Genomic DNA, 114,778 nt, shown 5'->3' on the forward strand with positions numbered 1-114,778 from the left:
AACCTGCCGCGCGCCCGCCGCTCGATGCAGCGTGAAGCGCCTGGCGCTCAGCCCGTCACTGCGCCGCAATTGGCCGGCAGCGCGAGCGCCGCGTACTTCGCGAGCACGCCGCGCGTATAGCGTGGCGCGGGCTTCTTCCACGCGGCGCGGCGGCGCCCGAGTTCCGCGTCGTCGACGTTCAGTTGCAGCAAGAGTTTGTGGGCGTCGATGGTGATGGAATCGCCTTCCTGCACGAGCGCGATCGTGCCGCCCGCATACGCCTCCGGCGCGACGTGACCGACCACCATGCCCCAGGTGCCGCCCGAAAAGCGCCCGTCGGTGATGAAGCCGACCGATTCGCCCAGCCCCTTGCCGATGATCGCCGACGTCGGCGCGAGCATCTCCGGCATGCCGGGGCCGCCTTGCGGGCCCAGATAGCGCAGCACGAGGATGTCGCCGGCCTTGATTTTGTCGCCGAGGATCGCGTCCATCGCGCTTTGCTCGTCGTCGAACACGCGCGCGGGGCCGGTGATGACCGGATTCTTCAAGCCGGTGATCTTCGCGACCGCGCCGTCTTCCGCGAGATTGCCGCGCAGGATCGCGAGGTGGCCCTCCTTGTAGAGCGCCTGCTCGATCGGGAAAATCACCTTCTGATCGGCGCGCGGCTTGCTCGGCACGTCCTTCAGTTCTTCCGCGATGGTGCGGCCGGTGATCGTCATGCAGTCGCCGTGCAGAAGGCCCGCATCGAGCAGGATCTTCAGCACTTGCGGAATGCCGCCCGCCTTGTGCAGATCGGTTGCGACATACTGGCCGGACGGCTTCAGGTCGCAGATGACCGGCACTTTCTTGCGCATGCGCTCGAAGTCGTCGATGCTCCATTCCACTTCGGCCGCGTGCGCGATCGCCAGATAGTGCAGCACCGCGTTGGTCGAGCCGCCCGTCGCCATGATGAGCGCGACCGCGTTCTCGATCGACTTCTTCGTGATGATGTCGCGCGGCTTCAGATCCTTCTTCACCGCCTCGACGAGCACGCGCGCCGATTCGGCGGCGGAGTCGACCTTTTCCTGATCCGGATTCGCCATCGTCGACGAGTACATCAGCGACATGCCAAGCGCCTCGAACGACGAGCTCATCGTGTTCGCCGTGTACATCCCGCCGCACGAGCCGGTGGACGGGCACGCGTTCTTCTCGACGCCCTTGAAATCCTCCTCCGACATGCGGCCCGCCGTGAACTCGCCGACCGCCTCGAACGACGACACGATGGTCAGATCACGGCCCTTCCAGTTGCCCGGGCGGATGGTGCCGCCGTACACGTAGATCGCCGGCACGTTCATGCGCGCCACGCCGATCATGCCGCCAGGCATGTTCTTGTCGCAGCCGCCGATCACGACGACGCCGTCCATCCACTGGCCCTGCACGGCCGTCTCGACGCAGTCCGCGATCACTTCGCGCGATACGAGCGAGTACTTCATGCCTTCGGTGCCCATCGACATGCCGTCGGAGATCGTGGGCGTGCCGAAGATCTGCGGATTCGCGTCGGACTTCCTGATCGACTCGACGGCGGCGTCCGCCAGGCGCTGCAGGCCCGCGTTGCACGGCGTGATGGTGGAATGTCCGTTGGCCACGCCGATCATCGGCTTGTCGAAGTCTTCCTCCTTGTAGCCGAGGGCGTAGTACATCGAGCGGTTGGGCGAGCGCGCGACGCCCTGGGTGATGTTTTTCGAGCGGCGATTGAAGGCCATGGTGTGCTCCTTGAGGGGATTTTTTCGTCTAGTGCAGCAAGCATGCAGCGCGCACGATACGCCTGTCCAATATATTATTCAGGGCTTATTAGGTCGCAAAACATATCAATGGAGCCGCGAAACCCGCCCATCGAATTGCGTCTGCTGCGCTACTTCGTGACGGTCGCCGAAGAGATGCACTTCGGCCGCGCCGCGGCGCGTCTCGCGATGACCCAGCCGCCGCTCTCGCAGGCGATCCGCGCGCTGGAAGACGCGCTCGGCGTCGCGCTGTTCGTGCGCACGAAACGCACCGTGGAGCTGACGCCGGTCGGCAAGGACCTGCTGCCGGAGGTGCGCCGCCTGCTCGCCTCCGCCGACGCGCTGCGCCCGCTCGCGCAGTCGCTCGCGCGCGGCGAGGCGGGCGTGCTGTCGCTCGCGTTCGTCTCCACGGCCGACTATGGCCTCCTGCCGGCGCTCCTGCGCGATTTCGGCGCGCGCCACCCCGGCGTGCGACTGCAACTGACCGAGGCGACCAGCGACGTGCAGATCGAGGAGCTCGTCGCCGGGCGCATCGACGCGGGCCTGGTGATTCCGCCGCTGCCGCCGCGCTATGCGAGCTCGCTGTCGTATGTGGCCGTAGCGCGCGAGCCGCTCGTCATCGCGATGTCGGCGGACGCGGCGCTGGAGCTGGGGCAGGGCGCGGAAGAATGGGCCGAGACGCCCGTCGATCTGCACGATCTCGCCGCGGCGCCGCTCGTCGTCTTCCCAAGGCGGCTCGCGCCCGGTTTGTATGACATCATTATGGGCTGCTACGGCGCGGCGGGACTGACGCCGCGCGTCGGGCAGGAAGCGATCCAGATGCAGACCATCGTGAGCCTCGTGTCCGCGGGCATGGGCGTCGCGCTCGTGCCGCGTTCGCTGCGTCATCTGCGGCGCACGGGCGTCGTATATCGTCCTCTGCGCCCGCTGGACGAGTCGGCGACGCTCGTCGAAACCGGGCTCGTGTGGCGCGCGGCGGAAGTGAGTCCGGTGCTCGCCGGATTCATCGAGATCGTCCGAACGCGGGCCGCCGTGGTCGGTGCCGTATGATTCGCCTTTGAAAGTCGCTCAGTTCTTCCACATCAGAATGCTCATACATCCCAATTTCGATCCCGTCGCAATTCATCTCGGACCGCTCGCCGTGCGCTGGTACGGCCTCATGTATCTGGTGGCGTTCGTGTCGGCCATCGTCATCGGCCGGCTGCGTCTGCGGCTGCCTTACGTGGCCGCGCAAGGCTGGAGCGCCAGGGACATCGACGACATGCTGTTCTACGGCGTGCTCGGCACGATTCTCGGCGGCCGCCTGGGCTATGTGATCTTCTACAAGGCGAGCTACTATGCGGCGCATCCGCTCGATATCTTCAAGGTATGGGAAGGCGGCATGTCGTTTCACGGCGGCTTTCTCGGCGTGACGCTCGCGATGGTGCTGTTCGCGTATCAGCGCAAGCGCACGTGGCTTCAGGTGACCGATTTCGTCGCGCCGATGGTGCCGCTCGGCCTCGCGGCGGGGCGTCTCGGCAATTTCATCAACGGCGAGCTATGGGGACGCGTGACGGACCCGAACGCGCCGTGGGCCATGCTCTTCCAGAATTCGTCGAACGACGACGCGATCTGGCTCTCGAAGAATCCGCAACTCGATGCGCAGTATCACCTCACGGAAATCTTCCAGCGCTATCACATGCTGCCGCGCCATCCGTCGCAGTTGTACGAGATCGCGCTGGAAGGGCTCGTGCTCTTCATCGTGATCTGGACGTTCTCGCACAAGCAGCGGCCCGTCGGCGCGATCTCCGCGCTGTTTCTGATCGGTTATGGACTGGCGCGCTTCACGGTGGAATTCGCGCGCGAGCCGGACGATTATCTCGGCCTCTTGACGTTCGGCCTCTCGATGGGCCAGTGGCTCTCGCTGCCGATGATCATCGCCGGCGTGCTGATGATGGTGTGGGCGTACAAGCGCAACCTGCGCCTGCCGCCGGAATCCGCGAAGGCTTGAATGGTGCGGGGCGGCGTGCCCCGCGTTCCTCGATCAGCGTCCCATCTGCACCGAACCCGAGACGTCGACGGTCACCGTCGTGGTGCCGGCTTCCATCGCGATCGGCGCGGCCATCTTCGCATCGGCGCTCATCGCGCGCGACTGCATCATCATGACCGGGCGCGGCTGGATGCCGCCGCGTCCGACGTTCACTTCCCGAATCGTGAAACTGTTGTAGCCGAACGCTTGCGCGGCGGTCTGCGCCTGCTTGCGGAACGAATCGATCGCCTGCGCGACGAGCTTCTGCTCGGCGGCGCGCTGCGCTTCGGGTGAGAGCGAGAAGGCGACGCTGCCGACCTGCATCGACGAGCTCATGCGGCCCGCGAGCTTGGACGCCGCCGTGAAATCGTGCGATTCGAGCACGACTTCCGTGCGTCCGCGCCACGCGGAGATCTTGCCGTCGCGGTCGGTGGAGGGATAGACGGTGAACGAGCCGCTTTTGGCCGTCACGCCTTCGACGCCTTTCGCTTCGCGCAACGCGGCCTCGGCGCGCTGGTTGAGCGTGTTGGTGAGCGACGAGGGATCGGCGGCTTCCTGCTCGTAGAAGAGCGTGATGTTGACGACATCCTGCGGCACTTGCGCGTTCGCCTGTGCCGAGAGCGAGAGCACGCCCGAAGGCTGCGGCTGGGTGATCACCGTTTGCGCGGCGGCCGCTTGAGAGAAGGTGAGCGCAGCGCCGGACATCGCGAGAAGGACGAGCGCGGCGGCGGTTTTCTTGTTGATCATCGAAGGACTCCGAACGCCTTGTTGGCATAGTGCAATCGCGTGATTCGCGACCGCATTTAGGCGGTGCCTTCGTGTCGTAAGTTCCTCGTCAGACAAGGTGCTCGGTAATAAATCGCCACTGCGCTTCGGTCACCGGCGTGATCGACAGCCGATTGCCGCGCGCGAGCACCTGCATGTCCGCGAGCTCCGCATGCTCGCGCAGCGTGGCGAGCGGAATGAGCGGCGTCTTCTTCACGAACTTCACGTCGACGAGCATCCAGCGCGGTGTTTCCTGCGTGGACTTCGCATCGTAGTAGTCGCTCTTCGGATCGAACTGCGTGGGATCGGGATATGCCGTCGAGCACACCTTCGCGATGCCCGCGATGCCAGGCTCGGGACAGCTCGAATGATAGAAGAGCACGCCGTCGCCGATCTGCATCTGGTCGCGCATGAAGTTGCGCGCCTGATAGTTGCGCACGCCCGTCCATGGCAATGTCTTCTTTGGCGCGTGCGCGAGATGATCGATGCTCGCTTCGTCCGGTTCGGACTTCATCAGCCAGTAGCGCATGATTGTTCGCTATGCAGGATCGACGACGCAAATGAAAACGGCACCGGAAAACCGATGCCGTTTGAAATAAGGTCCCCGCCACAGCCGCTAGGCCGGCATCCTGAACCTGGGTTCAAGATTGGTCGCGGTAAGCAACACTTCGGGTACATCGGACTAGCGACGCGCGCGCCCGTGCTGCAAGGTTCCGCAACCGTGCCAATGTAGCATTGGTTCAAGGAATATATGACCTTGGCGTACCAGGCAGGGAAACGTCACTCTACACCAATCGTTTGCCCAATGCAGCCCCGCCGCGGTTTCTTTTTTCGATTGACATCGGGCGCGTGATTAGCATTCGCCCGAGGCCTGTCTGCACGGGGTTGCCGCTCGATTACTGCGCTTCATATTGCGCAATGACGGCGCCCAATTGCTCGTTCATCGAATGCATCGTGCGGCGAATTTCCTCGGCGGGAAAGGCCTCCCCATGACGCACGCTTTCCTGCAGCCTAAGCAATTCCGACGCCAGCGAAAGCGCCGCCATCACCGCGATGCGATCCGTGCCGCGCACGCTGCTCGCGTTGCGCACCTTGTTCATCTCGGCGTCGACGCGCGCCACGGCTTCGCGCAGAGCGCCTTCCGTTTCCGGCGAGCAGGCGAGGCGATACGGCTGCCCGAGAATGGATACTTCGATTTGCGTGGTCGTCATGCCTTCTCTCCCTGATGATGCTCGCCGTGCATTTCCTGCTCGTCCGCATGAGCGTGCGCATGTTCATGCGCTTCTTGCGAATCGGCTTCGAGGAGATCGAGTTGATTGTCGGACTCGGCATGATGCGCGGACTTCGCGCGCGGCAGCTTTTCGAGGATCGCGTTCAGGCGCACTTGCGCATCGTCGATCTTCGCGGACAGCGAGTCGCGTTCGGACTGCAGCGCATCGCGCTCTTCACGCACCTGGGCGAGTTCGGCCTGCACGTTTGCGTAGTCGGCGCGCAGCAGTTCGAGTTGTTCCTGCAGCGCGGCACGCGCCTGATTGTGGCGCTCGCTGATCTGGATCAGCCGGCCGATATTTCCTGACAGTGATTCGAGTTCGTTGAGCATGTGCTGCGTCCTCTAAAGACCTCGCATTTTAGCGCGGTTCAACGGAGCTTCCGATAATTGTCTCGTTTCGAGACGTAACAGCACGCGATCTAGCGCTTAAACCATCGATTCAAGCGCGTGTCGCCATGCATTCGTGTGCAGAAAACGCGAGCGCTGGTCATCGCTCGTGAGGACAGGCCCGGCCGATTCTCGTTCGATTCGTCATGCGCCGCGCTCGATGCCATTCGTGCCCGGGCGGTGCCGTTTCTTGACGGCCCTGACACGCGCTCCTACACTTGCCGCACTTTTGGTGCTCGCATTCGCGGATCTCGCGGATGCAGTCAAACGGGAAACAGGGAGCGAAGTCCCCGAAGTCCGACCGGGACGAGCCAACCTGTGCTGCCCCCGCAACGGTAAGCGACCGCAACGTAAGTTGCAAGTCGTCCCTTGCGCGTTTTTGCATGGCGGGCGCGTCGATTTTCATCACGCGAAACCACTGCAAGAAACGTGTCGAAGCCACTGCGCACGATGCGCGGGAAGGCGGGACGATCCGTCGCCAGCCCGGATACCGGCCGGAGTTCGACGCGCCTGCCGCATGACGCACGGCGCGTTGGTCGCGCATCGACCTCGCGGGGAGCGGGGCCGCGCTCACGCGAAACGGACCCTTCACATGCTATCGCCACTGGCCGCGTTCAAGGACGGCCTTTCTCCTCACGGCGCGCTCGCTGCCGCCGTTCTCGGCTTGCCGCTCGCAAGCGCCGCACATGCCGCACAGGCCGCGGATGACGTCTCGCAAACGCTTGCGCCCGTCGTCGTCACGTCGACGCGCGCGCCGCAGCCGCTCGCCGACGCCATTCCGCAGAGCTCGCTCTTCGACGAACAGGACATCGCCGACTCCAACGCCGACGATGCGCTCGGCCTCATCGCGCTCGCGCCGGGCGTGCAGGTCACGCGCAACGGCGGCCCGGGCTCGAACTCGGGGCTCTTCATACGCGGCGCCGCGTCGTCGCAATCGCTCGTGCTGATCGACGGCGTGCGCGTCGAATCGGCGTCGCTCGGCGCGGCGCAGCTCTCGCAGCTGATGCTCGATCAGATCGGGCGCGTCGAGGTCGTGAACGGGAACGTGTCCGCGCTGTACGGCTCGAACGCGATCGGCGGCGTCGTGCAGATCTTCACGAAGGAGGGCGAGCCGCATCCGCCGCGCTTCAGCTTCGAGGCCGAATACGGCAGCTATCACACGCAGCGTCAGTCGGCGGGCGTGAACGGCGCGCTCGACAAGGACGGCCGCACCACCTTCAGCCTGAACGTGTCGCGCGAAAAGACCGACGGCTTCTCGTCGATCGATCCCGCGAAAGCGCCCGACGCGAACCCGAACGCGAACGGCTATCTGAACGAGAGCGTCGCGGCCACGCTGCGCCACAAGTTCAGCGACAGCTGGGACGTGGGCGTGCGCTTTCTGCAATCGAACGGCGTGAACAGCTTCGACGATGCCTACGGCCTGCCGACCGATCTCAATGAATCGCACGACCGCGTGCGCTCGGCGTCCGTGTTCGCGAACGGCAGGCTCACCGACAACTGGACCACGCACTTCACGATCGCGCAGGGACAGGACCGCGCGAATATCGAGCAGAACGGCGTCTATACGAGCCGCTTCAACTCGGAGAATCGTCAATACACGTGGCAGAACGACATCAGGATCACGGACGCGCACAAGCTCCTCTTCGGCTACGAGCATCTCGACGAGACGCTCGACTCCGATCAGCTCAGCGCGCCCGATCGTCACGTGAACTCGGTGTTCGCGGGGTATGTGGGGCGCATCGGGCCGAACGAATTGCAGGCGAATCTGCGTCACGACCAGTATTCCGATTTCGGCGGCGCGAACAGCTACTATCTGGGCTATGCGTACCACTTCGATGCGCACTGGAAGGCGAGCGCGAGCTATGCGGCATCGTTCCGCGCGCCGAGCTTCGACGACCTCTACTATCCGTTCAGCGGCAATCCGTCGATCCAGCCGGAGCGCAGCCATTCGGTCGAGGCGGCGCTGCAGTACGCATCGAACGCGCTCGGCGTGATGCGCGTCACGCTGTTTCAGACGCGCTACTCGAATCTGATCGACTACGTGTCCGACGGCGGCTTCTACTATGTCGCGCAGAACGTCGGGCGGGCGAAAGTGCAGGGCGTCGAGGGATCGTGGGCGGGGCATGTGGGCGCGACCGACGTGCGCGCGGGCGTGACGTTCCAGAATCCCGTCGACGAGACGAATCACGAGGATCTGACGCGCCGCGCGCGACGCTTCGCGACGTTCACGGCGCATCGGACGATCGGGCGCTGGCGCGTCGGCGGCGAATGGATTGTGAGCGGGCAGCGCAGCGACTACGATTCCACGCTCGCGGGCTATGGCATCGTGAATCTGTCGGCGCGCTACGACATCTCGAAGTCGTGGTACGTCACCGCGCGCATCGACAACCTGTTCGACAAGGACTATGAACTTGCGTACTCGTACAACACGCCACGGCGCGGCGCTTACATCACGCTCGGCTGGCATCCGTCGTGAGCCACGCGCTTGAACGTCCGCGCGCGATGAACGCAGCGCGCGCGACCGCGATCTGGGCCGTGCTCGGCGTGGCCGCGTTGCTCGTGCTCGTCGCGTCGCTCGCGATGGGCAGCGTCGCGTTGCCCGTATCGCGTGCCATCGGGGCGCTCTTTCACGTGCACGCCCAAGCGCCCGACATCGCCGACGAAATCGTGCTCACGCTGCGTTTGCCGCGCGCGCTCGCGGGCTTCGCGTCGGGCGCATTGCTCGCGCTGGCGGGCGCGCTGTTGCAGGTGCTGTTGCGCAATCCGCTCGCCGAGCCGTATGTGCTCGGCGTGTCCGGCGGCGCGGCGACCTTCGCGCTTGCCGCGATGCTGGCATCGTCGCCGTGGTGGGGCATCGATCTCGCCGCGTGCGTCGGTGCGTTCGCGTCGATCGTCATCGTGCTCGGTCTCGCGCGCCGCGATCTCTGGCGCAGCGGCCAGGATGCTTCGCCGAGACTTCTGCTGACGGGCGTCGTCATCGCTTCGGGATGGGGCGCCTTGATCACGCTGATTCTGAGCATCGCGCCCGAGAACCGGCTGCGCGGCATGATCTTCTGGCTCACCGGCGATCTCAACGGCGCGGCGGCGCCGTGGCCCGCGCTGATCGCGCTCGTCATCGCGCTCGTGCTGATCGTGCCCGTCGCGCCGCAACTGAATGTGCTCCTGCGCGGCGACGCCACCGCGCATGCGCTCGGCGTGCCCGTCGCGCGATTGCGCCTGCGCGTGTATCTCGTCGCGTCGCTCGCGGCGGCGGCCGCGGTGACGACCGCGGGAACCATCGGCTTCGTCGGGCTCGTCGTGCCGCATCTGCTGCGGCTCGCGTTCGGCAACGACCAGCGCATGCTCGCGCCCGCCGCCGCGCTCGCGGGCGGCCTCGCCGTGATGGCCGCCGACCTCGCCGCGCGCACGGTGATCGCGCCGGCGCAGTTGCCGGTGGGCGTCGTCACCGCGCTCATCGGCGTGCCGATGTTTCTGTGGATGCTGCTGCGGAGACCGCGATGAGCCTGCATCTCGACGGCATCGTCCTGCGCGCGGGCGCGCGCACGCTCATCGACGGTCTCACGCAGACGATCGCATCGGGCGAAGTGTGGTGCATCGCCGGGCCGAACGGCGCGGGCAAGACGACGCTCATCAACGTGCTCGCGGGTCTCTCGCGTCCGGCATCGGGCGGCGTGTCGCTCGACGGCCGCGCGCTCGCCTCATGGCGCGCGGGGGACCTCGCGCGCGCACGTGCGTTGATGCCGCAGGCCACGCACGACGCCTTCAGCGCGACCGTGCTCGATACCGTGCTGCTCAACCGCTTTCCGTATCTCACCGGTTGGGGCTGGGAAAGCGACGACGATCGCACGGCCGCCCGCGCCGCGCTCGATGCGCTCGGCCTCGCGTCGTTCGCCTCGCGCGATGTGCTGACGCTCTCCGGCGGCGAACGCCAGCGCGTCGCGCTGGCCGCCACGCTGTGTCAGAACGCGCCGCTGCTGTTGCTCGACGAACCGCTCGCGCATCTGGACCTGCATCACCAGATCGACTGCCTGCACGCACTGCGACACGCGGCGCAGGAGCACAAGCACACCGTAATCTTCTCGTGCCACGATCTGAATCTCGCGCGCCATTTCGCGACGCACGCGCTCTTGCTCGACGGCAAAGGCAGTGCTTGCGCGGGCCTCGTTGCCGATGTCCTCACGCCCGAACGCGCGAGCGCGGCATTCGGCTATCCGCTCGCGCTGATCCGCGACGGCGAGCACGAAGCGCTCGTGCCTTCCATTCACCGTCCCTGAAGGAATTCCGATGTCCACGCTCAACGACATCCCGACGCCCCGCGCGCTCGACCTTGCGCTCGAAGCCGAACTGCGCCACGTCATCGACACGAAGACGAAGCCGCCCGGCAGCCTCGGGCGTCTCGAAGCGCTCGCGCTGCAAATGGGCCTGATTCAACGCACGACGAAGCCGCGCATCGAGCGTCCCGCGATGATCGTGTTCGCCGCCGATCACGGCATCGCGAAAGAGGGCGTGAGCTCGTATCCGCAGGAAGTGACCGCGCAGATGGTCGCGAATTTCCTGGCAGGCGGCGCCGCGATCAACGCGCTCTCGCGCTCGGTCGGCATGACGCTCGAAGTCGTCGATGCGGGCGTCGCGACGCCGATTCCCATCGATCGCGGCTATGAGCGCCTGTCGCTCGGACTCGGCACCCGCAACTTCGCGCAGGAGCCCGCGATGTCGCGCGAGACCGCGCTCGAAGGCATCGCGCGGGGCGCCGCGCGGGTGCGGCGTCACGCGTCGCTCGGCACGAACGTGATCGGCTTCGGCGAGATGGGCATCGCGAATACATCGGCGGCGGCGTGTCTGATGAGCCGGCTGTGCGGCTTGCCGATCGAGGAATGCGTCGGACGCGGCACGGGGCTCGACGACAAGGGTCTCGCGCGCAAGCGCGAGGTGCTTGGCCGCGCGCTCGCGTTTCATCCGGAAGCAGGCGATGCGATCGACACGCTCGCGACCTTCGGCGGCTTCGAGATCGCGATGATGACGGGCGCGTATCTCGCCGCCGCGTGCGAAGGCATGACGATTCTCGTCGACGGCTTCATCGCAACCTCGGCGCTGCTCGTCGCCGCGAGGATCGCGCCCGAGGTGCGCGAATACTGCGTGTTCGCGCATGCATCGAACGAGACGGGGCATCGCCGCATGCTCGCGCATTTCGATGCCGCGCCGCTCCTGCAACTCGACTTGCGGCTGGGCGAAGGCACGGGCGCGGCGCTTGCGCTGCCGATCCTGCGCGCGGCCGTCGCCTTCGTCGACGAGATGGCGAGCTTCGAGTCCGCCGGGGTATCCAGCAAAGCCGAATGAGATGAATCGTCCGCTCGACGAACTGCGCTATTTCTTCACGGCGCTCGGCTACTTCACACGCGTGCCGGTGCCGCGCTGGGTCGGCTTCGAGCGCGAATATCTGAACGCGGCGGCGCGCTACTTTCCGCTCGTCGGCGCGATGGTCGGCGGCGTCGCGGCGCTCGTTTATCTCGCGGCGTTGCGCGTGTTTCCGCCGGGTGTCGCGGTGCTGCTCTCGATGGCCGCGACGCTCGTGCTGACCGGCGCGTTCCACGAAGACGGCCTGGCCGATTGCGTCGATGCGTTCGGCGGCGCGTACACGCGCGAGGATGCGCTGCGCATCATGCACGACTCGCGCATCGGAGCGTTCGGCGCGATCGCGCTCGTGATCGCACTGGCGCTCAAGTGGCAGGCGCTCGCCGCGCTGCCGCCGCCACGCGCCGCGTGGATCATGGTCGCCGCGCACGCCGCAAGCCGCGCGTTCGCGATCAGCTATCTCGTCACGCTCGATTACGTGCGCGCCGAAGGCAAGGCGAAGCCCGTTGCGCAGCGGATGAGTTTCGCTGCGTTCGCGGCGGCGCTCGTGTTCGGCTTGCCGTGGCTCCTTGCGATCGGCTGGCGGCTCGCATGCTTCACGATCCTTGCGCTGATCGTGCTGCGCTTCGTCATCGGCCGCTATTTCGTGCGGCGCATCGGCGGCTATACGGGCGACTGCCTCGGCTTCGCGCAGCAGGTGTTCGAAATCGCGATCTATCTCATCGGCCTCGCATGGATCTCGTACTGATCCGGCATCCGGAAGTCGCCGTCGAAGCAGGCGTTTGTTACGGGCAAACGGATGTGCCCTTGCGGCGCGACGTGCGCGAACTCGCGAGCACGTTGACGACGCGCATGAACGCGCTGAGCGTGCCTGCATGCATCGATGGCTGGCACACGAGTCCGCTTCGGCGCTGCGCGTCGCTCGCGCACGCGCTTGCCACCGGCACGCATGTCGACGCGCGCCTCTCCGAGATGCACTTCGGCGCATGGGAAGGCCGCAAGTGGGACGCGATCGATCACGCCCTCGTCGATGCATGGGCCGCCGATATCGAGCATGCGCGTCCGCATGGCGGCGAGAGTCTCGCGCAGTTCGCGGACCGCGTGCTGGCATGGTTTCGGGAGACGTGCGCGGATCGCGACGGAGCCGTGCATGTGATCGCGCATGCGGGCGTCGTGCGCGTGCTCGCTGCGCATCTGCTCGGCGTCTCGCGCGAGAACGCGCTGCAATGGCCGCTCGATTTCGGCGCGCTCGCATGGTTCAGACGGGTGCGCGGGCAATGGCTTCTCGTGCGCTGGAACGCGTGATTACTTCGGACGCCGTTCGCGCGCCGCCTCCAGGTCCCGGCAAAGCTCGGCCGCGCCCAGCGCGAGCCGAGGCGTCGGCCGGTTGATGAGGTCGCCGTCAATGCCGAAGAGATTGCCGCGCGCGACGGCGGTAAGCGAACTCCAGCGCCTCCATCGGTCGAGCGCGGGCAAGGGGCGGTCGGGTTTCGTCGCGCCCGGCGTCGCGGTGACGATCGCTTCGGGGTTGGCCGCGAGCACGGCCTCGGTCGAGATCGTCGGCACGCGCGGTTTTTCCGCCGCGAACACGTTGATGCCGCCGCACAGCCCGATCACTTCGTCGAAGACGTTCTCGCGGTTGAGCGTCATCAGCGGATCGTCCCAGACCTGATAGAACACGCTCACGGGCGGCCGCCGCGCATAGCGCGCACGCAGCCGTGCGATGTCGCGCGTGAACGCATCGGATGCGGCGCGCGCGCTTGCCTGCGTGCCGAGCAGCGTGCCGAGCTTGTCGATGCTCGTCGCGATATCGTCGAGATGCTTCGGCTCGCTGAAGTAGATCGGGATGCCGAGCGCCATCAGCCGATCCATCTGACGCGCCGCGTTTCCATGCCGCCACACGACGATCAGATCCGGATGCAACGCGACGATGCGCTCCAGATCGAGGGCCTTGTTGTCGCCCACGCGGGGAATCGCCCGCGCTTCCTGCGGATAATCGCTGTACGTCACCGCGCCGACGATGCGCGCGCCGCCGCCCGCCGCGAACAGCAATTCGGTGACGTGCGGCGCGAGGCTGACGACGCGTCCGGCGGGTTGGCCGAGCGTGACGGATGCGCCGCTGTCGTCGATGACGGTGATGGCGGCGTGCGCTTGTGCAATGACGAAGCCGGCCAACAAGGCAAGCGCGCGCCGCAGCCTCACGCGCGGATCTCCTTCAACGCGAGCGTCAGGCGCGCCCAGTCGCCTTCCGCGCCCGGCAATCCGATCCGCAGGCTCGGCGTCATGCCGGGCGGATCGAACAGGCGCGTCCAGATGCCGCGCAGGGCGAGCGCCTGTTGAAGTTCCGGCGCTCCCGGCGTCGGCGTCCACGCGAAGAGGGGCGTTGCGCGCACGTCGAAGCCGTGGCTCGCGATCAACGCGGCGAGGCGCGCGCCATCGTGTTGCAGGCGTTCGCGCGTTTCGCGCTGCCACTCGACATCGGCGAAGGCGGCCTCGACTGCATGGCGGGCCGGGCCGCTCACTGTCCATGCGCCGAGCGCATCGCGCAACGCATCCGTGATCGAAGGCGCCGCGAGCACGAAGCCCGCGCGTATGCCCGCGAGGCCGAAGAACTTGCCGACCGAGCGCAGCACGACGAGTCCTTCGCGCGCGGTCTCACCGGCCAGCGACGATGCCGGATCGACATCGGCGAAGGCTTCATCGACGATCAGCGTGCCGCCGCGCGACGCGAGGTGCTCGTGCCAGCGCAACAGCGTGTCGCGCGAGAGGCGCTCGGCGGTCGGGTTGTTCGGATTGGCGACGATCACGTGATCGAACGTGCCCGGCAAGTCGTGCGCGCCGACGTCGAGCATCGCGATGGCATGTCCCGCGCGCGTGAACACGGGCGCATATTCGCCGTAGGTCAGCGGCGCGATGCCCGCCGTGCCGCGCGGCAACAGCGCGGGCAGCGCGCGGATCGCCGCCTGCGATCCCGCCACCGGCAGGGCGAGCGGCGCGCCGTAATGGCGCGCGGCGGAATCGGCGAGGCCGTCGTCCTCTTCCGGCAGCCTGCGCCATGCATCGGGCGGCACGGGCGGCACGGGATAGCCGCGCGGATTGATGCCCGTCGAAAGGTCGAGCCAGTCGTCGAAAGGAATCGCATGGCGGCGCGCGGCTTCGCGCAGATTGCCGCCGTGACGGATGGGATGTGTCATGTCAGCCACTCGTGGTCGCGCTCAGCACGGCGAGGATCAGCAGCACCACGAGCCACATGAGCGTCGCGCGCTCGACGAGACGCAACGCCGCGACCACATGCTTCGGGTTCGCGCTGTGGCCCGCGCCGAGCGTCGGCCGCGCTTCCAGCTTGCCGTGATAGACCGCCGTGCCGCCGATCAGCACATTCAGGCTGCCCGCGCCCGCGGCCATCACCGGGCCGGCGTTCGGGCTGTCCCACGAGCGCGCCTGAGTGCGCCAGCAGTGCCAGGCCATGTGCGTGTCGCCCGCGAGCGCGTAGGTCGCCGCCGTGAGCCGCGCGGGGATGAAGTTGAGCACGTCGTCGAAGCGCGCCGCCGCCCAGCCGAAGCGCAGATAGCGCGGCGTGCGATAGCCCCACATCGCGTCGAGCGTGTTGGCGAGGCGGAACATGAGCGCGCCGGGGCCGCCCGCGACGGCGAACCAGAAGAGCGCGCCGAAGATCGCATCGTTGCCGTTTTCCAGCGCCGATTCGACCGCCGCGCGCGAGAGGGCGTTTTCATCCGCCTGCGAGGTATCGCGCGAGACGATGCGCGACGTCAGCGTGCGCGCGCTGTCGATATCGCCGAAGCTCAAGGCGCGCGCGATCGGCGCGATATGCTCGCGCAGGCTCTTCGCGCCGAGCGCGAACCAGAGCAGCAGCACGTGCACGAGACACGCGTAGGAAAACGGCAGGACGCTGACGAGGATCCACGCGATGCCCACCGGCGGCGCGACCAGCATGAACCACGCGAGGATGCCCGCGGGCCGCGCGCGAAAGCCCGTGTTCATGCGCGCTTCGAGCTTCGTCGCGAGGTTGCCGAAGCCGACGAGCGGATGCCGCGCGCGCGGCTCGCCGAACAGGCGATCGACGATCACGCCGAGCACCGCGAGCAGGGCCATCACGTAGGCGGAGAGGAGCAGCATCGCGGGTTCAGCCCTTGAGCGCGAGCGGCAGGCCCGCGACCATCAGCGTCGCGCGCGTGCTCGCGGCGGCGACGCGCTGGTTCAGGCGGCCGAGCTCGTCGACGTAGAGACGCGTGACCGAGCCGAGCGGCACGACGCCCAGGCCGATCTCATTGCTGACCACGACGATCTTGCCGCGCGTGTCGGCGAGCGCCGAATCGAACTGCACGAAGGCTTCGCGCGTGGACTCGGGCAACACGGCGATGTCCTGATCGGCGGAAGCGGACGAGAACAAGAGATTCGCGAGCCACAGCGTCAGGCAGTCGATCAGCACGCAATGCCCCGCGCGATCCGCCTCGCGCAGCGCACCCGCGAGATCGAGCGGCGCTTCGACGAGCGACCAGTGCGCGGGCCTGCGTTCGCGATGAAGTCTTACGCGCTCCGCGAATTCGCCATCGCCGATGCGCGCGGTCGCGATATACGTGACGGGCAACCCGCTGTCCGCGGCAAGACGTTCGGCATGCGCGCTCTTGCCCGAGCGTGCGCCGCCGAGAACGAAGGTGATGTCGCGCGATGGGTCGGTCGAAGTCATCGCAATATTGTACCGGCGGGCTAAGATGGCGAGTTCCGCTTCGAGGGAATCTCCCCATGCCATTCACGCCACGCGGCACGCTGATGATCCAGGGCACGACCTCCGACGCCGGCAAGAGCACGCTCGTCGCCGGCCTGTGCCGTCTCGCGCGGCGCGCGGGCGTGCGCGTCGCGCCGTTCAAGCCGCAGAATATGGCGCTGAACAGCGCGGTGACCGTCGACGGCGGCGAGATCGGCCGTGCGCAGGCGCTGCAGGCGGTCGCGGCGGGCGTGCCTGCGCGCATCGACTTCAATCCGGTGCTGCTCAAGCCGACGAGCGATCGCGGCGCGCAGGTCATCATCCACGGTCACGCGCACGCGAATCTCGATGCGCGCGCGTATCACGATTACAAGCGCATCGCGCTCGATGCGGTGCTCGCGTCCTACGCGCGCTTGCGGAACGAGTTCGACGCGGTGATCGTCGAAGGCGCGGGCAGTCCCGCCGAGATCAACCTGCGCGAGGGCGATATCGCCAACATGGGATTCGCGGAGCGCGTCGATTGCCCGGTCGCGCTCGTCGCCGATATCGATCGCGGCGGCGTGTTCGCGCATTTCGTCGGCACGCTCGCATGCTTGTCGGAGAGCGAGCGCGCGCGCATTCGCGGCTTCGTCGTCAACCGGTTTCGGGGCGACATCGGCCTGTTGAAGCCCGGGCTCGACTGGCTGCAAGCGCAGACCGGCAAGCCGGTGCTCGGCGTGCTGCCGTATCTGCACGGCCTCACGCTCGACGCCGAGGACATGCTGCCGAGTCAGCCGCACGCGCGCGGCGCGATGCCGGCGCTGAAGGTGATCGTGCCCGCGCTGCCGCGCATCAGCAATCACACGGATTTCGATGCGCTGCGGGCTCATCGTCAGGTCGATTTCGAATACGTGCGCGCGGGCGTCGCGCCGCCGCCCGCCGACCTGATCGTGCTGCCCGGCTCGAAAAGCGTGCAGCGCGATCTCGCCTGGCTGCGCGAAAACGGCTGGGACCGCGCGATCGACCGGCATCTGCGTTACGGCGGCAAGGTGCTCGGCATCTGCGGCGGCATGCAGATGCTCGGGCGGGAGATCGACGATCCGGATGGGGTCGAAGGCGCGGCGGGCCGTGTGAGCGGGCTCGGGCTGCTCGAGCTTTTCACCGTGCTGACGCCGCAGAAGCAACTGGAGAACGTCGCCGGTCGGTTGACCATTGGCGCCGCGGAAGCGCCCGTGCGCGGCTACGAAATCCACATGGGCCGCACGCACGGCGCGGCGCTCGCGCGGCCCCTCGTCGCGCTGGATTCGGGGCGACTCGACGGCGCCGTGTCCGAGGACGGCCAGATCGCGGCGACCTATCTGCACGGCGTGTTCGACACGCCCGAAGCCTGTGCGGCGCTGCTCGCGTGGGCGGGCGTGAAGGACGCCGAGCCGCTCGATTATCCGGCGCTGCGCGAGGCGTCGCTCGACCGTCTGGCCGATTCGTTTGCGCAATCGCTCGATCTCGCGGCCTTGCAGGCGGCGTTCGGTCAATAGAGGATCATCTGCGTGCAACGGAACATCGCGATGAGCTTGCCGTCGCCGCTCGTCACGGTCGCGTCCCACACCTGCGTGCTGCGCCCGAGATGCACGGCCGTGGCCTTCGCGACGATCTTCCCTTCGCGCGCCGTCGAAACGTGGTTGCTCTTCAGTTCGAGCGTCGTGAAGTTCTGCGCCTTCTCCGGCAGATGCGCGATGCACGCATAGCCGCAGCACGTATCGGCGAGGCCGACCACCGTCGCCGCATGCAGAAAGCCGTTCGGCGCGAGCAGTTCCGGGCGGATGACGAGTTCGCCGGTCAACTGGTTCTGATCGAGCGAAACGAGCTGCACGCCGAGCAGGTCGGGCAGGCGGCCTTTCTGGCGGTTGCGCAGGAAATCGAGCGTGACATCGGGGCGGAGTACGGTCATGGGCGTGGTGTGTGTCGGATGGAAGTCGAAAGAATGACGAAAGGCGGCAGCGGCGGCCAATGCGGCACGGCCGTTCGGCCAGCGTGCCGGATGCGCCACTTTTGCCGATAATATCAACGCTCGAATCAGGCATCGGCAGGGATTCATCCAATAACGAACCAAAGCGCGCGCCGCAGGCCAAGGCCCGGCGTGCGCGCCGAACTTTCTCCGGGACCTTTCATGACCGTGATCGTGGTGGCAAATCCGAAAGGCGGCGTGGGCAAGAGCACGCTCGCAACCAATCTGGCAGGGTATTTCGCGGCGCAGGGCGAATGGGTTGCGCTCGCCGATCTCGACAAGCAGCGCTCGTCGCACGCGTGGCTCACGCTGCGGGCCGACACGCTGCCGAAGATCGAGGAGTGGAGCATCGATGTCGATTCCCCCGCGAAGCCGCCCAAAGGTCTGGAAAAAGCCGTCGTCGATACGCCCGCCGGCGTCCACGGTAACCGGCTCGCGCTCGCGCTGGAACTGGCGGACAAGGTGATCGTGCCGCTTCAGCCGTCGATGTTCGACATCCTCGCGACGCAGGACTTCCTCGCGAAGCTCGCGAAGGAAAAGGCGGTGAGAAAAGGCGCGATCGAAGTCGGCGTGATCGGCATGCGGGTGGACGCGCGCACGCGTTCGGCGGATCAGCTGCATCGCTTCGTCGAAGGGCTCGATCTGCCGGTGCTCGGCTTCCTGCGCGACACGCAGAACTACGTGCAGCTCGCCGCGCACGGTCTCACGATCTGGGACGTGGCGAAGAGCCGCGTCGAGAAGGATCTGGAGCAGTGGGAGCCGATCCTCGAGTGGGTATCGAGGAAATGACGTTTTGATATGAAAAAAGCCGCTCCGGGGAGCGGCGCTTCATCCGGCAGCGGACGTTCAGGTCCAGTTCTGCGTCGGCACGTGGTCGCGGCTGCCCTTGATGCGGTTCTTCTCGTCGACGAATACGAGATCCGGCTTCCAGCCCGCCTTGATCTCGTTCTCGTCCACCTGCGCGAACGCCGCGATGATCACGAGATCGCCCAGTTGCGCGCGGCGGGCGGCCGAGCCGTTCAGCGAGATCATGCCGCTGCCGCGCTCGCCCTTGATCGCGTACGTGGTCAGGCGCTCGCCGTTGTTCACGTTCCAGATGTCGATCTGCTCGTTTTCCATCAGGTTCGCGGCTTCGAGCAGGTCCTCGTCGATCGCGCACGAGCCTTCGTAGTGAAGCTCGCAATGCGTGACCGTCGCGCGGTGAATCTTCGATTTGAGCATGGTGCGTTGCATGATGCTTCCTTCCTCTTGCTTCGAATGGCTTCAGATTTCCAGATTGTCGATGAGGCGCGTCGTGCCGAGCTTGGCCGCCGCGAGCACGACGAGCGGCGCATCCGCATCCGCTTCGCCCGGCGGCAGCAGGTTCGAGCGCTTGCGCACGCTGATGTAATCGGGCTTCCAGCCGCGCTCGGCCAGTGCGTTCATCGCGTCGCGCTCGAGAGCGGCGATATCGCGATTGCCCGACAGCACCGCCTCGCGCACGCGCTGAAGCTGCGCCGCGAGCTGCGGCGCCTCGGCGCGCTCCACGTCCGACAGGAAACGGTTGCGCGAACTGAGCGCGAGGCCGCTTTCGTCGCGCACGGTTTCCGCCGCGACGATTTCCGTCGGCAGCGCGAATTGGTGGCACATCGCCCGCACGATCATCAGCTGCTGATAGTCCTTCTTGCCGAACACCGCGACGCGCGGCTGCACGCACGACATCAGCTTCATCACGACCGTGCACACACCCGTGAAGAAGCCGGGGCGGAATTCGCCCTCGAGGATGTCGCCGAGATTGTGCGGCGGATGCACGCGATACTCCTGCGGCTCCGGATACATGTCCCTCTCGGTCGGTGCGAAGAGCACGTAGACGTTCTCTTTCTGCAGCTTTTCGATGTCGTCCTGGAGCGTGCGCGGGTATTTGTCGAAGTCTTCGTTCGGGCCGAACTGCAGCCGGTTCACGAAGATGCTCGCGACCACCGGATCGCCGTGCTGGCGCGCGAGGCGCATCAGCGAGAGATGGCCCTCGTGGAGATTGCCCATCGTCGGGACGAAGGCGGTTCGGTTCTGGCCGCGCAACTGGTCGCGCAGTTCATGGATGGAGCTGATGACTTTCATCGAGCGGGTGTCTCCTGGCGGGCGGCCTGGATCGGCGTCGCACCGGGCTTAAGGAAAGAAAAAGCGAATTCTAGGCGGGCGAGTACGCCAGTCTGACGTAGATCGGCGCGTATGGCTCGGCCTGCGTGATCTCGATCAGCGCTTCGCGCGACAGCTCGAGCATCGCGATGAAATTCACCACCACCACCGGCACGCCGCGCGAGGTGTCGAAAAGCTCCGTGAACTCCATGAAGCGCGCCGTCTGCAGGCGCCGCAGGATCACGCTCATGTGCTCGCGCACCGAGAGCTCCTCGCGCGAGATCTTGTGATGCTGGACGAGCTTCGCGCGCTTGATGACGTCGGCCCACGCGGCGCGCAGGTCGTTCATGTCGACGTCGGGGAAGCGCTGCTCGGCAGCCTGTTCGATATAGATGTCCGCGCGCAGGAAGTCGCGGCCGAGCTGCGGCAACTGGTCGATCTTCTGCGCGGCGAGCTTCATCTGCTCGTATTCGAGCAGGCGCCGCACGAGTTCCGCGCGCGGGTCCTCGGCTTCCTCGCCGGTGTCGGCCTTCTTGACCGGCAGGAGCATGCGCGACTTGATCTCGATCAGCATGGCCGCCATCAGCAGATATTCCGAGGCGAGCTCCAGATTCGATTCGCGGATCTGGTCGACGTAGCCCAGGTATTGCGCGGTGACATCCGCCATCGGGATGTCGAGCACGTTGAAATTCTGCTTGCGGATGAGGTACAGCAGCAGGTCGAGCGGGCCTTCGAACGCCTCGAGAAAGATTTCGAGCGCATCGGGCGGGATGTAGAGGTCGGTGGGGAGCTTCCAGAGCGGCTCGCCGTACAGATGCGCGAACGCGACGCCGTCGATGGTGTCGGGCGTCGAATCCGTCGCGGGCGTGGCGAGCGCCACTGCCCCGTCTTCCCGAGCTTCGTCCCGCTTGGATTCGTGGGACGAATGCGGCTCGCGGCCGGCTGCGCTCACGTTCAGAAGTTCTGGTAGTAGACGTAGGGCGTCTGGTTCACGCGCGCTTGCTGCTGCTCGCTGCGCTCGTCGAGGTCGATCGGCTGCTTGTCCCACAGAAGCGCGCGGCCGCGGCGCTGTTCTTCTTCCAGCGACGGCTTTTGCTCTTTCAACTGATTGATGAACTGGGTGATATCCGACTGATACATGATCCGGCTTCCGTTGAGTCGATGCGTGTTCGATGGCGCGTGGGGCGCGAGTCGCGCGCCGGGCGGCCTGGCCGCCCGGCTGCCGCATCCCGCGGCGGCGAGGGCGGGGGCCGCCTTCGCCTGTGCGCCGCAATTTTACCGCAAGCGTGCGGCACCCACGCATATCGGCGCGCGGGTGTTTCACTGGCCGGAAGGCGCACGCGCGTGCATCTTTCGCGGAACCGCGCGCCCGGCGAGCCGTCCAAAGGCGCACTTCCGGCGCGAGCCGGGACCGCGTTCCCTGAGGCGCGGGCCGTTTTTGCGATGTCGGCCCGCATCAGTGTGGTGAAATAGCGCCTGCGCTGCCTGCATCTGAGCCCGCACCGCGCCCGACGGCGCGACGGCTGCACGCATAAGCTTTCAATTCCAGTCATCCCGATGCCGGAGGTCACGTTTGGCGGGGCGTTCGTTAGATCCGCTGCGCGCGCTGCGCGTGAAGCCGCTTTGCCTGAGGCGCATGCCGGCCGTGCTTGCCGCGTTCATCGCGTTGGGCTTTGCCGCGCCCGCGCTCGCGAAGTACGACGTCGACATCGATGCGCCGCGCAGCGTGAAGAAGCTGCTCAAGGACAACCTCGACATCGCCCGTTTCGCCAAGCGCGACGACGTGAGCGACGACCAGTTCCAGTTCCTCGTCACCGCGACGCCCAAGGACGTGCGCGATCTCGCCGCCACCGAAGGCTATTTCTCGCCGGTCGTGCGCACGGACGTGACGACCGTCGACGACAAGCGCCGCGTCAAGGTGAGCGTCGATCCCGGCCCGCGCACCCGGGTCGCCTCGGTGCAGTTGCATTTCACGGGCGCGGTGACGACCGAGGACCGCGCGCAGGAGAACGCGGCGCGTTTCGCGTTTTCGATCAATGAAGGCGATCCGTTCACGCAGGGCGCCTGGAGCGGCGCGAAGAACGCGGCGCTGAGGGCGCTGCAGTCGAAGCGCTATCTCGGCGCGAAGATCGTGCGCTCGCAGGCGCGCATCAATCCGCGCGCGCATCTCGCCGATCTCTCGGTGACGTTCGACAGCGGGCCGACCTTCACGCTCGGCAAGCTCGACGTGAGCGGCACGAAGCGCTATCCGGCGTGGATCGTCGATCACGTGAATCCGATCCGGCCCGGCGAGGTGTATGACGTCGCGCGCATCAACGAGCTGCAGCGTCAGGTCCAGAACACGCCGTACTACGCGAGCGTCGCGATCGACGTCGACAACGACGTGAACAAGCCGGTCGAGACCCCGCTGCATCTGAAGGTGAGCGAGTACCCGTTCCACAGCATCCGCTATGGCGTCGGCTACGCGACCGACACCGGTTTTCACATTCAGGGCGCATACAGCTATCTCAACACGTTCGGCGCCGCGTATCCGTTCACCATTTCCGGCCGGCTGGACCAGACGCAGCAGTACGGCCGCGTGCAGCTGGCGATGCCGCCCGATTCCCACGGCTGGGTGAACGCCGTGTTCGGCTCGTACACGATCACCGACGTATCGAGCACGAAGATCTACAGCGCGCGCCTCGGCGTGCAGCGCTCGCGTTCGCGGCAGAACATCGACACGACGTACTCGCTCACCTTCTACGACGACCGCCTGACGCAGAACGAGCCGAACCCGTCGACGGCGCGCGCGCTCGTGCCCGCATGGAGCTGGGTGCGGCGCGACGTCGACGATCCGCTGTTTCCGCGCCGCGGCAACATCGTCCGCGCGGAGGCGGGATTTGCGGTGAAAGGCGCGATAACCGACCAAACGTTCGCGCGCCTCTATACCAACGCGCTGCAATATGTGCCGCTCGGCAAGAACGACCTGCTCGTGTTCCGCGCGGAGTTCGGCGGCGTATTCACGAGCGGGCCGTCCAGCGGCGTGCCGGCGTCGCTGCTGTTCCGCGCGGGCGGCGCGAACTCGGTGCGCGGTTATAGCTATCTGAGCATCGGCAACAATGTCGCCGGCTCGATCCTGCCAACCAAGTACATGGTGACGGGAAGCAGTGAATATCAGCACTGGTTCACGCACGACTGGGGCGGCGCGGTGTTCTTCGACATCGGCACCGCGACCGACACCTGGAGCGAGCGCGTGTTCCAGCCGGGCGTGGGCGTCGGCGCGCGCTGGCGCAGCCCGGTCGGGCCGGTCAACGTGGACGTGGCCTATGGGCTGAAGAACAAGAGCATCAAGCCGTATCTGACGCTCGGCATCGCGTTCTGATGGGCGTAAGAACGATGGTCAAGGATATTGAAACGGCATGACGGACCCGACGACGCAAGCGGACGCTGAAGCACCGCCGCCCGGCAACGCAGGCGGCGGCGACGGCGGCGCGGGAAAGACGCCGCCGCCGCGCAAGAGCGGCTGGCGGCGCCTCGCGCGCTGGATCGGCGCGCTCGTGCTCGTCGTCGTGCTGATCGTCGCGCTCGCATTGGGCACCGTCTTCTATGTGCTGACGACGGAGCGCGGCACGCGCTACGTCTGGGAAGCGGCGACTTCGCTCCTCAAGGGGCAACTCACCGGCAAGCTCGACGGCGGGGCGATCGCGACCGGCCTGCAGCTTCGCGACGTGCACTGGAAAGACGCCAAGGGCACGGACATCGCGGTCGACAGCGTCTCGGGCCGCTGGGCGCTCACGCGCGAGCCAATGCGCTTCACGATCGACTATCTGCATGTCGGAACCGTCGATGCGCGCATCCCGCCGTCGAACGAGCCGAGCAAGAAGACCGAGCTGCCGAAGGATCTGCGCATCCCGATCCAGCTCGCGATCCGCGATCTCTCCGTCGAGAAGCTGCGCCTGCATCAGGGCACGACGACGACCGAATTCTCGCGCCTGCTCTTCAATGGCCGAAGCGACGGCCAGCATCACGAAGCGACGGTCCAGCGCCTCGACACGCCGTTCGGCTCGGTGACGGCGTCCGCGAAGCTGGATGGCGGCGCGCGTCCGTTCCCGCTATCCGGCGACGCGGGCTATTCCGGCAAGCTCAACGGCGAAGCGGTGAACGTGAGCGCGCGGCTCTCCGGCTCGCTCGAAGATCTCGCCGCCGACGTCGATGCGAGCGGCATGAAGCTCAACGGAACGGCGCACGTCGAAGCGCTGCCGTTCGCCGACGTGCCGCTCAAGTCCGCGCTCGTCACCGTCGATCACGTGAATCCGCAGGCATTCAGCCCGGGCGCGCCCGAGGCCGATCTCGCCGTGCGCGCCGAGGTCAAACCTGTCGAAGGCGCCGACCCGAAGGCGTTCGTGGTGAGCGGGCCGGTGTCGATCGTCAACGCGAAGCCCGGCTCCGTCGACAAGAAGCTGCTGCCGCTGATCGATGCGCACGCCAACGTTCGCCTCGACGCCTCCGAGCAGAGCATTACGGATCTCACCGTGCGGCTCGTGAAGAACGCGACCGTGACGGGCGGCGGCTCGCTCGCGGGCGGCAAGGGCAAGTTCGACCTGAAGGTGGCGAAGCTCGATCTCAACGCGATCGAGCCGAGCCTGCGCCCGACGGATTTCGCCGGGCCGATCGGCATCGTGCTCGCGGGCGACACGCAGACGATCACCGCCGATCTCAACGACCCGAAAGCGGCGCTTCGCGCGCAGGCCAAAGTGAAGCTCGACCCGAAGCAAACCTCGCTCGACGACGTGAAGCTCACGGTCGGCAAGGGCCGCGTCGAGCTGAACGGCGCGCTCAGGAAGGACGCCAGTTCGAGCTACGACCTGAAGGCGAAACTCGTCGACTTCAATCCGCTTCTGCTGCAGCAGCAGTTGATCGCGCAGAAGCCCGCGCCGGCGAAGAAGGGCGCGGCCAAAAAGGCCGCCGCGCCGCCGCGCGTGATCGAAGCGCGCGTGAACGGCACGCTCGCGGCATCGGGCGCGCTCGCGCCGACGCTCACGACGAAGGCGACCTTCAGGCTCAACGACAGCATGTACGACAACCTGCCGCTGACGGGCGAGGGCACGGTGCAGGTCGCGGGAACGCGTCTTCTGCCGAGCAAGGCGGCGTTGTCGGTCGCGGGGAACAACGTCGACGTGAACGGCAGCTTCGGCGCGCCCGGCGACCGGCTGCGTTTTCGCGTCGATGCGCCCGCGCTCGAGCGGCTCGGCTTCGGCATCGCGGGCACGGCCAAGGCGGACGGCGATCTGACCGGCTCGATCGCGCATCCGAACGTCGCGGCGAACTATCAGGCCGATGGCGTGGTGTTCGGCGCGAACCGGCTGGGCCACGCGGAAGGCCGCGCCGATGTTCGCGACGGCTCGAACGGCGCGCTCGTCTTCACGCTGAAGGCGCGCGACGCGAGTGCGGAAGGCATCGAAGTCGCGAACCTCGATGCGAACCTGAACGGCACGCGCATGCATCACACGCTCGACGTGACCGCGACCGGCAAGGTGCGCGGCCAGCCGGTGAATCTCGCGCTCGGCGCTGCCGGCAAGTTCACCGACGCCGCCGACGGCCCGCATTGGGACGGCACGATCACGAAGCTCTCGAACAAGGGCACGCCTTCGCTCAACCTCGAATCGCCGCTCACGGTCAGCTACGGGCCGAAGCGCCTGGTGCTCGGCGCGACGCGGCTCGTCGCGGAAGGCGCGGCGCTGAACCTCAAGTCCTTCGCGATGGACAACGGCCGCCTCCAGTCGGCGGGCACGCTCACGAACCTGTCCGTGCCGCATCTGCTGGAAGTGCGCCAGGAACTGACGGGCGCCGAGCCGCCGATTCGCACCGATCTGGTTTTCGACGGCGACTGGGACTTCTCCCTCGGCGCGAGCGCGACGGGCCATGTCCAGATCAAGCGCCGCATTGGCGACGTGACGATCGACGGCACGCGCGGCGTCGCCGCGCTCGGCATCTCGGACGTCGCCGCGCGCGCGGACTTTTCCGGCGGCAATCGCCTGAACGCGTCGCTGCATGCGCAGGCGAGCCGCATCGGCGTGATCGATGCGAACGTGCACACGCCGCTCGTCAACCGCGAGGGCATGCTCACCATCGACGACAACGCGCCGCTCACCGGCGCCATCGACGCGAACATTCCCGAACTGCGCACGACGGGCGGGCTGCTCGGCGCGAACTATCTGCTCGGCGGGAAGATCGCGCTCAAGCTCGTGATCGCGGGCATCGTCGCGAAGCCGAATCTGTCGGGCTCGCTCACCGGCGACGGCATTTCCGCGACGGTCGTCGATCAGGGCGTGCAGCTGAAGGACGGCGTCATCCGCATCGCGCTGTCGGAAAATCTCGTCGATTTCCAGCGCGTCGAGTTCCACGGCGCGAGCGGCACGCTGCGCGCAACCGGCAAGGTGCGGCTCGATCAGGAGCAGCCCGATCTGACGGCGAGCATCATCGCGGACAAGCTGGAGCTGTTCGCGTCGCCCGACCGAGAACTGATGCTCTCGGGCAGCGCGAGCATCGCGAACGCGGGGCTGCAGGGCGGCATGGCGATCGACGGCAAGTTCACCGTCGATCATGCGCTCATCGATTTGCCGGAATCCTCCGCGCCGGCTCTCGGCGACGATGTCGTGATCGAGCGCCCCGACGGCACGATCAAGGGCGACAACCAGCAGATCACGGCCGCGACCGGGAAGCCGGTCGGGCCGTTCACGCCGCGCGCGAACATCGACATCAATCTCGGCCAGCGTTTCCGCTTCAAGGGCGCGGGCGCGGATCTCGGCCTCGCGGGCACCATCACGGCGACGAGCGCGCCGAACATGCCGCTGCGGGCGGTCGGCAACGTGCGCGTGACGCCGGGTTCGACCTACACGGCGTTCGGCCGCAAGCTCAGTATCGAGAACGGCTTCTTCACGTTCAATGGGCCGGTGGCGAATCCGGGCATCAACATTCTCGCGATGCGCCGCAATCAGGAAATCGAGGCGGGCGTGCAGGTGACGGGCACGGTGCAGGCGCCGGTCGCAAGGCTGATCTCCGAGCCGAACGTGCCCGACAACGAAAAGCTCTCGTGGCTGCTGTTCGGTCACGGCACGGATCAGGGCAACAACGTCGGCCAGCAGAGTGCGATGACGAGCGCGCTCGCGCTACTCGGGAGCACCAGCGGCAAGCGTATCGCGCAGACCTTCGGGCTCGACGAATTCACGATCGGCTCGAGCGAGGTCGGCCTGACCGATCCGCAAGTGGTGATGCTCTCGAAGGCGATCAACGAGCGGCTCGTGCTCGGCTACGAACAGGGGCTGCAATCGGCGAGCAATGCGGTCAAGGCGACGCTGAACCTGTCGCGGTTCTGGGCCGTGACGGCGTACGGCGGGACGTATCAGGGCGTCGATCTTTCGTATACGCGGCGGTTCAATTCGTGGGCGAGGCTGTGGTCGTCGTCTTCCTCTTCGGCATCGTCGGCTGCGTCGGCTTCGGAGTCCTCGGCCGCTTCTTCGGCTGCCGCGGAATTGCCGGACTAGGGCGCGCCGGCACGCGACCAAAAAGTAAAAAGGGCACGCGAATCGCCCGCGTGCCCTTTTGTATTCCAGCTGCGCTTTGATGCTTCCTACTTCACGCGCATCCCCGGCTTCGCACCGCTATGCGGCTCCAGAACGTAGAGGCCCGGTTCGGCCTTCTCGTCGGCTGCGGAGGCGGCGAGCACCATCCCCTCCGACATGCCGAACTTCATCTTGCGCGGCGCGAGGTTAGCGACCATCACCGTCAGCTTGCCGATCAGATCCTGCGGCTGATACGCCGACTTGATGCCCGAGAAGACGTTGCGCGTCTTTTCCTCGCCGACATCGAGGGTCAGTTGCAGCAGCTTGTCGGATCCTTCGACCACCTTGCAGTCGACGATCTTCGCGACGCGCAGATCGACCTTCGCGAAGTCGTCGATGGAGATGACGCCCGACTCTTCCTGCTTCGCGTCCTGTCTGGCCTCCTTCTTCGCCGCGGTCTTCGACGCGGCAACGGGCGCCGCCTCCGCGCCCGGCTGCAGCGATTCGCGGTTGGCCGCGAGGAGCGCCTCGATCTGCTTCGGGTCGACGCGCGTCGTCAGATGCTTGTACGCGTTGACCGGATTGGCCGACGACAGCGGCTTCGCGGCATCGGCCCAGACGAGCGGCGCGATGCCGAGGAACGATTCCACCGACTCGACGAGCTTCGGCAACACCGGCTTCAGCGCGAGCGACAACAGGCGGAAGGCCTCCAGGCTCACGCTGCACGTCTCGTGCAACGCGACCGCGTTCGCCGGATCCTTCGCCTGCTCCCATGGCTTGGAGGTATCGACGTAGGCGTTCACGGCGTCGGCGAGCTCCATCGTCGTGCGCAGCGCGCGGCCGTACTCGCGCGCCTCGTAGAAGCCGGCGATCTGCGGCACGGTCGCGCGCAACTGCTCCAGCAGCGGATGATTCATCGCGCTGTCCTGCACGCGGCCGTCGAAGCGCTTGATCAGGAAACCGGCCGCGCGGCTCGCGATGTTCACGTACTTGCCGACGAGATCGCTGTTTACGCGCGCCTGGAAGTCCTCGAGACTGAGGTCGATGTCTTCCATCGTGCTGTTGAGCTTCGCCGCGAAGTAGTAGCGCAGCCACTCGGGGTTCAGGCCCGTGTCGATCACGCTCTGCGCGGTGATGAACGTGCCGCGCGACTTCGACATCTTCGCGCCGTCCACCGTCAGGAAGCCGTGCGCGAATACGTTGGTCGGCGTGCGATGGCCGGAGAATTCGAGCATCGCCGGCCAGAACAGCGTGTGGAAGTACAGAATGTCCTTGCCGATGAAGTGATACTGCTCGGCCGCGGCACCAGGCTTCACCCAGGCGGCGAAATCGAGACCGATGCGGTCCGCGAGATTCTTGAAGCTCGCGTAGTAGCCGACCGGCGCATCGACCCAGACATAGAAATACTTGCCCGGCGCACCCGGAATCTCGAAGCCGAAGTAGGGCGCATCGCGCGAGATGTCCCAGTCGGCCAGCTTGGCTTCGCCCTTGTCGCCGAGCCATTCGCGCATCTTGTTGGTGGCTTCGGGCTGCGCGAGGCCGCTCACCCAGCTGCGCAGGAATTCCTCGCAGCGCGGATCGGACAGGCGGAAGAAATAGTGCGTCGAGGTCTTGCGGATGGGCGTCGCGCCCGAGACGACCGAGTACGGATTGATCAGCTCGGTCGGCTGATAGGTCGAGCCGCAGACTTCGCAATTGTCGCCGTATTGATCCTTCGCGCCGCACTTCGGGCACTGACCCTTGATGAAGCGGTCCGGCAGGAACATTTCCTTGACCGGATCGTAGGCTTGCTCGATGTCGCGCGCGTCGATCAGGCCGGCCTGCTGGAGCGCGGTGTAGATCGAGTTGCAGAGGACGCGGTTTTCCTCGGCATCGGTCGAGTAGTAATTGTCGAACGAGATGCCGAAGCTGTCGAAGTCGCGTTTGTGCTCCTGCCAGACGCGCTCGATCAATGCCTTGGGCGTGATGCCTTCCTTCTCGGCGCGCAGCATGACCGGCGTGCCGTGGGTGTCGTCCGCGCCGACGTAGTAGACCTCGTGGCCATGCATTCGCAGCGTCCGAACCCAGATATCCGTCTGAATGTACTCGACCATGTGGCCGATATGAATCTGACCGTTCGCGTACGGCAACGCGGACGTGACGAGGATCTGGCGGCGGCCGCCTTCATTGGCTGAAGCGGCAGGCGCGGCGGTGGCAGTGGCGGAAATCGGTGCTGACATAAAGGCGCGGCCCGGAGGAAATGCTTGAGGTTGGTGAAAAAAGCGGAATTTCGATTTTAGCAGGGTGGGGGAGGAGCCCGGGCGGTGCGTGGGATTGGGTTCGAGGAGGGCCAAAGGCGCGCACCGGATCGACTGCATTCCCGCAACGGAAAAATACAACAATAAGCTGCCTTTCTTTGCTGGCGAGAGACAACGCTGATGTTGTATTTGGCCCTTCGGTCGGCGGTAGAGGGAATAGAAATGCAGCGAGTTCGGGCGGTAGCTGCGCCAGCGGGCGCCGAATTCGTTCCCGCAAAGAGGACCGCAAAAATCAGGAAACAACTCGGATTAGAGCGTGTGAAAACCTCGGTGGCATGAGCCCGGCCGGCGTGCTCACGATTCGAGCGCCCAAAAAAAACCGGGGCTCAAACCGGCCCCGGAGCAACAACGACAAGAGGAGAATGGCAGGCGATGGCTTTGCCATCCACCTACCGTAGAGACAGACAGCCGCCTCGCGCCCAAGTTTCAAATTTTTTTCAGGCAGGCGCACGCGCCTGGCCGGACCCGCTCCACGCCGCCCTTGCAGCGGCGTATTCCTCTTTTTAAATCAATCGCTTTACTGAACCTGACCCGGTTGCGCTGTCGCGCGCAGGTAGATCTCCACGCGGCGATTCTGCGCGCGGCCCGCTTCCGTCGAGTTGTCGGCGATCGGCTGGTTCTGGCCCATGCCCTGCGCCGACAGACGCTGCGCCGGGACGCCGTGCGTCGAGATGTACGAAGCGACGCTCTGTGCGCGGTTCTGCGAAAGCGTCTGGTTGTAGGCCGGCTGGCCGGTGTTATCCGTATGGCCGACGACGTTCGCGATCAGCTCCGGATGCTGCTGCATCGTCTGCGTAACGGAATTCAGCACCGGATCGAACGAAGGCTTGATCGCGTAGCTGTTCGTGTCGAACGAGATCGAATTCGGGATGTTCACCTTGAGCGAGCCGTCCTGCTGCTCGGTCACCTGCGTACCGGTGCCCTTCGAGTCGCCCGAAATCTTGTTGCGGATCGCCTGCCAGTTGTAGCCGGTGATGCCGCCCACGGCGGCGCCCGTTGCGGCGCCGATCGCCGCGCCCTTGCCGCCGCCGAAAATGGCGCCGATGCCCGCGCCGGTCGCAGCGCCGACGCCGGTGCCGACCGCCGTGTTGGTGCCCTGCTGCGAGGCGCAGCCGGCGACGAGCGCGCCTGCCACGGCGAACACGGACAGACGGGTCAAGAATTTGGTATTCATCTTCGATCTCCTTGGAATCGACAAGCGGTTCGGCGAGAGGCGCCGACAGTGCGAAAGGGTCTTCGGACGGGCTTCCGGGCGAGCCTCTACAATAGCCAAAGAGGCGGCCGGCTGCCCGATGCGATGCGTCCCCGGAAACATTTGCAGCGGGATAGTGCAGCGTGCGCGGGCCGCGCGCAATGGCGTTAACAATTCCTTTCAAATTCGTCAGTTTGTTGCAGCGCGCCAATGGCGCATAGCAATAACCGTTCCTTGGAGTTTCAATGAGTATTGACCGCGCGAAGATCGACATCGCACTCGCCACACTGGCCGATCCGAACACCAGCCGCAAGTTCGTCGATACCAAGAGCATCCGCAACGTGGCCGTGGAGGGCGCGAACGTGGCGGTGGGCGTGGTGCTCGGCTATCCGGCGAAATCGCAGTTCGAATCGATCCGCGAAATGGTGGCAGGCGCGCTGCGTCAGGTGCCCGGCGTCGCGAACGTGGCGGTGGACGTTTCGTCGCAGGTCGTCGCCCACACGGTGCAGCGCGGCGTGAAGCTGCTGCCGAACGTCAAGAACATCATCGCGGTGGCGTCGGGCAAGGGCGGCGTCGGCAAGAGCACGACCGCGGTGAACCTCGCGCTCGCGCTGGCGGCCGAGGGCGCGTCGGTCGGCATGCTCGACGCGGACATCTACGGCCCCTCGCTGCCGATGATGCTCGGCATCGCCGGCCGCCCGGAATCGCCCGACAATCAGACGATGAACCCGCTCACGGGCCACGGCATTCAGGCGAACTCGATCGGCTTTCTGATCGAGCAGGACAACCCGATGGTCTGGCGCGGCCCGATGGTCACCTCGGCGCTCGAGCAGTTGCTGCGGCAGACCAACTGGCGCGACCTCGACTATCTCGTCGTCGACATGCCGCCGGGCACGGGCGACATCCAGCTCACGCTCGCGCAGAAGGTGCCGGTGACGGGCGCGGTGATCGTCACGACGCCGCAGGACATCGCGCTGCTCGACGCGAAGAAGGGCCTCAAGATGTTCGAGAAGGTCGGCATTCCGATTCTCGGCATCGTCGAGAACATGAGCACGCATGTCTGCTCGAACTGCGGCCACGAGGAGCACATCTTCGGCGCGGGCGGCGGCGAGCGCATGGCCAAGGAATACGGCGTCGAGATTCTCGGCCAGCTGCCGCTCGATATCGCCATCCGCGAGCGCACCGACGCGGGCCAGCCGACCGTCGTGTCGCAGCCGCAGAGCCGCATTGCCGAAACGTATCGCGCGATCGCGCGCCGCGTGGCGATTTCGATCGCCGAGCGTCAGCGCGACATGAGCTCGAAGTTCCCGAGCATCGTCGTGCAGAACACCTGATTTCGAGCAGTGGATCGAATCTCCACGAGCCTTGTGCGATGCGGCTCGCGGTATCATGTCGCCTTCGATGCGCGGCAGCGTGGACGCACTGGGCGTCGGCGGGCCGCCGAGAGGATCGCATGAGAAACAGATTCGACGGAAGGGCGCTGCGCGCCTTGATCGCGACGGCCGCCTGCAGCGTCATGCTGAGCGGCTGCGGCCTCATCTTCCAGAATCACGAAAAACGCGCGGACGCGGTGCTTCAGCCGACGCCCGGCAACGCCACGCGCGGCACCATCACGCTGATCGAGCGCGCGGACGGCGTGCAGGTTTCCTACAGCCTCACCGACATGCCGCCGAACAGCGATCACGCGCTGACCGTGCACGAGCGCGGCGACTGCATCTCCGTCAACGATCCGGAAGCGAGCCCGGTGTTCGCTCTGCCCCCGGAGCGCAGAACGGCGAGCGCGCGGTCCGAGGGCGAGCTCGGCAACATTCACGCGGACGCCACCGGCTCCGCCACGGGCTTCATCGTCGCCACCGACGTGTCGCTCGACGGCGTGCGCTCGGTCATTTCGCGCGCGATCGTACTGCACCGCGAGGCGCTGGATCCGTACGCGAGCGCGCCGCACAACGTGGGTCCGGCGCTCGCTTGCGGCGTGATTCGCCGCTAGACGCGAAAGCCGTATTCGGCGCGCCCGGCGCGCCGCGTCAATCGCGTAAAATACGCGCTTTCGTTTGGCTCGGGCGGCCGGAAACACCGCCGAAGGCCATGCTCCGTTTCACCGCAGGCGGCGGTCGCGAGACTGAAAGCCTTCACCGTTGAGTAGCGTCCCCTATGAGCATCAAGTCCGACAAGTGGATTCGCCGCATGGCCGAAGAGCACCGAATGATCGAGCCGTTCGTGCGCGATCAGGTGCGCGTGTCCGAGGACGGCCGCAGGATCGTGAGCTACGGCACGTCGAGCTACGGCTACGACATCCGCGTCGCCGACGAATTCAAGATTTTCACCAACATCAACTCCACGATCGTCGATCCGAAAGCCTTCGACGAGAAATCGTTCGTCGACTTCAAGGGCGATGTCTGCATCATTCCGCCGAATTCCTTCGCGCTCGCGCGAACGGTGGAGTATTTCCGCATTCCGCGCTCCTGCCTGACCGTGTGCCTCGGCAAGTCGACGTACGCGCGCTGCGGGATCATCGTCAACGTGACGCCGTTCGAGCCGGAATGGGAAGGCTACGTGACGCTCGAATTCTCGAATACGACACCTTTGCCTGCCAAAATCTACGCGAACGAGGGCGTTGCCCAAGTCTTGTTCTTCGAAAGCGATGAAATGTGCGAGACGTCGTACGCGGATCGCGGCGGGAAGTATCAGGGGCAGCACGGCGTGACGCTGCCGAAGACCTGATAATCGCCGCACTTTCAGAAACGTACACGGCAAACGCTTGTCGAAAGACCGCTGGCATCGAGTTCGGGACTCGGCGCAGCGGTCGTTCCATTTGGAGATTCGCCTCATGAAGTTCCGCTTCCCCGTCGTCATCATCGACGAAGATTTTCGCTCCGAGAACATCTCGGGTTCCGGCATCCGGGCGCTTGCCGAGGCGATCGAGAAAGAAGGCGCCGAAGTGCTCGGCCTCACGAGCTACGGCGATCTCGCGGCGTTCGCGCAGCAGTCGAGCCGGGCGTCGTGCTTCATCCTGTCGATCGATGACGAAGAGCTGCTGCCTTACGCGGAAAACGTCGTCGTGGAAGGCGACACGCCGGAGCTCGCGTCGGCGATCGTCGCGCTGCGCGCGTTCATCAACGCGGTGCGCCGCCGCAACGTCGATATCCCGATCTTCCTGTACGGCGAAACGCGCACCTCACGCCATCTGCCGAACGACATCCTGCGCGAGTTGCACGGCTTCATCCACATGTTCGAGGACACGCCGGAGTTCGTCGCGCGGCACATCATCCGCGAGGCGAAGGTTTATCTCGATTCGCTCGCGCCGCCGTTCTTCAAGGAGCTGGTGCAGTACGCGGAGGAGGGCTCGTATTCCTGGCACTGCCCCGGGCACTCGGGCGGCGTCGCGTTCCTGAAGAACCCGCTCGGGCAGATGTTCCACCAGTTCTTCGGCGAGAACATGCTGCGCGCGGACGTCTGCAACGCGGTCGACGAGCTCGGCCAGCTGCTCGATCACACGGGTCCGGTTGCCGCTTCGGAACGTAACGCGGCGCGCATCTTCAGCGCGGATCATCTCTTTTTCGTGACCAACGGCACGTCGACGTCGAACAAGATCGTGTGGCACGCGACCGTCGCGCCTGGCGACATCGTGCTCGTCGACCGCAACTGCCACAAGTCGATCCTGCACGCGATCACGATGACGGGCGCAATTCCCGTGTTCCTCACGCCGACGCGCAACCACTTCGGCATCATCGGGCCGATTCCGCGCGACGAGTTCAAGCCGGAGAACATTCGCAAGAAGATCGAGGCGAATCCGTTCGCGCGCGAGGCGCTCGCGAAGAACCCGAGGATCAAGCCGCGCATCCTGACGATCACGCAGAGCACGTATGACGGCGTGATCTACAACGTCGAGATGATCAAGGATCTGCTCGGCGACCTGCTCGATACGCTGCACTTCGACGAAGCCTGGCTGCCGCACGCCGAGTTCCATTCGTTCTATCAGGACATGCACGCGATCGGCGCGGGCCGTCCGCGCACGGGCGCGCTCGTGTTCGCGACGCACTCCACGCACAAGCTGCTCGCCGGCATTTCCCAGGCGTCGCAGATTCTCGTGCAGGACAGCGAAAACAGCACGTTCGACCGCCATCGCTTCAACGAGGCGTATCTGATGCATACGTCGACGAGCCCGCAATACGCGATCATCGCGTCGTGCGACGTGGCCGCCGCGATGATGGAGCCGCCGGGCGGCACGGCGCTCGTGGAGGAATCGATTGCCGAAGCGCTCGATTTCCGCCGCGCGATGCGCAAGGTCGACGCCGAGTACGGCGACGACTGGTTCTTCAAGGTCTGGGGCCCGGACGCGCTGGCGGAGGAAGGCATCGGCGACCGCGAGGACTGGATGCTGAAGCCCAACGACCGCTGGCACGGCTTCGGCGCGCTCGCGGAAGGCTTCAACATGCTCGACCCGATCAAGGCGACGATCATCACGCCGGGACTCGACGTGGACGGCGAATTCGGCGAGACCGGCATTCCGGCCGCGATCGTGACGAAGTATCTGGCGGAGCACGGCATCATCGTGGAGAAGACGGGCTTGTACTCGTTCTTCATCATGTTCACGATCGGCATCACCAAGGGCCGCTGGAACTCGATGGTCACCGAGCTCCAGCAGTTCAAGGACGACTACGACAACAACCAGCCGCTGTGGCGCGTGCTGCCGGAGTTCGTCGCGCAGCATCCGTCGTATGAGCGCATCGGTCTGCGCGATCTGTGCGAGCAGATCCACAGCGTCTATCGCGCGAACGACATCGCGCGGCTGACGACCGAGATGTATCTGTCGAGCATGGAGCCGGCGATGAAACCGTCCGAAGCGTTCGCGAAGCTCGCGCACCGCGAGATCGACCGCGTGCCCATCGACGAGCTCGAAGGCCGCGTGACGAGCATCCTGCTCACGCCGTATCCGCCGGGCATTCCGTTGCTGATTCCTGGCGAGCGTTTCAATCGCACGATCGTCGATTACCTGCGTTTCGCGCGCGAGTTCAACGAGCGCTTCCCGGGCTTCCATACGGATATCCACGGGCTCGTGGGCGAGATGATCAACGGGCGCATCGAGTATTTCGTCGATTGCGTGCGCGACTGATGTTCGCTTGAGTTGCTGCAAAGACAAACGGCCCTTCGAAAGGGCCGTTTGTCGTTTCAGGCGTTACCGATCGTTTTCAGATCAGCCCTTCCGCCCTCATCGCCGCCTGCACACCGGGACGCGCGCCCACGCGAGCCTGATACGCGACCAGCGCCGGCCACTTGCCGAGGTCCAGATCGATGTGCTGCGCCCAGCCGAGCACGGTGAAGAGGTAGGCGTCGCCGATGCTGAATTCGTCGCCGAGCAGGAATTGCCTGTCGTCGAGATGCTGCGCCGTGTAGGCGAGGCGGCGCTCGAGATTGGCCAGCGCGGCCGCTTTCCAGTCGCTGCTCGCGGCCGGATTGAAGAACGGCGAAAAGTTCTTGTGCAGCTCCGTGCCGATGAACGTGAGCCAGCCCTGCAGGCGATAGCGCGCCATCGCGTCGGCGAGCGGTGCGAGGTGCCGGGCAGGAACCTGATCGGCGACGTACTGCATGATCGCCGGGCCTTCGGTGAGCAGCTCGCCGCTGTCGAGCAGCAGGGCGGGCACGTAGCCCTTCGCGTTGATCCTGGTGAAGTCCGCGCCGCCGGCGGTGATCTTGGTCTTGAGGTCGACAGCCTCGATTTCGTAAGCCAGCCCGGATTCTTCCAGAGCGATGTGGGAAGCGAGAGAGCAGGCGCCTGCCTTGTAGAACAGTTTCAAAACATTTCCTCCAGGATGAGTGTGCGGAATTATGAACGAGCGCAGGCCCGCGCGGCATTCGCCGTCGTGAAACTATGTGTGTCGCTCGGTGAAAGATCGGGCTTGGCGCGCCACTGCTGCCGGACGGCAAGCGACTGGCGGACGTCAGTCGAGAATGAAGTCGCGCGACGGCGCGAACGGCTTGGGCGCGTGGGCAAAATCGGGATCCGCCGCCATGTCGTGCAATGCGACTTCGATCGTCTCGCACATCGCGTTTAGCGCGAGATCGTTCTCCTCGAGGCCGAACGGATCCTCGATCTGCGCGGCGATCGCTTCCAGCGACATGAACGCATACGCCACGAGCAGCGCAAAGAGCGGCGTGAGCAGGCCCGCGCCATCGACGAGCCCGAAAGGCAGCAACATGCAGAAGAGATAGACCGTGCGGTGGATCATCACCGAATAGGAGAACGGCAGCGGCGTGGTCGCGATGCGCTCGCAGCCGCCGATCACATCGGACAGCGAATTCAGATTGTGTTCGATCGCGAGCAGCGCAAAGCCATCGATGGCGCCTTCGCGCTTGCGCTCGGCGGCCCATTCACCGAGCCAGAGCAGGATCAGCGCGGGTGGGAACTTCGCGGCGGCCACGCGTGCGTGCAGCTCGGGCGGCAGGCGCGGGGAGAGATCGGCGAGCGCATCGGTGCCGCGCAACTGATGACGCAGCGCGTGCGCCAGCGCGCCCAGGGCGGCGAGAAAGCGGCGGGTTTGAGCGGGGTCGCGCGGATCGGGCAGTGACAGCGCCTGGCGTCCGAGCGAGCGCGCCGTAATGACGAGCGTGCCCCACAGCCTGCGGCCTTCCCACCAGCGCTCGTAGCTCGCGCCGTTGCGAAAACCCAGAAACACCGCAAGCGCGATGCCCACGAGCGCGAACGGCGGCGTGCCGAGCCCGATCGGATACGTGCGCATATGGTCGTGCATGAAGATCGCCACCACCGAAAGCGCGAAGATCAGTCCGAGGCGCGGCAGCAGTTGCGGCAGCACGGAGCCTCGCCACACGAACAGCAGCCGGAACCAGTTGAGCTTGGGGCGAATGATCATGACGGGACGCGGCGATTACATGCAGCGCACTCTGAGATCGGAGCAATATGGTTGCCACACCTGCTTTGACCGCGGTTGCTCCTTCGTACGTTGAAGCGATGCGATTGATCGTGAGCTGGCATCGCCCCCATCGTCCCTTCCTGATGTTTCGTTTTCACGTATTCGCTTGCTCTGCGACTACACGAGCGACGCCTTCGATGAATGCTGCGTAGCTTCGAGACTTGTTCGACCCGTGTTCGACGTTCAGATTAGGCGCGATTAGCCGAGCGCCTGCCAACTTCTGATAGGAAGGAATCAACGATTTCAATTCGATGGATGGCTTGTTCCAAGAATCGGGCTCGGCGAAGCGCTTCGCATGGCGAGGCACGTTGAATTTTTGGTTCGGGTAAGCACGACGGAGCGCTTCCATGTCACCAAGATACCAGCTTTCAAGTTCTTGGCAGACCAAGCGAATCAAGGTTTCAGGCCTCTTGGCTTTTCGGCATTGTTCCAATAGCCGACCCTTCAGCGCAAGGCAGTCGGCGTTATCATTGTCTCGGACAACGACGAAACGAACGTTTGGTTCGCGCCACGCTAACAATTTGCGCGAAATGCTTCGATCAAGGTCGGTCTTGCCCTCATGAGGTACACATTGAAAGTGTTCGTGGCGCACCCAGCCGGGAACCAAGCGAGGTAGAAGCTGATCGAGGAGGGTCGCCATTGATGGTTCTTCGACAAGAAAGATAATGCGGCCACTCACCGATTGACCCCTTCGAACAAACCTTGTTTCCAAAGATACCCAGGCAGATCACCATGTTCGAAAAGCGATCGTAGATTCTGTGAATCGCTCGCTCTGGAAATGCTAGAGAAGCCTTTTTCCTTTCTTAGGCAGTAGATTTCGTCGAGACTCAATGCATTGAGGAAGTCCGGAGAGTGCGTGGAAATGAAGACTTGACCTCCACGACGCGCATAGTCACGAAACTCCTCTGCGAGTTCAGGTAGCAGTTCTGGATAAAGCTGATTCTCAGGTTCTTCAACCGCAAGCAACGGGTACGGTTGCGGATCATGCAAGAGCACGAGATACGCGAACATCTTGATAGTGCCATCGGACACATATCGTGCAATGAAGGGGTCCTTGAAGCTGCCATCTTGGAATCTAAGTACGAGCCGCCCATCTTCAGTAGGTTTAGCTTCGACGACAGATACGCCCGGGACCCGACGCTGCATTGCATTCAACACTTTATCGAAAGCGTCGCGATGATTCTCAAAGAGGTAGTTCGCAACTAATGGAAGATTATCTCCGCGCGTGGAAAGATGTTCCGCAAAACCATCCTCTTGGCTTGGGCGCGCCTCGGAAACATGGAAATCCGAAATGTGCCAATTTTCGATCATCGTGCGAAAAGCACTTGCGGCCTTAAAACGGTCGAACTGGCCCAGACCTTTGATCGCGAGGATATCCGGCGCATCAAGTTCTTGTTCCTCTCGAGTAAGAAGTTCGTCAGCCTTCGAAAAATCTTCCTCATTCGTGATTGCGTAGCCCTTTCCGTAGTTGAAATCAAGGAAACGGAAAGGCGCACCAAAACTTCCACGCTTGTATCGTAAAACCTCGCGGGCGACTATCGGGCGGCCGCTCTGATCTGGCTCGATCTTCAGGAGATAAGTGACCAAGCGTTCACGCCCCGTGATCTCCAGGCGAAATTGCAAAGTGAATTCGATCGGCTCGTTCGCATGTCCGCGGCTGGCCAGTTCTTTGAAACCACCGCGTTTCGAGACAGCCTTTCCGACGTTCATCGATAATGCATCTTTCAAAAACGAAAAGACGTCGAAGAGAGTCGACTTACCTGTTCCGTTTGCGCCAACGAGGACGCAGAGGCGAGGTATATCCGTCAGTTTTGCGTCCCGGAAGAGCCGGAAATTTTTTATCTCGATGGATTCGATTTGCATAGTGTCACCTTGGAATCATGCATATATCATGAACCCCCGACTCGTCCGAAGGCGGGTTGCATAATCAAAGCGCCGCGCGCGCCGCCTTCGCCGCCGCGCGCACCTGATCCGGGGCGGTGCCGCCCGGATGATTGCGGCTCGCGACCGAACCTTCGAGCGTCAGATACTCGAACACGTCCTCGCCGATGAGATGCGCCACGTTCGGCAATTCCTTGCGCATTTCTTCCAGCGAAAGGTCCGCGATATCGCATTCGCGATCCACGCAGATGCGCACCGCGTGCGCGACCGCTTCGTGTGCGTCGCGGAAGGGCAGGCCGCGCTTCACGAGGTAGTCCGCGAGATCGGTCGCGGTCGAGAAGCCTTGGAGCGCCGCCGCGCGCATCGCCTGCGGCTTGACGGTGATGCCCGCCGCCATTTCCGCGAAGATGCGCAGCGTGTCGACGACCGTATCGACGGTATCGAACAGCGGTTCCTTGTCTTCCTGATTGTCCTTGTTGTAGGCGAGCGGCTGGCCTTTCATCAGCGTGAGCAGCGCCATCAGATGGCCGTTCACGCGGCCGGTCTTGCCGCGCGCGAGTTCGGGCACGTCCGGGTTCTTCTTCTGCGGCATGATCGACGAGCCGGTGCAGAAGCGGTCCGCCAGATCGATGAAGCCGACGCGCGGGCTCATCCACAGCACGAGCTCCTCGGAGAAGCGCGACACGTGCGTCATGATGAGCGCGGCCGCCGCAGTGAATTCGATCGCGAAATCGCGGTCGGACACGGCATCGAGCGAATTCGCGCAGATGCCGTCGAAGCCGAGCGTCGCAGCGACCGCGTGACGGTCGATCGGATAGCTCGTGCCCGCGAGCGCCGCGGCGCCCAGCGGCAGGCGGTTCACCCGCGTGCGGCAATCGCGCATGCGCTCGGCGTCGCGCGCGAACATTTCGACGTAGGCGAGCAGGTGATGCCCGAACGTCACCGGCTGCGCGACCTGCAGGTGCGTGAAGCCGGGCATGATGGTGTCGGCGTGCTTCTCGGCCATGTCGATGAGCGCGGCGCGCAGGTCCTTCAGCAAGTCGCCGATGCGGTCGATCTCGCCGCGCAGCCACAGACGGATGTCGGTCGCGACCTGATCGTTGCGCGAGCGGCCGGTGTGCAGGCGCTTGCCGGCATCGCCGATCAGCGCGGTCAGACGCGCCTCGATGTTCAGGTGCACGTCTTCCAGATCCAGCTTCCACTCGAACTCGCCGCGCTCGATTTCGCCCTTGATCTGCGCCATGCCGCGTTCGATCGCGGCGAGGTCGTCGGCGCCGATGATCTTCTGCGCCGCGAGCATCGACGCATGCGCGAGCGAGCCCTGAATGTCGACGAGGGCGAGCCGCTTGTCGAAGAACACCGACGACGTATAGCGTTTGACGAGCTCCGACATCGGCTCGGAGAAGCGAGCCGACCAGGCTTCGCCTTTTTTGTGGAGTTGGGACGTCATGGTGATGTGAATGGCGGTTGAGGCGGCCCGTTCTGCAAGCCGGAAGTCGACGATTTTAACATTTGGCGCTATGCGCTCCCCACGAGTATCACCAGTTTCAGATCCTCGCGATGCGCCGGCTTGAACGTGATCTGATTGAACACGATACGCCCGCGCGCCGGATGATTGAACGCGCGCTCGCCGCCTTCACGCTCGAACACGTCCTGCGAGGCCCAGTAGCGCGCGAATGCATCGCTCGCGGCGCTCAGATCGTCGATCAGCGCGCGCGTCGGCGGATCGTTCAGATGGCGGATCGAATCGGCGCGAAACTCGGCGGCGAGCCGCCGCGCGCGCGTCTCCCAGTCGACGATCAGCTCCCGCGCCGCCGGCGACGTGAAGGTGTAGGTCAGCAGATTGCGGTCGTGCGCGCCGTCGAGCCAGCCGACGAACAGCTCGGCCGCGTGCCCGTTCCAGCGCAGCGCGTTCCATTGGCGGTCGAGCACGTAGGCGGGCGCGCCGATCAGGCCGACCGTCTGGAGCAGCGCGGCGGGCGCGTCCTGGCTCGCGGGGTCCGGCTCGGCGGGATCGCGCTGGGCGGCGAGCTCGAACAGATACGCGCGTTCGGCGCGCGAAAGCTGCAGGGCGACGGCGATGCGCGCGAGCGCATCGGCGGACGCGGACACGGGGCGGCCCTGCTCGATCCACGTGTACCAGGTCGGACTCACGCCGCACAACTGGGCGACTTCTTCGCGGCGCAGGCCCGGCGTGCGGCGGCGCGGGCCGGGCGCGAGGCCGACCGCCTGAGGCGACAGGCGCTCGCGATGCGCGCGGATGAATTCGCCGAGCGCATGCGCGGGCGTCTCGGCGAGAGGTTCTGCGGGGGTTTTTTCTAAGGCGCTCATGAAGCTTGGACCCTTCGACCGGCCGCGGGCGCTGTCGACATGGTGGTTTAGATACCAGAATAATCTGTCAGCTTGTACTGGTACAAAGCGGGCTCTATTGTAGCGGCAGACCATCCCCACGACGAACTCCGGAGTCCACGATGAAACACCACGACCAGGTCGCCGATGCATTCGGCAGCACCGCCGCCGCCTATCTCACGAGCCAGGTTCACGCGAGCGGTGCGGATCTGCAGAATCTCGCCGCGACCTTCGCGGCCACGTGCGGCAGCGCGAGCGTGCTCGACATGGGCTGCGGCGCCGGCCACGCGAGTTTCGCGATCGCACCGCACGTGCGCGAGGTCGTGGCTTACGACATCGCGCCTCAGATGCTCGCGACGGTCGAAGCCGCCGCGAAGGAGCGCGGCCTGACCACGATCCGCACGCAGCAGGGCGCGGCCGAAACGCTGCCGTTCGCCGACGCGACGTTCAACTGGGCCGTGAGCCGCATGAGCGCGCATCACTGGCGCGACGTTCCGGCCGCCCTGAAGGAAGTGCATCGCGTCCTGAAGCCTGGCGGGCGGCTGAAATTCATCGATATCGCGGGCATCGACGATCCGCTCTACGACACGCACATCCAGGCGATCGAGCTGCTGCGCGACGCCTCGCACATTCGCGACTACCGCGCCGACGAATGGATCGCGATGCTCGACGCCGCAGGCTTCGACGCACAGGTGACGGAGCGCTGGCGCATTCCGCTCGAGTTCGAGTCGTGGGTGACGCGGATGCGCACGCCGCCCGAGCGCGTGACGGCCATCCGCTCGATGTGGAACGGCGCGCCCGACGAAGTGCGCCAGTATTTCGGCGTGAAGGACGATTGCTCCTTCGAGCTCGATGCAATGATGATCGAGGCGAAGCGCCGGGACTAAAAAAACGGCGTCGCGCCGGGAAGGCAGCGACGCCGCGTTTCACTGCGCGTGCAGGCGCGTCAGCCGGTGTTGCGCAAGCCCGCCGCGATCCCGTTGATCGTCAGGTGAATCCCGCGCCGCAGCCGCACGTTCTGATCGCCCGCGCGGTGACGCTTGAGCAGTTCCACCTGCAAGTGGTTGAGCGGATCGAGATACGGGAAGCGGTTCTTGATCGAGCGCGCGAGCAAAGGGTTGTCCGCGAGACGCTCGTTCCTGCCGGTGAGCTCGGCGAGCGCGTCGCAGGTGCGCTGGTGTTCCGCGACGATACGGTCGAAGACGTGCTTTCTCAGCTTCTTGTCGGTGACGAGCTGCGCATAGCGCGATGCAACCGCTAGATCGGTCTTCGCGAGCACCATGTCCATGTTCGACAGCAGGTTCTTGAAGAACGGCCACGTCTTGTGCATCTTGCGCAGCGTGGCCAAGCGCTTCGCGCGTTCTTCATCCGAGCCCGCGTGGTCGAGATAGGCCGACACCGCGCTGCCGAAGCCGTACCAGCCGGTGAGCAGCAGGCGGCATTGCCCCCACGAGAAGCCCCACGGAATCGCACGCAGGTCTTCGATCTTGCGCTGCTTCGGATCCTGCAGCTTGCGTGACGCCGGGCGGCTGCCGATGTTCAGCTCCGCGATCTCCGCGATCGGCGTCGAAGAGAAGAAGTAATCGGTGAAGCCGGGCGTCTCGTAGACGAGCGCGCGGTACGCGGCCATCGCGGCGTCCGACAGCGTCTGCATCACCTCTTCGAATTGCGGCAATTGCGCGGGCGCGTTTTCGTGCGGCAGCAGCGAGGCCTCCAGCGTCGCCGCGACCACCGTCTCCAGATTGCGCCGGCCGATTTCCGGATTGCCGAACTTGCTCGCGATCACTTCGCCCTGCTCGGTCAGGCGAATCTGTCCGTCGACGGTGCCCGGCGGCTGCGACAGGATCGCCTGATAGGTCGGGCCGCCGCCGCGTCCGACCGTGCCGCCGCGGCCGTGGAAGAGCCGCAGTGTCGTGCCGCGCTCCTTGAAGAGCGCGACGAGCGCCAGTTCCGCGCGATAAAGCTCCCAGTTCGACGTGAGAAAGCCGCCGTCCTTGTTGCTGTCCGAATAGCCGAGCATCACTTCCTGTTCGTTGCCCTGATTCGCGATGAGCTTGTCGATGCCCGGCAGCGCGAAGAACTCGCCCATGATGACGGGCGCATTGCGCAGGTCGGCGATGGTCTCGAACAGCGGAATCACCATGAGGCCGTCGCGCGCCGGATCGTCCTTGCTGCCGACGCAGCCTTGCAGCACGCCCGTTTCCTTCTGCAGCAGCATCACTTCGAGCAGATCGCTGACGGTTTCCGTGTGCGAGATGATGTAGTTGCGCACCGCGCGCGCGCCGAACTTCTGGCGGGTTTCGCGCGCGGCTTCGAGCACGCCGAGTTCGCTTTTCGCGAGATCGGAATACTCGGCGTACGGCAGGCGCAGCGGACGCGGCTGGGCCAGTTCCTTGAGCAGCACCTCACGCTTCTGTTCTTCGGAAAGCGATGCGTAATCGGCCACCACGCCCGCGCGCGCGAGCAATTCGGCGACGACCGCTTCGTGGATGTCCGAGCTCTGCCGCAAGTCGATGCTCGCGAGATGGAAGCCAAAGACTTCGGACGCGCGCGCGAGCGGCGACAGACGCAGGATCGACATCGACGCGCCATGATGCTCGGTGAGCGAGTCGATCAGCACGTGAAGATCGCGCGTGAACTCGGCGGCATCGGCGTAGGGCGTCGCGCGAATGGGCGCCGCGCCGCGCCCCGCGCTGCGCACCGCGACCGCGCCTTCGCCGAGGCGCACGCGCGCGCTCGCCGCAAGCCGCGTGTAGATGCCGATGAGCGCGCGCCGATAAGGCTCGTCGGTGCGATGCGGCGACTGGTCAGGCGATGCATCGGCGAGCGCCTTCAGCGCATCGCTCGATCCCGCGAGCAGATTCGACACGGACAGCTCCGCGCCGAGCATGTGAACCTGTTCCAGATAGTGCTCGAAGATCACGGTCGCCTGCCGCGTGATGGCGGTCTCGAGCGTCTGCGCCGTGACGTTCGGATTGCCGTCGCGGTCGCCGCCGATCCAGCTTCCCATCTGGAAGAACGGCGGCAGGCGCACGGGCAGGCCGTGCTCGCCGAGGGCGGTTTCGATGTCGGCGTAGAGCGCGGGAATCTCTTCGAGGAAGGTCGCGCGATAGTAGGACAGCGCGTTCTCGATTTCATCGGCGACGGTCAGGCGCGCGTCGCGCAGCATGCGCGTCTGCCAGAGCGAGGTGACGCGCGCGCGCAGCACCGCCGCGTTGTGGGCGCGCTCGCGCGCGGTCAGTTCCTGGTCGCGCTCGGCGAGCAGGCGCGCGATGTCGTGCTGCGCGTCGAGAATGCTCTTGCGCGACACTTCGGTCGGGTGCGCGGTGAGGACCGGAACGATCAGCGCGTCGCCGAAGAATTTCTCCAGCAGCTTGCGCGTCGCGCTGACGTTCTTCTGCTCCCGCATGCGCTCGATCGCATAGGCGATCGTGCCCGGCTGCGAGCCGGAGCCCGCGAGCGCGTGAATGCGGCGGCGCCGATTGTGATGCCGGTCCTCGGCGATGTTCGCGAGATGCGAGAAATAGCTGAACGCGCGCACGACGGAGACCGTCTGTTCCGGCGACAGGGCGCGCAGGCGTTTCTCGAGGGTCTGCGCGGCCTCCCTGTCGTCCTCGCGGCGGAATTTCACGGCCGACTGACGAATGGCTTCGACCACGTCGAACACGGCGTCGCCTTCCTGCTCGCGCAGCACTTCGCCGAGCAGGCGGCCGAGGAAGCGGATGTCCTCGAAGAGCGGGCGGTCCTTGTCGTCGCGGGTGCGGCTCGACGGCTTCGCGCGCGCCGCGCCGTTCGGACGCGGTGCGGCTTTGGCCCGGGTCGCGGCGGGCTTCACCGCGGCCTTGACGCCGGGTGCGGCGGGCCTCGCCTTCGGCGCGGCGGCCGCTTTCGATGCCTTCGCGGCCGTGGCGGCCTTCGTGACGATGGGCGACGACGCCGCGGCGGACGCGTCGGAGGAAGACTCGGGCAATGCGGCGTTGCGGCGCGCGGAGCGTGCCGATCCAGAAGACGTCACGTTGGGTTCCTCTCAGAAGCTGCGAAGCCAAAGACACATCGACGTGACGCGGCGACTTCGGAAAGCGCCGCATCCTGCAGGAAACCGCCGGCCGTGGTGAACGGCCGTGCGTCAAACCGGCGACAGCATGCCGCGCCGTTCCTCGCGCCCGGAAGCGTTCATCGGGCACGATGCGGCTGTTGCCGCCGCTCACGCCGATTCAAACGCACCGCGGACGCCCCGAAAGGCGCATCGGACAAGGCTCTCGCGCGCTGCCCGTCTGTCAGTGGACCTTGGCGTGCGTGCTACCATTGTTCGCTAATATCCATTCATCCATCCCGTCATTCGATCGAGCATCAATGAATTCCGAGACGCATTCCACGACACCGCCCGCGAGCCTCACCATCGCTTCGCGGGAAAGCCGTCTTGCCATGTGGCAGGCCGAGCATGTGCGGTGTGCGCTGCACAAATTATATCCATCTTGCGACGTGAAAATCCTCGGAATGACGACGCGCGGCGATCAGATTCTCGATCGCACGCTCTCGAAGGTCGGCGGCAAGGGTCTTTTCGTGAAGGAGCTCGAGGCGGCGCTCGCCGACGGCCGCGCCGATCTCGCCGTGCATTCGCTGAAGGACGTGCCGATGGAACTGCCCGAAGGCTTCGCGCTCGGCGCCATTCTCGAGCGTGAAGATCCGTGCGATGCGTTCGTGTCGCCGCACTACGAATCGCTCGAGGCGCTGCCCGCGGGCAGCGTCGTCGGCACGTCGAGCCTGCGCCGCGAAGCGATGATCCGCGCGCGCTTTCCTCATCTCGACGTGCGTCCGCTGCGCGGCAATCTCGATACGCGTCTGGCCAAGCTCGATCGCGGCGAGTACGCGGCGATCATTCTCGCGGCGGCCGGTTTGAAGCGGCTCGGCCTGGAGGCGCGCATCCGCGCGCGGCTCGATGCATCGCAGAGCCTGCCGGCGGCGGGGCAGGGCGCGCTCGGCATCGAGATTCGCGCGGACCGCGCCGAGCTCGCCGCGTGGCTCAGGCCGTTGCACGATGAAAGGACCGCGCTCGCGGTCGAAGCGGAACGCGCGGTGTCGCGCGCGCTCGGCGGCAGTTGCGAGGTGCCGCTCGCCGCCTTCGCCGAATGGCGCGACGACGCGCTGCATCTGCGCGGCGCGGTGTCCATGCCCGACGGCAGGCGCGTGCTGCGCGCGGAAGAAGCCGTGCGTTCGCCCGATCTCGCCGCCGCGCTCGCATTGGGCAAGCGCGTCTCGGCGGACCTCGAGGCGCAAGGCGCGATGGACATCGTGAACGCGCTCACGACGGCGAGCCGCGCCGACGCTCCGAACACCGCTCCCTCGGGGCCGAAGTCCTGATGGCGAGCGAACGCCGCGCCACGATCGTCATCACGCGTCCGGCCGGACAGTCGCCCGGGCTGCTCGCGCTTCTTGCCGGCGCCGGATTCGACACGCTGGACTTCCCGCTCATCGACATCGCGCCCGTCGCCGACGATTCTTCCCTGCGCGCCGCGCTCGACGAGCTCTATCTCCCGCCCGATGCGCCCGCGCGCTACGCGCTCGTCGTGTTCGTGTCGCCGAATGCGATCGATCACGCGTTCAGCCGGCTCGGCGCGCCGTGGCCCGCGGATCTGCCGGTCGCGGTCGTCGGCCCGGGATCGGTCGCGGCGTTGACGCGCCAGGGCGTGCACGCGCCGGCGCATCGCGTGATCAGCCCTTCGGCGGACGAAGCCGATCCGCGCTTCGATTCGGAAGCGCTCTACGCCGCGATCGAAGCGCATTTCGGCGCGAACGGGCTCGAGGGCAAGCGCGTGCTGATCGTGCGCGGCGACGGCGGCCGCGAGTGGCTTGCCGAGCGCCTCGCCGAAGCGGGCGCGCGGGTCGAGAAAGCCGCCGCGTATCGCCGCGTGCTGCCCGAGCCGTCGATGCGGAAATGGGAGCGCATTCATGCGCTGCTCGCGGGCCTGCCGGACGGCCGGCACGCGTGGCTGCTGACGAGCTCCGAAGGCGTGCGCAATCTCGACGAGCTCGCGCACGAGCACCTCACCGCCGACGAAATCGTGCAGCTCAAGCGCACGCCGCTCGTCTGCCCGCACCCGCGCATCGCCGAGGCCGCGCGGGGAGCGGGTTTTGATAGGATTACGGTGTCCGGCGCGGGCGACGAACGCATCGTGCACTCGCTGGAAGCGTTGTTCCCGCTCGACCTCGCCCGTGCTTCCGCGCAGGCGGAAGCAGGACGCGGATCGGGCGATTCGGAGGCCCACGCACAAGCGAGCGCGTCCGCGAGCACAGGCGCGAGCAGAAGCGCGAGCGCGTCGAGCCCGATTCATTCCCCATCCGCGCCGACGGACGCCAAACCGGCCACCGCGCCGGCCCACCAACCGGCTCAATCACGCATGACTGACTCGAACGATTCCAAGAAAGCTTCACCTCAGCCGAACGTGACACCGCCCTTGCCGCCGAACACGCCCTTCACGCCTTTTGAGCAGCAGAAGCGTCGCGGCGGCGCGGGCATCGTGTTGTTGTGGTTCGTCGTCGTCATTCTGGCGGTGGCGGCGGGCGCGGGCGCCTTCGTCCTGAACCGCAAGTTCGACCGCGCCGACACCGAGATGTCGCAGCGTCTCGCCCAGGCCGACGAGCAGAACGCCGATCTGCGCGCGAAAGCCGATCAGGCGGCGAGCGCGACCACCGCGCTCAACACGCAGATCATCCAGCTGCAAGGCAAGCTCTCCGATGCCGAAGCGCACAGCCAGGCGCTGCAGCAGCAGTACCAGGATCTCGCGAGCAATCGCGACGACTGGACCGTCGCCGAAGTCGAGCAAATTCTGTCGAGCGCGAGCCAGCAGCTGCAATTGACCGGCAATGTGCAGCTGGCTCTGTTCGCGCTGCAGAGCGCCGACACGCGCCTTGCCGCGACCACCGGCCCGCAGGTGGTGGCGATCCGCAAGGCCATCGCGCAGGACATCGACAAACTGAAGGCGACGCCGACCACCGATCTCACCGGCCTCGCGATCAAGCTCGACACGGCCATCGAGCAGATCGACCAGCTACCGCTCGCGGGCGAAGCGCCGATCGCGCGCGCCCATGCGCAGGCCGCCGCGCCGGCGAATAGCGCGTCGATCGCGGCGGCCACCGGCGAGCCGCGCTGGAAGGTGCTGTGGCGGCAGATCACGAGCGGCATCGGGCAGCAGTTGTCGAGCCTCGTGTCGGTGCGCCGCATCGACAACGCCGACGCGATGCTCACCTCGCCCGATCAGGGCTACTTCGTGCGCGAGAACGTGAAGCTGCGCCTGCTGTCCGCGCGCCTGTCGCTCCTTTCGCGCAGCGAGCCGGCGCTCAAGTCGGACCTGCACGCCGCCGACGCGGCGCTCGCGCGCTACTTCGACGCGTCGTCGAAGAAGGTACAGGCCGTGCGTGATCTCGTGAAGCAGGTCGATCAGGCGTCGCTCGCGGTCGCCGTGCCGAACCTGAACGCCAGCCTCGCGGCCGTCCATCAGTTCAAGCGAGGCGGATGATGACGATTCGTGGACTCATCTGGCTCGCGCTGCTATTCGCCGTCGCGGTGATCGTCGCGACCGTCGGCGGCTTCAACGGCGGACAGATCCTGCTGGTGATGCCGCCGTATCGCGTGGACGTGTCGCTCAATCTGTTCATCGTGGCGCTCGTCGTGATGTTCATCGTGCTGTACGCGCTGATTCGCGCGGCGCGCGGCGTGTGGAAGATGCCGTCGCGCGTCGCCGCGTATCGCGCGCGCAGCAAGCTCGCGAAGGCGAATGCGTCGCTGCGGGATGCGGTCGGCCATCTGTACGCCGGGCGCTTCTCGAAGGCCGAGAAGGCCGCGCGCGACGCGCTTTCGGTCGACGACAACAAGGGCGCGGCCGGGCTGATCGGCGCGAACGCGGCGCATCGGCTGCACGAGTACGCGCGCCGTGACGAATGGCTCGCCCAGGTCGCCGGCGCCGACTGGCAGGACGCGCGCCTGATGGCGACCGCCGACATGCGCGCCGATGGCCGCGACGCCGACGGCGCGCTCGTCGCGCTCACCGAGATGCAGGCGCAGGGCAGCCGGCGCATCCACGCGCAGCAGATCGCGCTGCGCGCGCAGCAGCAACTGAAGAACTGGGGCGAAGTGCTCAAGCTCGTGCGTGTGCTGGAAAAGCGCGAGGCGCTGCATCCGGCGGTCGCGGTGCGGCTGCGGCAGGTGGCGGCGGAAAATCTCCTGCGCGACCGGCGGCATAACCCTGACGCACTTCTGGAACTGTGGCAATCGCTCTCGGCGACCGAGCGCCAGTCGCCGCGTCTCGCCGATCTCGCCGCCGAACTGCTGATCGCGCTCGACCGGCGCGCGGAGGCGAAGAAGATCGTCGAGGATGCGCTCGCGCACAACTGGGACGCGCGCTTGCTGCGGCGCTATCCGGACTGCATCGTCGGCGGCGACGCGTTCCCGCTGATCCAGCGCGCCGAAGCGTGGCAGAAGGAGCGCACCGAGGACGCCGACCTGCTTTTCACCCTCGGCCGGCTGTGCCTGCATCAGCAGCTGTGGGGCAAGGCGCAGGCCTTCCTCGAATCGGCGCTGAAGCTCGCCGACAACGAGCCGCTCAAGATCCGCACGCATCGGGCGCTCGCCCGCCTGCACGAGCAGCTCGGCGACACGGAGAAGGCCGCGGAACATTACCGCGCGAGCGCGCTGGCGATGAACGTCGTCTGATCCGCGCGGCGCGGGAAGCGCCTCGGGAAGAGCCGCATGAGCGAACGCTCATGCGGCTCTTTTTTTATGCGACCCGCGTGGTTCGCGGTTTTGCGATGTCTGTACGGCAGCGCACGGCGACGGTGGGCACCATGGTCTAGTTTCGCTCTACCAAATTGCGCGGCGGCGCCGGGCACAGTGAATCCGCGGAGTCGTTCTGCGGAATACCCTGCGCGTGGACGACCGTCCGAAAACAAGGAGGCTGACGTGAAACCAGGGCTTCGCAGGCTGATCGGCTTGGCGCTCGTCGTCTTCCTCTCCTGGCCGGACACGTCGCATTACTTCGCTCAGGGCGTCGTGACGACCGCGCCCTGGACCGGTACCTGGGCGATCGCGCCCGCGATCACGCCCGACCCCGGCTTCAACAATCAGACGATTCGCCATATCGTGCGCACGAGTATCGGCGGCACGGCGGCGCGCCTGAAGTTTTCCAATCTGTTCGGCGCGCAGCCCGTCACGATCGGCGATGTCCATGTCGCGCGCCGCTCGCGCGGGGCGCGCACGATCGCCGGCACCGATCGCCCGGTCACCTTCAACGGCCAGTCCTATGTGACGATTCCCGCGGGCGGCGCGGTGCAGAGCGACGCGGTCGCGTTCCAGGTTCCGGCGCTCGCCGACATCGCCGTGAGCTTTCACATTCCGTCGAAGACACCGCCGAATTCGACCGGCCACGTCGACGGCTTGCAGGACGTCTACGTCGCGCCGGGCGACGTGAGCAGCGACCCGGCGTTCGCGGGCGGCGTCGTGAATGCGGCGGGCGGACAGTCGTACTATTTCCTCACCAACGTCGACGTGATGAACGCCGCCGCGACGGGCGCCGTGGTCGCGTTCGGCGCGTCGATCACGGATGGGTTGTCGTCCACGCCCAACACGAACCGGCGCTGGCCGAACCTGCTCGCGAACCGGCTGGCGCGCGCGGGCATGACGGTCGGCGTGCTGAACCAGGGCATCAGCGGAAACGATTTCTTCACCGACGCCTCGGGTCAGGCGGGCCTTGCGCGCTTCGGCCGCGACGTGCTCGGGCAGGCGAACGTCAAATGGGTGATCGTCTCCGACGACGCCGTGAACGGCCTCATCAACGGCAACCCGGCGACTTACCAGCAGCTCGTCGGTGCGTACCGGCAGTTGATCCGGCAGGCGAAAGCCGCGAACGTCGGCGTGATCTGCTCGACGCTGACGCCGTTCAAAGGCCTCGCCGAATGGACGCCCGCAATCGAAAGCACGCGCGAGGACGTGAACGCGTTTCTCCGCGACGGCGGCAGTGGCTGCGATGCGGTGCTCGATCTGGCCGAAGTGACCGGCGGCCAGGACGGCGACAGCGCTGCCTATGTGCCGGCCTTCAACAGCGGCGACGACCTGCATCCGAACGACGCGGGCATGCAGGCGATCGCGAAAGCGGTCGATCTCACCTGGTTCGCGGCGCTGCCGCCGATCAATTCGCCGGGCGCGTGCGGCCATATCGCGACGGGCGAAGGCCTCGCGCTGGGCGAGTCGCTCGCGGCGTGCAGCGGAAATGTCGCGCTGAGCCTGCAGGGCGATGGCTATCTCATCGCGATGCAGGACGGCGTGGCGGTCTGGTCATCGAACGTGAGCGGCACGCCGGGCGTCGAAATCCGCATGCAGGAGGACGGCAATCTGGCGATGTACGACAGCAACGGCGCAATGGTGTGGCAGACGCACACCTCGGGCAATCCGGGCGCCTACGCGTCCATCCAGAAGGACGGGCATCTCGTCATCTATTCGGCGAACGGCACGGCGCTGTGGTCCAGCGCGGGATGAGCGAGCGGTTCGGAGGTAGAAGGATCAGTACGTGGGAACCGACGGGTCGACCTGACGCGACCACGCATCGATGCCGCCGTACAGGTTGAACATCTGCGTGAAGCCGCGCGATTCCAGGAACATGGCGACCTGGGCGCTGCGCGCGCCGTGATGGCAGATGCAGACGATCTGCGCTTCGTCGTCGAGTTCCTCGCTGCGCGCGGGGATGTCGCGCATCGGAATCGACACGATGTTTTCGATCTTGGCCGTCTGGATTTCCCACGGCTCGCGCACGTCGAGCAGAACGGGAGCGGGGCGCGAGGAATCGGCGAGCCACGCGGCGAGTTCGGGTGCGGTGAGATTTTGCATGGAAAACTTAATAAGACGAGAGGGGGCGCCGCCGCGACGATTCGCCCGGCGGCGCGGACCTGATTCAGAACCGGAACAGCGACGGATGCACCGCGTTCCTGAGCGGCGCGACGAGCGTCTCGAACACGTCCGACACGCGGAACTGCTTTTCATCGACGCGCGTGATGATTTGCGCCTTCATGACGGGTGCAGATCCGACGAACGCCGCGATGCGGCCGCCGATCTTCAGTTGTTCCAGAAATTCCTGCGGCATGACCGGCAGGCCGCCCGACACGCAGATCACGTCGTAGGGCGCGCCCTGGTCCCAGCCGAGCGCGCCGTCGCCGACGATCACTTCCACGTTCGTCACGCCGTTCGCCGAGAGGTTCTGCTTCGCGAAGCCGGCGAGTTCCGGCGAGATTTCGACCGTGGTCACGCTGCGGCCGCGGTGCGCGAGCAGCGCCGCCATGTAGCCGGAGCCCGTGCCGATTTCCAGCACCGTTTCGGCCTTGTGAACCGCGAGCTCCTGCAGGATGCGCGCCTCGATCTTCGGCGCCAGCATGCGCTCGCCGCCGGGCAGCGGCACTTCGAGGTCCGCGAAAGCGATGTTGCGGTACGCGGCGGGAACGAAGTTCTCGCGCTTGACGATCGCGAGCAGGTTCAGCACGTCCTGGTCCAGCACTTCCCACGGACGAATCTGTTGCTCGATCATGTTGAAACGCGCTTGCTCGATGTTCATGTTCTGTGTGCGTAGTGGCGACCGGCGCGTGCACGCGTCGCGGCCGGATGCGGGGCTAGAAAACTACCGGATTGTAGCAAAAGGAGGGGTTTTCCCGCCCGTTTCTCCTCCCATGCCCGCTCGACGCTAGTGCGGCAGGCGGATATCGAACTTGAAGGTGACGAGCCGCGCGAGCAGGATGAACGCCGTCGACAGGAGCACGTTGTAGACCGTGTCGACGTCGAGCCGCTCGAGCCCGAGATAGATCCAGCAGCCCGCGAATGCGCACACCGCGTAGGGGCGCGAGTCGCGCAGGATCAGCGGGATCTCGTTGCAGAGCACGTCGCGCAGGACGCCGCCGAACACGCCGGTGATGACGCCCATCATCGTCGCGGTGAAGGCGGGCATCTGCGCGTCGAGCGCGATCGAGGTGCCCGACACGCTGAAGAGGCCGAGCCCGATCGCATCGGTGACGAGCAGCGCGCGCTGGTCGAACAGGCGCGAGGTCAGCCGCAGGAAGAGCGGCGCGAAGATCGACATGGCGAAGATGAAGAGCACGTAGTCCTGATGCTCGACCCAGTAGAACGGCCGGCGCGAGAGCAGCACGTCGCGCACCGTGCCGCCGCCGAACGCCGTGACGAGCGCGACGAGGAACGCGCCGACCGCGTCGAGCCGGCGCTTGCGCGCCTCGATGAGCCCCGAGAAGGCGTACGCGAAGATCGCGAGCGCCTCCATGATGGCGATGGCGAGGGAAAGTCTAGGGTGCACTGTGGGGTCCGGGCCCGCGGCTCTTGTCCTGCGGATGGTTGTGATGCCGCGGCGCGCCGTGCGGCTGCAGGAGCACGAGCACCGCGCCCGCGCCGCCGTCGTGCGGGCGCGCCTGGCAGAACGCGATCACTTCCGACTTCTGCACGAGCCACGCGCGCACCTTGCCCTTCAGCACCGGCTCGCGGCCGATGGAGCCGAGCCCCTTGCCGTGGATCACGCGCAGGCAGCGCAGCCCGCGCTTCACCGACTCGCGGATGAACTCCGCGAGCGCCTCGCGCGCTTCCTCGCGGCGCATGCCGTGCAAGTCGAGCTGCGCCTGCACGATCCACGCGCCGCGCCGGAGCTTCCTGACGACTTCCTGGCTGATGCCGGGCCGGTGGTAGGACAGCGTTTCGTCGATGTCGAGCAGGCTTTCGGGGTCGTACTCGTCGGAGAGCGCTTCCTGCAGCACGGCTTCCTCGTCGCGGCGGCTTTGCAGCGGCACGGGCGGCGGCGGCACGCGGGCGATCGTCGTGCGGGGCGGCGTCCTGAGCGGCTCGACTTCGCCGATGGCGCGGCGGAACTCGTCCGCTTCGGCGACGGCTTCGCGTTCGGCGCGCGCTTGAGCGACGCGCTGCACCTCGCGCTTCTCGGCGTCGGCCTTCAGCGCGCGCTTGAGCGACGACAGGCCGGCGAGACCCTCGCGCTTCACGGCGGCGGCTACGTCGCGCGCATCGGCCGGGCCGGGTTCCGCGGGCGCGGCCGCGCGCGGCGCTTGCGTGCGCCGGACTTTCGACTCGTTCGGGTGAGGGAGATTCTTCGGCATCGTTCGGCCAGCGGAAATCGTCAGGAAGCAGACTCGACGCGCAGCGCGCCGATTGTGCCACGCGCGCGCTGCCGGATGCCCGCGCATGAAACGCGGCCAGACGCACGTCGAAACGAAAACGGGCCGGCGGCGTGAACCGTGGCCCGTTCTGCAACCCGGATGCGCGGTGCGAAACGCCCGGCGCCGGCGATGGACGCTTTCCGGAAAGCGGGCGACACATATTTTAATGTCTCGCCGCGCCTTTCCGCGCCCCGGAAGGCCGATCAGCGATCCGCTTCGTGGCTCATCGAATGCGGCGTCGGCGTCTCGTCGATGGTCTCGAGATAGCGCTGAGCATCGAGCGCGGCCATGCAGCCCGTGCCCGCGCTCGTGATCGCCTGGCGATAGACGTGATCCTGCACGTCGCCCGCCGCGAACACGCCGGGGATGCTCGTCGCGGTGGCGTCGCCGGAAGTGCCGCCCTTCGTGATGATGTAGCCGTTCTTCATCTCGAGCTGGCCGACGAAGAGGTCGGTGTTCGGCTTGTGACCGATCGCCACGAACACGCCCTGCAGCGAAATGTCCGTGGTCTGGCCCGTTTGCGTGTCCTTGATGCGCAGGCCGGTGACGCCGGAGCTGTCGCCGGTCACTTCGTCGAGCACGTGGTTCCACTTGATGTCGACGATGCCTTCCTTTTCCTTCGCGAGCAGACGGTCGATGAGGATCGGCTCGGCGCGGAACTTGTCGCGGCGATGCACGACCGTCACCTTCTTCGCGATGCCGGCGAGGTAGATGGCTTCCTCGACGGCCGTGTTGCCGCCGCCGATCACCGCGACTTCGCCGTTGCGATAGAAGAAGCCGTCGCAGGTCGCGCAGGCGGACACGCCACGGCCCATGAACGCTTCTTCGGACGGCACGCCGAGATATTGCGCCGATGCGCCCGTCGCGATGACGAGCGAATCGCAGGTGTATTCGCCCGAGTCGCCGATCAGCCGGAACGGCCGCTCGTTGAGCTTCGCGGTGTGGATGTGATCGAACACGATCTCGGTGTTGAAGCGGCGCGCGTGTTCCTCGAAACGCTGCATCAGTTCCGGACCCTGCACGCCCGCCGGGTCCGCCGGCCAGTTCTCGACGTCGGTGGTGGTCATCAGCTGGCCGCCTTGCGCGAGGCCGGTGATGAGCAGCGGCGACAGGTTCGCGCGCGCGGCATAGACGGCGGCGGAGTAGCCGGCGGGGCCGGAACCGAGAATCAGCACTTTGGCGTGTTTGGGCGAAGACATGATGATGGTCCGTTATTGATGGTCGGCTCGGAAGCGCGCCTGGCGGCGCCTGGTCGATTGCCTGCAACGCAGCAACATCGACGCCAGCCGTGCGGCTCGTGGCCGAGGCCTGCGCCGGGTGCTCCCGATGAACCCTAGTTAGGTGCGAAGAGAGGATTATAAAGGCCGCGGGAAAAGCCTTCCGAGTGAACCTTTCAATCGGTTTGATAGGCGAAACGGCGAGGAACGGCCGCATGACGGGCGCGTGACGAGTGTTACAGGTTGCAAGAACACGCCCGTTTTTGCGCCGTTCACCGCAATGCAGCGTTTACAATAGGTCACCGTTCTATGCGGCCGTTTCCTTGAGGGACGGCCGCGACAAGCGACACCGAATCAATGGCCAAAGCTACTTATTCCGCGAGCCCGCAGGCATTGCCGCACCGCATGTCGCGGCTCTTCACCGAGATTCGCTGGATTCTCCAGGTCGCGCTCGGATTGTTTCTCGTGATGGCGCTGCTTTCATACAGCCGCAAGGATCCGAGCTGGACCCACGCGGTGAGCGTCGATCACATCGCGAACTGGGCGGGGCGCGTCGGCGCGTACACGTCCGATATCCTGCTGCTCGTCTTCGGGCTGTCCTCGTACTGGCTGATCGTGCTGCTCGCGCGGCGCATCGTCGCGAATTACCGGCGTATCACGCAACCGCCGGTCGTCGACGAAGACGCTTCGCGCGATCGCACCTGGCTTGCCGAGGCGTTCGCGTTCGTGCTCGTGTTGCTCGCGAGCGACGGCATCGAGGCGCTGCGCATGTGGTCGCTCAAGGTGCAGTTGCCGCGTGCGCCGGGCGGCGTCGTCGGCGATATCGTCGCGCGGCAGGTTTCGCACGCGCTCGGTTTCACCGGCGCCACGCTGTTTCTGCTGATCGCGCTCGCGATTGGCCTCTCGCTCTATTTCCGCTTCTCGTGGCTTTCCGTGTGCGAGAAGGTCGGCGACGGCATCCTCAATGCGATCACCGGCGCGCAACTGCGCCGCGAGGCGGGACGCGACCGCAAGCTTGGCGAAGCGGCCGCTTCGAAGCGCGAAGGCAAGGTCGTGCGCTCGCGCGAGAAGAGCGAGGATCACGAGCCGGTCATGATCGTGCCCGCGGTGGCGACGCCCGCGCGCTCCGAGCGCGCCGAGAAGGAAAAGCAGGTGCCGCTCTTCAAGGATCTGCCGGGCGATTCCACCTTGCCGCCGCTCGCGCTGCTCGATCAGCCGCCGAAGACGCAGGAAACCATCGCCGCCGATACGCTGGAATATACGTCGCGTCTCATCGAGAAGAAGCTGAAGGACTTCGGCGTCGAGGTGAGCGTGATCGCGGCGTATCCGGGGCCGGTCGTCACGCGCTATGAAATCGAGCCGGCGACGGGCGTGAAGGGCAGCCAGATCGTAAGTCTCGCCAAGGATCTGGCGCGCTCGCTGTCGCTCGTGTCGATTCGCGTCGTCGAGACGATTCCGGGCAAGAACTACATGGCGCTCGAGTTGCCGAACCAGCGCCGCCAGACGGTCAAGCTCTCCGAAATCCTCGGCTCGGAGGTCTACGCGGCGGCGGCCTCGTCGCTGACGATGGGCCTGGGCAAGGACATCGGCGGCAATCCGGTCTGCGCCGATCTCGCCAAGATGCCGCACCTGCTGGTCGCCGGCACGACGGGTTCGGGCAAGTCGGTCGGCATCAACGCAATGATTCTCTCGCTCCTGTACAAGGCGAGCGCGGATCAGGTGCGCCTCATCCTCATCGATCCGAAGATGCTCGAAATGAGCGTCTATGAAGGCATTCCTCATCTGTTGTGCCCGGTCGTCACCGACATGCGGCAGGCGGGGCATGCGCTCAACTGGGCGGTCGCCGAGATGGAGCGGCGCTACAAGCTGATGAGCAAGATGGGCGTGCGCAACCTCGCGAGCTTCAACACGAAGATCGAGGAAGCGAAGAAGCGCGACGAAAAGATTCCCAACCCGTTCAGCCTCACGCCCGACGAACCCGAGCCGCTCACGCGCCTGCCGAACATCGTCGTCGTGATCGATGAGCTCGCCGACCTGATGATGGTCGTCGGCAAGAAGGTCGAAGAGCTGATCGCGCGCATCGCGCAGAAGGCGCGCGCGGCGGGCATCCATCTGATTCTCGCGACGCAGCGTCCGTCGGTCGACGTCATCACCGGCCTCATCAAGGCGAACGTGCCGACGCGCATCGCGTTCCAGGTATCGTCGAAGATCGATTCGCGCACCATTCTCGATCAGCAGGGCGCCGAGTCGCTGCTCGGCATGGGCGACATGCTCTATCTGCCGCCGGGCACCGGCCTGCCGGTGCGCGTGCACGGCGCCTTCGTGTCGGACGAGGAAGTGCATCGCGTCGTCGAAAAGCTGAAGGAGCACGGCGAGCCGAACTATATCGAGGGCATTCTCGAAGGCGGCCTGGCGGGCGAGGGCGACGAAGGCTCGGCGGGCGCGGGCGGAACCGGCGGCGCCGACGGCGAGTCCGATCCTCTGTACGACCAGGCGGTCGAGGTCGTCATCAAGAACCGGCGCGCGTCGATTTCGCTCGTGCAGCGGCACTTGCGCATCGGCTATAACCGCGCGGCGCGCCTGCTGGAACAGATGGAGAACTCGGGACTCGTCTCGGCGATGTCGTCGAACGGCAACCGCGAGATCCTCGCGCCGGCGCGCGACGCGGAATGAGCGCGTCGTCGGCATCACGAAGGGAGAACAAAAGCATGAAGCAGCAAACGGGGAATCGTTCCATCAAGGCGTTGAGCGCCGCGCTCCTGTCGGCGTCCATGCTCTTCGCATCGCACGCCTTCGCGAGCGGCACGGAGCAGTTGAAGGCGTTCGTGTCGCAGGTCCGCGCGGCGCGCGGCGACTTCACGCAACAGGAAGTCAAGGCGCCGGGCAAGGCGAACAACGGCGCGACTTCGAACCCGATGCCGACCAAGGGCACGACCTCCAGCGGCACGTTCATGTTCGCGCGGCCGGGCAAGTTCATCTGGTCGTATGAGAAGCCGTACTCGCAGATCCTGCAAGCCGACGGCGACAAGCTCTACGTCTACGACAAGGACCTGAACCAGGTCACCGTGCGCAGTCTCGGCGGCGCGCTCGGCGCGAGCCCGGCGGCGATTCTCTTCGGCAGCAACGACCTGCAGAAGAACTTCAACCTGCGCGATGCGGGCGAGAAGGGCGGCATCGACTGGCTGGAACTCACGCCGAAGGCGAAGGACACGCAGTTCGAAACGGTCGGCATCGGCTTCAAGGACGGCAACCTGCAGGCGATGGAGCTGCACGACGTGTTCGGCAACGTCACGCTGCTCACGTTCTCGAACATTCAGAAGAACCCGCCGATCAAGAGCGATACGTTCAAGTTCACCGTGCCGAAGGGCGCGGACGTGATCAACGGTTGAGGCTCCATTGCGCGGCCCCGCGCGGGCCGCATATCGTTCAACGATAGTTCGTCATGAGCGTCACCTGCTTGGGGGACGCCGGGGCATCGTCGTTTGCGCGCATCGACAGTGTGCCGCCCAGCGCGCCGACATGATATGTCCCGCGGGCGTCCGGCCTGACGATATGCCCCTTGCCGTCCGTGAAGTCGGCGGCGAGCGCATCCGCGCCGGTTGCATGGCCCGCGACCGACAGGGAAACCTCGGCGTTGGGCGGATTGTTCGGCTCAGGGACGAACGTAACGTAGGTCGTTCGTCCGCGCGTGTCCGTGATCTGCGTCTGCGCCGCAAAGGGAGCGTGCGATCCCGGCGCGGATCCGACCGAAACGTCAAACGAAGGCGCCACCAGCGCGCCGGTGAAGGTAATGACGCCTCCGGTCGCGGCGGTTGCCTCGGCCGCGAGGGAGCAACAAACAGTCGCGCTCGCCAGCATGATTCGTCCAGCCAGTGTTGCATCTCTCAGGTTCGTTTTATTCATCTTTTCCCCCATTGAAAAGAAGCTGGCCCGCCTCCTGGCGGGTTTGCACCCGATACGGCGGAAGCGCGCATCGCGCCGCTCGGACGAGTCGTTGCGTCTTATTTTTGAGATGCGCGCGAGTTGATATTAGGAGGAGTCATATTGCTCCTGCAATACGATTTTGATAGCAGAACTGTAAAAATATGTGCTATCAGCCTCGAAGCATTTGTAGTGCTTATTTTGTTGCTTCGAGGCCGTTAAATACGCGAGCTCAATCGCCCGCGGCAACGCCTGGCGTCACGCATGCGCGGCCTGCATGTCCTCGATGAACGCTTCGACGATCTCACGTTTCGCTCCGCGCAGGCCGCTCGCTCGTTCCGTGCGCGTGACCATCTGAAACGCGACGCGATAGCGCATCGCCTTCGGATTCAGCGGTGCGAGCAGTCCTTCCTTCACGTAGGGCGCGGCGAAATGCTCGGGCAGATAGCCCAGATGCCGGCCCGACAGGACGAGCATCGCGACGGCCTCCATGTTGTCCGCGACCGCGCCGATATTGCGCGGCGTGAGCGCGCCTGCTTCGGGCAGCGGATAGCTGCGCCACGCCCACTCATGCTCGAAGGCGTCGGCCACGCGGATGCGCCCCGCGCGCGCGAAAAGCGGATGATCGCGCCCGCAATAGGCGAGCTGATCTTCCGCGAAAATCTCCGTGTAATCGAGCGACGGCACGCGATGCCAGAAATACCCGATCGCCATCTGGATGCGCTCCGACAGCAGCATCTCCTCGAGCTCACCCGGCGAGCGCACGAGCACCGCGAAGCGCACCGATTCGTCGCGCTGCCGGAAACGCGCGATCGCCTGACTGACGCGCGCGTTCGCGCTGACGGGCGTATTGCCGATCATCCCGAGCGTGAGCGTGCCGACGAGCTTCTTGCCGACGTTGCGCGCGGTCGAATCGAAGGTGTCGATGGCGGCGAGCAGCGTCCGGCACGCGTCGACGAACTGCTCGCCGCGCGAGGTCAGCGCGAAGCCGCCTCGCCCGCGCTCGCAGAGGCGGTAGCCGAGCCGCGTTTCGAGCGTCGCGAGCTGGGTGCTGATGGTCGATTGCCCGACGTTGAGCGTTGCCTGCGCCGACGACACGCCGCCCGCATCGACGATGGCGAGAAACACGCGGATGAGCCGCAGATCGAGATCGGAGAGATGGGTGAACATGGGCGTGCCGCCATTACATCGATGAATATCGATGTGAAGTTAATTTCCTCTCCATTTTAACTTCGGAAAAAAGCGGCTATTAATTCCGGGATGAGGCGAGCCAGCCGACTTGCCAGACAACCGGAATCATCTAACGTCATGAATACGTCCTCGCTCTTCGCTCCCGCCGAGCACTTCGACTCGCACTTTCTAGAACATCGCGCCGAGCGCCCGCAGCCGCTCTCCGGCAACCAGATGCCGCGCTGCGGCGGCATCACGACGATGATGCGCCTGCCGCACGTCCAGTCCGCCGAGGGGCTGGATGCATGCTTCGTCGGCGTGCCGTTCGATCTGGGCACGTCCAACCGCACCGGCGCGCGTTTCGGCCCGCGCCAGGTGCGCAGCGAGTCCGTGCTGCTGCGTCCGTACAACATGGCGACGCGCGCGGCGCCCTTCGATTCGCTGCGCGTCGCCGATATCGGCGATGTTGCGATCAACCCGTACAACCTGCTCGATTCGATCGACCGCATCGAGCGCGCGTATCGCGAGATCCTGAAGCACGACTGCAAGCCGCTCACGCTCGGCGGCGATCACACCATCGCGCTGCCGATCCTGCGTGCGATTCACGCGAAGCACGGGAAGGTCGGGCTGATCCACATCGACGCGCACGCGGACGTCAACGACACCATGTTCGGCGAGAAGATCGCACACGGCACGCCGTTTCGCCGCGCGGCGGAAGAGGGCTTGCTCGACTGCTCGCGCGTGGTGCAGATCGGCCTGCGCGGCACGGGCTACGAGGCCGGCGATTTCGACTGGTGCCGCGAGCAGGGCTTTCGCGTCGTGCAGACGGAGGAATGCTGGAACAAGTCGCTCGCGCCGCTGATGGAGGAAGTGCGCGCGCAGATGGGTGACGGCCCGGTCTACATCACCTTCGATATCGACGGCATCGATCCCGCGTTCGCGCCGGGCACGGGCACGCCGGAAATCGCCGGGCTGACCGTGCCGCAGGCGCTGGAAATCGTGCGTGGCGCGCGCGGGCTCAACATCGTCGGCGCGGATCTGGTGGAGGTCGCGCCGCCCTATGACCCGTTCGGCACGACCGCGCTGCTCGGCGCGAACCTCGCGTTCGAGCTGCTGTGCGTGCTGCCGGGCGTCGAGTATCGCGCGGCGAAGTGAGCGAGCGGCGTGCCGCGCGCTGATGCGGGAAAGCCGCCGCTCGGCGGCTTTCCCGCATGAACATCACGCGTAAGCGCGACGCCTTCCCGATACGAGCAGCAGATAGCACACCGCGCCGAGCGCGAGCGCGGGCAGCGTCGCGCCGAGATTCGGCAGCCATTGATTGATCGCGTGATACGCGGCAATCCCGATGCCCCACGCGACGAACGCGCTCACGTGCCAGCCGCCCGAAAAGCCGTAGCGTCCGTCGATGGACCCGAGCGCGTCGGCGTCGATGCGGCGCTTTCTCACGATGAAGTGATCCGCCAGCACGACGCCGAAGAGCGGCGCGAACACCGAGCCGATCAGCAGCAGGAAGTTCTGGTACTTGCCCATCTCGACGACGAGCGCGACCAGCGTGCACAGCGCGCCGAACGCGCACGAAAGCATCGGCACGCCGGCGCGCGCCCAGAACGTGCCCGTCGATACGGCCGCGGAGTGGATATCGGCGAAGGCGTTGTCGATTTCGTCGATGAGAATCAGAAAGAGCGCGATGCCGCCGCCCGCCTGCGCGAGCGCGACGGTCAGCAGCGCATCGCCGCCGCCTGCGGCGAGCCCGTACACCGCGCCCAGCGCATAGAACCACAGATTCGCGATGCCGTAGCCCAGCAGCGTGCCGCGAAACGCGCCGCCGGCGCTCTTGCCGAAGCGCGTGTAATCGGCGATGAGCGGCAGCCACGAAAGCGGCATCGCGACGACCAGATCGATGCCCGCGCCGAACGCCATCTCGCCCGTGCCGGGGCGCGAGAGGAGCGCGCCGAGATCGTGCTGCGAAAGCAGATTCCACGTGAGCCAGCCCGCGCCGCCGAGCAGCAGCCAGATGCCCCAGGTCCGAAGGAAGCGCCGCACGAAGGAGAGCGGGCCGCTTATCGCGAGCAGCGTCGCGAGCGCGCCGAAGATGAGCGTCCAGACGAGCGGCATCGAGAGATGGAAGGATTGCTTCGCGAGCGCGTCGGCGGAATCGCGCATCACGATGATCTCGAACGAGCCCCAGCCGACCAGCTGGATCGCGTTGAGCACCGCCGGCACCGACGCGCCGCGCACGCCGAGCGTCGGCCTGAGCGAGGACATCGCCGCGAGCCCCGTATCCGTGCCGACGACGCCCGCCAGCGCGAGCAGCACGACGCCGATCGCCGTGCCGATGACGATCGCCGCGAGCGCGTGCGGAAGCGACAATCCCGGCACGAGCAGCGCGCCCGCCTGCGCGACCAGAAGGCCGATCCCGAGCGAAAACCACAGCGCGAACGCATCGCTCGTGCCGAAGGCGCGCCGCTCGGGCGCCACCGGCGTGAGGGGCGCGTAGGTCGAAGTTTCGCCCGGTCCGGCGCCGGGTGTCGTGTGCTCTTGCCCCATCGGATTGCGTCCTTATATTGTCAAAGCATTGTCGGAGAAGCGCGTGGCCCGCTTCGTGCGAAGCCGTCCGCCGTCAGGCTGTCATAATGATCCGATTTTGCGGCCGCGCCGCGTCCCCTGAGAAGCGCGAGATTATCGCCGCGATCCACCCAACCGCGTCAACCTGCATCGCACAGCACATGTTCGAAGAAAACCGTGGCACCGTTCCACTCGCGGAGCGCCTGCGCCCCCGCACCATCGACGACGTGATCGGCCAGAAGCATCTGCTCGGGCCGAGCAAACCGCTGCGCGTCGCGTTCGAATCGGGCGAGGCGCATTCGATGATTCTCTGGGGTCCGCCCGGCGTCGGCAAGACCACGCTCGCGCGCCTCATGGCCGATGCGTTCCACGCCCAGTTCATCTCGCTCTCGGCGGTGCTCTCCGGCGTCAAGGATATCCGCGAGGCGGTGGAGACCGCGCAGATTCATCGCGCCAACGGGCATCAGACGCTCGTGTTCGTCGACGAGGTGCATCGCTTCAACAAGAGCCAGCAGGATGCGTTCTTGCCTCATGTGGAGTCCGGCCTGTTCGTGTTCGTCGGCGCGACGACCGAAAATCCGTCGTTCGAGGTGAATAGCGCGCTCCTGTCGCGCGCGGCGGTGTACGTGCTGAAAAGCCTCGACGCGGACGAGCTGAAGGAGCTGCTCGAGCGCGCCACGAAGGAACTCGGCGGACTCACGTTCACCGACGAGGCGCGCGACGCGCTGATCGGCTCCGCCGACGGCGACGGCCGCAAGCTTCTGAACAATCTCGAGATCGTCGCGCGCGCGGCGGCGCAGCAAAAGCAGACCGAAGTGGACGGCGCGCTGCTCGGCAGCGCGCTCGCGGAGAATCTGCGCCGCTTCGACAAGGGCGGCGACGCGTTCTACGACCAGATCAGTGCGCTGCACAAATCGGTGCGCGGCAGCAATCCGGACGCCACGCTTTACTGGTTCTGCCGCATGCTCGACGGCGGCGCCGATCCCCGCTATCTCGCGCGGCGCATCGTGCGCATGGCGTGGGAGGATATCGGCCTCGCCGATCCGCGCGGCGCGCGCATCGCCCTCGATGCGGCCGAAACCTACGAGCGGCTCGGCACGCCCGAGGGCGAACTGGCGCTCGCGCAGGCGCTGATTTACCTGGCCGTCGCGCCGAAGTCGAACGCCGGCTACAACGCGTACAACGAGGCGCGGCGCTTCGTCAGCAAGGACCAGTCGCGCGGCGTGCCGGTGCATCTGCGCAACGCGCCGACCAAGCTGATGAAGGAACTCGGCTACGGCCACGAATACCGCTACGCGCACGACGAACCCGACGCCTATGCCGCCGGCGAAACCTATCTGCCCGACGGCATGCGCGATCCGTACTGGTATCAGCCGACGCCGCGGGGGCTCGAAGGCAAGATCGGCGAAAAGCTCGCGCGTCTGGCCGAGCTCGACGAAGCCTGGCGGCGCGAGCATCGCGACGAAAAGAAGCGCTGAGAGAAACGCTGAGCCGCATCCCGTGCTTTTCTCCATGCTATCCGCCGCTCGCGCCCGGCACGCGATGACCGTGCGCTAGAATCGTCGTTTCCGAATACTCCATACAGCAGCCCCCGCCATGCTCGACATCCAACTCCTCCGCAAAGACCTGGACGGCGTCGCGAAGCGCCTCGCCGATCGGGGCTATACGCTCGACGTCGCCGCATTCGCCGCGCTCGAAGCCGAGCGCCGCGAGATCCAGACCCGCACCGAAGAACTGCAGGCGCGCCGCAACAGCCTGTCGAAACAGATCGGCGCGATGAAGGGGCGCGGCGAGGACACGTCGGCGGTGATGGCGGAAGTGAGCGGCATCGGCGACACCATGAAGGAATCCGCGGCGAAGCTGGACGACATCCAGAAGCGCCTCTCCGATCTCATGCTGACGGTGCCGAATCTGCCGCACGAGAGCGTGCCGGTCGGCGACGACGAGACGCAGAACGTCGAGGTGCGGCGCTGGGGCAAGCCGCGCGAGTTCGACTTCGAGATCAAGGATCACGTCGATGTCGGCGCGCCGCTCGGCCTCGACTTCGAGACGGGAGCGAAGCTCTCGGGCGCGCGCTTCACGGTCCTGCGCGGGCCGATCGCACGGCTGCATCGCGCGCTCGCGCAGTTCATGCTCGACACGCATACGGAGCAGCACGGCTATACGGAGGCGTACACGCCGTACATCGTGAATCCGGAGATCCTCTACGGCACGGGCCAGTTGCCCAAGTTCGCCGACGACATGTTCCGCGTCGAGAAGGGCGGTGACGAGAACAAGGTGACGCAGTACCTCATCTCGACGTCGGAGATCTCGCTCACCAACACGGTGCGCGACAGCATTCTCGAAGCGAGCGCGTTGCCGGTGAAGCTCACGGCGCATTCGCCGTGCTTCCGCTCGGAGGCGGGCTCATACGGGCGCGATACGCGCGGCCTGATTCGCCAGCATCAGTTCGACAAGGTCGAGATGGTGCAGATCGTATCGCCGGAGCATTCGTACGCCGCGCTCGACGAGATGGTCGGCCAGGCGGAGACGATCCTGCAGAAGCTGGAGCTGCCGTATCGCGTGATTACGCTCTGCACGGGCGACATGGGCTTCTCCGCGGCCAAGACGTTCGATCTCGAAGTGTGGCTGCCGGCGCAGAACACGTATCGCGAGATTTCGAGCTGCTCGAACACGGAAGGCTTCCAGGCGCGGCGCATGCAGGCGCGCTTCCGCAATGCGCAGGGCAAGCCGGAGTTCGTGCACACGCTGAATGGCTCGGGGCTGGCGGTGGGGCGCACGCTCGTCGCAGTCTTGGAGAACTTCCAGAACGCGGACGGCTCGGTGACGATTCCGGCCGTATTGCGTCCCTACATGCGTGGTCAGGAGCGGATCGAGGCGCCCGCGGCGGGCTGATGCGTATTTGCAAAAAGGGGCTTGGAAAGCTCAAAAGACTTCGATATACTTTCGTTCTTCGCTGAGCAACGACCGGTTCACGAAGACCCGAAAGGGTAGACGGAGAGGTGGCAGAGTGGTCGAATGTACCTGACTCGAAATCAGGCGTACGGTTTTCCCGTACCGTGGGTTCGAATCCCACCCTCTCCGCCAAGACACAGAAACCCCGCAAGTCGCAAAGACTTGCGGGGTTTTGCTTTTGGGGCCGTGCAATCCGACGCTCCGCTCCGACGATGAAGCGCCGCGTTTGCCTCAAGTCGTACACCGTGCGATATCGAAGCGCAGCTCCGGCTCCGGAACTCCGCCATCGTCACTCGACGACTGCTGCACTTTCACGATCGATCCATACGACGAAGGCGTCAGCGTCACGAGCCACGCGTTCGAGCCGACCATCAACTCCGTCGACCCTTGATCGCGCGTCGCTTGCGCCGAGGGAATCATGCGTTGCAGGCAACTGGAGATATCCGACGCGGCGCGCGCCGACGAAACGTGAATCACGGGCCTCGACGCGCGCAGCTCGGGGCTGCTCGTCGAGCTGCAGGCGGCAAGAACGGCGACGCCCGACAGGACGGCGGAAACCAAGGCAAATCGATGCAAGATCATAACGCTCCGGCAAGTCTGAATTCGGGCCACTAAAGCACAAACGCGCCCGCATCACAAGGCCGGAAGCGGCGCGCGGGGCATGCGGAACCCGCGCGCAAGACCCCCGCGAGCGCAGCGCCCGGACGGCCCCCGCAAAGGCCGGGCTGCGCGGGAATGCTATCATCGGCCCCATTGTCCTCGTGCGCCGCTCGCCTGAAACACGGCGGAAAGCCGCGCGCGCAGGCGGCACGAACCGATCTGCATTGCTCAATGGCCATCACGCTCAAGACACCCGCCGACATCGAAAAGTTGCGCATCTCCGGCCGCATGGCCGCCGAAGTCCTCGCGATGATCGCCGAACACGTCCGCCCGGGCGTCACCACCGACGAACTCGACGCCATCTGCAACCGCTTCATCGTCCAGGAACTGAAGGCCATTCCCGCCAACGTCGGCTACATGGGCTTCCCGAAGACGGTATGCACCTCGGTGAATCACGTCGTGTGTCACGGCATTCCCGGCCCGAAAGAACTGAAAGACGGCGACATCATCAATATCGACGTCGCGATCATCAAGGACGGCTACTACGGCGACACGAGCCGCATGTATTACGCCGGCACGCCGAGCGCGGAAGCCCGCCGGCTCACCGAGACGACCTACGAGGCGATGCTCGCCGGCATGCGCGAGGTGCGTCCGGGCGCGACGCTCGGCGACGTGGGCTTCGCGATCCAGGGCGTCGCGCATCGCGAGGGCTTCTCCGTGGTGCGCGAGTACTGCGGCCACGGCATCGGCCGCGTGTATCACGAAGACCCGCAAGTTCTGCACTACGGGCAGCGCGGCGCGGGCCTGCGCCTGAAGCCGGGTCTCGTCTTCACGATCGAGCCGATGATCAACGCGGGCCGTGCTGCCACGCAGCAGTCGCGCGACGGCTGGACGGTGACGACCAAGGACCGCTCGCTCTCCGCGCAGTGGGAGCACATGGTCGCCGTCACGGAGAACGGCTTCGAAGTGCTCACGCCGTGGCCGGACGGCACGGGAGCCTATCCGGCGCCATGAGCCGCGCCGTGATGACCCCACGCCGTGAGGACGGCTACGCAACCCCGTGTGCGCTGTAAAGCACTTTCCGGGATTTAGGAATTGACGGGTTCGCCCGTTCGGTTGAAGCTATGCCAATGGCCCGAAATGCCGGACCGGCCGCAAGAGCCGCACGCGCATGGAGCCTGAAAGTCAGAGAGAAATAGCCCGCATGAGTCCCTCATTGACCGTCAGCCGCATCGCCGCGCAACAAGGTTCGGTCTTGCGCGAGCTTCGCACGGCGTCGCTGCGCGAAGCGCCGTACGCATTTGGCGAAACGCTGGAAGATGCGCTTCTGGTCGAGCCATCGTATTTCGACGAGACCGCGGCGCGGCACGCGAGCTCGGAAAAGCTCGCGACGTTTCTGCTGTACACGGAAGGTCATCCCTGCGGTCTCGTGCACGCCTACATCGAAGATGCGCCGAACGCGCGCGCCTTCGTGAGCGCGCTGTGGGTCGCGCCCGCGGTGCGCCATCTGCGCGGCGGCGAACTGCTCGTGAAGGTCGCGTCGCAATGGCTCGTGGAGCACGGCGCCGCCGAGGTGCACGCGTGGATCGCCGATGAAAACCGCACCGCGATGCGCTTCTACGAGCGCCTCGGTTTCGGTCCCACGGGCGATCGCCGCGCGATGCCGTCTCACGAGGAAGAAGCCGAGTCGCTCTACGTGCGTCACATGCATTCCGCGCGCGAAGCATAAGCGCGTCCCGTCCTCGCTGCACGCGTGCCTGTCGCGCGCATTTCTCGTTTTCGTTAGCCGAATCGGTCCTAAAAAATATGGCCGCGTGCGACAACGCCTGTAAAATACGCAAAATTTTTGGCCGTTCCTATGTCGCTCAACAAAACGCCCTTTTTCGAACTGCGCAGCGGCTCCGTCGACACGCTTCTCTTCGTCGTCAAGACTCCCGACCTCGATGCCCTGCGCACCGAACTCACGCGGCGCTTCGAAGCGACTCCCGAATTCTTCGCGGGCGATGTCGTCGCCATCGACGTGCGCCGTCTTGCTGATTCCGCCAGTTCCGCGAAAGGCGGCGAAGGCGAGCGCGTGTCGCTCGCGGAGCTCGAGAAGCTGCTGAAGAGCGTTCGCATGCGCCCGGTCGGCGTCGTCGCCTTGCCCGCGCAGTCGTGGGCGATTCAATGGGCGAACGAAGGCGGCCTGCCGATTCTCGAAGCGCGCGACCGTCGCGGCGCGCCCAAGCCTTCGGTCGACGAAGCGAAGCCGAACACCGAAGCCGCCGCGGTGATCGAGGCGGCCGTCGCCAACACGCCGCCGCCGGCCGCGCTGCCGCAGCCCGCGACCATCATCGACCGGCCGCTGCGCTCGGGCCAGCAGGTCTACGCGAAGGGCGATCTGATCGTGCTCGGGCTCGTGTCGTTCGGCGCCGAGGTCATCGCGGAAGGCAATATCCATATCTATGCGCCGTTGCGCGGCCGCGCGCTGGCAGGCGTGCACGGCAATCTGGATGCGCGGATCTTCTGCACCTGTCTCGAGCCGGAACTGATCTCCATCGCGGGAATCTACCGGACCACCGAGAACCCGCTGCCTGCCGACGTGCTGAGCAAACCGGTGCAGATCTGGCTGGACGAAGAAAAACTCATGATCGAACCGCTGCGGCTGACCTGAAAGCCGCGCGCCCGATGCCCCTGGCGCGCGCTCATGGCAACGCGAGCGGACCTATTTGACGAACACAAGGTACTTGTATGGCAAAAATCATTGTGGTGACTTCGGGGAAGGGCGGCGTCGGCAAGACGACCACCAGCGCGAGCTTCGCATCGGCGCTCGGGTTGCGTGGCCACAAGACCGCCGTGATCGACTTCGACGTCGGTCTGCGCAATCTCGACCTCATCATGGGTTGCGAACGCCGCGTGGTGTACGACCTGATCAACGTCATTCAGGGCGAAGCCAACCTGCACCAGGCGCTCATCAAGGACAAGAAGTGCGAGAACCTCTACATCCTGCCGGCGTCGCAGACGCGCGACAAGGACGCGCTCACGCTCGAAGGCGTGGAGAAGGTCATCAACGAACTGATCAAGATGGACTTCGAGTACATCGTCTGCGATTCGCCGGCGGGTATCGAGTCCGGCGCGCTGATGGCGATGCACTTCGCCGACGAAGCGCTCATCGTGACGAATCCGGAAGTGTCGTCGGTGCGCGACTCGGACCGCATCCTCGGCATCCTTTCGTCGAAGACCAAGCGCGCGATCGAAGGCAAGGAGCCGGTCAAGGAGCACCTGCTGATCACGCGCTACAACCCCAAGCGCGTCTCCGAAGGCGAGATGCTTTCGCTCAACGACATCCAGGAAATCCTGCGCATCGAACTGATCGGCGTGATTCCGGAATCGGAAGCGGTGCTGCATGCATCGAACCAGGGTCTGCCCGCCGTGCATCTCGACGGCACGGATGTCGCCGAGTCGTACAAGGACGTGGTGTCGCGCTTCCTCGGGGAGCAGAAGTCGCTGCGCTTCACTGATTATCAGAAGCCCGGTCTGCTGCAACGCATCTTCGGCACCAAGTAAGGGGACGCAATGTCGATTCTTTCGTTTTTGCTGGGCGAGAAAAGAAAGTCCGCTTCGGTCGCGAAGGAACGCTTGCAGTTGATCATTGCGCACGAGCGCGCGGGTGGCAAAGCCGCCGCCGATTATCTGCCGGCGTTGCAACGGGAACTCGTTGCGGTGATTTCGAAGTACGTGAAGATTTCCAATGACGACATCCGAGTCAGCCTCGAGCGTCAGGACGATCTCGAAGTGCTGGAAGTGAAGATCGAGATTCCGCAGGCGTAACGTCTAGCGCCAGCGCGCGCATGGCGTTCGGCTCGCCCGGGCGCATGCCGCGCATGAAAAAAGACGAAGCCAGGATCGAAGGATCCTGGCTTTTGTTTTTGCGCGTTATCGTTTGCGCGCGCGATTTGTTCGATGCACGCGCTGCTTTCATCAATATTCGCTTGCACTTTAGGAATAGTCGTAATCCGCGGTGTGTCCTCTTTCCGGCAGTCTCACGCATTGAATGCGTATCGGCGGCGCAGTGCGCCGCCGTCGCATCGACCCGCGCCATGGGGCGCGTTCAATGTCTCGATAGAAGAGGTACATCATGAAAACTTCCCTCCGTTCACTGGTTGCTCAAACCGCGCTCGTCGTCGCGGGCGCGATGACCGTCTCGGCCGCCTCCGCCGCCGAAGTCGTGATCGTCGCGCCGAGCGCGCCGCCCGCGCCGCGCTATGAGCCGGTTCCGCCGGCACGCGCCGGTTACGTCTGGGACGCCGGCCACTGGGTCTGGGAACATGGCCGCTACGTGTGGGCGGGCGGCCGCTGGGAAGCCGAACGCGTCGGTCATCGCTGGGTGCCGGGCGAGTGGGTCCGCTACGGCGAGCAGTATCGCTGGGTGCCGGCGCACTGGGCGTGAACGGGAGGCGCGCGACAGGGAAAACTCATGCGCGTCGTCGTAGCCTTGGTGCCGGCCGATGCGCTCGCGGATTGCATCGTCGTGTTCGAGCATCACTACGCCTATCGGCCGGCGCACGTCTACGCGGACTGACGGCCTATTTCTGCGGCGCCTCGTCCTTTGTTTCGGCGGGCGCCGCGTCTCCCGTGTCGGGCACTTCGGGAGAGGGCGCCGGCTCTTCCAGCGGCGCCATATAGCGTTCCGACAGCGCCTCATACAACGGCGGCGCGAAGAGGCGCGACACACGGCTCGAAATCAGCGCGGTCGCCATCAGCGAGATCACGAGCGCGTGGCCGTTGATCATCTCCATCACGATGACGAACGCGGTGATCGGCGATTGCGTCACCGCCGCGAGATAGCCGACCATCGCGAGCGCGATCAGCATCGGCAACTGCATCTGCGAAAAGAACATGTGCAGCACGTTGCCGAAGCCCGCGCCGATCGACAGTGACGGCGCAAAGATGCCACCCGGAATGCCCGGCAGGTACGAGCCGATCATCGACACCATCTTCAGCAGCGGATAGAACGCCGAAAGATGCTCGCGCCCCTCGAGCAGGCCGCGCGCTTCGGCATAGCCGCTGCCGAAAGTCGTGCCGCCCGAGACAAGGCCCACCACCGCGATGATCAGCCCGCACAGCGCCGCGAACGCGACCGGCCGCGACGCATGGAGCTTTCTCAGCCCCGCCGGAATCCACTTGCTGGTGTTGAGCAGCAGCCAGCAGAACACGCCGCCCGCGATGCCGGTGACGAGAGCGGTCACCACTACCGCGAGCGCGAAAAGATTCGGGAAATGCGCGCCGACGTCGATCGTGCCGAAGTAGGTGTAGTTGCCGTTCAGCCCGAGCGCGATGATGCCCGCGATGATGATGCCCGTAATGAGCACGCCGCTCGTGCGCACCTCGAAGCTGCGCGTGAGCTCCTCGATGGCGAACACGATGCCCGCGAGCGGCGTGTTGAACGCGGCCGACAGGCCCGCCGCCGCGCCCGCGAGCACGAGCTGCCGCTCGATCAGCGAGTTGGAGCGCGGATAGAAGCGCCGCATGTTGAACATGAGCGCTGCGCCGACCTGCACGGTCGGGCCTTCGCGGCCGATCGTGAGCCCGCCGAGTATCGCGATGAAGGAGACGGCGATCTTCGCGAGGAGAATGCGCAGCGTGAGCAGGCGTCCGCCCGCCGCCGACGTCGGGCTGTTCAGCACGGCGATGACCTGCGGAATGCCACTGCCCTCCGAGCCGCGAAAGAAGCGCCGCGTGATGAAGACGCAGAGCGCCGCGGTCGCCGGAGTGACGATGAGCGGCAGCCAGGCACGTTCGCTGCCGATTTCGAGAAAGAGGCTAAAGCCCCAGTCGATCAGACGCGCGTAGTAGACGGCGACGAGACCGACCAGAATGGCGCCGAGCCAGAAAATGCCGTAGCGGCGCCACAGGCTGCGCGTGCGGCGCGCGGTGACGATCGAGAGGGAACGTAGCGCTTGGATCATGCGAAGGCCGTCGGCAAAGCGCCGATTATAACGACCTGCTCCGGAAGGCAAGACGCGAGGCCTGTTTCGGACCCGGAAAAAAGAACAGGCGCGAGGCTTTCGCCGGGCGCCCAAGAAACGCTCCCGCCATAAGCAGGAGCGGAGAGGAGAAGAGAGCCGCGCGCCTCAGGAGAACAGACGTGCGGCATTACAGGCTACGACTTCCCGCCATGGGGAAAGTTCAACTGATTTGAAATTTCTTTGAAGGTCCGGCGTTGGAAGCCGGCATTGCCGTCAGGCAGTCAGCACTTCGAAAGCGAGCACCGCGAGGATCGCGCCGACGTTGGCGACAACCGCTTCGAAGAGCACGCCTCGCCAGCTCGCGGGACGGAATTTCACCGCAAGGAGCAGGGCGGTCAAAAGCGCAATGGCGATGATCGCGACGAGATGTGAACTCTGCAGATGAATTTGCACGGCGGCCTCCTTTCTGGTTCGCGGCGGAAGTTTCCGCGAGGCTGTTCTTCGAACTCGCTTCGAGTATAGGCATCGGCATATCGACGGGAAAGCGGACAAAAAAGTCATTTTGCCGCCAGCTTGCCGACCGTCGTCGAGTGTTAATTTAAATCCCGGTTGATTAAGGGAATTTTCTCTCCGGATCAGGTACAAACCCGTATGTGCGCACGGCCCCTTCTCGCCGCGCCGCCGAACCGCAGTTCGTGGAGCATTTGCCAATGACTTCCCCGACGACACGTTCTCTCGAAGTCGATTTCTTTCGAGGAATCGTGCTGCTGATTATCGCGGTGGACCATATAACGGGAAGCGTGCTGTCCCACTTTACGCTGCATCAATACGCGTTCTGCGATTCCGCAGAAGTGTTCGTGTTTCTCGGCGGTTACGCGTCGGCGGCGGCTTATACGGCGCTTGCGACTCGCCGTAGCGATTCGGCTGCCCGCCGACGTTTTTTCAGGCGTAGCTGGGAGATCTACCGCGCGTATCTGTTCACGGCGTTCCTGATGCTGATCGGTGGCGCGCTGCTGACGGCGCTGAAGATCGACACGCCGATGGTCCAGTACACCGAATGGCTGAACTTCCTCGCGCGGCCGTTCGGCCTGCTCGCCGATATCGCGTTGCTGCGTCAGCAGCCGTATCTGTCCTCCGTGCTGCCGATGTACTCGGTGTTCGCGCTCGCCGTGCCGGTGATCGTGCCGCTCGCGCAGAAGAAGCCCGTCGTCGCGATGTTCGGCAGCCTGCTCGTGTGGCTCGCGGCCGTACCGCTACTGCGTGTGCTGCCGGGCACGTACGGGGAGGCGTGGTCGTTCAATCCGTTCGCCTGGCAACTGATGTTCATGACCGGCGTGCTCGCGCGCGTGCAGCCGATCAGCGACGAATTTCACGCGGGCAGGCTCGCGCGCTGGCTGACCGCCGGTGCGATCGCGATCGCGCTGACTTTCGCGTTCTTCAAGCTGTTCCTCGAAACCCAGGCGCCGCCGGGATACATGAAGCAGAACCTCGCGACCCTGCGCATCATGAGCTTCGCGGCGGTTGCGTGGGTGGTCGCGCGCGCGGTCTATGCCGGCTGGGTCGGCAAGCTTGCGCGCCAGCTGCCGGGCATCGTGACGATCGGGCAGCAAGGGCTCGTGTGCTTCATCGCGGGCACGTGCGTATCGCTCGTGCTGGATTCGACGCTGCGCGCGATGGGTGTGCTCGGGCTCGGGCGCTACCCGTCGCACTGGATCCTGGGGCTCGTCGCCGACGGAATCGCCATCGCCAGCCTGCTGTGGCTCGCGCGTTTCTGGGCGGATCGCAAGGCCGCGAAGGCGGCGCGTGCGAAGGGCGCCGAGCGCCAGACACCGCCGCGCGTGCCCGTCATCGAGGGGCGGCCGGTGCCGGTGCACGTCGGCAACCGGCGCGACCGCTGAACGCCGGCCTCCCTTCGCCATCGTTACTCGAGCGCGATATCGCGCGTTTCCCGCATGCACAGCACGGCGATGAGGCTCACCGCGGCCGCCGCCGACACATAGCCGCCTACCCACGTCAGCCCGCCGCGATTGGCGAGCAATTGCGCGATGTACGGCGCGACCGACGCACCCAGAATGCCGCCCAGGTTGTACGCGACGCCCGCGCCCGTATAGCGCACGTTGGTCGGGAAGAGCTCGGGGAGGAGCGCGCCCATCGGCGCGAAGGTGACGCCCATCAGGAAGAGCTCGATCGTCAGGAAGAGGGCGACCTGGATCGTGTCGCCGCTGCCGAGGAGCGGGGCCATCGTGAAGCCGGACAGAACCGCGAGGATGCAGCCGGCCAGGAGCACCGGCTTGCGCCCGAAGCGGTCGCTCGCGATTGCGGAGATCGGCGTGGCGATCGCCATGAACAGCACGGCGAAGCAGAGCAGGCCGAGGAACTTCTCGCGCGCGAAGTGCAGCGTTCCGACGCCGTACGAGAGCGAGAACACCGTCGAGATATAGAAGAGCGTGTAGCAGACGATCATCGCGAACGCACCGAGCAGCGTCGGCATGAGATGGCTGCCGAGCAGCGCCGCGACCGGCACCTTCACGCGCTCGTGGCGCTCGACGGCCGCGCGGAACGCCGGCGTCTCCGCGATCTTCAGGCGCACATACAGACCGAGCGCGACCAGCACCGCGCTCACGATGAACGGCACGCGCCAGCCCCAGCTGCGGAACTGTTCGTCGGAGAGCGAGAGCGCGAGTCCGAAAAAGAGGCCGTTCGACGCGAGGAAACCGATCGACGGGCCGAGCTGCGGGAACATGCCGAACAGGCCGCGCTTGCCCTGGGGCGCGTACTCGGTCGCGAGCAGCGCCGCGCCGCCCCATTCGCCGCCCAGGCCGATGCCCTGTCCGAAGCGCAGGACGCACAGGAGAATCGGCGCGAGACTCCCGATCGAATCGTAGCCGGGCACGAAGCCGATGAGCGTCGTCGAGACGCCCATCACTAGCAATGACGCGACGAGCGTCGACTTGCGGCCGATGCGGTCGCCGAAGTGGCCGAACAGGAACGAGCCGATCGGCCGCGCGAAGAACGCAATGCCGAACGTGACGAACGCGGACAGCGCCTGCGCGGCGGGCGAGCCGTGCGGGAAGAACACCGGACCGATGACGAGCGCGGCGGCCGTCGCATAGACGTAGAAATCGTAGAACTCGATCGCTGTGCCGATGAAGCTCGCGAAAATCACGCGAGAAGCGCTTTGAGATCCGTCGCCGGGCTTTGCGGCGGAAAGCGAAGGTGAGGACATGGTGTCTCCGTTGTCGTGTTGCGTCGTGTTGCTTGTTGCGAAGCATTGTCGCGCGCCTCGCCTGGCGAAGGGCGACCGGCGCGCGTCAGGTTTTTGTAGGAATGGCGGTAGCGGCGTGCGTGGCTGGGGGGAGCCAGGGCCGGGGCGGCGCGCGCGAGTAGCGCGCGTGGTCGCGGCGCAGTCGGGCTGCACTCAGGCGCTTCGCGCGGCGCGCGGGGTGGGCGCGCGGCGAAGGCCGCGCCGGACGCGGGTCCGGCAGGGGGTGCGAAAAATTATAACGATCGTGCGCGGCGAGCGCCAACTAGTCGATGGTCGCCGCTTGCGGCGAATGCGAGGTCTGCAGCTGGAACTGGCCGTTGTCGTTGAACATCCAGCCTTCGAAGAGCTCGAGCTGGCCGTTGCCGTTCAGGAGGCGCGCAGGCGGCGCGGGCAGCGGCGCCGCGCGGCGCAGCGAGGCGAGCGCGGTGGCTTCGGCTTCGTCGTCGCCATTGGTGCGATACACGGACGATTCGACGAGCCGCCCGCCCCGGTCCACCGTGAACGACACCAGGACGAAGGAGCGCAGCATCGCCTGCGGCGTGCCCTTGAGCACGAGCGACGGATTACGCTCGAAGATGCGCTGGGCGATGCGTTTCTTGTAGTCGTCGAGCGTCTGACCAGACACGGGGGGAGCAGCGGCGGCGCGCGCGGCCACGACACCCGGCGGCGGCGTGATGGTGCAGGCGGTCATCGCGAGCGCGGCGCATGTGCCGATGAGCGCGCCGATGGCGGACCGGAAGAGCGGGGCTGACATGATACGAGTGCGCAAGAGAGTGGTACTTCAATGGTAGTTCGTGCGCCGGGCGAAAGTGAGGAAAGCGTGCGCATGCGCGCGCTCGGGCGCGGGACTTGCTCGGGTTCTTTCATCCGAAAGGTATCGAGGAGGGAGCCATGAAGAGCGAGACAAATCGTGCGGAGAGCGACAAGCCCGTCGAACATAGCGACAACGAGAAGAGCAAGCTGCCCGAGCGCGGTGACGAGGACCGCAAGCAGGGGCCGAACGATCGGCCGGGCAAGCAGTCGGGAGAGGGCGAGGCGCCGGTTGGCTGATACGCGCCGCGAGTGCGGCTACGGCGCGGCGGTGCTAAGGTAATGTGAGGGGATGTCCCCTGGCCATTCGGGAGAATGCCATGTCACGCAAGAGCCATCCTTCACCGTCCGGCGCACCCGCCCGGCAGCAGCAACCGGCATCCGCGGCGCCTTCGAAGAGCGAATCGAAACGCACCACGCCCAAACAGGATGCGGCACAGGCGGAGCCGGTTCCGCATGTCCGGCCGCCGGTCAGATCGGACGACAATTGATCGAAGGACGGCGCTTCGCGAGAGGCGCCGTCGTCTTTTTCCCGGTCAGTCGCTATAGGGCTTGACGAGTTCGGCGCAACGGATCGGCGCCGTGGTTCGCACCGTGCCCGTTTCCGCGGCCCGGGTCTCCACGCAGCGATACACGCTGTTGGCCTTCTGAAGGATGTAGGTGTCTTCGGGCAGGCCGATGCTGCGCGCGGCGACGCTCGTGACGGCGGCGATGCCGTAGCCGTTCTGGATCAGATCGAAGAGCGTCGTTTCCGTGACGCGCCACTGAGCGTTGGGCTGAGGCTGGGCATGTGCCGGCAGGCTCGCGGCGACGACACAGCCGAAGAGGATGGGCATGATGCGGCCTGGCTTCATGGGCGATTCTCCGCGTTGTTATCGATGAGGGCGGTTAGATGACAAACCGGCCGCCTTGTTCACATCGATTTTCGCGTGAGGTGCGATCGGGTCGATGCCTTCGCCAAAAAAAACGGCCTCGCTTGCTGCGAGGCCCAAATTGAAGCCTTGCCCTTCAAACACCTCCGCACCGCGCGTGAGAAGAACGCGGAAAGGAAGCAGAGTGAAGATACGTCGCGGACGGCGCGGGGAAAAGGCGTTTTGTCCGAAAGTTTGCTGTCGCGTCACGTGTAACCGGGCTTCGAGCCCGGTCGCTGGGCCAGAAACGACGAAGCCCCGTAAGTCGTTGAACTTACGAGGCTTTCTCTTACCCTGTGGCGGAGGCGGTGAGATTCGAACTCACGGAAGGATCGCTCCTTCGCCGGTTTTCAAGACCGGTGCCTTAAACCGCTCGGCCACACCTCCAGCAAGGCGCGTATTGTAGCGCAAGTCATCGGCGGAAAGGCGCGCTCAGCCTTCGAGCGATTTCGTCGCCCTGAGCGCGGGGAAAAGCTGCATCCAGAGCAGCGCCACGGCGATCGTGCCGATGCCTCCGATCAGCACCGCCGGCACCGCGCCGAACAATCCCGCCGTCATCCCCGATTCGAATTCGCCGAGCTGGTTCGATGTCCCGATGAACAGCGAGTTGATCGCGCCGACGCGCCCGCGCATCTCATCGGGCGTCTGCAACTGCACGAGCGACATGCGCACGACCACGCTGATCACATCCGATGCGCCGAGCGCCGCCAGCGCGACGAGCGATACATAGATGTTGCGCGAGATCCCGAACACGATGGTCGCGATGCCGAACGCGATCACGCCGCCGAACAGCGCCGTGCCCGCGCGTTGCCGCAGCGGAAAATGCGCGAGCCAGATCGACCCGGTGAGCGCGCCGGCCGCGGGCGCCGCGCGCAGAACGCCGAGCCCCCACGGGCCGGTATGGAGAATGTCGCGCGCATAGACGGGCAGGAGCGCGGTCGCGCCGCCGAGCAGCACGGCGAAGAGGTCGAGCGACAACGCGCCGAGAATCACCGGCTTGCTGCGAATGAAGCCGATGCCCGAGAACAGCGCCTCGAACGACAGCGGCGCGCGCATGCGCACGGCCTCGTCGATCCGGATCGCGGTGACCGCGCACGCAGCAACGAGAAACGCGACGGCGACGGCGCCGTACACGGTGAGCGCGCCCAGGCCGTAAAGCACGCCGCCCATCGCGGGACCGAGGATCTGCGCGGTCTGGTTCGCCGACGTCGACCACGCGCTTGCGTGCTGCAACTGATGGCGCGCGACGAGATTGGGCAAGAGCGCGGCCATCGAAGGCGATTCGAACGCGCGCGCCGCGCCGGTGATGGCGGCAATCGCGTAGATCGGCGCGACGTCGCGCCAGCCGTGCCACGCGCCGAGGCACAACACGAGCGCGGCGACGCCTTCGATCGCCTGGCAGACGTACGCGATCGCGCGCCTGTCGTAACGATCCGCGACGTGCCCGACGACGAGCGTCAGCACGAACATCGGCACGAACTGCGCGAGTCCGACGAGACCGAGCGCGTAAGCGCTATGCGTGATCGAGTAGACCTGCCATCCGATCGCGACCGACATCATCTGAAACGCCACCGACGACATCACTCGCGCGGTCCAGAAAAGCGCGAACGGGCGATGCCGCATCACCGAGCCGGGCGCCATCGTGGGCGCGCTCAATTTTTCGGGTCCTTCAGGAACAGTTCCTGGAGATCGTTGAGGAAGCGCTGGCCGAGCTCGGTCGGCGCGATGCGTTCGATATCGCGTGTGATGAGGCCGCGCTTCTCCGCCTCGACGAGCGCGGGCTCGATCGCGGACAGCGACAATCCCGTGCGCTCGACGAACGAGTGCACCGGAAAGCCTTCGACGAGACGCAGCGTGTTCAGCATGAACTCGAAGGGCAGGTCGCGCGGGCCGACCTCGCGCTCTTCCTGAATCGCGGTCTCGGAAGGCGCGAGCGCGTGGTCCATGTACGTCGCGGGATGCTTGAAACGCGCCTGACGCAGGATCTTGGACGGGAACGACAGCTTCGTGTGCGCGCCCGCGCCGATGCCGAGGTAATCGCCGAAACGCCAGTAGTTCAGGTTGTGCCTGCTCTGCCGATGCGGCTTCGCATACGCCGACACTTCATAGTGGTCGTACCCCGCTTCACGCGTGCGTTCGTGGATCCAGTCCTGCATGTCGGCGGCGGCATCGTCGTCCGGCACGGCGGGCGGATACTTGGCGAAGAGCGTGTTCGGCTCCATCGTCAGGTGATACAGCGACAGATGTGGCGGCGCGAACGAGATGGCCGTCTCGATGTCTTGCCTGCATTCTTCGAGCGACTGCCGCGGCAGCGCGAACATCAGATCGAGATTGAAGTTGTCGAAGTGTTTCGCCGCGATTTCGACGGCTTTGCGGGCCTGAGTCGCATCATGAATGCGGCCGAGCGCCTTCAGGTGAGCTTCGTTGAAGCTCTGAATGCCGATCGACAGGCGGTTCACGCCGCTCGCGCGAAACTGCGCGAACTTCGCCGCTTCGAACGTGCCGGGATTGGCTTCGAGCGTGATCTCGGCGTCGGCGTCGATGGGCAGCAGGGCGCGTGCATCGGAGAGAAGCCGGTCGAGCCCCTGCGCCGAAAGCAGCGAAGGCGTGCCGCCGCCGATGAAGATCGTATGCACCTGCCGTCCCCACACGAGCGGCAGCGCGCTTTCCAGATCGGCGCGCAATGCGTCGAGATAGCGTTCCTCGGGGAACGTGTCGTCCTTCCATTCGTGCGAGTTGAAGTCGCAGTATGGGCACTTGCGCACGCACCACGGAAAATGCACGTACAGCGAGAGCGGCGGCAGCGACGTCAGCCGGATGCTCCCCGGCGACGTGAAAGCCTGCACGACATTGATGCGGGTTGGGGTACCTTCGGGTCCGGCGCTCACGCAAGTTCCTTCAGTCGTTGCAGCAGGTCGCGCAGCGCGAGCGCGCGATGACTCAGCGCGTTCTTGCGCGCAGGATCGAGTTCGGCGGCGGTCGCGTCGAGCGACGGCAGGAAGAAGTGCGGGTCGTAGCCGAAGCCGTGCGCGCCGCGCGGCGCGTCGATCACTTCGCCGTGCCAGCGGCCCTCCGCGATGAGCGGCTCGGGATCGTCCGCGTGCCGCACGAGCACGAGTACGCAGAAGTAGTACGCGCGGCGGTCGGTCTCGCCGGCAAGATCGGCGACGAGGCGCGCGTTGTTCGCGGCGTCGCTCTTTTCGCCGCCGTTCATCGACGCGTAGCGCGCCGAATACACGCCCGGTGCGCCGTTCAACGCGCGCACGCACAGGCCGGAATCGTCGGCGAGCGCGGGCAGGCCGGTGAGCGCCGATGCGTGCCGCGCCTTCGCGAGCGCATTCTCGACGAAGGTCGCGTGCGGCTCCGGCGCCTCGGGAACGCCGAGCTCGCCCTGCGCGACCAGTTCGATGCCCGCGGCATCCAGCAGCGAGGCGAATTCGCGCAGCTTGCCCGCGTTGTTCGATGCGAGGACGACGCGGCCCAATCGAGTGGAATCAGACACCTTGAATCCCCAGCGCTTCCTTCTGTTTCAGGACCAGCGCCCGGATGCCGCTGTCGGCGAGCGCGATCAGTTCGTTCATTTCCTCGCGCGAGAAGGGCGCGCCTTCCGCCGTGCCCTGAACTTCGACGAAGCCGCCCGCGCCCGTCATCACGACGTTCATGTCGGTATCGCATTGCGAGTCTTCGTCGTAGTCGAGATCGAGCACCGGCGAGCCTTCGAAGATGCCGACCGAGATCGCCGCGACGAAATCCTTCACCGGCGATTTCGCGATCCTGCCCGCCGCGAGCAGCTTGCCCACTGCATCGTGCGCCGCGACGAACGCGCCCGTGATGCTCGCCGTGCGCGTGCCGCCATCGGCCTGGATCACGTCGCAGTCGATATGCAGCGTGCGCGGGCCGAGTACGTTCAGATCGAACACCGAGCGCAGCGCGCGGCCGATCAGGCGCTGGATCTCCTGGGTGCGGCCCGTCTGCTTGCCGCGCGCGGCTTCGCGGTCGCTGCGCGTATGCGTGGCGCGCGGCAGCATGCCGTATTCGGCGGTGAGCCAGCCTTGCTCGCGCCCGCGCAGGAATTCGGGCACGCGCTCGGCGATGCTCGCGGTGCAGATCACCTTGGTATCGCCGAATTCGACGAGCACCGAGCCTTCCGCGTGCTTCGTGTAATTCCGCGTGATGCGCACGTCGCGCAGCTGATTTGCGCGGCGGCCGCTCGGGCGCGGAGGAGAAGACTTGAGCAGGGGAGAGTCGGTCATGGTATCGAATGATGGAATTGAAGGCGCGTGCTCCCGAAGCGGAACACGCACGATAACGCCCGATTTTATCGTCAAACACCCGGCGGCGTTGCGCGCGCGGCACACGCGGGGACACGCCTCGTCGGTGGCATGCGGGCGGGCTTCGTGACAAAAATGGGATAATGCGGATTCTTCGCCCGGCGGCCAAACGCGTGCCGCTCCCAAGGCACTTTCGAGAGCGCCGGGCGCTCCGTATGAACCGGCCTTCGCAACGAAGGCTTACATCGCGAGACGTACCATGATCTACAGCATGACAGGCTATGCCAGCGCGACGCGCGAAGTCGCCGCGGATGGCGCGGGACCCAATGGCGCGGGCGGTTCGGGCGTCGGCGTATCGGTGGAATTGCGTACGGTGAATTCGCGCTTTCTCGACCTGAACTTCCGCATGCCCGAAGACGTGCGCGCAACCGAGCCGCAATTGCGCGAAATGCTGATGACGAAGCTCTCGCGCGGCAAGGTCGATATCCGCATCAACCTGAATCGCGTCGAGCAGACCGCGAACGCGGGCGCGCTCAATCGCGAGGCGCTCACGCAACTCGCCACGCTCGAGCGCGCCGTGCTCGACGTGTTTCCCGATGCCGAGCGCATGCGCACCGGCGAAATCCTGCGCTGGCCCGGCGTGCTCGCGGAAAGCGCGGTGTCGCCGGAAGCGCTGCGCGAAGCGGTGCTCGCGTGCGGCAAGCAGGCCATTGCCGATCTCGTCGAAGTGCGCGCGCGCGAAGGCGCGGCGCTCGCCAGCGTGCTCGTCAACAACGTGACGGAGATGGAAGCGATCGTCGCGCGCATCACGCCGCTCGTGCCGGAGCTCATCGCGAAGCATCAGCAGAAGATCGTCGAGCGTCTGCAGGACGCGCTCGGCATCGCGACGTCCGAAGGCGCCACGGCGACCAGCGTGCCGCGCGAGGAGATCGCCGAGCGCATTCGTCAGGAAGTGACGATGTACGGCATCCGCATCGACATCGCGGAGGAATTGCAGCGGCTCGCCGCACATCTGACCGAGACGCGCCACGTGCTGCAGAAGGGCGGCAAGGTCGGCAAGCGGCTCGACTTCATGATGCAGGAGCTGAACCGCGAAGCGAACACGCTCGGCTCGAAGGCCGCCGCGAAGGAACTCGCCGATGCATCGATGACGCTCAAGCTGCTCATCGAGCAGATGCGCGAACAAGTACAGAATCTGGAGTAACGCAACATCATGCCGAACACCTCGCATCGCTCGCATAGCCACTATACGGGCATCTATCCCGGCAACCTGTTCATGGTGGTCGCGCCGTCGGGCGCGGGCAAGTCCACGCTGGTGAACGCACTGCTCGCCGAGGACGAAGCCATCCGCCTGTCCGTTTCCTACACGACGCGCGATCCGCGGCCGAAGGAAACCAACGGCATGCAGTATCACTTCGTGTCCGTCGACGAATTCATGGAGCGGCGCGACAAGGGCGAGTTTCTCGAAAGCGCGGAAGTCCACGGCAATTACTACGCCACGTCGAAGCTGTGGATCGCGGACCAGATGAAGAGCGGCCACGACGTGCTGCTCGAAATCGACTGGCAGGGCGCGCAGCAGGTGAAGAAGCAGTTCCGCAACGCGGTCGAGATCTTCATCCTGCCGCCGTCGCTCGATGCGCTCGAAGATCGCCTCAAGAAACGCGGCCAGGATTCCGAAAAAGTCATCGTGCGACGCCTGCTGGCAGCCGGTAGCGAGATGGCGCATGCGTCGGAAGCGGAGTACGTCGTCATCAACGAGAACTTCGATCGCGCGCTCGCCGAATTGCGCTGTCTCGTCGCCGCGACGCGCCTGCGCTTCACCTCGCAATACGCCCGCAATACGCAGCTTTTCGTGGACCTCGGCATCCACTCCACGCCGCAAGCATGACGCTCTGCAGTGGCCGGGTCGTATCGGTCACATAAGGTAGAATAAAGTCCATATTGAGAAGGAAACAAACATGGCCCGCATCACTGTCGAAGACTGCCTGAAACAAATCCCGAATCGCTTCGAGCTCGCGCTCGCCGCGACGTATCGCGCGCGCCAGCTCGCGCAAGGCCACACGCCGAAGATCGAAAGCCGCGACAAGCCGACCGTCGTCGCGCTGCGCGAGATCGCCGCGGGCCAGGTTGGCATCGAAATGTTGAAGAAGGTACCCGTCTGAGGGCCGCCTGCTTCGTAACAGGCTTACCCGTTTCACTTTTTGCAACCGACGTATAAGCGCGTCACACCACCACGGAGGCGAAGATGAGTCAGACACCGTTGCCCGTCTCCTCCGCCGTGGACCCCGATATCGAAATCGATCAGGATTCGATGCTCGATGCGGACAAGCCGCATGCGGCGCGCAAGTACATCGACGCGGTCCTCGAACAGTCCTTCCGCCACCTGTTCGGCCCGACCGCCACGCCGGAACAGCCGCGCAAGCACGATGTCGTTTCCATCGCGAAACTGACCAACGCGCTGTCGAGCTATCTCTCTCCGGAAGAGATCAAGGAAGTCAAGGCGGCTTTCCATTTCAGCGACGAAGCGCATCTCGGGCAGTATCGCCAGAGCGGCGAGCCGTACATCACGCATCCGGTTGCGGTTGCCGAAATCTGCGCGGGCTGGAAGCTCGATGCGCAATCGATCATGGCGGCGCTGCTGCACGACGTGATCGAAGACCAGGGCGTGACCAAGACCGAGATCGCGGAGCGCTTCGGCGCGAAGGTCGCGGAACTGGTCGATGGCTTGTCCAAGCTGGACAAGATGGAATTCCGCAATCGCGAGGAGGCGCAGGCGGAGAACTTCCGCAAGATGCTGCTCGCGATGGCGCGCGACGTGCGCGTCATTCTCGTCAAGCTCGCCGACCGGCTGCACAACATGCGCACGCTGGGCGCGGTGCCGCCGGAGAAGCGTCGGCGCGTCGCGCGCGAGACGCTGGATATCTACGCGCCGATCGCGCATCGGCTCGGTCTGAACAATACGTATCGCGAGCTGCAGGACCTCTCCTTCGCGAACTTCAATCCGAACCGCTACGCCACGCTCGAAAAAGCGGTGAAGGCGGCGCGCGGCAACCGGCGTGAAGTGGTCGGCAAGATTCTCGAAGCGGTGCAGCGCACCATCGCGGATGCGAAGATCAACGCGGAAGTCACCGGCCGCGAGAAGACGATCTACAGCATCTACAAGAAGATGCGCGACAAGCAGCTGTCGTTCTCGCAGGTGCTCGACGTGTACGGCTTTCGCGTCGTCGTCGAGAGCGCGCTCGAATGCTATACCTGCATCGGCGCGCTGCATGCGCTCTACAAGCCCGTGCCGGGCAAGTTCAAGGACTACATCGCGATTCCGAAGGTCAACGGCTACCAGTCGTTGCACACCACGCTGGTCGGCCCGTTCGGCGCACCGATCGAGTTCCAGATCCGCACGCGCAAGATGCACGAGATCGCCGAGGCGGGCGTCGCGGCGCACTGGCTGTACAAGAATGGCGGCGCGGACCTGAATGACGTGCAGAAGCGCGCGCACCAGTGGCTCAAGTCGCTGCTCGACATTCAAAGCGAAGCGGGCGACTCGAGCGAGTTCCTCGAGCACGTCAAGATCGACCTGTTCCCGGACGCGGTCTACGTATTCACGCCGAAGTCGAAGATCATGCCGCTGCCGCGCGGCGCGACCGCGCTCGACTTCGCGTATTCGATCCACAGCGATCTGGGCAACCAGTGCGTCGCGGTCAAGATCAACAACGAGCTTCTGCCGCTGCGCACGGAGCTGAAGAGCGGCGACATCGTCGAGGTGATCACGGCGCCGTATTCGAAGCCGAATCCCGCATGGCTCGGCTTCGTGCGCACCGGCAAGGCGCGCTCGGCCATCCGTCACTACCTGAAGACGATGCGCCTGAACGAGTCGGTCCAGCTGGGCGAGCGGCTCGTCGACCAGAGCCTGAAGGGCTACGGTCTCGCGCTGTCGGATGTCACGCCGGAAGTGTGGGAAAAGCTCGTGCAGTGGACGGGCAACAAGACGCGTCAGGAGATCTTCGCGGACATCGGTCTCGGCCGGCGCGTGGCGGCGGTGATGGCCAAGCGCATCGAAGTGCTGATGAACGGCCGCGACGACGACGAACATCATCCGCGCGAGCACACCAACACCAATACCGCGCCGCCGGTGGTCATCACGGGCACGGAGGGCATGTCGGTGCAGCTGTCGCCGTGTTGCCGCCCGATTCCCGGCGACGACATCATGGGCTACATCGGCATCGGGCTCGGCATGGCGATTCACACGACCGAATGCCGCGTCGCGCAGCGCATCCATCGGCGCGATCCGGGCCGCTGGATCGACGTCGCGTGGGCGCCGCAGCCGGGCCGTCTGTTCGATGTCGCGGTGAAGGTGCTCGTGAAGAACACGAAGGGCGTCTTCGCGCGCGTCGCGGCCGACATCACGTCGGCGGATGCGAACATCGTGCACATCGCGATGGACGAGGACGTGTCGCAGGAAGCGAAGCTCCTGCGCTTCGTGATCCAGGTCAGCGACCGCGTGCATCTCGCCAACGTGATGCGCCGCGTCAGGACGAATCCGGACGTCATGCGCATCGCGCGCGAACGTCCGAGCGACGAACCGCATCACCGCAATCAGGACGGCGGCATGCGCATTGACCGGGAACGCGCCGACTACTGATACCGGCGCGGGAACGCGGCGTGCATGGCCATCGTCGACCGACGACAAGGAGAGGCGCCGCAATGAACACTTCCGATCTCGAAGGCCCTACGCTCGATTACTGGGTTGCGCGCGGGCTGCACGAATTCGTTCGGGAAATCCATTTCACCGATAGCGGAGAGACGCTCTCCATTCGCGGCAACGACCGTGGCAGGCCGTGGGACGGGCGCTTCCTGCCGTCGACCTCGTGGGAAGCCGCGTCGGTCGTGCTGGAGCGCGCTTGCAGGCTCGAAATGCACGATCACGGGCGCGGCGAGGTGGTGTGCAGCGTGAGCTTCGGCAAGGACGGCAAGACGATGGAGGGGCGCGGCCCGTCGCTGCGCATCGCGCTGTTGCGCGCGTTCGTGCGGCACGCGTTCGGCGATACGGTCGAGGATGAATTCCTGCGGCGTCCGCAATCGCTGCTCGGCGTGCGCGCCGAGGCGATCGGGGAATCGAGCGCGGTGGTGTCCGTGGAGGATGTGCCGACGCCCGACATGCATATCGGCGATATCGGGTCGACGCCGCGCGTCTGAGCGCCCGTCGCGGCCGATTCGGCGCGACGAAAACAAAAAGGGCCTTCCGTGTGAAAGGCCCTTCGAAAAATGGCGCGGCTGGCAGGATTCGAACCCACGACCCCTTGGTTCGTAGCCAAGTACTCTATCCAACTGAGCTACAGCCGCACGCAAAACGGTACTGCTATGTTACTTCACTGCGCTTGTGGTTAAGCGCGAGATGCTTTCGTTGATCGACGCGAAAACATCAGAATAGATGGCGCGGCTGGCAGGATTCGAACCCACGACCCCTTGGTTCGTAGCCAAGTACTCTATCCAACTGAGCTACAGCCGCACGCAAAACGGTACTGCTATGTTACTTCACTGCGCTTGTGGTTAAGCGCGAGATGCTTTCGTTGATCGACGCGAAAACATCAGAATAGATGGCGCGGCTGGCAGGATTCGAACCCACGACCCCTTGGTTCGTAGCCAAGTACTCTATCCAACTGAGCTACAGCCGCACGCAGAAGCGGAATTATAGCCAAGCCTATTCCAAAAAGGAAGGGGTATCGGCCAAATTATCGACTTTCCTTCGACGAAGAGGGCGCAAGGCGTGGTAACTTGATAATTCCAACGCATGTATTTCCGAGAATCCGAATTAGATTCGCATCATGAACAAGGCATTTGTCAAAGAGTCGGACGACAGCGACGACGACCTCGAACTCGGCCATCCGGACGTCCCGGCGGGCACGAAGAACTACATCACGCCGGCCGGCCATCAGCGCCTGCGTGACGAGCTCCTGCAGCTTCTGGACAACGAGCGCCCGGAAGTGGTCAAGCTCGTCTCCTGGGCGGCCTCGAACGGCGATCGCTCGGAGAACGGCGACTATATCTACGGCAAGCGGCGCCTGCGCGAGATCGACCGGCGCATCCGCTTTCTGACGAAACGCCTGGATCTCGCGGAAGTCGTGGACAGCAGCAAGCAGGAGAACATCGACCAGGTGTTCTTCGGCGCGACGGTGGACTATGCGGGCGACGACGGCGACGTGAAGACGGTGACGATCGTCGGCGTGGACGAGGTGGATCTCGAGCGCGGCTACGTGAGCTGGATTTCGCCGGTCGCGAGGGCGCTTCTGAAGGCGAGGATCGGCGATACGGTGGCGCTGCATACGCCCGCGGGCGTGCAACAGATCGACATCGTCGACGTGCGGTATCCCCACTGAGCAGCGTGCGGGCGCCGGGGGCGCCGCGGCGGCGCACGGGCGCAAAAAAAGCCGCTCCGAAGAGCGGCTTTTCTACAGCAATACTACCTGTGAAGCTTAGAAGCGGTGACGCATGCCAACCGTCGCCGAAACCTGGTTGCCCGTCGACGACATGCCGACGCCATTGATGACCGCACCGATCGGCAGGCTATCCTTGTCGGTCATGTGCTGGTATTCGCCTTGCAGGTACACGTCGGTACGCTTCGACAGCGCGTACGCCGTTTGCAGGCTGAATTGGTGGAACTTCGGCTTCTCGCCGTCGATGCGGCTGTCGGTGTAGGTGTAGGCACCCGCGAGCGACAGAGCCGGCGTCAGGTTGTAACGGCCGTTGACTTCGTAGTTGGTGAAGCGGACGTGACCATCGGTCAGGTTGATCGAGCCAGCGCCTTGCGAGCCGACGTTGGTGATCGACGAAGCGTTGTCCAGCATCGTCTGCGTGAACACGAAGCCGACCGTTGCCGGGCCGAACGCGTAGTTCAGGCCACCGCCGAAGATGCGCTGACGGCCAGCGACGAACGGCGTGTTGTCGGTCGTAACCGAGCCGTTGACGTTGTTGGTCGGCGAGCCGACGTTGTTCAGCTGCATGTACGCGGCTGCAACGTTCAACGGACCGTAGTTGTACGACGCGCCGACGCTGTAAGCGCGGTTATCCGCAAAGCCGCCTGCTTCGTTCGAGAAGCCGTACATCGCGCCCAGCTTGAAGCCGGCGTAGTTCGCGCTCGTGTACTTGACCGAGTTGTTGACGCGGAACGTGTTGTCGAGGTTGTCGTTGTCGAACGGGTGGGCGAACTGCGTGCCGCCGTATTGGGTGCCCGTCAGAGCCAGAGGTCCGACGAAGTCGACCACGGAGTCATATTGACGGCCGAGGGTCACCGAGCCGAACTGGTTGCTCGACAGACCGACGAATGCCTGACGGCCGAACTCACGACCGCCTTGGCCGTTCGTGCCGTTCATGATGTTGAAGCCGTTCTCCAACGTGAAGATCGCCTTCAGGCCGCCGCCGAGGTCTTCAGCGCCGCGCAGGCCCCAACGGCTGCCGTTGACGGAACCGCTCGTCGCCTTCCAGTTGCTGTGGCCTTGCTGATTGTTCGTGTAGGTGATGCCGGCGTCGATCAGGCCGTACAGCGTGACGCTGCTTTGCGCATGGGCGGCGGTAGCAAAAACGCCCGTCAGGGCGGCGACCATGAGAGTCTTTTTCATCTTTGTAACTCCGAGAGCAGATTGGGCCCGAGACCCAGGCTTTGAGGAAACCTCCCTCCGGCGCGCTGCGAGAGGCGCGGGCGGAGGAGCAACGCATCGGCGACCGACACATTTGTTTCCGGACCAGACGAAGTGTAAAGACGGTGTTACAGCCGGGGCGTTCCAATTTCCGCAATAAACCATTCTTCTGGCAGCAATGATCGGGGCTGCGTATATTCTTCTTTATTTACAAGGATTTATGTTCAAATAAAGCGGCAAGGCGGAAGGTGTCAACCAATCGACGTTGCGCGTGCGCGACACGAATTGGCGTGGAAAAACAACGTAAAACTTCCGAAAATCGATTGTTGATATTTTCGAAACAGAGGTTTGTGATTTTTGCAGGTAATTTATGCGGGACGCATCGCTATACTGAACTCTCTGCTTTCCGAAGCAGACTTTTTCGTTGACGGAAAAGATCTCCAAACTTTGTCAGCGCGACTTCCTGGTCGCGCTTTTTTTTTGCCCTGCGCTAGGCCCAAGTCGACGCCGTGGTTTCTTCTGCGACGAGGTCGTCGTCGAGGGGCGTGGCCCAGTCTTCGATCACGTAGCGGCGGGCGTCCATGGGCGAGGCCAGAAGGTTCTGCCAGTGATCGCCGTGCCAGGCGGCGGGGCGGAATTCGAGCGGTGAGACGGCTGCGGTCTCCGGCGTGATCGTCGGCGCGGCAAGCGATTTCAACCAGTGCGCGACACGCTTGAGTTGAGTCATTACCACGATCCTCCATTACGTTTGAATTGCAAAGCTGTCTTTATGTTGCTTAATAACGGAGAATCGGGCAAGGCGCGTAAACACTTACGATTCGAATAATTTTATTACAGGAATGATATTATTCGTTCGGAAGACTGATGGGCACGCTAAATGGGATCGATGCTTGAATGGAGATTCTCCCGGGCCAAGGCGGATAATCTCTGCCGATCTGGTTAATCGTGAGGCGCTCTAATTTATCGCACCCGTGCCGACATTGTCGAAGGCATCATTCGAGAATATCAACGGATTATCCGATGATGCTGAAGACTCGCCGTGCGCCCTTGCCGCCGTCGAATCGTCGAGCCGTTGGGCGCACCGTGGCGTGCGACCCGAGCCCCCCGGCGCAGAGGACGAGGGCGAGCCAACCGGAGACGCGTTGAATGCGGGCAAAAGAATCGCTGTTAATCAGGGAATTCTATTACGGGTTATTCGCTATTGTCTATTATTTAACCGATGGGTTTCGCTGAGAATTAATCAGATGCTTAAACCGCACGTCGTTAAATAAACGTCGCCGCCAAATGATTCGCAAGCGCCGGAGCGAAAACATCGGCTCGAATCGTGAATCGCGCCTCGCTCCCATCGCAGCCCGGCGCAGCGCGCTGCGTTAGAATGGGCAATCCTTTCGCTATCGCGTTTCCGCCCATTTCGGCCCGTCGCGCCGCCTCCTTCGCCGTCCACGATGCATCTCGACTCCTCATCCAGCTTTGCCTATCCGTCCGAGCCCATCGTGTTCGTCGATCTCGAAACCACCGGCGGGACGTTCGGCGTGGACCGCATCACCGAGATCGGCATCGTGGAGGTCGGGCCGCAGGGCGTCTCGCAGTGGACGTCGCTCGTCAACCCGCAGAAACCGATTCCCGCGTTCATCCAGCAGCTGACCGGCATCAACGACGCCATGGTCCGCGACGCGCCCACCTTCGAGCAACTCGCCTCGGGCCTGCTCGAGCGGATGAGCGGCCGGCTCTTCATCGCGCACAACGCGCACTTCGACCATGGGTTCCTGAAGGGCGAATTCAGGCGCGTCGGTCTTCGCTTCGCGCCGGACGTGCTCTGCACGGTGCAACTTTCGCGCGCGGTCTATCCGGCGGAAAGCCGTCATGGTCTCGATGCGCTCGTGGAGCGGCACGCCCTCGTGCCATCGGCGCGGCACCGTGCGCTCGCCGACGCCGATCTCCTCTGGCAGTTCTGGCAACACCTGCATCGCGTTCATGGGCCGGACGTCATGCACGCGCATCTCGAACGAGTGACGCGCCGGTTCCAGCTCGCCGCATGCATCGACGAAGACACGATCGAACGGATTCCCGCAGGGTGCGGCGTATACATCTTCTACGGCGACGACGACACGCCGCTCTACGCCGGCAGAAGCGTGCGGCTGCGTCAGCGCGTGCGCTCGCATCTCGTCGGACCGCGGCGCTCCGCGAAGGATCTGCGACTCGCCGCGCTCGTGCGCCGTGTCGAATGGAAGGCGACGGGCGGCGAGATCGGCGCGCTGCTCGCCGAGGCGCAGTGGATCGCGGCGTTGCGTCCGGCGCAGAATCGCGCGCCGAAGTCGCGTCCGGACGATGTCCGCGGCGCGCCGTGGCCCTACGCGGGCGCGATCGCCATCGAAGAGCGCGACGCCGCATCGGCGCAGCGCGTGTGGCACGTCATCGAGAACTGGCGCTATCTCGGCTCGGCCGACACGCTCGCGCAGGCAGGCGCATTGCGCGCGAGCGTCGCGGCGCCCGCGTTCGAACTGTCGACTTTTCGGATATTGAGCGAACGTCTCGCACGCGGCCTGGCCGTGACGCCGCTCACCGCCGAAACGCTAGCGGCCGCCGTCTAGACGCTCGATCAGCCGACCGCGCCCACGCCGCCGCTTGCGCAGACATGCGACAGCGCGCGCGTGAGCGGCGCGTTCATCGACGAGTTATAGCGCGTCAGATGCTTCCAGCGCGCGAGACTCTCGGCGAGCCGGAGAGGGCAATCGTCCGCATGACGGATCGGCTCGACGCGCGCGAGCGCCGACACGAGCGACTGCGTGAGGCGATCGAGCCTCGGGCGTGTGTCTTTCGCGAGATCGGGCGGCGATTCTTCCGGTGCTGCCTTCAACGCGCGCCAGTTGGCGAACAGCACGTTCTGCACATCCTTGCTCGCTTCGATCTGATCGCGGAAGAACTGACGCGCGAACTCGGGATCGACCTGCGCGGCACTGGCTTTTTCCTCGACATGCTTGAGCAGCGCCTCTTCGCGCGGCGCGTCGGTGATCGGCTCGCGATGCGCCCATTTCCAGCGCGCGACCGGCTCCGCGAGCGCGAGCCGTTGCGAGACGAGGGCGATGAGGTTGGTAAAGGCGGTATCGTCGCCATCGGCACGGGCGGACGCGGGCGCGGCGAGCGCAAGCACGCAGGCCGAGGCGGCAAAAGCGAGAAGGGAAGACTTCGATCGGCGGCGCATCGGTGTCCGGGCAAAAGCGCCAGCATAGCGCACTGTCGGCTCAGCCCGGAACGTTGCTCAATGAGTAAAGAGGTCTCGGCGCGAGCCGAACCGCACGACTGACCCCGATGCGGCCATGAATGAGGGGCGCGACGCGTCCTGGCTTGAGCCATATCCGGACCTTCCGGTCCATGCGCCGCGCGCGGCGGGCGTCGTTCTCACGACGACGGGGTAATCCAGCGCGTCCGCCTTATTTCGACTTCGCAGCGTTGCGCTGTTCGTCGAAGAAGGCCCGGACGTGCTCGGGCAACTCGGTCGCGAGAAATTCGACGCCAACCGGATCCTGATCCGGACAATGCACTTTGTCGGGCGTCGGGATTTTCGTCGGTTTCGCGTCCATGATTTCTCTCCTCCATGACTTCACACAATTGCGCCAACTGGCCGATGCGGTTATTGCGCCGCCGCACCCGGCCGAAATACCAAATACAGATCCCTCTCAAAATGCGTTATCGGATCGTTGCCGATTCGACTTGAGCCAAATCGGCGCACATATTGCCCAGCGCATGATCGTTCGTGTTTCGGACCTCGATGCATCGGTAATGCATCGCCGTCGCTCCAATCTCCGCTGCAAAAACTGCTGCCCGACGAGCCGCGCCCAGCCTCGCTTGCCGCCCGATGCGGCAAGCTCGCACCAAAACTGTAGCGTTTCCTCTATGGATATAACGATACCGGGAAACCATCGTTGACGCTTGATGGTGCAGAGCGGAAAATGGTTCGTTGTTGTACGAAACCGCACGTAAGGCGCAAATCAGACTCGCGACGCGGCGTAACGTGAAATCGGTGGGAGCGATTTTAGGAATGACGCGCAGTGCCGTGAACGATGGAGGCGATCGTTGCATCGGCGCAAAAGTTCGCGCGGAACACATTCCGTCGGGAACATGGAGGATTCGGAGCAAATCGATAGTTGCAGGCCAAAAACAAAAACCCGCGTCACTTGCGTGAACGCGGGTTTTTTATGCTGCCTGAATCTTGATTGGTGCCGGAAAGAGGAATCGAACCCCCGACCTTCGCATTACGAATGCGCTGCTCTACCGTCTGAGCTATTCCGGCATCAGAGAAACAAAATTATAGCGACCGTTTTCTCGTTTTGGCAATAGCTTGAATCAAATTTTCTTTTCGAGATGGTAGCGGGTTGCGCGATCCACTTCGTTCTTCGATCCGAGGAACACCGGCACGCGCTGGTGCAGGCTCGTCGGGACGATATCGAGGATGCGCTGCTCGCCGTTGGTGGCGGCGCCGCCGGCCTGCTCGACGATGAACGCCATCGGGTTCGCTTCGTACATCAGGCGCAGCTTGCCGGGCTTCGACGGATCGCGGCGATCGGCCGGATACATGAAGATGCCGCCGCGGCTCAGAATGCGGTGCACGTCCGCGACCATCGACGCGATCCAGCGCATGTTGAAGTCTTCCTTGCGCGGGCCGTCCTTGCCGGCATTCAGCTCGCCGACATAACGCTGCACCGGCTCATACCAGTGACGGCTGTTCGATGCGTTGATCGCGTACTCGCGCGTATCGACCGGAATCTTCATGTCGCGCTGCGTGAGCACCCACGAACCGAGCTCGCGATCGAGCGTGAAGCAGTTCACGCCGTGGCCGGTCGTCAGCACGAGCACCGTCTGCGGCCCGTACACCGCGTAGCCCGCGGCGACCTGCTGCGAGCCCGGCTGCATGAACGCCTGTTCGCTCGGCTCGACGCCGTCCGGGCAGCGCAGCACGGAGAAGATCGTGCCGATCGACACGTTCACGTCGATGTTCGACGAGCCGTCGAGCGGATCGAACGTCAGCAGGTAGTTGCCCTTCGGATAGCGGTTGGGAATCGGGAAGATCTTTTCCATCTCTTCCGACGCCATCGCGGCCAGGTTGCCGCCCCATTCGTTGGCTTCGAGCAGGATTTCGTTCGACAGCACGTCGAGCTTTTTCTGGACTTCGCCCTGGACGTTTTCGCTGCCGGCGCTTCCGAGCGCTTCGCCCAACGCGCCCTTGCTCACGTGATAGCCGATTTGCTTGCAGGCTCGCGCGATGACTTCAAGCAGAAGACGCAGATCGGCGGGCAGGTTCTGGTGTTCGCGCTGTTGCTCGATCAGATACTTGGTGAGCGTAGTGCGGCTGGAGATGGAGGACATGCGGGCTCCGTGAGCGTTAGACGAATATTTGCGATTCTAACCGCTCGACCCGGGGCTCCGTGTGACAGCGTCCGCGTCTATCCGCCATCAGTGAGAACGGCCGCCGCACGAAATTCCGCGCGGCGGCCGCTAAACCACGAAAAATCCAGACGAAACAGTGCTTACGCGGCGAGCGCCTTGTCGACCACCTCGCGCACGTCGCGCGATTTCGCCTTCGATGCGACTTCGCTCAATGCCGCGTGCATCTTCTCGCGCAGCTGCGGCGTGAAGCGCCGCCACAGTTCGAGCCCGCGCGCGAGACGGGCGGCGACCTGCGGATTCAGCGCGTCGAGCGCGATCACCTGCTCGGCCCAGAACGCGTAGCCGGAGCCGTCGGCGGCGTGGAACTGCGCCGGATTGCCGCTGCAGAAGCTGAAGATCAGCGAGCGCGCGCGATTCGGATTCTTCAACGTGAACGCCTGATGCTGCATCAGCTTGCGCACGATCTCGATCACGTTGCGGTCCGGGCCGCCGCGCTGCGTCGCCTGGAGCGCGAACCACTTGTCGATGACGAGCGCCTCGTTCTCGAAGCGCCGATAGAAGTCCGCAAGGGCGGCATCCGCGACGGCCGGATCCGCGCCCTTCGTCGCGCTTGCCAGCAGCAAGGCGGCGAGCGCGGCCGAGCGGTCGGTCATGTTGTTCGCGGCATCGTATTGCGCCTGCGCGAGCTTGACGGCTTCGGCCGGATCCTCGAGCTGGCTCAGATAGGCGAGGGCGAGGTTCTTGAGGCCGCGCTTGCCGGCATCTTCCGGCGTCGGACGATATTCGCCCGGCGTGCGGTTCGCCTCATAGGTCGCGAGCCACCTGTCGCGCAATTGCGACGCCAGGCGCCGGCTCATGAAGACGCGCGCCGCGTGCACGGCGGCCGGGTCGGACACGGCCATCTGCTCGGCGAGATAGCTTTCCGAGGGCAGCATCAGCGCGAGCTCGCGGAAGGCGGGCGTGAGCGTCGTGTCGTCGAGCACCCGGGCGAACGCGGCGATCACCTGATCGTCGATGGCAAGCGCCTCGCCCTTCGCCGCGCGCTCGGCGAGCGAGAGCAGCTCGCGCGTGGCGAGACGCTGGCCGGCTTCCCAGCGGTTGAACGGATCGCTGTCGTGGGCGAGCAGGAACGCGAGTTCTTCGTTCGTGTAGTCGTATTCGACGATCACCGGCGCCGAGAAATTGCGCAGCAGCGACGGCAGCGGCGCTTCGTTCACGTCGACGAAGGTGAACGACTGCTCGCGCCCAGTGAATTCGAGCACGCGCGTCGTGCCGTTCGGCTCCTTCTCGCCTTCGAGACGCAGCGGCAAATCCGCGCCGTTCTTGCCGATCAGTCCGACCGAGAACGGAATCAGAAGCGGTCCTTTCTGCGTTTCGCGCGCGGCTTCGGAGGCTTCGCCGTAGCCCTGGGTGAGCGTGAGCGTATAGCGCTTGCTGGCGGCGTCGTACTTCGCCCGCACGGAGACGCGCGGCGTGCCCGCCTGGCTATACCAGCGTTCGAACTGCGCGAGATCGCGGTGATTCGCGTCGGCGAGCGCATGGCGGAAGTCGTCGCAGGTCACGGCCTGGCCGTCGTGGCGCTGGAAGTAGAGATCCATGCCGCGCCTAAAGCCGTCGCGGCCGAAGAGCGTCTGATACATCCGCACGACTTCCGAGCCCTTCTCGTAGACGGTCATCGTGTAGAAGTTGTTGATCTCGACGTAGCTCTCGGGGCGCACCGGATGCGCCATCGGGCCGGCGTCCTCGGCGAATTGCATCTGACGCAGCACGCGCACGTCCTCGATGCGCTTGGTCGCGCGCGCCGCTGCGCTCGCGGCGCCTTCGACGTCGCCCGCGGCCATGTCGGCAGAGAATTCCTGATCGCGGAACACGGTCAGGCCTTCCTTCAGGCTCAGCTGGAACCAGTCGCGGCAGGTCACGCGGTTCCCCGTCCAGTTGTGGAAGTATTCGTGGCCGACCACGGCCTCGATGTTCGAGAAATCGGTGTCCGTCGCGGTTTCGGGATTGGCCAGCACGTACTTCGTGTTGAAGATGTTGAGGCCCTTGTTTTCCATCGCGCCCATGTTGAAGTCGCTCACCGCGACGATCATGAAGCGGTCCAGATCGAGCTCCAGCCCGAAGCGCTTCTCGTCCCAGCGGATGGAGTGGATGAGCGAATCCATCGCGTGACGGGTCTTGTCGAGATCGTGCGGCTCGACCCAGACCTGCAGCAGCTTCTCCTTGCCCGAGCCGGACTCGATGCGCTCTTCGATGCACACCAGCTTGCCCGCGACGAGCGCGAACAGGTAGCTCGGCTTCTTGAAGGGATCTTCCCATCTGGCGAAGTGGCGGCCGTCGGGCAGATCGCCTTCCTCGATCAGATTGCCGTTCGACAGCAGCACCGGATACGCCGCCTTGTCGGCGCGCAGCGTCACGGTGTAAGTGGCCATGACGTCGGGGCGATCGAGGAAGTAGGTGATGCGCCGAAAGCCCTCGGCTTCGCACTGCGTAAAGAAGTTGCCGCTGGAGACATAAAGTCCGGAGAGCGTCGTGTTCCCGGCCGGATTGCAGATGCTCTCGATGCTAAGCTCGAAGGCATCCGCAGGAATATTGCCGATGGAGAGTCCGCTTTCGTCGACGCGGATGTCCGCGTGCGCGACGCCATCGATCGCCGCACTCACGAATTCGAGTTGCTCGCCCATCAGTTCGAGCCGGGACGCCTCGCCGCGCGCGTCGGGGTTGCGGCGCAGCTTCATCGTGTTCTTCACGACCGTGCGCGTCGGCACGAGGTCGAACTCGAGCGCGACGGAGTCGATCAGGAAGGCGGGCGGCGTGTAGTCCTGGCGGCGAATCACTGCTGATGCGGTCGTGGTAGACATGGCAAGATCTTCAAAGTGAATGGGGCGGCGCGGGCGCATCGCCCGAGCGTGTCGCTCGGGCACGAATGCGGGCGAGGCATGTCGAACCATTGTACAAAACGCCCGTCGATCGCGAGCGGCGGCTTCCCGCCGTTCGCCGCGTGGTCCGCATACGGCCGGTTCGTGCGCGGCGCGCTCGCACTATCTATAACTAAGAATGGCAGTTTCCGAGGTGAGGACGACCATGAATTTCCTGATCAAGGCGCCCTGCAGGTGGGCGGCGTTGATGCTGGCGGCGCTGTGGCTCGCGGGCTGCACGACCTACGTGCAGACGCAGGTTACCGCCTTCTCCGACTGGAGCGGTAGCGACGCGACGCGAACCTATGCCTTCGCGCGTCAGGGCGAGCAGGCCAACAGCATCGAGCAGACGACCTATGAGACGCTCGTCGCCAGCGAATTGTCGAAGTACAACTTCCACCAGGTGCCCGATGCGAGCGCGCGCTATCAGGTGGCGCTCGCCTATTCGGTTCGCGGCGATCTGATGACCGTGCGCCAGCCGGTCTATTACGATCCGTGGCCGATGTACGGTCCCTACGGCCGTCCGTTCTGGGGACCGTGGGGCGGCTGGGGTCCGTACGGCCCGTGGGGTCCGACGGGTTACGTCGATCAGAGCTATCCGGTGTACATCCACGCATTGCAGATCCGCATGACCGACCGCAAGACGGGCCGCGAGGTCTACAAGGTGACGGCGGTGAATTCGACGGACGACGCCTCGCTCTATCAGGCGATGCCGTATCTCACGCGCAGCGCGCTCGCCGACTTCCCGCTCGGCAACGGGACGGTGCGCACCGTGACGCTTCCGGTGGACAAGAACGGCGGTGTCTCGAACGAAACGGCGGCGTCGCTCAATTCGAACGAGCGCAATGTGGTCCCCGCGCCGGCGCCGGCGGCCAAATCCGTCGACTGATCGCTCGGGATCGGGCCCGCAAAGGCGGCTTCGTTGCGCGAAGCCGCCTTTGTCGCGTCGGGTCTTGTGCGAATGTCCAATCGATGCGAAACGGCGCGCTTTCAGCCGCCGCATCGCCGGAGAAGAACGCGGCGGAAAGCATCGGCAATTAATTCCGCGATACGCCGCCGCCGGTTTTGTTCACAGGCGCGTTCGACGTTTCAGAAACGCCCGTCGGCCTTGACTGAACAGGGAATGATCGCCGCGAGGGCAGGCCGCAATATATGCAGGTTCGGCGAATTAGCGATATATTCGCGTGATGACAAAATCGTGTCCACCCAATCCCAAAGCCGTTCCCGAGCCCACCACCTGGGACGCGCGGCTCGCCCGCTGCCTCGTTACGCCGCTCGTCGGCACTCCGGTAACGCCCAATCATCTGACGACACTGCGCCTCGCCATCGGTTTGGCCGGAGCGTATTATCTGTCGCTCGGTCAGTTCTGGATGTGCACGCTCGGCGCGCTGCTGATCGCGCTCTCGAATCTCGTCGACCACACCGACGGCGAACTCGCGCGGATCAGCGGGCAATCGAGCAAGATCGGCCACTTTTACGACCTCGCGTGCGACGCGCTCGTCACCGTGCTCTTGTTCCTGGGCATCGGGTTTTACGTCGCCGTGCATCATCCGTCGATGATCGTGCCCGCCCAATGGCTCGGCGGCATCGCGGGCGTCGCGGTCGCGCTGATTTTCTTCCTGCGCATGCGCATCGAGTCGATGGCCGGCAAGCCCGGAACGAAACAGGCATCAATGGCCGGCTTCGAAACGGAAGACGTGCTTTACCTGCTGCCGGTCGTGACCATCCTGAACGGCATGACGCCATTTCTGATCGCCGCGGCGATCGGCGCGCCGCTCTTCGCCGTGTATGTGGCGGTGGACTTTCAGCGCGTCGTCCGGCAGACGAGGCGGCGCGCGCAGGCGACCCACGGGAAAGACGGTAACGATTTTCAGGCGGTGAGATGAGCGATACGGCAACTCCGGACAACACTCTGGCTCAGCCGGCGCGAGCGGCGACGGTCGCGCGTCCGTCGAAGCGCGACATCGACGCGACGATGAACGCGCGCCTCGCCGTGCTGCAGACGCCTGCGCTGCGCGACGAATACGGCCGGCAGGGCTCGTTTCTCTATATCGAGGACTTCCTGCCGCGCGACTATACCGAGCGCCTGATCTCCGCCGTGCACGACGTGATGCCGGCCGTGAACCGCAACTATCTGCCGGGTCACAAGGCGGGCGGCAGCGTGAGCCGCCATACGCTCGACAAGCTCGCGCCGTTCATCGCGGACCTTTACCGGTCGGAAGCGCTCATCAAGTGGCTGGAAACCATCACCGGCGACAAGCTGCAACTTTCTCCCGAAGACGATCCCCACGCCTACGCGCTCTATTTCTACACGAAGCCGGGCGATCACATCGGCTGGCATTACGACACCTCGTATTACGAAGGCCGCCGCTACACGCTGCTGCTCGGCGTGATCGACGACTCGTCCTGCGCGCTCGACTACGAGCTGCACACGAAGAACCCGGAGGTTCCGGATCAGCCGGGCTCCGTGCGCTATCCGCCCGGCGCGTTCGTGTTCTTCGACGGCGACAAGCTGCGCCATCGCGTCACGCCGCTCGGCGAGAACGAGATGCGCGTATCGCTCACGTTCGAATACGTGACCAACCCCAACATGCGGCCGTTTCAGCGCTTCATTTCGAACATGAAGGACTCGATCGCGTATTTCGGATTCAGGCAGGTCTTTCGCCGCAAGAGCGGCAAGAACGGACAGGCATGAGCCGCGCGGGCACATTCCTGCTGTCCGTCGGCGTGGTGCTGTTCGTCGCGCTGCTGGGGTGGCAAGGCTTCGGTTCGGTGGCGGCGACGCTGGCGGCCGCCGGCTGGGGTTTGCTCGCCGTCGCCGCGTTCCACTTCGTGCCGCTCTTCGTCGATGCCGGCGCGATCAGCGTGCTCTTTTCCCGTAACGAACGCGACGTCTCCCTGCGCGACGCGTTGCTCGCGCGCTGGGCCGGCGAATCCGTGAACAGCCTGATGCCCGCCGGCCAGATCGGCGGGCCGATGCTGATGGTCCGCTACCTCGCGCAGCGCGGCATGCGCGCGCGTGGCGCGGCCGCCGTCATCACCGTCAGCACGACGATGCAGACCGTCGCGCAGCTGATCTTCGCGCTGATCGGCGTCGTGCTCCTGACGGGCTACGCGGCGGGCGGCTCGTCGGCCCTGACGATTGCCGTGCTCGCGGTGATCGGCGTGATCGGTCTCATGATCTTCGGCTTCTATCTGGCGCAGCGGCGCGGTCTCTTCGGCCGCGCGATGCGCTTCGCGTCCGGCATCGCAGCACGCTTCTCGGCCAAGCGCGACTGGTCCTCGCTCGTCACGCGTGCCGAGGCGGTCGACGCCGCCGTGCACGAGCTGTACCGCGAGCGCGGCAAGGTGGCGTCGAGCTTCGGCCTGAGCCTCTTCGGCTGGATCGTCGGCACGGGCGAAGTGTGGCTCGCGCTGCATCTGCTCGGCCATCCGGTCGGCTGGGCCGAAGCCCTGCTGCTCGAAAGCCTCGGCCAGGCGATTCGCGGCGCGGCCTTCGCCATTCCCGGCTCGCTCGGCGTGCAGGAAGGAGGCTATCTGCTGCTCGCGAAGCTCGTCGGCTTGCCGCCGGAAGCGGCGCTCGCGCTCTCGCTCGCCAAGCGCGCGCGCGAATTGCTGCTCGGCGTGCCGGGCATCGTCTATCTGCATTTCGTTGAAAAAGGCTGGCAGCGCCGCCGTCTCGCGCGTGTGCCGGAAATCGACTGACTCACCCACGAAGGGAACATAACCATGCGCGCAATTATTCTTGCGGCCGGGATGGGCTTGCGCCTCGTTCAGCCCGAAGGCCAGCAAAAGCCGAAATGTCTGCTGCGCTTCGGTGACGATTCGGGCGACGCATCGCTGCTCGAGCGTCATCTGCACTTCCTGAAGGCCGCCGGCGTCGATGAAGTCGTCTTCGTGACCGGCTTCAAGAGCGAGCAAATCGAGGCGGAGCTCGCGTCGATCGACTGGAAGCCCGCGACCGAAATCGTCGTCAACGACGAGTTCACGCTCGGCAGCGTGCTCTCGGTGCACACCGCGCGCGAAGCGATGACGCGCGGCGGCGACGTCCTGCTGATGGACGCCGACGTGCTCTACGACGAGCGCATTTTCGAACCGCTGGTCGCGGGCGGCAGCGTGAACCGCCTGTTGATCGACCGCGATTTCGAGGCAGGCGACGAGCCGGTGAAGCTGTGCGTCGAGAACGGCGTGCCGGTCGAGTTGCGCAAGCAGGTGGCCGCGGGCCTGAAGTACGACACCATCGGCGAATCGGTGGGCTTCTTCCGCTTCGACGAAGCGACGGCCACGCGCCTCGCCGAAATCTGCGCCGACTATGTGGCGACGGGCCGCGCGAAGATGCCGCACGAAGAAGCGGTGCGCGACCTGCTGCTGGAGAAGCGCCACGTGTTCGATATCGCCGACGTGACCGGCGCACCGTGGATCGAAATCGATTTTCAGAACGACGTGAAGCGCGCGGCGGATGAAGTGCTGCCGCAGTTGAACGCGCTGCGTCAGTTTGCAGGAGCACTACGATGAACGCACCAGGACAACTCCCCGTCGGCTTCTCGCGCACGCTGCGCCTGCGCGAGATGCTCCAAAACAATCGGCTCGAATTCCTGATGGAGGCGCACAACGGCATCTCGGCGCGCATCGCGAAGGAAGCGGGCTTCAAGGCGATCTGGGGCTCGGGCCTCTCGATCTCCGCGCAGTTCGGCGTGCGCGACAACAACGAGGCGAGCTGGACCCAGGTCGTCGACAACCTCGAATTCATGGCCGATGCGAGCGATCTGCCGATCCTGCTCGACGGCGACACCGGCTACGGCAACTTCAACAACGTGCGGCGTCTGGTCAGGAAGCTGGAGCAGCGCGGCATCGCGGGCGTGTGCATCGAGGACAAGCAGTTTCCGAAGACCAACAGCTTCATCAACGGCGAAGCCCAGCCGCTCGCCGACATCGACGAGTTCTGCGGCAAGATCAAGGCCGGCAAGGATTCGCAGAGCGATCCGAACTTCTCGATCGTCGCGCGGGTGGAAGCGCTGATCGCGGGCTGGGGCATGGAAGAAGCGCTGAAGCGCGCCGAGGCGTATCGCCAGGCGGGCGCCGATGCGATCCTGATCCACAGCAAGCTTTCCAAGCCCGACGAAATCCTCACGTTCGCGCGCGAATGGGCCGGGCGCGGTCCGCTCGTGATCGTGCCGACGAAGTACTACAGCACGCCGACCGACGTGTTCCGTCAGGCGGGCATCAGCTGCGTGATCTGGGCGAACCACCTGATTCGCGGCGCCGTTTCCGCGATGCAGGCGATCGCGAAGGAAATCCACGACAGCGAGACGCTCGTGAACGTGGAGGACCGCATCGCGACGGTCAACGAAATTTTCCGTCTGCAGGACGCGGACGAGTACTCGGCGGCCGAGAACCTCTATCTGAGCGCCGCGAACGAGAAGCGCAGCGCGGTCGTGCTCGCCGCGAGCCGCGGCGCGGGCCTCGAGGCCGTCACGGCGGATCGCCCGAAGGTCATGCTGCCGGTCGCGGGCAAGCCGCTCCTGCGCCATCTCGTCGAGGCGTTCAAGAAGGAAAGCATCAACGACATCACGGTCGTCGGCGGCTATCGCGCCGATGCGATCGACAAGGGCGGCGTTCGTCTCGTCGTCAACGAGAAGCACGAGTCGACGGGCGAGCTCGCATCGCTCGCATGCGCCGCGGCGCATCTGAATGGCGATACCGTCATCTCCTACGGCGACCTGCTGTTCCGCAGCTACATCCTGCGCGATCTGGTCGAATCGGACAGCGACTTCTGCGTGGTGGTCGATTCGTCCCATGCGCCGCAAGCGGGCGAGGCCGCGACCGACTTCGCCTACTGCTCGACCGCCGACGACCGCGCGCTGTTCGGCCAGAAGGTGTGGCTCGAAGGCGTGGTCGGCGCGGGCCAGAACCTCGCCGAAGGGCGCGCGCCGCAAGGCCGCTGGATGGGCCTCATCAACGTGCGCGCGGGTGCGCGTGAGCGCCTGCTCTCGACGCTCGCCGAACTGCGGAAGCGCCCCGATTTCGACAGGCTCGACATGGCCGCGCTCCTGAACGCGCTGCTCGCCGCCGGTCAGAAGATCGAGGTGCAATACGTGCACGGCCACTGGCGCGGCGTGAACGATCTCGACGACTTCCGCCGCGCGGGTGATTTCGCGCACGGCCAGTCGCCCATCGGAACCGAGAGCACGGAGAACGCGCGTGATTGAGGCCGCCCAGTTCGTCGAGGCCGCGCGCGAGCGCGGTTTCGACTGGTACGCGGGCGTGCCTTGCTCGTTTCTCACGCCCTTCATCAACTACGTGCTGCAGGATGAATCGCTGCATTACGTGTCGGCGGCCAACGAAGGCGATGCGGTCGCGCTGATCGCGGGCGTCGCGCTCGGCGGCGCGGGTTTCGGCGAAGTGAAGCGTCGCGGCATCGCGATGATGCAGAACTCCGGCCTCGGCAACGCGGTGAGTCCGCTCACGTCCCTCACGTGGACGTTCCGTCTGCCGCAGCTGCTGATCGTCACGTGGCGGGGCCAGCCGGGCGTCCCCGACGAGCCGCAGCACGCGCTCATGGGCCCGATCACGCCGCAGATGCTCGAGACGATGGAGATTCCGTGGGAGCTTTTTCCGACCGAGGCGGATCAGATCGGCCCCGCGCTCGATCGCGCGACGGAGTACATGGACAGCACCGGCCGTCCGTATGCGCTCGTCATGCGGAAGGGCAGCGTCGCGCCTTATGAGCTGAAGAAGACCGGCTTGTCGGGCGTGCGAGCCGGCGACAAGCCTGCGCAGGTCGCGCGTTTCGACGGCGAGCGCGTGACGCGTCACGATGCGCTTGAAAAAGTCATCGCGCATACGCCGAAGGATTCGACGGTCGTGCTCGCATCGACCGGATTCTGCGGCCGCGAGTTGTACGCGATCGACGACCGCGAGAACCAGCTCTATCTCGTCGGCTCGATGGGCTGCGTCACGCCGATGGCGTTGGGCCTCGCGCTCTCGCGCCCCGATCTGCGCGTGGTCGCGCTCGACGGAGACGGCGCCGCGCTGATGCGCATGGGCGTCTTCGCGACGCTCGGCGCTTATGGCCCGTCGAACCTGGTTCATCTTCTGCTGGACAACGGCGCGCACGAATCGACGGGCGGCCAGGCGACCGTTTCGCGCGGCATCGATTTCGCGTCGATCGCATCGGCGTGCGGCTACGCGCTCGCGCTCGACGGCGACGACATCGGCGTGATCGACCGCCTGTTCGATGCGAAAGACGTGAACGGCGCACGCTTCGCGCGTCTTTCGATCAGGACCGGCACGCCGGGAGACCTGCCGCGCCCGAAAATCACGCCCGAGGACGTGCGCGCGCGCTTGCAACAACACATTGGAGGCCGTTGATGCTGCTGCTCAATCCGGGTCCTGTCACGCTGACCGAACGCGTGCGCAAGAGCCTGCTGCAAACCGACTTGTGCCATCGCGAGCCGGAGTTCTTCGATCTTCAGGATGAGGCGCGCAAGCGTCTCGTCGCCGCCTACGAGCTCGATCCGGCCAAGTGGAGCGCCGTGCTGATGACGGGCTCCGGCACCGCCGCCGTGGAAAGCATGATCGCCGGGCTCGTGCCGGAAGGCGGGCGGCTGCTGGTCGTGGAGAACGGCGTGTATGGCGATCGCATCGCGCAGATCGCGAAGCAGTACGGCATCGACTACGAGGTCGCGAAGTACGAGTGGATGCAGGCGCCGAACATCGACGCGATCATCGCTCGGCTCGACGCGAGCAAGTTCACGAACGTCGCGATCATTCATCACGAAACGACGACCGGCCGCCTGAACGCGATCGACAAGCTGTCGCGCGCGTGCGCGGAACGCGGCATCGGCCTGCTGCTCGACGCGGTGAGCAGCTTCGGCGCGGAAGCGATCGATTTCGACGGCGGCGGCATCGCCGCGATCGCCGCGACGGCCAACAAGTGCCTGCACGGCGTGCCGGGCGCGGCGTTCGTCATCGCGCGCCGCGATGCGCTGGCAAAGGCCGCGAGCCGCACGTATTACCTCGGCATCGCGCGGCTGGCCAAGTTGCAGGACGGGCGCAACACGCCGTTTACGCCGTCCGTGCATGCGTACTACGCGCTGGTCGAAGCGCTGCGCGAGTTCGAGGAGGAAGGCGGCTGGCGTGCGCGTCACGCGCATTACGCGAAGCTCGCGGAACAGGTGCGCGCGGGTCTGGCGCATCTGGGCATCGAGAGCGCCTTGTCTCCCGAGGAATCGTCGGTCGTGTTGCGGGCATACCGGTTGCCGAAGGGCGTCACGTATGAAACGCTGCACGACGCGCTCAAGGCCAAGGGCTTCGTGATCTACGCGGGGCAGGGCGGCCTGTCGAAGGAACTGTTCCGCATCTCGACCATGGGCGCGCTCGACGCAAACGACATGGATCGCCTGATCTCGTCCTTCGTGGAGCTTCTGCGCTGAGTCGCAGGCCGTTCAAGGCTTGCAAAAAATTGCCGTGATGAAGGGCGCGACGTGGTGCACGACCGCGTCGCTGCCCGCGTCGCGCACCTTCTGCTCGACTTCGACGTCGCCGCCCCAGACGACGGCGCCATACGCCGCATCCCCGATCGGTTCGCCCTTGCCCTGCCTGAAGAGCGGGTCGTCCTTCTGGTACGCCACCAGCGCGTAGACCTTGAATCCGTAGGCCGTCAACGTCGCGCCCTTCACGGGCCTGAACGCGTTGATCGAGTTCGGCTCGACCCGCATCGGCTTTGTTTCGAGCAGGTGATTTTCCTGCAGCGGCGCGATGAAGTCGTGCGGCGTCGATTTGCAGTCGAGTTGCGCGTCGAGCGACTGGGCATGGGCGAGCGCGCCGAGCGAGGCGAGCGCCATCGGCGGGCAAAAGCGAAGGATCCGGGCGGCGAGCTTCTTCATGGCGACGCAAGGTTCGTGACAGCCAGCACTTTAACGAGAATGCAATAAATGTGCTCGGTTCGTCGAGCGAATCGTCGCGTGCGGTGTGAGTCGCCATACAGAAACGCCCTTCGAAAGTGAAGGGCGCTTGTCTTACCTCTTGCAGCGACTCGATCAAGCCGCCAGTTCCAGCTTCGCCGTCTTCCGCTTGTCGCGCGCATGCACCCGCTTGCCTGCCGCATAGGTTTCGAACACCGCACGGTCGTCGCCGAGCAGCGCGAATGCGAACAGCAGCTCTTCGAGCGTCTCCGTGCGCGCCGTGCGGCGCGCGAGCAGCGGCGTCGCCTTCGGATCGAGCACGACGAAATCCGCTTCGCTGCCGGCCGCGAGCGTGCCGATCTTGTCGTCGAGTTCGAGCACCTGCGCGGCGCCCGTGGTCGCGAGCCAGAACATGCGCGTCGCGGTCAGATGATGGCCGGTCAGGCGCGCGATCTTGTGCGCGGCGCCCATCGTCTGCAACATGGAGAACGACGTGCCGCCGCCGACGTCCGTCGCCAGCGCGACCGGCATGTTCGACGCGCCGGCCTTCTCGAAGTCGAACAGGCCGCTGCCGAGAAAGAGATTCGATGTCGGGCAATGCGACGCCACCGCGCCGGTTTCCGCCATGCGCTCGCGGTCGCGGTCGTCGAGATGGATGCAGTGGCCGTACACCGCGCGGCGGCGCAGCAGGCCGTAGTGATCGTAGATGTCCAGATAGCTGCGATGCCCCGGAAACAGACTCTCGACCCACTTGATCTCGTCGGTGTTCTCCGCGACGTGGCTCTGGATGAACACGTCCTGGTGCTTCTGCGCGAGCGCGCCGCACGCTTCGAGTTGCGCTTCCGTCGAGGTCGGCGCGAAGCGCGGCGTCAGCGCGTAATGCTGTCGGCCGCGGCCGTGCCAGCGCGCGATCAGCTCGGCACTGTCGTCATAGCCGGATTGCGCGGTGTCGCGCAGGAACTCGGGGCAGTTGCGGTCCATCAGCACCTTGCCCGCGACCATGCGCAGATTGCGCGCTTCGCTCTCGGTGAAGAAGGCATCGGCGGATTGCTTGTGCACCGTGCAGTAGACGAGCGCGGTCGTCGTGCCGCACGCGAGCAGCTCGTCGATGAAAAAGCTCGCGGTCTCGCGCGCGACCGCGGGATTCTCGAAGCCGCGCTCGGTCGGGAACGTGTAGGTGTTGAGCCACGGCAAGAGGCCCGGCGCGGGTGACGCGATCATGTCCGTCTGCGGATAGTGAATGTGCGAGTCGATGAAGCCCGGCACGATCAGCTTGTCGCGCATGGTGTGCACGGTCGCGTCGGCGGCGAGCCTGTCGCGCACGGACGCATGCGCGCCTGCCGCGACCACCTTGCCGTCCTCGACGATCAGGAGGCCATCGGCCTCATGGACCGCGCCGTCAGCGGCATGCGCGGGATCTTCCCGGAAGGTCAGCAACTGGGCGCGGTAGGCGGTTTGAGTCATGATGCAACGTCTCCGATTTCTATTGAGAAGGACTACAACTGCGAAAGCAGCACTAACGAAAAGGCCGCGATGATCCACATCGCCGGCTTGATTTCCCTCGCGCGTCCCGTCGCCGACTTCAGCACGACGAACGCGAGAAAGCCGTACGCGACGCCGTCGGTGATCGAGTAGGTCAGCGGAATCAGGATCATCGCGAGGAACGCGGGAATGGCTTCGTCGAAGCGATGCCATTCGATCTGCGTGATCGCTTCCATCATGAACACGCCGACGAGCACGAGCGCGGGCGCGGTCGCGATCGCAGGCACGAGCGAGAGCAGCGGCGAAAGGAACAGGAAGGGCAGAAAGCACAAACCGGCGACCACGGCGACGAGCCCCGTGCGTCCGCCCGCCGAAATGCCCGCCGCCGATTCGATGTACGCATTCGCCGGGCTCGTGCCGAGCGGCGCGGAAATCAGCGCGGAGAAGGAATCGACCATCATCGACTGACGGATGTTGCGCGGGTTGCCGTCACGGTCGAAGAGCTTGCCGGCCTCGGAAATCGCCATGAAGGTGGAGAGCGCGTCGAAGAACGACGTGAACAGCATCACGAAGATGAACGGCCAGTAGATCACCTTCAGCGAGCCTGTGAGATCCAGTTGGCCGAGGGCGGAAAAGTCCGGCGCGGCGAACAGGCCGTTCCAGTTCACGAGCGTTTTGGTGGCGATGGCGGCGGGCCAGTACGCGGTGCCGTCGCCGTAGAAGCGGCCGATGGGAATCGCGATGATCGTCGTGAACACGATGCCGAGCATCAGCGCGCCCGTGACCTTGCGCGCGACGAGAATGGTCGTGACGGCGAGGCCGACGAGGAACGTGACGACGACCGGATTCAGTGACGCCGAATGCACGATCGTGACCGGATCGCCGACGACGAACTTCGCGTTCACGAGCCCGATGAGACTGATGAACAGGCCGATGCCGCACGACACCGCATGCCGCAGGTTCGCGGGAATCGCATCGACGACGAGCTTGCGCGCGTTGAACGCCGCGAGCACCGCGAAGATCACGCCGGACCAGAACACGCAGCCGAGCGCGGTCTGCCACGGCATCTTGCCGCCGTGAACCATGACGAACGCGAACAGCGCGTTCATGCCCATGCCGGGCGCGACGAGCACCGGATTGCGCGCGTACAGTCCCATTGCGCAGCTGCCCAGGAAGCTGACGATCACGGTCGCCGTCAGGGCGGCCGGAAAGGGCACGCCCGCCTGCGAGAGAATGCCCGGATTGACGACGATGATGTACATCGCCGTGAGGAACGTCGTGATGCCCGCGACGATTTCCGTCTTGGTGCGCGAGCCCGCCGCACGGATGCCGAAGAAACGTTCGAGCGCGGTCGAGTCTTGTTGTGGTGTTGCTGTCGTTTCCATGCGCTTTACTGCTTCCAGTACGTGTTGAGGCGCGCGATCATCGCGGCGCGTTCTTCGTCGGTGACGAACGACGCTTCGAGGCTGTTGCGCAGCAGCGTGTAGGCCTCGTCTTCCGAGAGCTTCAGCGCGTCGACGATCGCGAAGTAGTTCGCGTTGACGTAGCCGCCGAAGTACGCGGGATCGTCGGAGTTGATCATCACCGCGACGCCCTGATCCAGCAGGTCTTTCAGCGTGTGCTTCGTCATGTCGTCGAACACGCAGAGCTTGAGGTTCGAGAGCGGGCACACGGTCAATGCAATGCGCGAATCGGCCAGCCGCGCGACGAGCGCCGCATCCTCGATGCTGCGCACGCCGTGATCGACGCGATCCACTTTCAGCAGATCGAGCGCTTCATAGACATACGACGGCGGTCCTTCCTCGCCCGCATGCGCGACGAGCTTGAGGCCGCGCTCGCGCGCCTTCGCGAACACGCGCTCGAATTTCGACGGCGGATGACCGCGTTCGGACGAATCGAGCCCGACCCCGATCAGGCGATGCGGGTACTTGTCGAACAGCGGCAGGGCGCTTTCGTAAGTGGCGAGCGCATCTTCTTCCGGGAGATGCCGCAGGAAACACAGAATCAGCTTCGACGTGAGACCGCGCCTTTCGCCTTCGGCGAGCGCGCGCTCGATGCCGGCGACGACCGTTTCGATCGGCACGCCGCGTTCCGTATGCGTCTGCGGATCGAAGAAGATTTCCGCATGCGTGACGTGATCGGCGAGCGCGCGCTCGACGTAGGCCAGCGTCATGTCGTAGAAGTCCTGCTCATGCAGCAGCACGCTTGCGCCGGCGTAGTAGATGTCGAGGAACGATTGCAGGTCCGTAAACGCGTAGGCGGCGCGCAGTGCATCGATGGAGTCGTACGCGAGCTTCACGTCATTGCGCCTGGCCAGCTCGAAAATCAGCTCGGGCTCGAGCGACCCTTCGATATGGATATGCAGTTCCGCTTTTGGCGCATGCGCGATCTTGTCAGCGAGTGTGGGATTCATGGGCTTTATTGTGTTGGGGCTTCGATGTCCGCCTGCGGCTCAGGCGGTCTGCTGCGACGATGCACGCGCGTGCGCATTGGCTTCGACCGCCTGCAGCAACTGGGCTGCCGCTGCAACGGCGATCACTTCGGGCGCCTTGTCGACGATGCCGTCGACGCCGATCGGACACACCATCCGCGCGATGCGCGCGGGGTCGATGCCGCGCGCCGCGAGCCGATGCTCGAACTGCTTCTTCTTCGTGTACGAGCCGATCATGCCGAAGAACGCGAAGTCGCCGCGCGCAAGGATGCGTTCGGCCAGCGCGAGATCCACCGTGTGGTTGTGCGTCATCACGATGAAGTACGCGTTGGGCGGCGCGTTGTCCACGGCTTCGTCGGGTGCGTCGTTCGGCTCGACGGTCACGTTGTCCGGCACGAACTGCGGCGCGGGAAACGCCGCGTCGCGCTCGTCGACCCACGTCACGTGGCAGGGCAGCGTCGCCAGCACGCGCACGAGCGCCGCGCCCACGTGGCCCGCGCCGAACAGCACGACCTGGAAGTCGCGCGGCGCGATGGTCTCGGTGAGCAGCGCGCCGCTTTCGTCGAAACCGGCGCCGTCCCACAGCAGGCAGTCGGCGTCGGTTGCGCCCGGCTCGGGGTCGGAGAGCATCACCGCGTCGGGCATCGGCGCGAAGGACACGCTGCGCACGGTCGAAAGACCCTGCGCCGTGCGCTTCGCAAGCGATGTGACCCAGTTCAGATCCCCTACGTCGAGCCGTTCGAACGCCAGCACGACCGCGCCGCCGCAGCACTGGCCGAGGCTGGGCCCGAGCGCGAAACGCTCGAGCCGTCTCATGCGCGGGCTGCGCATGCCGTCCTTCAGTACTTGCCGGGCGGTCTCGATGGCCTTCCATTCCAGATGGCCGCCACCGATCGTGTAGCGTGCGTCCTCGCGCGTGACGATCATCTTCGTGCCCGGCTCGCGCGGCGCGGAGCCCTCGACACGCGCGACCGTCACGAGCACGACGGCGTCGCCGTGCGCGAGCAGGTGCTGCAGGTCGTTCAGCCAAACTTGCATCGAGTGAGCTCCAGTTGATCGTCGGGTGTGCGTTGATCGTGCGCGGGTTCGTCGCAGGCGTTAGTTTACCGGTGCGGCTTCCTTCGCCCGTTCCGATGCCTGGGTGGCAAGCGCGTCCAGCGCGTCGAGAATCGCTTCGGGTGTCGCGGGCGCGCGCAGCTTCGGCGCATCGGGCGAATCCGCGCAAGCCGCCGCGATTGCCGCGCGAATCGCGAGCAGCACCGAAAACGACAGCAGCAGCGGCGGTTCGCCGACCGCCTTCGAGCGGAAGATCGTCGGCTCGGCGTTGTCGTTGCCGGCGTTGCGAAAGAGCGCGACGTTGAACGTCGCGGGCGTGTCGCTCACGGCGGGAATCTTGTAGGTCGAGGGCGCGTGCGTCATCAGGCGCCCGTCGCGGTTCCACCAGAGCTCCTCCGTCGTGAGCCAGCCCATGCCCTGGATGAAGCCGCCTTCCACCTGGCCGATATCGATGGCCGGATTGATCGAGCGTCCCGCATCGTGCAGAAGATCGGCGCGCAGGAGCTTCCATTCGCCGGTGAGCGTATCGACGACCACTTCCGACACGGCCGCGCCATACGCGAAGTAATAGAACGGGTGGCCCTGCAGCGTCTTCGCGTCCCAGTGGACTTTCGGCGTCGAATAAAAGCCGTCCGACCACAGCTGCACGCGCGCGAGATACGCGGCCGCGACGAGTTGATCGAAGGGCATCTGCCCGCCGTTCACTTCCACCAGGCCGCCGTGAAAGCGCACATCCGCCGCGTTGCCGCCGAGCTGCCTCGCGGCGAGTTCGGCGAGACGCGCGCGGATCGCGAGCGCCGCGGCTTCGGCCGCCTTGCCGTTCAGGTCGCTGCCGGTCGACGCCGCCGTCGCCGACGTGTTCGCGACCTTCGAGGTATCCGTGGCCGTCACACGCACCCGCGGCAGGCCGATGCCGAGCACGCTCGCGACTACTTGCGCGACCTTCGTGTTGAGCCCCTGGCCCATCTCGGTGCCGCCGTGATTCACGAGCGCGGAGCCGTCCTTGTAGACGTGCACGAGCGCGCCCGCCTGGTTCAGGAACGGCACGTTGAACGAGATGCCGAACTTGACCGGCGTGAACGCGATGCCGCGCTTGAGCACGGCGCTCTTCGCATTGAACGCGGCGATTGCGGCGCGGCGCGCGAGGTAATCGCTGGACGCGACGAGTTCGTCGGTCAAGGGGGCGATCACGTTGTCGGCGACCGGCTGGCCATACGGCGTGACGTTGCGCTCGCCGATGCCGTAGAAGTTAGCGCGCCGCACGTCGAGCGGATCGCGTTTCAGGCGATGCGCGATCTCGTCGAGCATCACTTCCATCACGAGCGCGCCTTGCGGGCCGCCGAAGCCGCGAAACGCCGTGTTCGACTGCGTGTTGGTCTTGCAGCACAGCGCGCGGATGTCGACGTCGCTCAGATAGTAGGCGTTGTCGAAGTGACAGACCGCGCGCGTCGCGACCGCGCCCGACAAATCCGCCGAATAGCCCGCGCGCAATGCGATTTCGACGCGCGCACCCACGATGCGCCCGTCGTCGTCGAAGCCGCATTCGTACTCGTAGACCGCGTCGTGGCGCTTGCCGGTGATCATGAAGTCGTCGTCGC

Annotated in this window: 102 protein-coding genes, 6 tRNA genes, 1 other RNA gene and 1 riboswitch (1 of these 110 cut by a window edge); of the genes, 50 read left to right on the forward strand and 59 right to left on the reverse strand. The window is 65.3% G+C overall.

What is annotated here, in order from left to right:
- Positions 1–47: 47 nt before the first annotated feature.
- On the reverse strand, positions 48–1,721 hold the full coding sequence (gene ilvD, locus AWB83_RS09985; RefSeq protein WP_087044795.1) for a dihydroxy-acid dehydratase: 1,674 nt from the start codon (positions 1,719–1,721) through the stop codon (positions 48–50).
- Positions 1,722–1,829: 108 nt separating this feature from the next.
- Between ilvD and AWB83_RS09990 the strand changes: the two genes are divergently transcribed.
- Positions 1,830–2,789 (forward strand): LysR family transcriptional regulator, encoded by a 960-nt coding sequence (locus AWB83_RS09990; RefSeq protein ID WP_087044797.1) that lies wholly within the window; start codon positions 1,830–1,832, stop codon positions 2,787–2,789.
- 37 nt (positions 2,790–2,826) lie between these two features.
- Positions 2,827–3,729, forward strand: coding sequence for a prolipoprotein diacylglyceryl transferase (lgt, locus tag AWB83_RS09995; protein ID WP_087044799.1), 903 nt, complete (start codon positions 2,827–2,829; stop codon positions 3,727–3,729).
- Between the two features lie 33 nt (positions 3,730–3,762).
- Here lgt and AWB83_RS10000 read toward each other — a convergent pair whose 3' ends face one another.
- From AWB83_RS10000 to AWB83_RS10020, 5 genes are all read right to left on the reverse strand, one after another.
- Positions 3,763–4,491 (reverse strand): SIMPL domain-containing protein, encoded by a 729-nt coding sequence (locus tag AWB83_RS10000; RefSeq protein WP_374729100.1) that lies wholly within the window; start codon positions 4,489–4,491, stop codon positions 3,763–3,765.
- A 91-nt stretch (positions 4,492–4,582) separates the two neighbouring features.
- Positions 4,583–5,041: an EVE domain-containing protein gene (locus AWB83_RS10005; RefSeq protein ID WP_087044803.1), complete on the reverse strand. Its 459-nt coding sequence runs from the start codon at positions 5,039–5,041 to the stop codon at positions 4,583–4,585.
- A gap of 68 nt (positions 5,042–5,109) precedes the next feature.
- Positions 5,110–5,291, reverse strand: a non-coding RNA gene (gene ssrS / locus AWB83_RS10010) — 6S RNA.
- A 117-nt stretch (positions 5,292–5,408) separates the two neighbouring features.
- Positions 5,409–5,723 carry a cell division protein ZapA gene (locus tag AWB83_RS10015; protein ID WP_087044805.1) on the reverse strand — a complete coding sequence of 105 codons (315 nt, stop codon included), beginning with the start codon at positions 5,721–5,723 and terminating at the stop codon, positions 5,409–5,411.
- Positions 5,720–6,112 (reverse strand): ATPase, encoded by a 393-nt coding sequence (locus AWB83_RS10020; RefSeq protein ID WP_087044806.1) that lies wholly within the window; start codon positions 6,110–6,112, stop codon positions 5,720–5,722. Before AWB83_RS10020 ends, AWB83_RS10015 begins: the two co-directional genes overlap by 4 nt.
- Positions 6,113–6,381: 269 nt before the next feature.
- Positions 6,382–6,682: riboswitch (cobalamin riboswitch) on the forward strand.
- Positions 6,683–6,761: 79 nt separating this feature from the next.
- Between AWB83_RS10020 and AWB83_RS10025 the strand changes: the two genes are divergently transcribed.
- The 6 genes from AWB83_RS10025 to cobC are packed head-to-tail and all read left to right on the forward strand — an operon-like array spanning position 6,762 to position 12,826.
- Positions 6,762–8,645, forward strand: coding sequence for a TonB-dependent receptor domain-containing protein (locus tag AWB83_RS10025; protein WP_087044808.1), 1,884 nt, complete (start codon positions 6,762–6,764; stop codon positions 8,643–8,645).
- 26 nt (positions 8,646–8,671) lie between these two features.
- Entirely contained in the window at positions 8,672–9,670 is a 999-nt protein-coding gene (locus AWB83_RS10030) for a FecCD family ABC transporter permease (protein ID WP_087045170.1), read from the forward strand.
- Positions 9,667–10,443, forward strand: coding sequence for an ABC transporter ATP-binding protein (locus AWB83_RS10035; RefSeq protein WP_087045172.1), 777 nt, complete (start codon positions 9,667–9,669; stop codon positions 10,441–10,443). Before AWB83_RS10030 ends, AWB83_RS10035 begins: the two co-directional genes overlap by 4 nt.
- A 10-nt stretch (positions 10,444–10,453) precedes the next feature.
- Positions 10,454–11,506, forward strand: coding sequence for a nicotinate-nucleotide--dimethylbenzimidazole phosphoribosyltransferase (cobT, locus tag AWB83_RS10040; RefSeq protein WP_087044810.1), 1,053 nt, complete (start codon positions 10,454–10,456; stop codon positions 11,504–11,506).
- Between the two features lies 1 nt (position 11,507).
- Positions 11,508–12,269, forward strand: a complete 762-nt coding sequence (locus tag AWB83_RS10045) for an adenosylcobinamide-GDP ribazoletransferase (RefSeq protein WP_087044812.1) — start codon at positions 11,508–11,510, stop codon at positions 12,267–12,269.
- The gene (gene cobC / locus AWB83_RS10050) at positions 12,254–12,826 is read left to right on the forward strand and encodes an alpha-ribazole phosphatase (RefSeq protein WP_087044814.1); all 573 of its coding nucleotides are present in this window, start codon (positions 12,254–12,256) and stop codon (positions 12,824–12,826) included. Before AWB83_RS10045 ends, cobC begins: the two co-directional genes overlap by 16 nt.
- Here cobC and AWB83_RS10055 read toward each other — a convergent pair whose 3' ends face one another.
- From AWB83_RS10055 to cobU, 4 genes are read right to left on the reverse strand one after another with little or no spacing between them, the layout of a single operon-like run.
- Positions 12,827–13,723: a cobalamin-binding protein gene (locus AWB83_RS10055; protein WP_087044816.1), complete on the reverse strand. Its 897-nt coding sequence runs from the start codon at positions 13,721–13,723 to the stop codon at positions 12,827–12,829.
- Positions 13,720–14,724: a threonine-phosphate decarboxylase CobD gene (cobD, locus tag AWB83_RS10060; RefSeq protein WP_167389093.1), complete on the reverse strand. Its 1,005-nt coding sequence runs from the start codon at positions 14,722–14,724 to the stop codon at positions 13,720–13,722. The genes AWB83_RS10055 and cobD overlap by 4 nt, the downstream gene beginning before the upstream one ends.
- A complete protein-coding gene (gene cbiB / locus AWB83_RS10065; protein ID WP_087044820.1) occupies positions 14,717–15,658 on the reverse strand; it encodes an adenosylcobinamide-phosphate synthase CbiB in 942 nt (313 codons plus the stop codon). Before cbiB ends, cobD begins: the two co-directional genes overlap by 8 nt.
- Positions 15,659–15,665: 7 nt before the next feature.
- Entirely contained in the window at positions 15,666–16,229 is a 564-nt protein-coding gene (cobU, locus tag AWB83_RS10070; protein ID WP_167389094.1) for a bifunctional adenosylcobinamide kinase/adenosylcobinamide-phosphate guanylyltransferase, read from the reverse strand.
- A 56-nt stretch (positions 16,230–16,285) separates the two neighbouring features.
- On the opposite strand from cobU, the gene AWB83_RS10075 reads away from it, so the two are divergent.
- The gene (locus tag AWB83_RS10075) at positions 16,286–17,761 is read left to right on the forward strand and encodes a cobyric acid synthase (RefSeq protein ID WP_087044824.1); all 1,476 of its coding nucleotides are present in this window, start codon (positions 16,286–16,288) and stop codon (positions 17,759–17,761) included.
- Here the strand turns inward: AWB83_RS10075 and AWB83_RS10080 are convergent.
- Positions 17,755–18,174 carry a PaaI family thioesterase gene (locus AWB83_RS10080; RefSeq protein WP_087045174.1) on the reverse strand — a complete coding sequence of 140 codons (420 nt, stop codon included), beginning with the start codon at positions 18,172–18,174 and terminating at the stop codon, positions 17,755–17,757. The genes AWB83_RS10075 and AWB83_RS10080 overlap by 7 nt on opposite strands.
- A 219-nt stretch (positions 18,175–18,393) precedes the next feature.
- On the opposite strand from AWB83_RS10080, the gene AWB83_RS10085 reads away from it, so the two are divergent.
- Positions 18,394–19,020 (forward strand): ParA family protein, encoded by a 627-nt coding sequence (locus AWB83_RS10085; RefSeq protein ID WP_087044825.1) that lies wholly within the window; start codon positions 18,394–18,396, stop codon positions 19,018–19,020.
- Positions 19,021–19,077: 57 nt separating this feature from the next.
- Here AWB83_RS10085 and panD read toward each other — a convergent pair whose 3' ends face one another.
- From panD to AWB83_RS10105, 4 genes are all read right to left on the reverse strand, one after another.
- Entirely contained in the window at positions 19,078–19,464 is a 387-nt protein-coding gene (gene panD, locus AWB83_RS10090) for an aspartate 1-decarboxylase (RefSeq protein WP_087044827.1), read from the reverse strand.
- A gap of 30 nt (positions 19,465–19,494) precedes the next feature.
- Positions 19,495–20,328 carry a pantoate--beta-alanine ligase gene (gene panC, locus AWB83_RS10095; RefSeq protein WP_087044829.1) on the reverse strand — a complete coding sequence of 278 codons (834 nt, stop codon included), beginning with the start codon at positions 20,326–20,328 and terminating at the stop codon, positions 19,495–19,497.
- A 70-nt stretch (positions 20,329–20,398) separates the two neighbouring features.
- Positions 20,399–21,226 carry a segregation and condensation protein A gene (locus AWB83_RS10100; RefSeq protein WP_087044831.1) on the reverse strand — a complete coding sequence of 276 codons (828 nt, stop codon included), beginning with the start codon at positions 21,224–21,226 and terminating at the stop codon, positions 20,399–20,401.
- A 74-nt stretch (positions 21,227–21,300) separates the two neighbouring features.
- Entirely contained in the window at positions 21,301–21,489 is a 189-nt protein-coding gene (locus tag AWB83_RS10105; protein ID WP_208636737.1) for a DUF3460 family protein, read from the reverse strand.
- 493 nt (positions 21,490–21,982) lie between these two features.
- On the opposite strand from AWB83_RS10105, the gene AWB83_RS10115 reads away from it, so the two are divergent.
- Both AWB83_RS10115 and AWB83_RS10120 read left to right on the forward strand, forming a co-directional pair.
- Positions 21,983–23,707, forward strand: a complete 1,725-nt coding sequence (locus AWB83_RS10115) for an autotransporter assembly complex protein TamA (RefSeq protein WP_244197658.1) — start codon at positions 21,983–21,985, stop codon at positions 23,705–23,707.
- 37 nt (positions 23,708–23,744) lie between these two features.
- Positions 23,745–27,869, forward strand: a complete 4,125-nt coding sequence (locus AWB83_RS10120; RefSeq protein WP_087044839.1) for a translocation/assembly module TamB domain-containing protein — start codon at positions 23,745–23,747, stop codon at positions 27,867–27,869.
- 86 nt (positions 27,870–27,955) lie between these two features.
- Here AWB83_RS10120 and metG read toward each other — a convergent pair whose 3' ends face one another.
- Together metG and AWB83_RS10130 are read right to left on the reverse strand one after the other, a co-directional pair.
- Complete coding sequence (gene metG / locus AWB83_RS10125) at positions 27,956–30,094, reverse strand: methionine--tRNA ligase (RefSeq protein ID WP_087045176.1); 2,139 nt, start codon at positions 30,092–30,094, stop codon at positions 27,956–27,958.
- 607 nt (positions 30,095–30,701) lie between these two features.
- On the reverse strand, positions 30,702–31,358 hold the full coding sequence (locus AWB83_RS10130) for a YiaD family glycine zipper/OmpA-like lipoprotein (RefSeq protein WP_087044841.1): 657 nt from the start codon (positions 31,356–31,358) through the stop codon (positions 30,702–30,704).
- Between the two features lie 263 nt (positions 31,359–31,621).
- Between AWB83_RS10130 and apbC the strand changes: the two genes are divergently transcribed.
- The 4 genes from apbC to AWB83_RS10150 all read left to right on the forward strand — a co-directional run bounded on the left by apbC (position 31,622) and on the right by AWB83_RS10150 (position 36,489).
- Entirely contained in the window at positions 31,622–32,710 is a 1,089-nt protein-coding gene (gene apbC, locus AWB83_RS10135) for an iron-sulfur cluster carrier protein ApbC (RefSeq protein ID WP_087044843.1), read from the forward strand.
- 119 nt (positions 32,711–32,829) lie between these two features.
- Positions 32,830–33,363, forward strand: a complete 534-nt coding sequence (locus tag AWB83_RS10140; RefSeq protein WP_087045178.1) for a superoxide dismutase family protein — start codon at positions 32,830–32,832, stop codon at positions 33,361–33,363.
- Positions 33,364–33,527: 164 nt separating this feature from the next.
- Positions 33,528–34,097 (forward strand): dCTP deaminase, encoded by a 570-nt coding sequence (gene dcd, locus AWB83_RS10145; protein WP_087044845.1) that lies wholly within the window; start codon positions 33,528–33,530, stop codon positions 34,095–34,097.
- A 106-nt stretch (positions 34,098–34,203) separates the two neighbouring features.
- Complete coding sequence (locus tag AWB83_RS10150; protein ID WP_087045179.1) at positions 34,204–36,489, forward strand: arginine/lysine/ornithine decarboxylase; 2,286 nt, start codon at positions 34,204–34,206, stop codon at positions 36,487–36,489.
- Positions 36,490–36,565: 76 nt separating this feature from the next.
- Here AWB83_RS10150 and gstA read toward each other — a convergent pair whose 3' ends face one another.
- The 6 genes from gstA to AWB83_RS10180 form a co-directional block, all read right to left on the reverse strand.
- Complete coding sequence (gstA, locus tag AWB83_RS10155; protein ID WP_087044847.1) at positions 36,566–37,171, reverse strand: glutathione transferase GstA; 606 nt, start codon at positions 37,169–37,171, stop codon at positions 36,566–36,568.
- 144 nt (positions 37,172–37,315) lie between these two features.
- Positions 37,316–38,245 carry a bestrophin family protein gene (locus AWB83_RS10160; RefSeq protein ID WP_087044849.1) on the reverse strand — a complete coding sequence of 310 codons (930 nt, stop codon included), beginning with the start codon at positions 38,243–38,245 and terminating at the stop codon, positions 37,316–37,318.
- 154 nt (positions 38,246–38,399) lie between these two features.
- Complete coding sequence (locus tag AWB83_RS10165) at positions 38,400–38,984, reverse strand: DUF4276 family protein (protein ID WP_087044850.1); 585 nt, start codon at positions 38,982–38,984, stop codon at positions 38,400–38,402.
- Entirely contained in the window at positions 38,981–40,168 is a 1,188-nt protein-coding gene (locus AWB83_RS10170; protein ID WP_087044852.1) for an AAA family ATPase, read from the reverse strand. Before AWB83_RS10170 ends, AWB83_RS10165 begins: the two co-directional genes overlap by 4 nt.
- 64 nt (positions 40,169–40,232) lie before the next feature.
- Positions 40,233–41,636, reverse strand: coding sequence for an argininosuccinate lyase (gene argH, locus AWB83_RS10175; protein WP_087044854.1), 1,404 nt, complete (start codon positions 41,634–41,636; stop codon positions 40,233–40,235).
- 68 nt (positions 41,637–41,704) lie between these two features.
- On the reverse strand, positions 41,705–42,517 hold the full coding sequence (locus AWB83_RS10180; RefSeq protein ID WP_087044856.1) for a helix-turn-helix transcriptional regulator: 813 nt from the start codon (positions 42,515–42,517) through the stop codon (positions 41,705–41,707).
- A 140-nt stretch (positions 42,518–42,657) separates the two neighbouring features.
- Here AWB83_RS10180 and AWB83_RS10185 point away from each other — a divergent pair, with 140 nt between their 5' ends.
- Complete coding sequence (locus AWB83_RS10185; RefSeq protein ID WP_087044858.1) at positions 42,658–43,422, forward strand: class I SAM-dependent methyltransferase; 765 nt, start codon at positions 42,658–42,660, stop codon at positions 43,420–43,422.
- Between the two features lie 59 nt (positions 43,423–43,481).
- On the opposite strand, the gene ppc is transcribed toward AWB83_RS10185, so the two are convergent.
- Positions 43,482–46,550 carry a phosphoenolpyruvate carboxylase gene (ppc, locus tag AWB83_RS10190; protein ID WP_087044860.1) on the reverse strand — a complete coding sequence of 1,023 codons (3,069 nt, stop codon included), beginning with the start codon at positions 46,548–46,550 and terminating at the stop codon, positions 43,482–43,484.
- Positions 46,551–46,888: 338 nt separating this feature from the next.
- Between ppc and hemC the strand changes: the two genes are divergently transcribed.
- The 4 genes from hemC (at position 46,889) to AWB83_RS10210 (ending at position 53,063) form a co-directional block, all read left to right on the forward strand.
- Positions 46,889–47,896 (forward strand): hydroxymethylbilane synthase, encoded by a 1,008-nt coding sequence (hemC, locus tag AWB83_RS10195; protein WP_087044862.1) that lies wholly within the window; start codon positions 46,889–46,891, stop codon positions 47,894–47,896.
- Positions 47,896–50,052: a fused uroporphyrinogen-III synthase HemD/membrane protein HemX gene (gene hemDX, locus AWB83_RS10200; protein WP_087044864.1), complete on the forward strand. Its 2,157-nt coding sequence runs from the start codon at positions 47,896–47,898 to the stop codon at positions 50,050–50,052. The genes hemC and hemDX overlap by 1 nt, the downstream gene beginning before the upstream one ends.
- Positions 50,052–51,245, forward strand: a complete 1,194-nt coding sequence (locus AWB83_RS10205) for a heme biosynthesis protein HemY (protein WP_208636738.1) — start codon at positions 50,052–50,054, stop codon at positions 51,243–51,245. The genes hemDX and AWB83_RS10205 overlap by 1 nt, the downstream gene beginning before the upstream one ends.
- Before the next feature lie 246 nt (positions 51,246–51,491).
- Positions 51,492–53,063 (forward strand): GDSL-type esterase/lipase family protein, encoded by a 1,572-nt coding sequence (locus AWB83_RS10210; RefSeq protein ID WP_087044869.1) that lies wholly within the window; start codon positions 51,492–51,494, stop codon positions 53,061–53,063.
- A 24-nt stretch (positions 53,064–53,087) separates the two neighbouring features.
- On the opposite strand, the gene AWB83_RS10215 is transcribed toward AWB83_RS10210, so the two are convergent.
- The 5 genes from AWB83_RS10215 to trxB all read right to left on the reverse strand — a co-directional run bounded on the left by AWB83_RS10215 (position 53,088) and on the right by trxB (position 56,940).
- On the reverse strand, positions 53,088–53,411 hold the full coding sequence (locus tag AWB83_RS10215) for a rhodanese-like domain-containing protein (protein ID WP_087044871.1): 324 nt from the start codon (positions 53,409–53,411) through the stop codon (positions 53,088–53,090).
- Between the two features lie 64 nt (positions 53,412–53,475).
- On the reverse strand, positions 53,476–54,129 hold the full coding sequence (locus tag AWB83_RS10220; protein ID WP_087044873.1) for a protein-L-isoaspartate O-methyltransferase family protein: 654 nt from the start codon (positions 54,127–54,129) through the stop codon (positions 53,476–53,478).
- Between the two features lie 126 nt (positions 54,130–54,255).
- Positions 54,256–54,876, reverse strand: a complete 621-nt coding sequence (locus tag AWB83_RS10225; protein WP_087044875.1) for a trimeric intracellular cation channel family protein — start codon at positions 54,874–54,876, stop codon at positions 54,256–54,258.
- Positions 54,866–55,681, reverse strand: a complete 816-nt coding sequence (locus AWB83_RS10230) for a Smr/MutS family protein (RefSeq protein ID WP_087045181.1) — start codon at positions 55,679–55,681, stop codon at positions 54,866–54,868. Before AWB83_RS10230 ends, AWB83_RS10225 begins: the two co-directional genes overlap by 11 nt.
- 263 nt (positions 55,682–55,944) lie before the next feature.
- Positions 55,945–56,940, reverse strand: a complete 996-nt coding sequence (gene trxB, locus AWB83_RS10235) for a thioredoxin-disulfide reductase (RefSeq protein WP_087044877.1) — start codon at positions 56,938–56,940, stop codon at positions 55,945–55,947.
- A gap of 375 nt (positions 56,941–57,315) precedes the next feature.
- Between trxB and AWB83_RS10240 the strand changes: the two genes are divergently transcribed.
- A complete protein-coding gene (locus tag AWB83_RS10240; protein ID WP_087044879.1) occupies positions 57,316–59,631 on the forward strand; it encodes a DNA translocase FtsK in 2,316 nt (771 codons plus the stop codon).
- Between the two features lie 35 nt (positions 59,632–59,666).
- The gene (lolA, locus tag AWB83_RS10245; RefSeq protein WP_087044881.1) at positions 59,667–60,347 is read left to right on the forward strand and encodes an outer membrane lipoprotein chaperone LolA; all 681 of its coding nucleotides are present in this window, start codon (positions 59,667–59,669) and stop codon (positions 60,345–60,347) included.
- A gap of 37 nt (positions 60,348–60,384) precedes the next feature.
- Here lolA and AWB83_RS10250 read toward each other — a convergent pair whose 3' ends face one another.
- Both AWB83_RS10250 and AWB83_RS10255 read right to left on the reverse strand, forming a co-directional pair.
- Positions 60,385–60,816, reverse strand: coding sequence for a hypothetical protein (locus AWB83_RS10250; protein WP_244197659.1), 432 nt, complete (start codon positions 60,814–60,816; stop codon positions 60,385–60,387).
- Between the two features lie 321 nt (positions 60,817–61,137).
- Positions 61,138–62,049: a LysR family transcriptional regulator gene (locus tag AWB83_RS10255; RefSeq protein ID WP_087044885.1), complete on the reverse strand. Its 912-nt coding sequence runs from the start codon at positions 62,047–62,049 to the stop codon at positions 61,138–61,140.
- Between the two features lie 138 nt (positions 62,050–62,187).
- Between AWB83_RS10255 and speB the strand changes: the two genes are divergently transcribed.
- On the forward strand, positions 62,188–63,204 hold the full coding sequence (gene speB / locus AWB83_RS10260; RefSeq protein ID WP_087044887.1) for an agmatinase: 1,017 nt from the start codon (positions 62,188–62,190) through the stop codon (positions 63,202–63,204).
- A gap of 63 nt (positions 63,205–63,267) precedes the next feature.
- Here speB and cytX read toward each other — a convergent pair whose 3' ends face one another.
- Positions 63,268–64,596 (reverse strand): putative hydroxymethylpyrimidine transporter CytX, encoded by a 1,329-nt coding sequence (gene cytX, locus AWB83_RS10265; protein WP_087044889.1) that lies wholly within the window; start codon positions 64,594–64,596, stop codon positions 63,268–63,270.
- A 179-nt stretch (positions 64,597–64,775) separates the two neighbouring features.
- Here cytX and AWB83_RS10270 point away from each other — a divergent pair, with 179 nt between their 5' ends.
- The 3 genes from AWB83_RS10270 to AWB83_RS10280 all read left to right on the forward strand — a co-directional run bounded on the left by AWB83_RS10270 (position 64,776) and on the right by AWB83_RS10280 (position 67,701).
- Positions 64,776–66,092, forward strand: coding sequence for a replication-associated recombination protein A (locus AWB83_RS10270; protein ID WP_087044891.1), 1,317 nt, complete (start codon positions 64,776–64,778; stop codon positions 66,090–66,092).
- A 118-nt stretch (positions 66,093–66,210) separates the two neighbouring features.
- Complete coding sequence (serS, locus tag AWB83_RS10275) at positions 66,211–67,509, forward strand: serine--tRNA ligase (RefSeq protein ID WP_087044893.1); 1,299 nt, start codon at positions 66,211–66,213, stop codon at positions 67,507–67,509.
- Positions 67,510–67,610: 101 nt separating this feature from the next.
- A tRNA-Ser gene (locus AWB83_RS10280) sits at positions 67,611–67,701 on the forward strand.
- 99 nt (positions 67,702–67,800) lie between these two features.
- On the opposite strand, the gene AWB83_RS10285 is transcribed toward AWB83_RS10280, so the two are convergent.
- Complete coding sequence (locus AWB83_RS10285; protein ID WP_244197660.1) at positions 67,801–68,130, reverse strand: hypothetical protein; 330 nt, start codon at positions 68,128–68,130, stop codon at positions 67,801–67,803.
- 270 nt (positions 68,131–68,400) lie between these two features.
- Between AWB83_RS10285 and map the strand changes: the two genes are divergently transcribed.
- From map to AWB83_RS10315, 6 genes are all read left to right on the forward strand, one after another.
- Positions 68,401–69,183, forward strand: a complete 783-nt coding sequence (map, locus tag AWB83_RS10290) for a type I methionyl aminopeptidase (protein WP_087044897.1) — start codon at positions 68,401–68,403, stop codon at positions 69,181–69,183.
- A 190-nt stretch (positions 69,184–69,373) separates the two neighbouring features.
- Positions 69,374–69,898 (forward strand): GNAT family N-acetyltransferase, encoded by a 525-nt coding sequence (locus AWB83_RS10295; protein ID WP_087044899.1) that lies wholly within the window; start codon positions 69,374–69,376, stop codon positions 69,896–69,898.
- A gap of 129 nt (positions 69,899–70,027) precedes the next feature.
- Entirely contained in the window at positions 70,028–70,822 is a 795-nt protein-coding gene (gene minC, locus AWB83_RS10300) for a septum site-determining protein MinC (RefSeq protein ID WP_087044901.1), read from the forward strand.
- 77 nt (positions 70,823–70,899) lie between these two features.
- Positions 70,900–71,715 carry a septum site-determining protein MinD gene (gene minD / locus AWB83_RS10305; RefSeq protein WP_087044903.1) on the forward strand — a complete coding sequence of 272 codons (816 nt, stop codon included), beginning with the start codon at positions 70,900–70,902 and terminating at the stop codon, positions 71,713–71,715.
- 9 nt (positions 71,716–71,724) lie between these two features.
- Positions 71,725–71,979: a cell division topological specificity factor MinE gene (gene minE / locus AWB83_RS10310; protein WP_087044906.1), complete on the forward strand. Its 255-nt coding sequence runs from the start codon at positions 71,725–71,727 to the stop codon at positions 71,977–71,979.
- Positions 71,980–72,286: 307 nt separating this feature from the next.
- Positions 72,287–72,598, forward strand: a complete 312-nt coding sequence (locus tag AWB83_RS10315; protein ID WP_087044908.1) for a YXWGXW repeat-containing protein — start codon at positions 72,287–72,289, stop codon at positions 72,596–72,598.
- 136 nt (positions 72,599–72,734) lie between these two features.
- Here the strand turns inward: AWB83_RS10315 and AWB83_RS10320 are convergent, their stop codons facing one another.
- Entirely contained in the window at positions 72,735–74,117 is a 1,383-nt protein-coding gene (locus AWB83_RS10320; RefSeq protein ID WP_087044910.1) for a chloride channel protein, read from the reverse strand.
- Between the two features lie 273 nt (positions 74,118–74,390).
- Positions 74,391–74,570, reverse strand: coding sequence for a hypothetical protein (locus AWB83_RS10325; RefSeq protein WP_087044912.1), 180 nt, complete (start codon positions 74,568–74,570; stop codon positions 74,391–74,393).
- A gap of 257 nt (positions 74,571–74,827) precedes the next feature.
- On the opposite strand from AWB83_RS10325, the gene opgC reads away from it, so the two are divergent.
- Positions 74,828–76,015, forward strand: a complete 1,188-nt coding sequence (gene opgC / locus AWB83_RS10330; RefSeq protein WP_087044914.1) for an OpgC domain-containing protein — start codon at positions 74,828–74,830, stop codon at positions 76,013–76,015.
- Between the two features lie 23 nt (positions 76,016–76,038).
- Here opgC and AWB83_RS10335 read toward each other — a convergent pair whose 3' ends face one another.
- Both AWB83_RS10335 and AWB83_RS10340 read right to left on the reverse strand, forming a co-directional pair.
- On the reverse strand, positions 76,039–77,343 hold the full coding sequence (locus AWB83_RS10335) for an MFS transporter (RefSeq protein ID WP_087044916.1): 1,305 nt from the start codon (positions 77,341–77,343) through the stop codon (positions 76,039–76,041).
- Between the two features lie 301 nt (positions 77,344–77,644).
- The gene (locus AWB83_RS10340) at positions 77,645–78,136 is read right to left on the reverse strand and encodes a TonB family protein (protein WP_087044918.1); all 492 of its coding nucleotides are present in this window, start codon (positions 78,134–78,136) and stop codon (positions 77,645–77,647) included.
- A 137-nt stretch (positions 78,137–78,273) separates the two neighbouring features.
- On the opposite strand from AWB83_RS10340, the gene AWB83_RS36760 reads away from it, so the two are divergent.
- Positions 78,274–78,432 carry a hypothetical protein gene (locus AWB83_RS36760; protein ID WP_167389095.1) on the forward strand — a complete coding sequence of 53 codons (159 nt, stop codon included), beginning with the start codon at positions 78,274–78,276 and terminating at the stop codon, positions 78,430–78,432.
- 296 nt (positions 78,433–78,728) lie between these two features.
- Here AWB83_RS36760 and AWB83_RS10345 read toward each other — a convergent pair whose 3' ends face one another.
- The 6 genes from AWB83_RS10345 to rph all read right to left on the reverse strand — a co-directional run bounded on the left by AWB83_RS10345 (position 78,729) and on the right by rph (position 83,356).
- The gene (locus AWB83_RS10345; protein ID WP_087044920.1) at positions 78,729–79,046 is read right to left on the reverse strand and encodes a hypothetical protein; all 318 of its coding nucleotides are present in this window, start codon (positions 79,044–79,046) and stop codon (positions 78,729–78,731) included.
- Between the two features lie 354 nt (positions 79,047–79,400).
- Positions 79,401–79,490, reverse strand: a tRNA-Ser gene (locus AWB83_RS10355).
- A 45-nt stretch (positions 79,491–79,535) separates the two neighbouring features.
- Entirely contained in the window at positions 79,536–80,744 is a 1,209-nt protein-coding gene (locus AWB83_RS10360; RefSeq protein WP_208636740.1) for an MFS transporter, read from the reverse strand.
- Between the two features lie 11 nt (positions 80,745–80,755).
- Positions 80,756–81,991 (reverse strand): radical SAM family heme chaperone HemW, encoded by a 1,236-nt coding sequence (gene hemW / locus AWB83_RS10365; RefSeq protein WP_087044927.1) that lies wholly within the window; start codon positions 81,989–81,991, stop codon positions 80,756–80,758.
- A complete protein-coding gene (gene rdgB / locus AWB83_RS10370; RefSeq protein WP_087044929.1) occupies positions 81,988–82,605 on the reverse strand; it encodes an RdgB/HAM1 family non-canonical purine NTP pyrophosphatase in 618 nt (205 codons plus the stop codon). Before rdgB ends, hemW begins: the two co-directional genes overlap by 4 nt.
- Entirely contained in the window at positions 82,598–83,356 is a 759-nt protein-coding gene (gene rph / locus AWB83_RS10375) for a ribonuclease PH (protein WP_087044931.1), read from the reverse strand. The genes rdgB and rph overlap by 8 nt, the downstream gene beginning before the upstream one ends.
- A 277-nt stretch (positions 83,357–83,633) precedes the next feature.
- On the opposite strand from rph, the gene AWB83_RS10380 reads away from it, so the two are divergent.
- The 5 genes from AWB83_RS10380 to AWB83_RS10400 all read left to right on the forward strand — a co-directional run bounded on the left by AWB83_RS10380 (position 83,634) and on the right by AWB83_RS10400 (position 88,567).
- Positions 83,634–84,578, forward strand: coding sequence for a YicC/YloC family endoribonuclease (locus AWB83_RS10380; protein WP_087044932.1), 945 nt, complete (start codon positions 83,634–83,636; stop codon positions 84,576–84,578).
- A 9-nt stretch (positions 84,579–84,587) separates the two neighbouring features.
- The gene (gene gmk / locus AWB83_RS10385; protein WP_087044934.1) at positions 84,588–85,262 is read left to right on the forward strand and encodes a guanylate kinase; all 675 of its coding nucleotides are present in this window, start codon (positions 84,588–84,590) and stop codon (positions 85,260–85,262) included.
- 70 nt (positions 85,263–85,332) lie between these two features.
- Positions 85,333–85,536 carry a DNA-directed RNA polymerase subunit omega gene (gene rpoZ / locus AWB83_RS10390; protein ID WP_006999799.1) on the forward strand — a complete coding sequence of 68 codons (204 nt, stop codon included), beginning with the start codon at positions 85,333–85,335 and terminating at the stop codon, positions 85,534–85,536.
- A gap of 83 nt (positions 85,537–85,619) precedes the next feature.
- A complete protein-coding gene (locus tag AWB83_RS10395; protein WP_087044936.1) occupies positions 85,620–88,013 on the forward strand; it encodes a RelA/SpoT family protein in 2,394 nt (797 codons plus the stop codon).
- Positions 88,014–88,075: 62 nt separating this feature from the next.
- Positions 88,076–88,567: a phage protein NinX family protein gene (locus tag AWB83_RS10400; protein WP_087044938.1), complete on the forward strand. Its 492-nt coding sequence runs from the start codon at positions 88,076–88,078 to the stop codon at positions 88,565–88,567.
- Between the two features lie 70 nt (positions 88,568–88,637).
- Here AWB83_RS10400 and AWB83_RS10405 read toward each other — a convergent pair.
- The 3 genes from AWB83_RS10405 to AWB83_RS10415 form a co-directional block, all read right to left on the reverse strand.
- A tRNA-Arg gene (locus AWB83_RS10405) sits at positions 88,638–88,714 on the reverse strand.
- Between the two features lie 89 nt (positions 88,715–88,803).
- Positions 88,804–88,880: transfer RNA gene (locus AWB83_RS10410), tRNA-Arg, on the reverse strand.
- Between the two features lie 89 nt (positions 88,881–88,969).
- Positions 88,970–89,046, reverse strand: a tRNA-Arg gene (locus AWB83_RS10415).
- A 150-nt stretch (positions 89,047–89,196) separates the two neighbouring features.
- Here AWB83_RS10415 and greB point away from each other — a divergent pair.
- The gene (gene greB / locus AWB83_RS10420; protein WP_087044940.1) at positions 89,197–89,748 is read left to right on the forward strand and encodes a transcription elongation factor GreB; all 552 of its coding nucleotides are present in this window, start codon (positions 89,197–89,199) and stop codon (positions 89,746–89,748) included.
- A gap of 96 nt (positions 89,749–89,844) precedes the next feature.
- Here greB and AWB83_RS10425 read toward each other — a convergent pair whose 3' ends face one another.
- Positions 89,845–90,987 carry a porin gene (locus AWB83_RS10425; protein ID WP_087044942.1) on the reverse strand — a complete coding sequence of 381 codons (1,143 nt, stop codon included), beginning with the start codon at positions 90,985–90,987 and terminating at the stop codon, positions 89,845–89,847.
- 508 nt (positions 90,988–91,495) lie between these two features.
- Positions 91,496–91,732, reverse strand: coding sequence for a hypothetical protein (locus AWB83_RS10430; protein ID WP_096059365.1), 237 nt, complete (start codon positions 91,730–91,732; stop codon positions 91,496–91,498).
- Positions 91,733–92,450: 718 nt separating this feature from the next.
- On the opposite strand from AWB83_RS10430, the gene AWB83_RS10435 reads away from it, so the two are divergent.
- Positions 92,451–93,596, forward strand: a complete 1,146-nt coding sequence (locus AWB83_RS10435; RefSeq protein WP_087044944.1) for an exonuclease domain-containing protein — start codon at positions 92,451–92,453, stop codon at positions 93,594–93,596.
- Between the two features lie 8 nt (positions 93,597–93,604).
- Here the strand turns inward: AWB83_RS10435 and AWB83_RS10440 are convergent, their stop codons facing one another.
- The 5 genes from AWB83_RS10440 to pepN form a co-directional block, all read right to left on the reverse strand.
- Positions 93,605–94,207, reverse strand: coding sequence for a chorismate mutase (locus AWB83_RS10440; RefSeq protein WP_087044945.1), 603 nt, complete (start codon positions 94,205–94,207; stop codon positions 93,605–93,607).
- Positions 94,208–94,436: 229 nt separating this feature from the next.
- Positions 94,437–94,586: a hypothetical protein gene (locus AWB83_RS36765; RefSeq protein WP_167389096.1), complete on the reverse strand. Its 150-nt coding sequence runs from the start codon at positions 94,584–94,586 to the stop codon at positions 94,437–94,439.
- A 634-nt stretch (positions 94,587–95,220) separates the two neighbouring features.
- A tRNA-Thr gene (locus AWB83_RS10445) sits at positions 95,221–95,296 on the reverse strand.
- A gap of 53 nt (positions 95,297–95,349) precedes the next feature.
- Entirely contained in the window at positions 95,350–96,369 is a 1,020-nt protein-coding gene (locus AWB83_RS10450; protein WP_087044947.1) for a class 1 fructose-bisphosphatase, read from the reverse strand.
- A 161-nt stretch (positions 96,370–96,530) separates the two neighbouring features.
- A complete protein-coding gene (pepN, locus tag AWB83_RS10455; protein ID WP_087044949.1) occupies positions 96,531–99,248 on the reverse strand; it encodes an aminopeptidase N in 2,718 nt (905 codons plus the stop codon).
- 223 nt (positions 99,249–99,471) lie between these two features.
- On the opposite strand from pepN, the gene AWB83_RS10460 reads away from it, so the two are divergent.
- The 8 genes from AWB83_RS10460 to AWB83_RS10495 all read left to right on the forward strand — a co-directional run bounded on the left by AWB83_RS10460 (position 99,472) and on the right by AWB83_RS10495 (position 107,740).
- The gene (locus tag AWB83_RS10460; protein WP_087045184.1) at positions 99,472–100,194 is read left to right on the forward strand and encodes a DUF4136 domain-containing protein; all 723 of its coding nucleotides are present in this window, start codon (positions 99,472–99,474) and stop codon (positions 100,192–100,194) included.
- Between the two features lie 298 nt (positions 100,195–100,492).
- Positions 100,493–101,191 (forward strand): CDP-alcohol phosphatidyltransferase family protein, encoded by a 699-nt coding sequence (locus AWB83_RS10465; RefSeq protein WP_087044951.1) that lies wholly within the window; start codon positions 100,493–100,495, stop codon positions 101,189–101,191.
- Complete coding sequence (locus AWB83_RS10470; RefSeq protein WP_087044953.1) at positions 101,188–102,000, forward strand: HalD/BesD family halogenase; 813 nt, start codon at positions 101,188–101,190, stop codon at positions 101,998–102,000. Before AWB83_RS10465 ends, AWB83_RS10470 begins: the two co-directional genes overlap by 4 nt.
- Entirely contained in the window at positions 101,997–103,010 is a 1,014-nt protein-coding gene (locus AWB83_RS10475; protein ID WP_087044955.1) for a flippase-like domain-containing protein, read from the forward strand. Before AWB83_RS10470 ends, AWB83_RS10475 begins: the two co-directional genes overlap by 4 nt.
- 24 nt (positions 103,011–103,034) lie before the next feature.
- Positions 103,035–103,820, forward strand: coding sequence for a phosphocholine cytidylyltransferase family protein (locus tag AWB83_RS10480; protein ID WP_087044957.1), 786 nt, complete (start codon positions 103,035–103,037; stop codon positions 103,818–103,820).
- Positions 103,817–105,514, forward strand: a complete 1,698-nt coding sequence (gene aepX / locus AWB83_RS10485; RefSeq protein WP_087044959.1) for a phosphoenolpyruvate mutase — start codon at positions 103,817–103,819, stop codon at positions 105,512–105,514. The genes AWB83_RS10480 and aepX overlap by 4 nt, the downstream gene beginning before the upstream one ends.
- Entirely contained in the window at positions 105,507–106,676 is a 1,170-nt protein-coding gene (gene aepY / locus AWB83_RS10490; RefSeq protein WP_087044961.1) for a phosphonopyruvate decarboxylase, read from the forward strand. The genes aepX and aepY overlap by 8 nt, the downstream gene beginning before the upstream one ends.
- Positions 106,676–107,740, forward strand: coding sequence for a 2-aminoethylphosphonate aminotransferase (locus tag AWB83_RS10495; protein WP_087044963.1), 1,065 nt, complete (start codon positions 106,676–106,678; stop codon positions 107,738–107,740). Before aepY ends, AWB83_RS10495 begins: the two co-directional genes overlap by 1 nt.
- A gap of 12 nt (positions 107,741–107,752) precedes the next feature.
- On the opposite strand, the gene AWB83_RS10500 is transcribed toward AWB83_RS10495, so the two are convergent.
- The 6 genes from AWB83_RS10500 to xdhB form a co-directional block, all read right to left on the reverse strand.
- A complete protein-coding gene (locus tag AWB83_RS10500) occupies positions 107,753–108,193 on the reverse strand; it encodes a hypothetical protein (RefSeq protein WP_087044965.1) in 441 nt (146 codons plus the stop codon).
- 153 nt (positions 108,194–108,346) lie between these two features.
- The gene (guaD, locus tag AWB83_RS10505; RefSeq protein WP_087044967.1) at positions 108,347–109,675 is read right to left on the reverse strand and encodes a guanine deaminase; all 1,329 of its coding nucleotides are present in this window, start codon (positions 109,673–109,675) and stop codon (positions 108,347–108,349) included.
- Between the two features lie 32 nt (positions 109,676–109,707).
- The gene (locus AWB83_RS10510) at positions 109,708–111,078 is read right to left on the reverse strand and encodes an NCS2 family permease (RefSeq protein ID WP_087044969.1); all 1,371 of its coding nucleotides are present in this window, start codon (positions 111,076–111,078) and stop codon (positions 109,708–109,710) included.
- 5 nt (positions 111,079–111,083) lie between these two features.
- On the reverse strand, positions 111,084–112,106 hold the full coding sequence (locus tag AWB83_RS10515; protein WP_087044971.1) for an adenosine deaminase: 1,023 nt from the start codon (positions 112,104–112,106) through the stop codon (positions 111,084–111,086).
- A 39-nt stretch (positions 112,107–112,145) separates the two neighbouring features.
- Positions 112,146–113,162: a xanthine dehydrogenase accessory protein XdhC gene (xdhC, locus tag AWB83_RS10520; RefSeq protein WP_087044973.1), complete on the reverse strand. Its 1,017-nt coding sequence runs from the start codon at positions 113,160–113,162 to the stop codon at positions 112,146–112,148.
- A 60-nt stretch (positions 113,163–113,222) separates the two neighbouring features.
- A protein-coding gene (xdhB, locus tag AWB83_RS10525; protein ID WP_087044975.1) for a xanthine dehydrogenase molybdopterin binding subunit crosses the window boundary here: on the reverse strand, positions 113,223–114,778 show its 3' portion. Its footprint extends 829 nt past the window's final position; only the last 1,556 of its 2,385 coding nucleotides appear in the window; its start codon lies off the right edge, out of view; it ends in the stop codon at positions 113,223–113,225.

The sequence above is a fragment of the Caballeronia ptereochthonis genome, from assembly GCF_001545075.1.
Classification (GTDB): domain Bacteria; phylum Pseudomonadota; class Gammaproteobacteria; order Burkholderiales; family Burkholderiaceae; genus Caballeronia; species Caballeronia ptereochthonis.

Coding starts and splice junctions, on each gene's coding strand:
- ilvD (WP_087044795.1), bottom strand. CDS start 1,721: ATGGCCTTCAATCGCCGCTCGAAAAACATCACCCAGGGCGTCGCGCGC.
- AWB83_RS09990 (WP_087044797.1), top strand. CDS start 1,830: ATGGAGCCGCGAAACCCGCCCATCGAATTGCGTCTGCTGCGCTACTTC.
- lgt (WP_087044799.1), top strand. CDS start 2,827: ATGCTCATACATCCCAATTTCGATCCCGTCGCAATTCATCTCGGACCG.
- AWB83_RS10005 (WP_087044803.1), bottom strand. CDS start 5,041: ATGCGCTACTGGCTGATGAAGTCCGAACCGGACGAAGCGAGCATCGAT.
- AWB83_RS10015 (WP_087044805.1), bottom strand. CDS start 5,723: ATGACGACCACGCAAATCGAAGTATCCATTCTCGGGCAGCCGTATCGC.
- AWB83_RS10020 (WP_087044806.1), bottom strand. CDS start 6,112: ATGCTCAACGAACTCGAATCACTGTCAGGAAATATCGGCCGGCTGATC.
- AWB83_RS10025 (WP_087044808.1), top strand. CDS start 6,762: ATGCTATCGCCACTGGCCGCGTTCAAGGACGGCCTTTCTCCTCACGGC.
- AWB83_RS10030 (WP_087045170.1), top strand. CDS start 8,672: ATGAACGCAGCGCGCGCGACCGCGATCTGGGCCGTGCTCGGCGTGGCC.
- AWB83_RS10035 (WP_087045172.1), top strand. CDS start 9,667: ATGAGCCTGCATCTCGACGGCATCGTCCTGCGCGCGGGCGCGCGCACG.
- cobT (WP_087044810.1), top strand. CDS start 10,454: ATGTCCACGCTCAACGACATCCCGACGCCCCGCGCGCTCGACCTTGCG.
- AWB83_RS10045 (WP_087044812.1), top strand. CDS start 11,508: ATGAATCGTCCGCTCGACGAACTGCGCTATTTCTTCACGGCGCTCGGC.
- cobC (WP_087044814.1), top strand. CDS start 12,254: ATGGATCTCGTACTGATCCGGCATCCGGAAGTCGCCGTCGAAGCAGGC.
- cbiB (WP_087044820.1), bottom strand. CDS start 15,658: ATGCTGCTCCTCTCCGCCTACGTGATGGCCCTGCTCGCGGTGCTCGGC.
- cobU (WP_167389094.1), bottom strand. CDS start 16,229: ATGACTTCGACCGACCCATCGCGCGACATCACCTTCGTTCTCGGCGGC.
- AWB83_RS10075 (WP_087044824.1), top strand. CDS start 16,286: ATGCCATTCACGCCACGCGGCACGCTGATGATCCAGGGCACGACCTCC.
- AWB83_RS10080 (WP_087045174.1), bottom strand. CDS start 18,174: ATGACCGTACTCCGCCCCGATGTCACGCTCGATTTCCTGCGCAACCGC.
- AWB83_RS10085 (WP_087044825.1), top strand. CDS start 18,394: ATGACCGTGATCGTGGTGGCAAATCCGAAAGGCGGCGTGGGCAAGAGC.
- panD (WP_087044827.1), bottom strand. CDS start 19,464: ATGCAACGCACCATGCTCAAATCGAAGATTCACCGCGCGACGGTCACG.
- panC (WP_087044829.1), bottom strand. CDS start 20,328: ATGAAAGTCATCAGCTCCATCCATGAACTGCGCGACCAGTTGCGCGGC.
- AWB83_RS10115 (WP_244197658.1), top strand. CDS start 21,983: ATGCCGGCCGTGCTTGCCGCGTTCATCGCGTTGGGCTTTGCCGCGCCC.
- AWB83_RS10120 (WP_087044839.1), top strand. CDS start 23,745: ATGACGGACCCGACGACGCAAGCGGACGCTGAAGCACCGCCGCCCGGC.
- AWB83_RS10130 (WP_087044841.1), bottom strand. CDS start 31,358: ATGAATACCAAATTCTTGACCCGTCTGTCCGTGTTCGCCGTGGCAGGC.
- apbC (WP_087044843.1), top strand. CDS start 31,622: ATGAGTATTGACCGCGCGAAGATCGACATCGCACTCGCCACACTGGCC.
- AWB83_RS10140 (WP_087045178.1), top strand. CDS start 32,830: ATGAGAAACAGATTCGACGGAAGGGCGCTGCGCGCCTTGATCGCGACG.
- dcd (WP_087044845.1), top strand. CDS start 33,528: ATGAGCATCAAGTCCGACAAGTGGATTCGCCGCATGGCCGAAGAGCAC.
- AWB83_RS10150 (WP_087045179.1), top strand. CDS start 34,204: ATGAAGTTCCGCTTCCCCGTCGTCATCATCGACGAAGATTTTCGCTCC.
- AWB83_RS10160 (WP_087044849.1), bottom strand. CDS start 38,245: ATGATCATTCGCCCCAAGCTCAACTGGTTCCGGCTGCTGTTCGTGTGG.
- AWB83_RS10170 (WP_087044852.1), bottom strand. CDS start 40,168: ATGCAAATCGAATCCATCGAGATAAAAAATTTCCGGCTCTTCCGGGAC.
- argH (WP_087044854.1), bottom strand. CDS start 41,636: ATGACGTCCCAACTCCACAAAAAAGGCGAAGCCTGGTCGGCTCGCTTC.
- AWB83_RS10180 (WP_087044856.1), bottom strand. CDS start 42,517: ATGAGCGCCTTAGAAAAAACCCCCGCAGAACCTCTCGCCGAGACGCCC.
- AWB83_RS10185 (WP_087044858.1), top strand. CDS start 42,658: ATGAAACACCACGACCAGGTCGCCGATGCATTCGGCAGCACCGCCGCC.
- hemC (WP_087044862.1), top strand. CDS start 46,889: ATGAATTCCGAGACGCATTCCACGACACCGCCCGCGAGCCTCACCATC.
- hemDX (WP_087044864.1), top strand. CDS start 47,896: ATGGCGAGCGAACGCCGCGCCACGATCGTCATCACGCGTCCGGCCGGA.
- AWB83_RS10205 (WP_208636738.1), top strand. CDS start 50,052: ATGACGATTCGTGGACTCATCTGGCTCGCGCTGCTATTCGCCGTCGCG.
- AWB83_RS10215 (WP_087044871.1), bottom strand. CDS start 53,411: ATGCAAAATCTCACCGCACCCGAACTCGCCGCGTGGCTCGCCGATTCC.
- AWB83_RS10220 (WP_087044873.1), bottom strand. CDS start 54,129: ATGAACATCGAGCAAGCGCGTTTCAACATGATCGAGCAACAGATTCGT.
- AWB83_RS10230 (WP_087045181.1), bottom strand. CDS start 55,681: ATGCCGAAGAATCTCCCTCACCCGAACGAGTCGAAAGTCCGGCGCACG.
- trxB (WP_087044877.1), bottom strand. CDS start 56,940: ATGTCTTCGCCCAAACACGCCAAAGTGCTGATTCTCGGTTCCGGCCCC.
- AWB83_RS10240 (WP_087044879.1), top strand. CDS start 57,316: ATGGCCAAAGCTACTTATTCCGCGAGCCCGCAGGCATTGCCGCACCGC.
- lolA (WP_087044881.1), top strand. CDS start 59,667: ATGAAGCAGCAAACGGGGAATCGTTCCATCAAGGCGTTGAGCGCCGCG.
- AWB83_RS10250 (WP_244197659.1), bottom strand. CDS start 60,816: ATGCTGGCGAGCGCGACTGTTTGTTGCTCCCTCGCGGCCGAGGCAACC.
- AWB83_RS10255 (WP_087044885.1), bottom strand. CDS start 62,049: ATGTTCACCCATCTCTCCGATCTCGATCTGCGGCTCATCCGCGTGTTT.
- speB (WP_087044887.1), top strand. CDS start 62,188: ATGAATACGTCCTCGCTCTTCGCTCCCGCCGAGCACTTCGACTCGCAC.
- cytX (WP_087044889.1), bottom strand. CDS start 64,596: ATGGGGCAAGAGCACACGACACCCGGCGCCGGACCGGGCGAAACTTCG.
- AWB83_RS10270 (WP_087044891.1), top strand. CDS start 64,776: ATGTTCGAAGAAAACCGTGGCACCGTTCCACTCGCGGAGCGCCTGCGC.
- serS (WP_087044893.1), top strand. CDS start 66,211: ATGCTCGACATCCAACTCCTCCGCAAAGACCTGGACGGCGTCGCGAAG.
- map (WP_087044897.1), top strand. CDS start 68,401: ATGGCCATCACGCTCAAGACACCCGCCGACATCGAAAAGTTGCGCATC.
- AWB83_RS10295 (WP_087044899.1), top strand. CDS start 69,374: ATGAGTCCCTCATTGACCGTCAGCCGCATCGCCGCGCAACAAGGTTCG.
- minC (WP_087044901.1), top strand. CDS start 70,028: ATGTCGCTCAACAAAACGCCCTTTTTCGAACTGCGCAGCGGCTCCGTC.
- minD (WP_087044903.1), top strand. CDS start 70,900: ATGGCAAAAATCATTGTGGTGACTTCGGGGAAGGGCGGCGTCGGCAAG.
- minE (WP_087044906.1), top strand. CDS start 71,725: ATGTCGATTCTTTCGTTTTTGCTGGGCGAGAAAAGAAAGTCCGCTTCG.
- AWB83_RS10315 (WP_087044908.1), top strand. CDS start 72,287: ATGAAAACTTCCCTCCGTTCACTGGTTGCTCAAACCGCGCTCGTCGTC.
- AWB83_RS10320 (WP_087044910.1), bottom strand. CDS start 74,117: ATGATCCAAGCGCTACGTTCCCTCTCGATCGTCACCGCGCGCCGCACG.
- opgC (WP_087044914.1), top strand. CDS start 74,828: ATGACTTCCCCGACGACACGTTCTCTCGAAGTCGATTTCTTTCGAGGA.
- AWB83_RS10335 (WP_087044916.1), bottom strand. CDS start 77,343: ATGTCCTCACCTTCGCTTTCCGCCGCAAAGCCCGGCGACGGATCTCAA.
- AWB83_RS10340 (WP_087044918.1), bottom strand. CDS start 78,136: ATGTCAGCCCCGCTCTTCCGGTCCGCCATCGGCGCGCTCATCGGCACA.
- AWB83_RS36760 (WP_167389095.1), top strand. CDS start 78,274: ATGAAGAGCGAGACAAATCGTGCGGAGAGCGACAAGCCCGTCGAACAT.
- AWB83_RS10345 (WP_087044920.1), bottom strand. CDS start 79,046: ATGAAGCCAGGCCGCATCATGCCCATCCTCTTCGGCTGTGTCGTCGCC.
- AWB83_RS10360 (WP_208636740.1), bottom strand. CDS start 80,744: ATGGCGCCCGGCTCGGTGATGCGGCATCGCCCGTTCGCGCTTTTCTGG.
- rph (WP_087044931.1), bottom strand. CDS start 83,356: ATGACCGACTCTCCCCTGCTCAAGTCTTCTCCTCCGCGCCCGAGCGGC.
- AWB83_RS10380 (WP_087044932.1), top strand. CDS start 83,634: ATGATCTACAGCATGACAGGCTATGCCAGCGCGACGCGCGAAGTCGCC.
- gmk (WP_087044934.1), top strand. CDS start 84,588: ATGCCGAACACCTCGCATCGCTCGCATAGCCACTATACGGGCATCTAT.
- rpoZ (WP_006999799.1), top strand. CDS start 85,333: ATGGCCCGCATCACTGTCGAAGACTGCCTGAAACAAATCCCGAATCGC.
- AWB83_RS10395 (WP_087044936.1), top strand. CDS start 85,620: ATGAGTCAGACACCGTTGCCCGTCTCCTCCGCCGTGGACCCCGATATC.
- AWB83_RS10400 (WP_087044938.1), top strand. CDS start 88,076: ATGAACACTTCCGATCTCGAAGGCCCTACGCTCGATTACTGGGTTGCG.
- greB (WP_087044940.1), top strand. CDS start 89,197: ATGAACAAGGCATTTGTCAAAGAGTCGGACGACAGCGACGACGACCTC.
- AWB83_RS10425 (WP_087044942.1), bottom strand. CDS start 90,987: ATGAAAAAGACTCTCATGGTCGCCGCCCTGACGGGCGTTTTTGCTACC.
- AWB83_RS10430 (WP_096059365.1), bottom strand. CDS start 91,732: ATGACTCAACTCAAGCGTGTCGCGCACTGGTTGAAATCGCTTGCCGCG.
- AWB83_RS10435 (WP_087044944.1), top strand. CDS start 92,451: ATGCATCTCGACTCCTCATCCAGCTTTGCCTATCCGTCCGAGCCCATC.
- AWB83_RS10440 (WP_087044945.1), bottom strand. CDS start 94,207: ATGCGCCGCCGATCGAAGTCTTCCCTTCTCGCTTTTGCCGCCTCGGCC.
- AWB83_RS36765 (WP_167389096.1), bottom strand. CDS start 94,586: ATGGACGCGAAACCGACGAAAATCCCGACGCCCGACAAAGTGCATTGT.
- AWB83_RS10450 (WP_087044947.1), bottom strand. CDS start 96,369: ATGTCCTCCATCTCCAGCCGCACTACGCTCACCAAGTATCTGATCGAG.
- pepN (WP_087044949.1), bottom strand. CDS start 99,248: ATGTCTACCACGACCGCATCAGCAGTGATTCGCCGCCAGGACTACACG.
- AWB83_RS10460 (WP_087045184.1), top strand. CDS start 99,472: ATGAATTTCCTGATCAAGGCGCCCTGCAGGTGGGCGGCGTTGATGCTG.
- AWB83_RS10465 (WP_087044951.1), top strand. CDS start 100,493: ATGACAAAATCGTGTCCACCCAATCCCAAAGCCGTTCCCGAGCCCACC.
- AWB83_RS10470 (WP_087044953.1), top strand. CDS start 101,188: ATGAGCGATACGGCAACTCCGGACAACACTCTGGCTCAGCCGGCGCGA.
- AWB83_RS10475 (WP_087044955.1), top strand. CDS start 101,997: ATGAGCCGCGCGGGCACATTCCTGCTGTCCGTCGGCGTGGTGCTGTTC.
- AWB83_RS10480 (WP_087044957.1), top strand. CDS start 103,035: ATGCGCGCAATTATTCTTGCGGCCGGGATGGGCTTGCGCCTCGTTCAG.
- aepX (WP_087044959.1), top strand. CDS start 103,817: ATGAACGCACCAGGACAACTCCCCGTCGGCTTCTCGCGCACGCTGCGC.
- AWB83_RS10495 (WP_087044963.1), top strand. CDS start 106,676: ATGCTGCTGCTCAATCCGGGTCCTGTCACGCTGACCGAACGCGTGCGC.
- AWB83_RS10500 (WP_087044965.1), bottom strand. CDS start 108,193: ATGAAGAAGCTCGCCGCCCGGATCCTTCGCTTTTGCCCGCCGATGGCG.
- guaD (WP_087044967.1), bottom strand. CDS start 109,675: ATGACTCAAACCGCCTACCGCGCCCAGTTGCTGACCTTCCGGGAAGAT.
- AWB83_RS10510 (WP_087044969.1), bottom strand. CDS start 111,078: ATGGAAACGACAGCAACACCACAACAAGACTCGACCGCGCTCGAACGT.
- AWB83_RS10515 (WP_087044971.1), bottom strand. CDS start 112,106: ATGAATCCCACACTCGCTGACAAGATCGCGCATGCGCCAAAAGCGGAA.
- xdhC (WP_087044973.1), bottom strand. CDS start 113,162: ATGCAAGTTTGGCTGAACGACCTGCAGCACCTGCTCGCGCACGGCGAC.